This window comes from Bacillus paranthracis (assembly GCF_024296885.1).
In the GTDB taxonomy this organism is placed as follows: domain Bacteria; phylum Bacillota; class Bacilli; order Bacillales; family Bacillaceae_G; genus Bacillus_A; species Bacillus_A paranthracis.
Genome location: NZ_CP101135.1, coordinates 3315345 through 3430687 on the forward strand (window position 1 = coordinate 3315345; position 115343 = coordinate 3430687).

Annotated in this window: 117 protein-coding genes and 3 pseudogenes (2 of these 120 cut by a window edge); 28 read left to right on the forward strand and 92 right to left on the reverse strand. The window is 35.6% G+C overall.

Going from position 1 to position 115343, the window contains the following annotated elements; genetic code table 11:
* The 7 genes from parC to NLJ82_RS17025 form a co-directional block, all read right to left on the reverse strand.
* Positions 1 to 1778, reverse strand: partial view of a DNA topoisomerase IV subunit A gene (gene parC, locus NLJ82_RS16995; RefSeq protein ID WP_001147458.1) — the 5' portion only. 646 nt of this gene lie to the left of the window's left edge; only the first 1778 of its 2424 coding nucleotides appear in the window; it begins with the start codon at positions 1776 to 1778; the stop codon falls past the left edge of the window.
* Position 1779: 1 nt separating this feature from the next.
* Positions 1780 to 3744 (reverse strand): DNA topoisomerase IV subunit B, encoded by a 1965-nt coding sequence (gene parE, locus NLJ82_RS17000; RefSeq protein WP_001062205.1) that lies wholly within the window; start codon positions 3742 to 3744, stop codon positions 1780 to 1782.
* A 375-nt stretch (positions 3745 to 4119) separates the two neighbouring features.
* On the reverse strand, positions 4120 to 4533 hold the full coding sequence (locus NLJ82_RS17005) for a CoA-binding protein (protein ID WP_000151382.1): 414 nt from the start codon (positions 4531 to 4533) through the stop codon (positions 4120 to 4122).
* Positions 4534 to 4612: 79 nt separating this feature from the next.
* Positions 4613 to 5875 carry a S1C family serine protease gene (locus NLJ82_RS17010; RefSeq protein WP_254754526.1) on the reverse strand — a complete coding sequence of 421 codons (1263 nt, stop codon included), beginning with the start codon at positions 5873 to 5875 and terminating at the stop codon, positions 4613 to 4615.
* A gap of 202 nt (positions 5876 to 6077) precedes the next feature.
* Entirely contained in the window at positions 6078 to 6755 is a 678-nt protein-coding gene (locus NLJ82_RS17015) for a response regulator transcription factor (RefSeq protein ID WP_001044683.1), read from the reverse strand.
* An 18-nt stretch (positions 6756 to 6773) separates the two neighbouring features.
* Complete coding sequence (gene nrdG / locus NLJ82_RS17020) at positions 6774 to 7226, reverse strand: anaerobic ribonucleoside-triphosphate reductase activating protein (protein WP_000867064.1); 453 nt, start codon at positions 7224 to 7226, stop codon at positions 6774 to 6776.
* A complete protein-coding gene (locus NLJ82_RS17025) occupies positions 7223 to 9079 on the reverse strand; it encodes an anaerobic ribonucleoside triphosphate reductase (protein ID WP_000939613.1) in 1857 nt (618 codons plus the stop codon). The genes nrdG and NLJ82_RS17025 overlap by 4 nt, the downstream gene beginning before the upstream one ends.
* Positions 9080 to 9304: 225 nt before the next feature.
* On the opposite strand from NLJ82_RS17025, the gene plsY reads away from it, so the two are divergent.
* Both plsY and NLJ82_RS17035 read left to right on the forward strand, forming a co-directional pair.
* Positions 9305 to 9901, forward strand: coding sequence for a glycerol-3-phosphate 1-O-acyltransferase PlsY (gene plsY / locus NLJ82_RS17030; protein WP_000258965.1), 597 nt, complete (start codon positions 9305 to 9307; stop codon positions 9899 to 9901).
* Positions 9902 to 10009: 108 nt separating this feature from the next.
* Positions 10010 to 10300 carry a HesB/YadR/YfhF family protein gene (locus tag NLJ82_RS17035; RefSeq protein WP_001054446.1) on the forward strand — a complete coding sequence of 97 codons (291 nt, stop codon included), beginning with the start codon at positions 10010 to 10012 and terminating at the stop codon, positions 10298 to 10300.
* Positions 10301 to 10326: 26 nt separating this feature from the next.
* Here the strand turns inward: NLJ82_RS17035 and NLJ82_RS17040 are convergent, their stop codons facing one another.
* The gene (locus tag NLJ82_RS17040) at positions 10327 to 10746 is read right to left on the reverse strand and encodes an acyl-CoA thioesterase (RefSeq protein WP_000495815.1); all 420 of its coding nucleotides are present in this window, start codon (positions 10744 to 10746) and stop codon (positions 10327 to 10329) included.
* A gap of 109 nt (positions 10747 to 10855) precedes the next feature.
* Between NLJ82_RS17040 and NLJ82_RS17045 the strand changes: the two genes are divergently transcribed.
* Positions 10856 to 12148, forward strand: a complete 1293-nt coding sequence (locus tag NLJ82_RS17045) for a glycoside hydrolase family 18 protein (RefSeq protein ID WP_000614837.1) — start codon at positions 10856 to 10858, stop codon at positions 12146 to 12148.
* A gap of 28 nt (positions 12149 to 12176) precedes the next feature.
* Here the strand turns inward: NLJ82_RS17045 and tlp are convergent, their stop codons facing one another.
* The 5 genes from tlp to NLJ82_RS17070 form a co-directional block, all read right to left on the reverse strand.
* Entirely contained in the window at positions 12177 to 12374 is a 198-nt protein-coding gene (gene tlp / locus NLJ82_RS17050; protein WP_001133509.1) for a small acid-soluble spore protein Tlp, read from the reverse strand.
* 99 nt (positions 12375 to 12473) lie between these two features.
* Complete coding sequence (gene sspN / locus NLJ82_RS17055; protein WP_000527987.1) at positions 12474 to 12608, reverse strand: acid-soluble spore protein SspN; 135 nt, start codon at positions 12606 to 12608, stop codon at positions 12474 to 12476.
* A gap of 43 nt (positions 12609 to 12651) precedes the next feature.
* Positions 12652 to 12795 carry an FbpB family small basic protein gene (locus NLJ82_RS17060; RefSeq protein WP_254754528.1) on the reverse strand — a complete coding sequence of 48 codons (144 nt, stop codon included), beginning with the start codon at positions 12793 to 12795 and terminating at the stop codon, positions 12652 to 12654.
* Between the two features lie 139 nt (positions 12796 to 12934).
* Positions 12935 to 13882: a 3'-5' exonuclease gene (locus tag NLJ82_RS17065; RefSeq protein WP_000526908.1), complete on the reverse strand. Its 948-nt coding sequence runs from the start codon at positions 13880 to 13882 to the stop codon at positions 12935 to 12937.
* A 117-nt stretch (positions 13883 to 13999) separates the two neighbouring features.
* Positions 14000 to 14575 (reverse strand): TlpA family protein disulfide reductase, encoded by a 576-nt coding sequence (locus NLJ82_RS17070; protein ID WP_000269070.1) that lies wholly within the window; start codon positions 14573 to 14575, stop codon positions 14000 to 14002.
* 252 nt (positions 14576 to 14827) lie between these two features.
* Between NLJ82_RS17070 and NLJ82_RS17075 the strand changes: the two genes are divergently transcribed.
* Complete coding sequence (locus NLJ82_RS17075) at positions 14828 to 15067, forward strand: hypothetical protein (protein WP_001083878.1); 240 nt, start codon at positions 14828 to 14830, stop codon at positions 15065 to 15067.
* A 41-nt stretch (positions 15068 to 15108) separates the two neighbouring features.
* On the opposite strand, the gene NLJ82_RS17080 is transcribed toward NLJ82_RS17075, so the two are convergent.
* Both NLJ82_RS17080 and acnA read right to left on the reverse strand, forming a co-directional pair.
* Positions 15109 to 16824 (reverse strand): ABC transporter ATP-binding protein, encoded by a 1716-nt coding sequence (locus NLJ82_RS17080; protein ID WP_002028147.1) that lies wholly within the window; start codon positions 16822 to 16824, stop codon positions 15109 to 15111.
* A 51-nt stretch (positions 16825 to 16875) separates the two neighbouring features.
* On the reverse strand, positions 16876 to 19599 hold the full coding sequence (acnA, locus tag NLJ82_RS17085) for an aconitate hydratase AcnA (RefSeq protein ID WP_000238560.1): 2724 nt from the start codon (positions 19597 to 19599) through the stop codon (positions 16876 to 16878).
* Between the two features lie 291 nt (positions 19600 to 19890).
* On the opposite strand from acnA, the gene sspO reads away from it, so the two are divergent.
* A complete protein-coding gene (gene sspO, locus NLJ82_RS17090; RefSeq protein ID WP_000518051.1) occupies positions 19891 to 20040 on the forward strand; it encodes a small acid-soluble spore protein SspO in 150 nt (49 codons plus the stop codon).
* 41 nt (positions 20041 to 20081) lie between these two features.
* Here sspO and pdaB read toward each other — a convergent pair whose 3' ends face one another.
* A complete protein-coding gene (gene pdaB / locus NLJ82_RS17095) occupies positions 20082 to 20807 on the reverse strand; it encodes a polysaccharide deacetylase family sporulation protein PdaB (RefSeq protein ID WP_140418911.1) in 726 nt (241 codons plus the stop codon).
* 44 nt (positions 20808 to 20851) lie between these two features.
* Positions 20852 to 21115, reverse strand: a complete 264-nt coding sequence (locus NLJ82_RS17100; protein WP_001146297.1) for a hypothetical protein — start codon at positions 21113 to 21115, stop codon at positions 20852 to 20854.
* 121 nt (positions 21116 to 21236) lie between these two features.
* On the opposite strand from NLJ82_RS17100, the gene NLJ82_RS17105 reads away from it, so the two are divergent.
* Together NLJ82_RS17105 and NLJ82_RS17110 are read left to right on the forward strand one after the other, a co-directional pair.
* Positions 21237 to 21359: a small acid-soluble spore protein P gene (locus NLJ82_RS17105; RefSeq protein ID WP_000042141.1), complete on the forward strand. Its 123-nt coding sequence runs from the start codon at positions 21237 to 21239 to the stop codon at positions 21357 to 21359.
* Positions 21360 to 21483: 124 nt separating this feature from the next.
* Complete coding sequence (locus tag NLJ82_RS17110; protein WP_000516746.1) at positions 21484 to 21870, forward strand: Hsp20/alpha crystallin family protein; 387 nt, start codon at positions 21484 to 21486, stop codon at positions 21868 to 21870.
* 43 nt (positions 21871 to 21913) lie between these two features.
* On the opposite strand, the gene NLJ82_RS17115 is transcribed toward NLJ82_RS17110, so the two are convergent.
* The 5 genes from NLJ82_RS17115 to NLJ82_RS17135 form a co-directional block, all read right to left on the reverse strand.
* A complete protein-coding gene (locus tag NLJ82_RS17115; RefSeq protein WP_000676815.1) occupies positions 21914 to 22435 on the reverse strand; it encodes an MFS transporter in 522 nt (173 codons plus the stop codon).
* Between the two features lie 332 nt (positions 22436 to 22767).
* Positions 22768 to 23334: an SMI1/KNR4 family protein gene (locus NLJ82_RS17120; RefSeq protein ID WP_001181681.1), complete on the reverse strand. Its 567-nt coding sequence runs from the start codon at positions 23332 to 23334 to the stop codon at positions 22768 to 22770.
* Positions 23335 to 23356: 22 nt separating this feature from the next.
* Positions 23357 to 24361 carry an HNH endonuclease signature motif containing protein gene (locus tag NLJ82_RS17125; protein WP_000672225.1) on the reverse strand — a complete coding sequence of 335 codons (1005 nt, stop codon included), beginning with the start codon at positions 24359 to 24361 and terminating at the stop codon, positions 23357 to 23359.
* Positions 24362 to 24575: 214 nt separating this feature from the next.
* Positions 24576 to 25301: a hypothetical protein gene (locus tag NLJ82_RS17130; RefSeq protein WP_372465498.1), complete on the reverse strand. Its 726-nt coding sequence runs from the start codon at positions 25299 to 25301 to the stop codon at positions 24576 to 24578.
* A gap of 11 nt (positions 25302 to 25312) precedes the next feature.
* The gene (locus NLJ82_RS17135; RefSeq protein WP_000965143.1) at positions 25313 to 25720 is read right to left on the reverse strand and encodes a hypothetical protein; all 408 of its coding nucleotides are present in this window, start codon (positions 25718 to 25720) and stop codon (positions 25313 to 25315) included.
* Between the two features lie 137 nt (positions 25721 to 25857).
* On the opposite strand from NLJ82_RS17135, the gene NLJ82_RS17140 reads away from it, so the two are divergent.
* Positions 25858 to 27060 carry a serine-tRNA(Ala) deacylase AlaX gene (locus NLJ82_RS17140; RefSeq protein ID WP_000435906.1) on the forward strand — a complete coding sequence of 401 codons (1203 nt, stop codon included), beginning with the start codon at positions 25858 to 25860 and terminating at the stop codon, positions 27058 to 27060.
* 44 nt (positions 27061 to 27104) lie between these two features.
* Here the strand turns inward: NLJ82_RS17140 and NLJ82_RS17145 are convergent, their stop codons facing one another.
* Entirely contained in the window at positions 27105 to 27548 is a 444-nt protein-coding gene (locus NLJ82_RS17145; protein WP_000432577.1) for an NUDIX hydrolase, read from the reverse strand.
* Between the two features lie 104 nt (positions 27549 to 27652).
* Here NLJ82_RS17145 and NLJ82_RS17150 point away from each other — a divergent pair, with 104 nt between their 5' ends.
* Positions 27653 to 28234, forward strand: a complete 582-nt coding sequence (locus NLJ82_RS17150; protein WP_001247723.1) for a DUF6434 domain-containing protein — start codon at positions 27653 to 27655, stop codon at positions 28232 to 28234.
* Positions 28235 to 28411: 177 nt separating this feature from the next.
* On the opposite strand, the gene NLJ82_RS17155 is transcribed toward NLJ82_RS17150, so the two are convergent.
* From NLJ82_RS17155 to NLJ82_RS17200, 10 genes are all read right to left on the reverse strand, one after another.
* On the reverse strand, positions 28412 to 28609 hold the full coding sequence (locus NLJ82_RS17155) for a hypothetical protein (protein WP_000840055.1): 198 nt from the start codon (positions 28607 to 28609) through the stop codon (positions 28412 to 28414).
* 557 nt (positions 28610 to 29166) lie between these two features.
* Positions 29167 to 30432 carry a helix-turn-helix domain-containing protein gene (locus NLJ82_RS17160; RefSeq protein WP_001020463.1) on the reverse strand — a complete coding sequence of 422 codons (1266 nt, stop codon included), beginning with the start codon at positions 30430 to 30432 and terminating at the stop codon, positions 29167 to 29169.
* Between the two features lie 819 nt (positions 30433 to 31251).
* Complete coding sequence (locus NLJ82_RS17165; protein ID WP_001078018.1) at positions 31252 to 32343, reverse strand: acetyl-CoA C-acyltransferase; 1092 nt, start codon at positions 32341 to 32343, stop codon at positions 31252 to 31254.
* Positions 32336 to 33799: an acyl-CoA synthetase gene (locus NLJ82_RS17170; RefSeq protein ID WP_088296466.1), complete on the reverse strand. Its 1464-nt coding sequence runs from the start codon at positions 33797 to 33799 to the stop codon at positions 32336 to 32338. Before NLJ82_RS17170 ends, NLJ82_RS17165 begins: the two co-directional genes overlap by 8 nt.
* A 65-nt stretch (positions 33800 to 33864) precedes the next feature.
* Positions 33865 to 34440, reverse strand: a complete 576-nt coding sequence (locus NLJ82_RS17175) for a biotin transporter BioY (RefSeq protein ID WP_001093343.1) — start codon at positions 34438 to 34440, stop codon at positions 33865 to 33867.
* Between the two features lie 123 nt (positions 34441 to 34563).
* A complete protein-coding gene (locus NLJ82_RS17180) occupies positions 34564 to 36177 on the reverse strand; it encodes a long-chain fatty acid--CoA ligase (RefSeq protein ID WP_000980190.1) in 1614 nt (537 codons plus the stop codon).
* A gap of 134 nt (positions 36178 to 36311) precedes the next feature.
* Positions 36312 to 36962 carry an ABC-2 transporter permease gene (locus NLJ82_RS17185; protein ID WP_001214699.1) on the reverse strand — a complete coding sequence of 217 codons (651 nt, stop codon included), beginning with the start codon at positions 36960 to 36962 and terminating at the stop codon, positions 36312 to 36314.
* Positions 36963 to 37814: an ABC transporter ATP-binding protein gene (locus NLJ82_RS17190; RefSeq protein ID WP_000067341.1), complete on the reverse strand. Its 852-nt coding sequence runs from the start codon at positions 37812 to 37814 to the stop codon at positions 36963 to 36965.
* A gap of 46 nt (positions 37815 to 37860) precedes the next feature.
* On the reverse strand, positions 37861 to 38649 hold the full coding sequence (locus NLJ82_RS17195) for a helix-turn-helix domain-containing protein (RefSeq protein ID WP_000505600.1): 789 nt from the start codon (positions 38647 to 38649) through the stop codon (positions 37861 to 37863).
* A gap of 450 nt (positions 38650 to 39099) precedes the next feature.
* A complete protein-coding gene (locus NLJ82_RS17200; RefSeq protein ID WP_000810865.1) occupies positions 39100 to 39303 on the reverse strand; it encodes a hypothetical protein in 204 nt (67 codons plus the stop codon).
* A 152-nt stretch (positions 39304 to 39455) separates the two neighbouring features.
* Between NLJ82_RS17200 and NLJ82_RS17205 the strand changes: the two are divergent.
* Positions 39456 to 40270 (forward strand): annotated as a pseudogene (locus NLJ82_RS17205) (GNAT family N-acetyltransferase).
* Between the two features lie 171 nt (positions 40271 to 40441).
* Positions 40442 to 40645, forward strand: a complete 204-nt coding sequence (locus tag NLJ82_RS17210; RefSeq protein WP_000160412.1) for a CsbD family protein — start codon at positions 40442 to 40444, stop codon at positions 40643 to 40645.
* 202 nt (positions 40646 to 40847) lie between these two features.
* On the opposite strand, the gene NLJ82_RS17215 is transcribed toward NLJ82_RS17210, so the two are convergent.
* Complete coding sequence (locus tag NLJ82_RS17215; RefSeq protein WP_012644540.1) at positions 40848 to 42326, reverse strand: DUF4822 domain-containing protein; 1479 nt, start codon at positions 42324 to 42326, stop codon at positions 40848 to 40850.
* Between the two features lie 395 nt (positions 42327 to 42721).
* On the opposite strand from NLJ82_RS17215, the gene NLJ82_RS17220 reads away from it, so the two are divergent.
* Positions 42722 to 43150 carry a cytidine deaminase gene (locus NLJ82_RS17220; protein WP_001019675.1) on the forward strand — a complete coding sequence of 143 codons (429 nt, stop codon included), beginning with the start codon at positions 42722 to 42724 and terminating at the stop codon, positions 43148 to 43150.
* A gap of 112 nt (positions 43151 to 43262) precedes the next feature.
* On the opposite strand, the gene NLJ82_RS17225 is transcribed toward NLJ82_RS17220, so the two are convergent.
* The 3 genes from NLJ82_RS17225 to NLJ82_RS17235 are packed head-to-tail and all read right to left on the reverse strand — an operon-like array spanning position 43263 to position 44801.
* Positions 43263 to 43514: a DUF2164 domain-containing protein gene (locus NLJ82_RS17225; RefSeq protein WP_001983516.1), complete on the reverse strand. Its 252-nt coding sequence runs from the start codon at positions 43512 to 43514 to the stop codon at positions 43263 to 43265.
* 11 nt (positions 43515 to 43525) lie between these two features.
* Entirely contained in the window at positions 43526 to 43984 is a 459-nt protein-coding gene (locus NLJ82_RS17230) for a peptidoglycan recognition protein family protein (RefSeq protein WP_000402952.1), read from the reverse strand.
* Between the two features lie 13 nt (positions 43985 to 43997).
* Positions 43998 to 44801 carry a protein phosphatase 2C domain-containing protein gene (locus NLJ82_RS17235; RefSeq protein WP_000695708.1) on the reverse strand — a complete coding sequence of 268 codons (804 nt, stop codon included), beginning with the start codon at positions 44799 to 44801 and terminating at the stop codon, positions 43998 to 44000.
* Between the two features lie 114 nt (positions 44802 to 44915).
* On the opposite strand from NLJ82_RS17235, the gene NLJ82_RS17240 reads away from it, so the two are divergent.
* A complete protein-coding gene (locus NLJ82_RS17240) occupies positions 44916 to 45755 on the forward strand; it encodes a YitT family protein (protein ID WP_002028192.1) in 840 nt (279 codons plus the stop codon).
* 20 nt (positions 45756 to 45775) lie between these two features.
* Here NLJ82_RS17240 and NLJ82_RS17245 read toward each other — a convergent pair whose 3' ends face one another.
* Positions 45776 to 46147: a VOC family protein gene (locus NLJ82_RS17245; RefSeq protein ID WP_001261472.1), complete on the reverse strand. Its 372-nt coding sequence runs from the start codon at positions 46145 to 46147 to the stop codon at positions 45776 to 45778.
* A 235-nt stretch (positions 46148 to 46382) separates the two neighbouring features.
* On the opposite strand from NLJ82_RS17245, the gene NLJ82_RS17250 reads away from it, so the two are divergent.
* A complete protein-coding gene (locus NLJ82_RS17250) occupies positions 46383 to 47915 on the forward strand; it encodes a BA3702 family sensor histidine kinase (RefSeq protein WP_000087673.1) in 1533 nt (510 codons plus the stop codon).
* 55 nt (positions 47916 to 47970) lie between these two features.
* Here NLJ82_RS17250 and NLJ82_RS17255 read toward each other — a convergent pair whose 3' ends face one another.
* The 12 genes from NLJ82_RS17255 to hutP form a co-directional block, all read right to left on the reverse strand.
* Entirely contained in the window at positions 47971 to 48582 is a 612-nt protein-coding gene (locus NLJ82_RS17255) for an alpha/beta hydrolase (protein ID WP_000975470.1), read from the reverse strand.
* Positions 48583 to 48606: 24 nt separating this feature from the next.
* Positions 48607 to 49545 (reverse strand): ring-cleaving dioxygenase, encoded by a 939-nt coding sequence (locus NLJ82_RS17260; protein ID WP_000412746.1) that lies wholly within the window; start codon positions 49543 to 49545, stop codon positions 48607 to 48609.
* Between the two features lie 341 nt (positions 49546 to 49886).
* Positions 49887 to 51365: a sodium/proline symporter PutP gene (gene putP, locus NLJ82_RS17265; RefSeq protein WP_000687615.1), complete on the reverse strand. Its 1479-nt coding sequence runs from the start codon at positions 51363 to 51365 to the stop codon at positions 49887 to 49889.
* A gap of 298 nt (positions 51366 to 51663) precedes the next feature.
* Positions 51664 to 52152 carry a cytochrome c biogenesis protein CcdC gene (locus tag NLJ82_RS17270; RefSeq protein ID WP_001183915.1) on the reverse strand — a complete coding sequence of 163 codons (489 nt, stop codon included), beginning with the start codon at positions 52150 to 52152 and terminating at the stop codon, positions 51664 to 51666.
* 112 nt (positions 52153 to 52264) lie between these two features.
* Positions 52265 to 53839 carry an FMN-binding glutamate synthase family protein gene (locus tag NLJ82_RS17275; protein WP_000005202.1) on the reverse strand — a complete coding sequence of 525 codons (1575 nt, stop codon included), beginning with the start codon at positions 53837 to 53839 and terminating at the stop codon, positions 52265 to 52267.
* A gap of 67 nt (positions 53840 to 53906) precedes the next feature.
* Complete coding sequence (locus NLJ82_RS17280; protein ID WP_000168640.1) at positions 53907 to 55034, reverse strand: alkene reductase; 1128 nt, start codon at positions 55032 to 55034, stop codon at positions 53907 to 53909.
* A gap of 564 nt (positions 55035 to 55598) precedes the next feature.
* Positions 55599 to 56060, reverse strand: coding sequence for a CarD family transcriptional regulator (locus NLJ82_RS17285; protein ID WP_000486324.1), 462 nt, complete (start codon positions 56058 to 56060; stop codon positions 55599 to 55601).
* 282 nt (positions 56061 to 56342) lie between these two features.
* A complete protein-coding gene (gene hutG, locus NLJ82_RS17290) occupies positions 56343 to 57314 on the reverse strand; it encodes a formimidoylglutamase (protein WP_000399848.1) in 972 nt (323 codons plus the stop codon).
* A complete protein-coding gene (gene hutI, locus NLJ82_RS17295; RefSeq protein WP_000887529.1) occupies positions 57293 to 58564 on the reverse strand; it encodes an imidazolonepropionase in 1272 nt (423 codons plus the stop codon). The genes hutG and hutI overlap by 22 nt, the downstream gene beginning before the upstream one ends.
* A 13-nt stretch (positions 58565 to 58577) precedes the next feature.
* Complete coding sequence (hutU, locus tag NLJ82_RS17300; RefSeq protein ID WP_000416707.1) at positions 58578 to 60236, reverse strand: urocanate hydratase; 1659 nt, start codon at positions 60234 to 60236, stop codon at positions 58578 to 58580.
* A gap of 23 nt (positions 60237 to 60259) precedes the next feature.
* Positions 60260 to 61777, reverse strand: a complete 1518-nt coding sequence (gene hutH / locus NLJ82_RS17305; RefSeq protein ID WP_000631839.1) for a histidine ammonia-lyase — start codon at positions 61775 to 61777, stop codon at positions 60260 to 60262.
* A 104-nt stretch (positions 61778 to 61881) separates the two neighbouring features.
* Complete coding sequence (gene hutP / locus NLJ82_RS17310; protein ID WP_000926516.1) at positions 61882 to 62322, reverse strand: histidine utilization transcription antiterminator HutP; 441 nt, start codon at positions 62320 to 62322, stop codon at positions 61882 to 61884.
* A gap of 195 nt (positions 62323 to 62517) precedes the next feature.
* On the opposite strand from hutP, the gene NLJ82_RS17315 reads away from it, so the two are divergent.
* Entirely contained in the window at positions 62518 to 63465 is a 948-nt protein-coding gene (locus tag NLJ82_RS17315; protein WP_000166811.1) for a class I SAM-dependent methyltransferase, read from the forward strand.
* Between the two features lie 13 nt (positions 63466 to 63478).
* On the opposite strand, the gene NLJ82_RS17320 is transcribed toward NLJ82_RS17315, so the two are convergent.
* A complete protein-coding gene (locus NLJ82_RS17320; protein WP_000722226.1) occupies positions 63479 to 64051 on the reverse strand; it encodes a DJ-1/PfpI family protein in 573 nt (190 codons plus the stop codon).
* Positions 64048 to 64635 carry an AAA family ATPase gene (locus NLJ82_RS17325; RefSeq protein WP_002028186.1) on the reverse strand — a complete coding sequence of 196 codons (588 nt, stop codon included), beginning with the start codon at positions 64633 to 64635 and terminating at the stop codon, positions 64048 to 64050. The genes NLJ82_RS17320 and NLJ82_RS17325 overlap by 4 nt, the downstream gene beginning before the upstream one ends.
* Positions 64636 to 64882: 247 nt before the next feature.
* On the opposite strand from NLJ82_RS17325, the gene NLJ82_RS17330 reads away from it, so the two are divergent.
* The gene (locus NLJ82_RS17330; protein ID WP_000262403.1) at positions 64883 to 65179 is read left to right on the forward strand and encodes a hypothetical protein; all 297 of its coding nucleotides are present in this window, start codon (positions 64883 to 64885) and stop codon (positions 65177 to 65179) included.
* Positions 65180 to 65282: 103 nt separating this feature from the next.
* Complete coding sequence (locus tag NLJ82_RS17335; RefSeq protein WP_000889391.1) at positions 65283 to 65723, forward strand: DUF2621 domain-containing protein; 441 nt, start codon at positions 65283 to 65285, stop codon at positions 65721 to 65723.
* A 29-nt stretch (positions 65724 to 65752) separates the two neighbouring features.
* Here the strand turns inward: NLJ82_RS17335 and NLJ82_RS17340 are convergent, their stop codons facing one another.
* Positions 65753 to 66808: a hypothetical protein gene (locus NLJ82_RS17340; protein ID WP_000896227.1), complete on the reverse strand. Its 1056-nt coding sequence runs from the start codon at positions 66806 to 66808 to the stop codon at positions 65753 to 65755.
* A 50-nt stretch (positions 66809 to 66858) separates the two neighbouring features.
* Positions 66859 to 67929, reverse strand: a complete 1071-nt coding sequence (locus NLJ82_RS17345; RefSeq protein ID WP_000896243.1) for a hypothetical protein — start codon at positions 67927 to 67929, stop codon at positions 66859 to 66861.
* A gap of 277 nt (positions 67930 to 68206) precedes the next feature.
* Between NLJ82_RS17345 and NLJ82_RS17350 the strand changes: the two genes are divergently transcribed.
* Entirely contained in the window at positions 68207 to 75775 is a 7569-nt protein-coding gene (locus NLJ82_RS17350) for a CLIPPER-2 domain-containing protein (protein WP_254754532.1), read from the forward strand.
* A 63-nt stretch (positions 75776 to 75838) separates the two neighbouring features.
* On the opposite strand, the gene NLJ82_RS17355 is transcribed toward NLJ82_RS17350, so the two are convergent.
* The 3 genes and pseudogenes from NLJ82_RS17355 to NLJ82_RS28795 form a co-directional block, all read right to left on the reverse strand.
* The gene (locus tag NLJ82_RS17355) at positions 75839 to 76345 is read right to left on the reverse strand and encodes a CcdC family protein (RefSeq protein WP_001028639.1); all 507 of its coding nucleotides are present in this window, start codon (positions 76343 to 76345) and stop codon (positions 75839 to 75841) included.
* A 90-nt stretch (positions 76346 to 76435) separates the two neighbouring features.
* Positions 76436 to 77143 (reverse strand): cytochrome c-type biogenesis protein CcdA, encoded by a 708-nt coding sequence (gene ccdA / locus NLJ82_RS17360; RefSeq protein WP_001152682.1) that lies wholly within the window; start codon positions 77141 to 77143, stop codon positions 76436 to 76438.
* 16 nt (positions 77144 to 77159) lie between these two features.
* A pseudogene (locus tag NLJ82_RS28795) lies at positions 77160 to 77309 on the reverse strand (peptidase T).
* A gap of 322 nt (positions 77310 to 77631) precedes the next feature.
* On the opposite strand from NLJ82_RS28795, the gene NLJ82_RS17365 reads away from it, so the two are divergent.
* The gene (locus tag NLJ82_RS17365) at positions 77632 to 78540 is read left to right on the forward strand and encodes an EamA family transporter (protein ID WP_000947030.1); all 909 of its coding nucleotides are present in this window, start codon (positions 77632 to 77634) and stop codon (positions 78538 to 78540) included.
* Positions 78541 to 78627: 87 nt separating this feature from the next.
* Positions 78628 to 79773: a M20 peptidase aminoacylase family protein gene (locus NLJ82_RS17370; protein ID WP_000729799.1), complete on the forward strand. Its 1146-nt coding sequence runs from the start codon at positions 78628 to 78630 to the stop codon at positions 79771 to 79773.
* Positions 79774 to 79811: 38 nt separating this feature from the next.
* Here NLJ82_RS17370 and NLJ82_RS17375 read toward each other — a convergent pair whose 3' ends face one another.
* From NLJ82_RS17375 to alsR, 4 genes are all read right to left on the reverse strand, one after another.
* Positions 79812 to 80756, reverse strand: coding sequence for an ABC transporter permease (locus NLJ82_RS17375; protein ID WP_000482769.1), 945 nt, complete (start codon positions 80754 to 80756; stop codon positions 79812 to 79814).
* Positions 80749 to 81660, reverse strand: a complete 912-nt coding sequence (locus NLJ82_RS17380) for an ABC transporter ATP-binding protein (RefSeq protein WP_000180642.1) — start codon at positions 81658 to 81660, stop codon at positions 80749 to 80751. Before NLJ82_RS17380 ends, NLJ82_RS17375 begins: the two co-directional genes overlap by 8 nt.
* Positions 81661 to 81750: 90 nt before the next feature.
* Complete coding sequence (locus NLJ82_RS17385) at positions 81751 to 82326, reverse strand: FtsX-like permease family protein (protein WP_000050609.1); 576 nt, start codon at positions 82324 to 82326, stop codon at positions 81751 to 81753.
* 225 nt (positions 82327 to 82551) lie between these two features.
* Entirely contained in the window at positions 82552 to 83457 is a 906-nt protein-coding gene (gene alsR / locus NLJ82_RS17390; RefSeq protein WP_000423223.1) for an acetoin biosynthesis transcriptional regulator AlsR, read from the reverse strand.
* Between the two features lie 152 nt (positions 83458 to 83609).
* On the opposite strand from alsR, the gene NLJ82_RS17395 reads away from it, so the two are divergent.
* Both NLJ82_RS17395 and NLJ82_RS17400 read left to right on the forward strand, forming a co-directional pair.
* On the forward strand, positions 83610 to 83975 hold the full coding sequence (locus NLJ82_RS17395) for a CidA/LrgA family holin-like protein (protein WP_000872364.1): 366 nt from the start codon (positions 83610 to 83612) through the stop codon (positions 83973 to 83975).
* Positions 83972 to 84649, forward strand: a complete 678-nt coding sequence (locus tag NLJ82_RS17400; protein ID WP_000578957.1) for an LrgB family protein — start codon at positions 83972 to 83974, stop codon at positions 84647 to 84649. Before NLJ82_RS17395 ends, NLJ82_RS17400 begins: the two co-directional genes overlap by 4 nt.
* A 12-nt stretch (positions 84650 to 84661) precedes the next feature.
* On the opposite strand, the gene NLJ82_RS17405 is transcribed toward NLJ82_RS17400, so the two are convergent.
* Positions 84662 to 85075 carry an NUDIX hydrolase gene (locus NLJ82_RS17405; protein WP_000442971.1) on the reverse strand — a complete coding sequence of 138 codons (414 nt, stop codon included), beginning with the start codon at positions 85073 to 85075 and terminating at the stop codon, positions 84662 to 84664.
* Positions 85076 to 85215: 140 nt separating this feature from the next.
* On the opposite strand from NLJ82_RS17405, the gene NLJ82_RS17410 reads away from it, so the two are divergent.
* Positions 85216 to 85416 carry a DUF3903 domain-containing protein gene (locus tag NLJ82_RS17410; RefSeq protein ID WP_000576450.1) on the forward strand — a complete coding sequence of 67 codons (201 nt, stop codon included), beginning with the start codon at positions 85216 to 85218 and terminating at the stop codon, positions 85414 to 85416.
* A gap of 315 nt (positions 85417 to 85731) precedes the next feature.
* Here the strand turns inward: NLJ82_RS17410 and NLJ82_RS17415 are convergent, their stop codons facing one another.
* From NLJ82_RS17415 to NLJ82_RS17485, 15 genes and pseudogenes are all read right to left on the reverse strand, one after another.
* On the reverse strand, positions 85732 to 86484 hold the full coding sequence (locus tag NLJ82_RS17415) for a sulfite exporter TauE/SafE family protein (protein ID WP_000974649.1): 753 nt from the start codon (positions 86482 to 86484) through the stop codon (positions 85732 to 85734).
* Between the two features lie 98 nt (positions 86485 to 86582).
* Complete coding sequence (locus NLJ82_RS17420; RefSeq protein ID WP_000644411.1) at positions 86583 to 86729, reverse strand: BC1881 family protein; 147 nt, start codon at positions 86727 to 86729, stop codon at positions 86583 to 86585.
* Between the two features lie 164 nt (positions 86730 to 86893).
* The gene (locus NLJ82_RS17425) at positions 86894 to 88621 is read right to left on the reverse strand and encodes an S-layer homology domain-containing protein (protein WP_001993262.1); all 1728 of its coding nucleotides are present in this window, start codon (positions 88619 to 88621) and stop codon (positions 86894 to 86896) included.
* 215 nt (positions 88622 to 88836) lie between these two features.
* Complete coding sequence (locus NLJ82_RS17430; RefSeq protein ID WP_074533031.1) at positions 88837 to 89403, reverse strand: hypothetical protein; 567 nt, start codon at positions 89401 to 89403, stop codon at positions 88837 to 88839.
* Between the two features lie 6 nt (positions 89404 to 89409).
* On the reverse strand, positions 89410 to 90429 hold the full coding sequence (locus NLJ82_RS17435; protein ID WP_000456951.1) for a nuclease-related domain-containing protein: 1020 nt from the start codon (positions 90427 to 90429) through the stop codon (positions 89410 to 89412).
* A gap of 149 nt (positions 90430 to 90578) precedes the next feature.
* A pseudogene (locus NLJ82_RS17440) lies at positions 90579 to 90848 on the reverse strand (SH3 domain-containing protein); the annotation flags it as partial.
* A gap of 64 nt (positions 90849 to 90912) precedes the next feature.
* Positions 90913 to 92676, reverse strand: a complete 1764-nt coding sequence (locus NLJ82_RS17445) for an ABC transporter ATP-binding protein (protein ID WP_000818394.1) — start codon at positions 92674 to 92676, stop codon at positions 90913 to 90915.
* The gene (locus NLJ82_RS17450; protein ID WP_000862471.1) at positions 92676 to 94427 is read right to left on the reverse strand and encodes an ABC transporter transmembrane domain-containing protein; all 1752 of its coding nucleotides are present in this window, start codon (positions 94425 to 94427) and stop codon (positions 92676 to 92678) included. Before NLJ82_RS17450 ends, NLJ82_RS17445 begins: the two co-directional genes overlap by 1 nt.
* A 123-nt stretch (positions 94428 to 94550) precedes the next feature.
* Positions 94551 to 94772 carry a YneF family protein gene (locus NLJ82_RS17455; protein WP_001123317.1) on the reverse strand — a complete coding sequence of 74 codons (222 nt, stop codon included), beginning with the start codon at positions 94770 to 94772 and terminating at the stop codon, positions 94551 to 94553.
* A gap of 78 nt (positions 94773 to 94850) precedes the next feature.
* Complete coding sequence (gene sirA / locus NLJ82_RS17460; protein WP_000860645.1) at positions 94851 to 95291, reverse strand: sporulation inhibitor of replication protein SirA; 441 nt, start codon at positions 95289 to 95291, stop codon at positions 94851 to 94853.
* 156 nt (positions 95292 to 95447) lie between these two features.
* Entirely contained in the window at positions 95448 to 97448 is a 2001-nt protein-coding gene (gene tkt, locus NLJ82_RS17465; protein WP_000019770.1) for a transketolase, read from the reverse strand.
* Between the two features lie 482 nt (positions 97449 to 97930).
* Positions 97931 to 98734, reverse strand: a complete 804-nt coding sequence (gene phnE, locus NLJ82_RS17470; RefSeq protein ID WP_000047888.1) for a phosphonate ABC transporter, permease protein PhnE — start codon at positions 98732 to 98734, stop codon at positions 97931 to 97933.
* Positions 98734 to 99528: a phosphonate ABC transporter, permease protein PhnE gene (phnE, locus tag NLJ82_RS17475; RefSeq protein WP_001000755.1), complete on the reverse strand. Its 795-nt coding sequence runs from the start codon at positions 99526 to 99528 to the stop codon at positions 98734 to 98736. Before phnE (NLJ82_RS17475) ends, phnE (NLJ82_RS17470) begins: the two co-directional genes overlap by 1 nt.
* Positions 99525 to 100298, reverse strand: a complete 774-nt coding sequence (phnC, locus tag NLJ82_RS17480) for a phosphonate ABC transporter ATP-binding protein (protein WP_000569254.1) — start codon at positions 100296 to 100298, stop codon at positions 99525 to 99527. Before phnC ends, phnE (NLJ82_RS17475) begins: the two co-directional genes overlap by 4 nt.
* A gap of 83 nt (positions 100299 to 100381) precedes the next feature.
* Positions 100382 to 101320 (reverse strand): phosphate/phosphite/phosphonate ABC transporter substrate-binding protein, encoded by a 939-nt coding sequence (locus NLJ82_RS17485; protein ID WP_000915052.1) that lies wholly within the window; start codon positions 101318 to 101320, stop codon positions 100382 to 100384.
* A gap of 185 nt (positions 101321 to 101505) precedes the next feature.
* Between NLJ82_RS17485 and NLJ82_RS17490 the strand changes: the two genes are divergently transcribed.
* Entirely contained in the window at positions 101506 to 103089 is a 1584-nt protein-coding gene (locus tag NLJ82_RS17490) for a bifunctional metallophosphatase/5'-nucleotidase (RefSeq protein WP_001075245.1), read from the forward strand.
* Between the two features lie 28 nt (positions 103090 to 103117).
* Here the strand turns inward: NLJ82_RS17490 and NLJ82_RS17495 are convergent, their stop codons facing one another.
* Together NLJ82_RS17495 and NLJ82_RS17500 are read right to left on the reverse strand one after the other, a co-directional pair.
* Positions 103118 to 103357, reverse strand: a complete 240-nt coding sequence (locus NLJ82_RS17495; RefSeq protein ID WP_000948565.1) for a DUF896 domain-containing protein — start codon at positions 103355 to 103357, stop codon at positions 103118 to 103120.
* A gap of 45 nt (positions 103358 to 103402) precedes the next feature.
* Entirely contained in the window at positions 103403 to 104059 is a 657-nt protein-coding gene (locus NLJ82_RS17500) for a YneB family resolvase-like protein (protein ID WP_000991471.1), read from the reverse strand.
* Between the two features lie 141 nt (positions 104060 to 104200).
* Here NLJ82_RS17500 and lexA point away from each other — a divergent pair, with 141 nt between their 5' ends.
* Positions 104201 to 104821: a transcriptional repressor LexA gene (lexA, locus tag NLJ82_RS17505; protein WP_000413738.1), complete on the forward strand. Its 621-nt coding sequence runs from the start codon at positions 104201 to 104203 to the stop codon at positions 104819 to 104821.
* 86 nt (positions 104822 to 104907) lie between these two features.
* Here lexA and NLJ82_RS17510 read toward each other — a convergent pair whose 3' ends face one another.
* The 7 genes from NLJ82_RS17510 to NLJ82_RS17540 form a co-directional block, all read right to left on the reverse strand.
* Positions 104908 to 105714, reverse strand: coding sequence for a DUF4097 family beta strand repeat-containing protein (locus NLJ82_RS17510; protein ID WP_000976123.1), 807 nt, complete (start codon positions 105712 to 105714; stop codon positions 104908 to 104910).
* Positions 105715 to 106257 (reverse strand): DUF1700 domain-containing protein, encoded by a 543-nt coding sequence (locus NLJ82_RS17515; RefSeq protein ID WP_000032399.1) that lies wholly within the window; start codon positions 106255 to 106257, stop codon positions 105715 to 105717.
* On the reverse strand, positions 106250 to 106573 hold the full coding sequence (locus NLJ82_RS17520) for a PadR family transcriptional regulator (protein WP_001102620.1): 324 nt from the start codon (positions 106571 to 106573) through the stop codon (positions 106250 to 106252). Before NLJ82_RS17520 ends, NLJ82_RS17515 begins: the two co-directional genes overlap by 8 nt.
* Positions 106574 to 107172: 599 nt before the next feature.
* Positions 107173 to 107793: a replication-relaxation family protein gene (locus NLJ82_RS17525; protein ID WP_061185033.1), complete on the reverse strand. Its 621-nt coding sequence runs from the start codon at positions 107791 to 107793 to the stop codon at positions 107173 to 107175.
* Entirely contained in the window at positions 107735 to 108916 is a 1182-nt protein-coding gene (locus NLJ82_RS17530) for an FtsK/SpoIIIE domain-containing protein (protein ID WP_061185034.1), read from the reverse strand. Before NLJ82_RS17530 ends, NLJ82_RS17525 begins: the two co-directional genes overlap by 59 nt.
* Positions 108917 to 109031: 115 nt before the next feature.
* A complete protein-coding gene (locus NLJ82_RS17535) occupies positions 109032 to 109214 on the reverse strand; it encodes a hypothetical protein (protein ID WP_061185035.1) in 183 nt (60 codons plus the stop codon).
* 2 nt (positions 109215 to 109216) lie between these two features.
* On the reverse strand, positions 109217 to 109519 hold the full coding sequence (locus NLJ82_RS17540) for a hypothetical protein (protein WP_001267635.1): 303 nt from the start codon (positions 109517 to 109519) through the stop codon (positions 109217 to 109219).
* A 183-nt stretch (positions 109520 to 109702) separates the two neighbouring features.
* Between NLJ82_RS17540 and NLJ82_RS17545 the strand changes: the two genes are divergently transcribed.
* Together NLJ82_RS17545 and NLJ82_RS17550 are read left to right on the forward strand one after the other, a co-directional pair.
* Entirely contained in the window at positions 109703 to 109915 is a 213-nt protein-coding gene (locus NLJ82_RS17545; protein ID WP_061185036.1) for a helix-turn-helix transcriptional regulator, read from the forward strand.
* A complete protein-coding gene (locus tag NLJ82_RS17550; RefSeq protein WP_061185037.1) occupies positions 109908 to 110399 on the forward strand; it encodes a hypothetical protein in 492 nt (163 codons plus the stop codon). The genes NLJ82_RS17545 and NLJ82_RS17550 overlap by 8 nt, the downstream gene beginning before the upstream one ends.
* Before the next feature lie 123 nt (positions 110400 to 110522).
* On the opposite strand, the gene NLJ82_RS17555 is transcribed toward NLJ82_RS17550, so the two are convergent.
* The gene (locus NLJ82_RS17555) at positions 110523 to 111371 is read right to left on the reverse strand and encodes an AraC family transcriptional regulator (protein WP_000383882.1); all 849 of its coding nucleotides are present in this window, start codon (positions 111369 to 111371) and stop codon (positions 110523 to 110525) included.
* A gap of 382 nt (positions 111372 to 111753) precedes the next feature.
* Between NLJ82_RS17555 and NLJ82_RS17560 the strand changes: the two genes are divergently transcribed.
* Positions 111754 to 112296, forward strand: coding sequence for a sunset domain-containing protein (locus NLJ82_RS17560; protein WP_061185038.1), 543 nt, complete (start codon positions 111754 to 111756; stop codon positions 112294 to 112296).
* Positions 112297 to 112334: 38 nt separating this feature from the next.
* Here the strand turns inward: NLJ82_RS17560 and NLJ82_RS17565 are convergent, their stop codons facing one another.
* The 5 genes in view from NLJ82_RS17565 to NLJ82_RS17585 are tightly spaced (at most 39 nt apart) and all read right to left on the reverse strand, a layout consistent with a single transcriptional unit that may run on beyond the window.
* Positions 112335 to 113399 carry an N-acetylmuramoyl-L-alanine amidase gene (locus tag NLJ82_RS17565; protein WP_061185039.1) on the reverse strand — a complete coding sequence of 355 codons (1065 nt, stop codon included), beginning with the start codon at positions 113397 to 113399 and terminating at the stop codon, positions 112335 to 112337.
* Positions 113396 to 113635: a hypothetical protein gene (locus NLJ82_RS17570; RefSeq protein WP_000253959.1), complete on the reverse strand. Its 240-nt coding sequence runs from the start codon at positions 113633 to 113635 to the stop codon at positions 113396 to 113398. Before NLJ82_RS17570 ends, NLJ82_RS17565 begins: the two co-directional genes overlap by 4 nt.
* On the reverse strand, positions 113635 to 113871 hold the full coding sequence (locus NLJ82_RS17575) for a hemolysin XhlA family protein (RefSeq protein WP_000398745.1): 237 nt from the start codon (positions 113869 to 113871) through the stop codon (positions 113635 to 113637). The genes NLJ82_RS17570 and NLJ82_RS17575 overlap by 1 nt, the downstream gene beginning before the upstream one ends.
* Before the next feature lie 39 nt (positions 113872 to 113910).
* Positions 113911 to 114597, reverse strand: coding sequence for a tail fiber domain-containing protein (locus NLJ82_RS17580; RefSeq protein WP_254754534.1), 687 nt, complete (start codon positions 114595 to 114597; stop codon positions 113911 to 113913).
* Positions 114579 to 115343, reverse strand: partial view of a phage tail spike protein gene (locus tag NLJ82_RS17585; protein WP_254754536.1) — the 3' end only. The gene runs 3381 nt beyond the window's last position; the window shows 765 of its 4146 coding nt (coding positions 3382-4146); its start codon lies beyond the right edge, outside the window — the gene reads right to left on this strand; its stop codon occupies positions 114579 to 114581. Before NLJ82_RS17585 ends, NLJ82_RS17580 begins: the two co-directional genes overlap by 19 nt.

Sequence of the window (115343 nt, forward strand, 5' to 3'; positions counted from 1 at the left end):
CAAATAATGGTTTCATCCCGGTCGAGTGAAACGATATTAGCAACGTGCTGTCCTAAATCTTTCCAACGAATATCTGGCATTTCGTATACTGGCAGATATATATAGTTTCCTTTATTCGTAAATAAGAGGACTGTCTCTGTCGTATTCGTATCGAATCGTTCAAGTAAGATGTCACCCTCTTTCATACCGAAGTCTTTGCCATTTGAGGCATTATGTGAGCGCCATCCAGTACGTTTCACATATCCTTCTTTCGTTACAGTAACGATGACATCTTCTTGTGGGATCATCACTTCTACATCGATTTTAATTTCCTCAATTTGATCTTCAATAATCGCGCGTCGATCATCACTATATGTTTTCTTAACTCTCTTTAAATCTGTTTTAATAACTTGAAGTAACCTTTTTTCACTTTGTAAAATTGCCTGTAGCTCAATAATTTTCTTATTAAGCTCATCTGCCTCTTGTTGTAGCGCTGTAATATCTGTATTCGTTAAACGATATAATTGCAAGGATACAATTGCTTCCGCTTGCGCTTCTGTAAAACCAAATTTCGCACTTAAATTATCTTTTGCATTACGCTTATCTTTTGAAGCACGAATCGTTTCAATAACTTGGTCTAAAATCGATAATGCTTTCTTTAAACCTTCTACAATATGTTGACGATTTTCTGCCTTTCGTAATTCATATTGTGAACGTCTCGTAACAACTTCTTTTTGATGGCCAATATATGCATCTAAAATTTTCGGTAATGTCATAAGCGTTGGACGACGATTATTAATCGCTACCATATTAAAGTTATATGGAATTTGTAAATCTGTATTTTTATATAAATAATTTAAAATACCTTCAGAATTTGCTTCTTTTTTTAATTCTACGACAATGCGAAGACCTGTACGATCTGTCTCATCACGTACTTCAGCAATGCCATCTAATTTTTTATCTAGGCGTAACTCATCCATTTTCTTAACAAGGTTTGCTTTATTTACTTCGTATGGAATTTCAGTAATTACGATTTGCTGTTTCCCGCCACGAACCGTTTCAACCTCTGCTTTCCCGCGAATAATAATTTTACCTTTACCTGTTTCATACGCCTTTTTAATACCATCAATCCCTTGAATAATACCACCTGTTGGGAAATCTGGTCCTTTCATAACTGTTAATAAATCATCAACAGTACTATTCGGTTTATCAATACGCATCATTGTAGCGTCAATAACTTCTCCAAGATGATGCGGAGGAATTTCTGTTGCATAACCTGCGGAAATTCCTGTAGATCCGTTCACTAATAAGTTCGGGAACGCTGCTGGTAAAACAACCGGTTCTTCACTCGTATCATCAAAGTTTGATATAAATTCTACTGTTTCTTTATCAAGATCACGTAATAACTCAGATGCAATTGGTGATAATCGTGCTTCCGTATAACGCATTGCTGCTGCCGGATCCCCATCAACACTGCCGTTATTACCATGCATTTCAACTAAAACATTACGTACTTTCCAAGTTTGGCTTAAACGTACCATCGCCTCATATACAGAGGAATCACCATGCGGATGATAATTACCAATAACGTTACCGACTGTTTTAGCTGACTTACGGAACGCTTTATCGTGCACGTTTCCTTCTACATACATAGAATATAAAATACGTCTTTGTACTGGTTTTAAGCCGTCACGCGCATCTGGAAGTGCGCGATCTTGAATAATATATTTACTATAACGTGCAAAGCGATCACCTAACACGTCTTCAAGCGGGAGGTCATGAAACTTCTCTGCTTGCATGTTATTCCACCTCCGTCTCCATAATCATTTCATTTTCTAAAATATTTCCTTCTTCTTGCATACCAAACTGTACATTGCGCTCAATCCATTTACGGCGCGGTTCTACTTTATCACCCATTAATGTTGTAACGCGGCGCTCTGCCCTCGCTGCATCATCAATTTTCACGCGAATTAATGTACGCGTTTCAGGATTCATCGTTGTTTCCCATAATTGATCCGCATTCATTTCGCCAAGTCCTTTATAACGCTGTAACATGTAACCTTTTCCAACTTTTTTCGTTACTTCATCTAATTCATCATCCGACCATGCGTATTCAATTACTTCACTTTTTCCTTTTCCTTTACTTACTTTGTATAAAGGAGGAAGTGCGATAAACACTTTACCAGCTTCGATAAGTGGTTTCATATATCTGTAGAAGAATGTTAATAACAATACTTGAATATGCGCTCCGTCTGTATCGGCATCGGTCATAATGACAACTTTATCGTAGTTAATGTCTTCCACATCGAATTCATTGCCTACACCGCCGCCAATCGCATAAATAATTGTATTAATCTCTTCATTTTTAAAGATATCAGCAAGCTTTGCTTTTTCTGTATTAATTACTTTACCACGCAATGGTAATACCGCTTGGAAGCGTCGATCTCGCCCTTGTTTTGCAGAACCACCGGCAGAGTCACCCTCTACTAGGTATAGTTCATTTTTCTGCGGGTTACGTGATTGTGCAGGTGTTAACTTACCACTTAATGTACCTTCTGATTTCTTTTTCTTTTTACCAGTACGCGCTTCCTCTCTCGCTTTACGAGCAGCTTCACGTGCTTGCGCTGCTTTAATTGCTTTTCTCACAAGAAGTGTAGCTACGTCCGGGTTTTCTTCTAAAAAGTAAGCCAAATGCTCTGATACAATGGCATCAATTGAAGAACGAGCTTCACTTGTACCTAGTTTCCCTTTCGTTTGTCCTTCAAACTGAAGTACTTCTTCTGGTACACGTACAGAAACGATAGCCGCTACACCTTCACGAATATCTGTACCTTCTAAGTTTTTATCTTTTTCTTTTAATAGTGAAACTTTGCGAGCATACTCATTGAACACACGCGTCATCGCTGTCTTAAATCCAGCTTCATGTGTTCCACCATCTTTTGTACGTACATTATTTACAAACGAAAGAATATTTTCTGAGTAGCCATCGTTAAATTGAAATGCTAGTTCTGCTTCAATCCCATTTTGTTCACCAGTGAAGTATACCACTGGGTGAATTGAATCTTTTTCTTCGTTTAAATAGGAAACGAAAGCTTCAATTCCTGTTTCATAATGAAAGACATCTTCTAAATCATTTCTTTCATCTTTTATTGAGATTTTCATCCCTTTTAATAAGAATGCAGATTCACGTAATCTCTCACATAATGTTTCATAATTGTAATTTGTTGTGCTGAAAATCGTTGTATCTGGTTTGAAATGCATTGTCGTACCAGATTCTTTCGTCTTTCCGATTTTCTCAAGCGTCGTTACAGGAACACCGCCATTTTCAAAGCGTTGTTCATAAATATTTCCGTCACGCTTAATCGTTACGACTAACCATTCAGATAAGGCGTTTACAACTGACGCCCCAACACCGTGTAAACCACCACTCGTTTTGTAACCACCTTGACCAAACTTACCACCGGCATGAAGTACAGTTAAAATAACTTCTGGTGTAGGTTTTCCAAGCTTATGCATTCCCGTAGGCATTCCTCGCCCTTTATCTATAACGCTAATACTATTATCTTTATGTATTACGACAGAAATTTCGTCGCCAAATCCCGCTAACGCTTCATCAACGGAGTTATCTACTATTTCGTATACTAAATGATGCAATCCACGGCTGTCCGTGCTCCCGATATACATACCCGGGCGTTTTCGAACGGCTTCAAGTCCTTCTAACACTTGAATCGCATCTTCATTATATTGGAACTGATGCTTCGCCAAACTCCTTGCCCCTTTCCTAATCCAAAATCAGAACATATGTTTCTATTATAGAATAACGCCTCGACTATAGTTTTGGCAAGTTATCTTATCTCTTTTATATACCATTTTCAATAGAAAAATCCTTGTTTTTTCACAAGGATTCCTCTAGGCTACTATTTCAGAAAAATAATCGTTTGTCAACGAGAAATGGATATGTATTCCAAGATTACACATTCCAAACCTTTATTATGATCCAAATGATCAAGATCCAAAACGGGATTACAAGTAACAATCCCCAAAAACAGCCTTTAAAAAATCTCATGATGAACACCTCGTTCATCGGCCCTACTTATTATCATGAGGGCTGAAGCAATCTTCCTACCTTTACAATCTATACTATTTTGTCATCGCATGTTCTACTTTTATACAACGATCCATTATTACAGTATAGTCTTTTTCTTTTAACAGTTTGTATGTATCTTCATCTTGTACTCCTAATTGTGCCCAAAAAACATCTGCATCAATCTCTACAAACTCTTTTGCAACATCCATTAAAAATTCTGAACGGCGGAATACATTTACAATGTCCACATGTTCCTTAATATCCTTTAGTGAAGCAACTGCTTTTTCTCCAAGCACCTCATCTACTGTTGGGTTAACTGGAATAATGCGGTATCCAGCATCTTGCATTGCTTTTGAAACCATATACGATGTACGTTCTGGCTTATCCGATAAACCAACAACTGCAATCGTTTTGCTTTTCTTTAATACTTCACCAATTTCCGTACGAGTTGGGTTTTCAATTGTCATAAATTATCCCTCCTATTCCTTTAGTATAGCCGATAAAGAAAGTCTCTTTCAATATGAAAGAGACTTTCTTTTATTCCGATTATTGATTCTTTGTAGCTGAGTTATCTGCTAAAGTAGCTGAGTTATCTGCTAAAGTAGCTGTTTTCGTCATTTTTTGACCGTTACGATAGAATGTAACTTCTACTTTCTCTCCTACTTTTTTCTTTTCATATAAATATTTACGGAATTGAAGTGAATTTTCTACTTTTTGATTATCTAATGCTACTACAATATCATATTGCTCTAAACCTGCTTTTTCAGCCGGTGATATTGGGTAAATTTTACCTAATACAACACCATTCGTTACTTCTTTCGGTACTTTCAATTGATTGACTGCATAAGCTTGCACATCTTCTAATGAAACAACACCTACTCCAAGCGCTGGACGTTTTACTACTCCATCTTTTTCAAGAGATTCAATAACTGGTTTTGCGATATTAATTGGAATAGCAAATCCAATTCCTTCAACTTCTTGTTGTGCAATTTTACTTGAATTAATCCCAATTATTTCTCCGTTTTGGTTAAATAACGCACCACCACTATTACCAGGGTTAATTGCTGCATCTGTTTGAATAACTTGAGCATTCCAATCTGCACGTTTATCGCCATCAATATCAACCGGAATTTCGCGTTCTTTACTACTGATTATACCTTCCGTTACACTTCCATCAAATCCTAGTGGGTTACCGATTGCAATTGCTTTTTCACCCGCACGGATTTTACTAGAATCACCTAAAGTGGCAACTTTATTTACATTAGCCCCATCAATTTCAACAACAGCTAAATCTAACCAAGGGTCTTTCCCTACAAGCTTCGCATCTACCTTCTTGCCATCACTCAGTTTTACAGCAAGTTTATTTGCACCATCTACTACATGATTGTTCGTTACAATATATGCTTTATTTCCTGCCTTTTTATAAATAACACCTGATCCTGAACCAGCTTGTTGTTCTTGACCCGTCGGTTGCATTGCAAATGGATCAATACTTTGTTGCATATTAATAACACCTACAACAACATCTTTCGCGCCTTCAATCATACCAGGTAAGTCCGTTTCATTTTTTGCTTTATTGACAACAGGAACTACAGTACCTTCAACTTTTGAATCTGAACTAAAAGATGATACAGTCGCTCCATTATTTTGAGCCCATGGCATATATGGTGCCGCAAAACTAATTGAAACAGCCCCAACTACAGCTCCGACTAAACCTGTGAAAAAATATCCTTTTTTACTGCCCGATTTTCTCACTTCTCTCGTTTCACTATGCTCTTCATTTAAATTTGGTCCGTCGTAATATCCCATGTTTACTTCCCCTCTCTGGTGAATTCGTATTTTTAGTATAGTCACGTTTTGTGTCCTTCTTGTGAACTCATCGTGAAATCCAATTAAAAAAATACACTTATTTAACATTGTAGACAAAAAAAGCATTTTTTGTACATTCCACCTGCAAAAGAGGATATAAAATTGTTATTTTCCTAGACTGAAGCACACAATACGTTCCAAATTATTCTTCAAATTTATAACCAACACGAATAACAGTACCGATATGCTTCGCTTTATCTCCTAGCTTATTTCGTAGTTTTTTAATATGAGTATCAACAGTTCGGTCATCACCGTAATAGTCATATCCCCATAACTGATCTAATAAATGTTGACGTGACAACACAATTCCTTTGTTCTCCATTAAATAAACGAGAAGTTCAAATTCTTTATGTGTTAATATAATTTCTTCTCCATCTACTAAAACAGTTCTAGATAGACGATTCACTTCTATTCCAGCTAAAGACATAGCATTTTCTTCAGCTACCCCTACCACGCCATCCGCACGTTTCAGTAACGTCTTCGCGCGAGCTACTAACACTTTCGGGCTGAAAGGTTTCGTTACATACTCATCTGCACCTAATTCGAACCCTAGTAATGTATCATCCTCATCCGAACGTGCTGTTAGCATAATAATTGGTACTGCTGATTCTTTTCTAATTCGTCTACAAACAGACCATCCATCTATTTCTGGTAACATAATATCTAACATAATTAAATCAATTTCATGCTCTGCAAATAATTCTAACGCTTTTTTTCCGTCTTCTGCTTCGATTACTTCAAAGCCTTCATTGCGAAAATAATCGCTAACAATTTCACGTAATCTTCTTTCATCTTCAACAAGTAATACTGTTTTATTCATATAATCTATCCCGCCTTTTTACTCTTTCAATCGAATAATACGTTGATTGGAGCTTCCGCGAAATGGAAGTGTTAAATCTTTTTTCTCGATTTCAAATCTTCCATCGACTAAAACATCCCCATAATGTAACAACTCTATCATATCATTATTTTGAGAACTCTGTATCTCTTCTAACGTATAACCTGTATACATCCATAAATTTTTTTTCAAATCTTTCACTGCTCTTGCTACTTGTTTCACTTCAGCAGCTTGAAAAAATGGATCTCCACCTGAAAATGTTACATCAGTTAATGGATTACTTGCAATCTCTTTCACAATTTCTTCTACTGTCATTTCAGTTCCATTACAAATATTCCACGATTTTGGATTATGGCAACCGAAACAACGATGCGGACAGCCCGCAAAAAACACGACTGTCCGCAACCCTTCTCCATCTACTACACTATCATGAATGATGTTCATCACTTTCATTTATGCTTCACCCGATCCATCTCTTCACTACGTTTCGCACTATTCCACTTCGACATATCTCCTACAAGATAACCTGTTATACGGCGAATTCTTTCTATGTTAGCCTCATCTTCATTTCCGCAGCTCGGACATTCATTTCCAATAACTCCGTGATAACTACAGCACTTACAACGGTCAACAGGGTGATTAATTGAACCGTATCCAACGCCATTCTCTGCCATCGCTTGTACAATTTGTTTTAATGCCTTCTTGTTATGCATTGCTGCTCCATCTAGTTCAATATACGTAATATGTCCCCCGTTACATAGAGCGTGGAACGGGCCTTCTAAACGAATTTTATTTATCGCTTGCATGTTATAATAAACTGGAATATGGAATGAATTCGTATAGTAATTATGATTAGTTATACCGCTAATCGCGCCAAATTCTTCCCTATCCTTTTTCACAAACTTCCCTGATAACCCTTCTGCAGGAGTTGCAATGACTGAGAAATTCAGTTCATGTTCTTCTGTCGCTTTATCCATTCTATCTCTCATAAAGGAAATAATTTCATATCCGAGTTTCCATGATTCTTCATCTTCTCCGTGATGCTTTCCTGTTAAAGCTACTAAACACTCCGCAAGACCGATAAAACCAAGACTTAACGTCCCTTGCTTTAAAATCGATGCTACAGAATCTTCAGGCTGTAACTTTTCTCCACCGCGCCATACACCTTGTGAATATAAAAATCGAAAATCTCTTGCTCGTTTCGTACATTGATACTCAAATCTCTCTAATAATTGCTGGATTCCTACATCTAAGTAATAATTTAACGCTTCAAAAAACGCTTCTTGTGAACCACTAATGAGTGCTAATTTCACTAAGTTAATGGACGTAAATGATAAATTCCCTCTTCCAATCGCCGTTTCTTCTCCATGTATGTTAGACATAACACGAGTACGACATCCCATGTAACATACTTCACTTTCCGGTCTTCCATCATAATGCACAGCATTAAATGGCGCATCTAAAAATGAAAAGTTAGGGAATAATCGTTCAGCCGTTGTCTCTAACGCTAATTCAAATAAATCATAGTTCGGATCACTTTCTTCAAAATTCACACCTTTTTTCATTTTAAAAATTTGAATAGGAAAAATTGGTGTTTCCCCTTTACCAAGACCAGCTTGTGTCGCTTTTAAAAGTTGTTTAATTAAAAGTCTTCCTTCTTTCGATGTGTCTGTTCCATAATTAATAGAAATAAACGGTACTTGTCCCCCGCCCCTACTATGCATACTATTTGAATTATGAATAAAAGCTTCACACGCCTGATACGTATCATTTTCTGTTTCTTTCCACGCAAATTCTTCTATTTGTTCTTTCGTAAGCGGATATGACTGTAATCGTTTCTTATGTCTCTCTACTGTTTTTCTCACATATGGAGCTAAATCAACATCAAAGAGTGCAAACGATTGACCACCGTGCTGCATATTTTGATTCGCTTGAAAAATAATAGATGAAAGAGCTAATGCACTTTTAATGTCTTGCGGTTGTCTCATATGTCCATGTCCGGTATGAAAACCGTTCGCAAGCATTTGCGCTAACGGAATTTGCGAACAAGTTGTCGTTCCAGTCGCATAAAAATCTAAGTCATGCGGATATAATATATTTTCATTTATCGCTTTTTTCACTGAATCTGACAATAAATTTTCAACAGCGTAATATTTCGCACTCTCAGATGCGAACGTTCCCATTACTCCCATCGGAGAGCGGCCGTCTACATTTGCATTTTCTTGCATTAAATCTTGTTCATTGCCGTGGACTATTGTCTCAAATACTCTCATTAATTCTTCTCCACGTGTATTTTTTTGTAACATTTATAACCCTCCACCAATATGTTGTTGTCTTTTGATTAAAATGTTACTACATATAGTCTTAGTGTTTCTGTGAGAAATGTAACATTCCTGTGAAATTTTTTGCACGAAATAATGAATTTTTCATTTACAAAAAAGAAATGTGCTCTTTACAAATGTATGGTACAATATACGGGAAAAACTCTTTTTACCCTTTATCAACACATTTGAATAAAGGAGACTGAACTTATGGTTACTACATATCTTTTATTTATCGTTGCCTACTTACTTGGCTCCATTCCATTTGCACTAGTCGTTGGAAAGATTGGTTATGGAATTGACATTCGTGAGCACGGAAGCGGTAATTTAGGCGGAACAAATACATTCCGCACACTAGGGAAAAAAGCAGGTTTTATCGTTACAATTGCTGACATTTTAAAAGGTACATTAGCAACGAGTCTACCGATTATTTTCGCGTTAGACATTCATCCACTATGGTTCGGATTAGCAGCTGTTCTTGGACATGTGTATCCGATTTTCGCGAAATTCCGTGGTGGTAAAGCAGTTGCAACTTCTGCTGGCGTGCTATTATGCTACTCACCAGTTGTTTTTGCAATTTTAGCTGTTGTCTTTTTCAGCCTTTTATTTACAACAAGATACGTATCACTTTCTTCTATGGTAACAGCTGTCGTTGCCGTTATCGCATCAATTGTTAGCGGGGATAAAATCTTCATTATTGCGATGTGTTTATTAGCAGGTATGGTTATTTATAAACACCGTGCAAATATTGGACGAATTATAAATAAAACTGAACCGAAAGCAAACTTTTCAAAAAAGCAAAAATAAGATCGTAACCCACATAACGCAAAAAGAAAACGTGAAGCATATTAATAGCGTCTTTTTGCGTTATTTTTTATACTAAAGAAAAAGCAACATAATTTGGAGGAACTATACATGAATCTTTCCGTAACAAAAGAAGCAGCACAATGGTATAAAAACGAATTAAACTTACAATCGGGTGAAACACTGCGCCTTTTCGTACAATATGGCGGTTGTAGTACTGTGCAAAAAGGACTTTCTTTAGGTATTCGTAAAGATGATCCTGCACATCCTGCTGTTCAAATTCAAGAAGAAGGTATTAACTTCTTTATTGAAAGCGATGATGAATGGTTCTTCGATGGACATAATTTATCTGTTACATTTAACGACGGTGATGATTTCCCGCAATTTAATTATGAAAAATAAAAAAACGTGGCTTCCGCCACGCTTTTTTATTTTTTCTTAATTTCCTCATATTTCGCATACCACTCTGGATAGAACTTTTTAAATGATACGGGCCTGAACCCTTCTTTTTTCGCACAAATATTTGTCGTACTTGCCGTAATACAAAGTTCACCTTCACCATTATATATTTCATATCCATATACAACGCGAAGCGGGCTCACTGTATCAACCCACGTTTTTACAATTGCTTTTTCCCCGTAACGCATTGCTTTACGATAAGAAATTTGCAAATCTAACACAGGAGAAATAATTCCTTCTTTCTCCATTTCAACATATGAAAACCCTAAATCTTGTATAAGTTTCGTGCGACCTAATTCAAGCCACACTAAATAGTTTGAATGGTAAACAACACCCATTTGATCTGTTTCCGCATAACGGATTTCAACTTCATGTTCTGCTACAAACATATATATTCGCCTTCTTTCACTTCTGCTACCTTGCATACATTTAATCATAATACAGTGAAATCAAAAATAAAATAAAAACAGTGAATCTTTTACCGAAAGGAGCAAGCATATGATTCAAATTGTAACGGTTCGTAGCGGTGATAGCGTATATAGCTTGGCATCAAAATATGGATCAACACCTGACGAGATAGTAAAAGACAATGGATTAAATCCAGCTGAAACACTCGTTGTTGGTCAGGCACTGATCGTGAATACGAAAGGGAATAATTATTATGTACAGCCTGGCGATAGCCTATATCGAATCTCTCAAACATATAACGTTCCTCTCGCTAGTTTAGCTAAAGTGAATAACTTATCTTTAAAATCCATTCTCCACGTTGGACAGCAATTATATATACCGAAAGGGACGAAACGTGCAGTAGAATCCATCGCTTATTTACAACCTTCCACTATACCTATTAAAGAAAGTTTAGTTAATGCTACACGTGCTATTAATCCATTTTTAACATACTTAGCTTACTTCAGCTTCGAGGCAAAAAGAGATGGTACGTTAAAAGAACCAACTGAAACAGCTAAAATCGCTAATATTGCAACGCAAGGTAATACCATCCCTATGCTCGTTATTACGAACATCGAAAACGGAAATTTCAGTGCCGATCTAACATCCGTTATTTTACGGGACGCAACAATCCAAAACAAATTTATTACAAATATTTTGCAAACTGCTGAGAAGTACGGTATGCGAGATATTCATTTCGATTTTGAGAGTGTTGCACCCGAAGATCGCGAAGCGTATAATCGTTTTTTACGAAATGTGAAAACACGCTTACCTAACGGATACACATTAAGTACAACGCTTGTACCGAAAACAAGTTCCAATCAAAAGGGAAAATTTTTCGAAGCTCACGATTATAAAGCACAAGGACAAATTGTTGATTTCGTCGTCATTATGACATATGACTGGGGATGGCAGGGCGGACCACCGATGGCAATCTCTCCTATCGGCCCTGTAAAAGAAGTACTTCAATACGCAAAATCTCAAATGCCTCCTCAAAAAATTATGATGGGGCAAAATTTATACGGATTCGATTGGAAACTTCCGTTCAAACAAGGAAACCCACCAGCAAAAGCAGTTAGCTCTGTTGCAGCTGTTGCACTTGCTCGTAAATACAATGTTCCTATCCGCTATGATTTCACAGCTCAAGCTCCACATTTCAATTACTTTGACGAAAACGGTGTACAACACGAAGTTTGGTTTGAAGATGCGAGATCTATTCAAAGTAAATTCAATTTAATGAAAGAACAAGGCATTGGCGGTATTAGTTATTGGAAGATTGGCTTGCCATTTCCACAAAATTGGCGTTTACTCGTTGAAAACTTTACAATTACGAAAAAGGGCTGACAAAAGTCAGCCCTTTTTGTACATTCTGTTAAGATTCATCTTTGATTTCACTTTTTAATGAGTCAATACTTTCTAAACGCCTTTGATTTTTTGCTTCAATAGCAGAACGGTCTTTTTCATTAGAAAGCTCCGCTGTTTCTTTTGCTTCATTAAAGTTATCAATTGTATTTTGCACCATTTCTTGTAACTTTTCAGCGTTATCACTTCGATTATCTGGATTTGGCATGTACTTTCCTCCTAATATTGTATATACACACCATCTTAAATTACCTATCTTCCCTCAAATTTATACATAAAAAAGGAGAATACAATATTCTCCTTTTCTTTAACCGTTATCAACAATCGGTTGTTTGCCCGTTTGGTCTTGCATTTGCTTTCCTTTATTGCCACCAGCTTTTTTTGATTGTGTTCCAATATGATTCGGTGCAAAGTCTTTTGAATTCTTTTTCGGATTACCCATTACTATCGCCTCCTTAACAGTAGTATCGTACTAGTGTTAAGAATTATTCAGTTTGCTTAAAAAGTTTCATTTCATAACGTTTTTCAATACGCTCTTCAATGCGATCGATTGCATCGCGATCGCTTAATAATTGTTGTTTATTTTCTTTCACAAGCTCGTCAAACGATTTACGGCGACTTCTTCTCATGCTGTTCACCCTCTCTCCTTCGCTTTCTTATTACATAGTATGAGCAAAGGAAAAACTATTTAATCAGATTTGCAAGAAAATTTTATGTTTTAGTACTCCTAAAAAAACTCCGTGTACAGTAAAATGTACACGGAGTTTTTTACACCATAATATTCAAATATTCTTTTAGTTTTTCATCTGCATTCATTTCACTTTGTTTATAATCATGCAGCGCTTGCAATACAAAATCATACTGTTCTAAAATATAACTTTCTAATTTCAGGACGTCCTCTAAGCTATTAAGCATAATTCTCGTGTTACCAACTTCACTTTTTAACGCCGGTTCACAGGCTAAACTCGTACATATTTCTTTCACATCATCTTCTAATATGTCTGTTAATACGTATTTCTTTCGCCCTTTTACCTTTAATCTCATAACTGGATAAAAAGCTTTTATATCTAAATAGCTTCCTACATTCATGCAACGAATCCATTCAATATCACGTTTATTTCGTACAAGTATCTCTTTTACCGCTTCATATACTGCTGTTTCATCAAGTACTTCTGTATTCGATTTCCTTTTCGCCTCTTCTTCAATAAAGGCACATTTTTGATAAACTGCTGCACAAGTAATACAATCATCAAATGCATTATGAGAACTTAAACGAATTCCAAGCATTCGCTTTAACGTTTCAAGTTTATGATTAGGCGCGTGCTTCATATATTTCTTTGCTAGAAACACAGTATCAATCACTTTATTTTGTGGTTCCGGTAAACCAAGCATATTCACATTACTTTTCAAAAAGCGCATATCAAAAGATGCATTATGAGCGACAATTACATTTGTATGTAAAAATGCTAAAAATAAAGGTAACACTTCTTCAATCGTCGGTGCATCCGAAACACGATAATTTGTAATACCTGTTAAACTCGTTATTCGGTCCGGAATTGGACGCTCCGGATTCACATAGGAAACAAATTGATCTACTAGTTCATGATTACGATATTTCACTGCTGCCACTTGAATGATCTTATCATTATAAGGATTAAATCCTGTTGTTTCAAAGTCAATTACAACATAATCTAACGGTAAGGATATATTCCCCACTCCAAATACACTCCTTTATCTTTCAACGTTTATATTTCTTTTATCATACCATGCAGTTATCACTACGTGAAAAAGAAAAGGCAGAAATGATTATATTTCATCTCTACCTTTTCACTGTTATTTTAATTTGGCAATCCGTTTCTCCATCTCTTTTTGCGTCATCGGCCCAATAAACTTATCTTGAATGACACCTTTTGTATCTATAAAATACGAAGTTGGGATCGTAATGACTTTATACGCTGTTGTTACATCAATGTTCTTATCCAATAAAATAGGAAAAGTAATTCCTTTTTCCTTAGCAAAATTACTTACCTTTTCTATCCCCCCGCCTTTTTCTGAAGGCGTATAATTTATTGCTAAAATTTCTACATTTTCTTTATGTTCTTTATAGAAAGCCTCCATATCTGGCATTTCTTGCTGACAAGGCCCACACCACGTTGCCCAAAAGTTTAAAATCGCTTTCTTTCCTTTTAAATCTGATAACTTTACATTCGTTCCATCTAACTTCGTTAATTCAAAGTCTGGCGCACTCTTCCCTATTTCAATACCATTACTTGCAATCATTTCTTTCATAGCAGCTTCACTTTTTGTTTGCTCCCCTTGCACTACCTGATCGTTTTTACCAAACTGTTCATAAGCTGCATATCCCGCTAAACAAAGTAACACTACAATAATCGTAAGCTTCCTCCACATTTTATATCACCCTAACGTATTTATCTTCTTATAACTTAATCACTCAAATACTATATACCTTATTTTAGCTTATACGGACAAGCTTGGAAATATTCACAGTCGAAATAATTAGAATATTCTTATTTAAAGTGCATTTTTTTCCTTTTTATCATATAATTAGAAAAATAAATGCAGTGTTGTTTATTTTCTTATGGACCTATTCACCTTTTTACTTTCGTAGTTATATAAACTTCAACAAAAGGGGGATTTTTTATGAATTCATTCGAAAAAATAACATTATATATTCTTAGTTTTCTTTTATACCCAATCGGTATTATTACATGGATCATTTCACTCTTTAGTAACGATCTTGAAAAAAAGAAAGTAGGGCGTATTTGTCTCTACGTTTCTCTAGTCTCATTCGTCCTTTTCTTAATTCTTGGAATTGCCACTTTCCTTATGACTGCTACTTTTAACGTTGATCTAAATCACTCCGAATCTATCGAGTATTAACTAAATGACGGTGAATAAAGATTAGAGCATTGCTCTTATCTTTATTCACATCTCTTAAAAAATGAATGACTATTTATTAATTTTTCAGGACTTCCACATGCTACAATACTTCCTTCTTTCATGATGACAACGCGATCTGCTAGTATTACTTTCTCTACATCATGCGTAGCCACAATTCTCGTGACCTCGCCTCCCAGCCCTTCTATCATATTCCAAACAATTTCTTGATTGCTCGGATCTAATCCGGCAGTCGGTTCATCTAAAATAATAAGATTTGGATTTGAAACAATTGCTCGCAGTAATGCAAGACGTTTCCTTTCTCCTCCCGAAAACTCTTCACCACTTTTATGTAATACAGTTTGAATCCCTTCAGGCAAGTCCCTAATAATTGATGTTCCATTTACAAGTTCAATATTTTTTTCTAACTGGTGTTCTATATACTCTTCACCGAAATACATATTCTCTTTTACTGTCGTCCGAAAAAAACGTGGTTCTTGCCACACTGTAGTCAATCGAGCCTCATTTCCATAATAAGCAACGCTACCGTTAGATGGTTTATACAAGCCTGCCATTAATTTTAAAAGCGTTGTTTTTCCTGCACCACTTTCTCCTACAATCATAATGAGTTCACCAGGTTTAATTTGCAAATCAATATTATAAATTCTGCATTTCTCTTCATCATTCTCCTGAAATGAAACATTTGTTAATGTCATCCCCATCGCTCTTTCTACATTACTATTTGCCACTCGTTTATCTAAAAAGGAAAAAACTCTATTTGCCGAAGCAATTGCAACTTGTGTCATCATTAATAAATCGCCCACATAACGGACAGGGAAAAAGAGCATTTCAATTGTCGCTAACACTGCAACAAGTGAACCAACTTCTATTTCCCCCTTCATTATTTTTTGCACACCTACAATGAGAACAACGATATATGCTCCTGTTTCCATCACCGTTCCAACTACCCCAATGCAATGTTGCATCATCGTCTTCTTTACTTCTGTTTTATAAGATTGTGCTGTTACTCTCTTAAATAAGCGAATGGCCCATTTTTCTTTTTGTAAACTACGCAAATCTTGTACTCCTTTTACAAACTGTGACACCATCTCTACAACAGTTGACTGATTGTTTTGAGCAATACTTGCAATATTTCTTACCTTTTTCCCCATCAATATCGGAACCGTTGCACTTAAAAATAAAAACGGAGTTACCCACAATATAAACTGTATATCTATATGTTGTAGTGCTATGAACGCACCTATAAATTGTGCAATGGCATGTATATATTCTATTAATATAGAACCATATAATCTGACCCAGTTTGGAATATCAGACACAACTAACGTTTCTAACTCTCCTTGTTTGATTTTCTCACTCTCTTCAAATGGTAATAAGAAAAAATGGCGCAATACATCTATACGCTTCTTTTGCAATATTCGTTGACTTGCTTTTGAGCTTACATAATCAAATGAAAGATTGTTCACCCACATCAACAAGCGGCTAACTGTAAACAAAGTAATGTAAAAATACGCTCCCTTCAGCTCTCGTTGAATTAGGTTATCTACAATTAGTCCCATGAATAGCGGACGGGATAGATTTAAAATAGCTGCAAAAATCCCACTGCATACTGCTGCTATTACTAATATTTTTTCTTTCTGTAACGGTAACAAAATTCTTTTATATTCTTTCATAATATCCCCTCCATTTTTTATAGTAAAAAGAAAGGGATGAAACCATTTGGTTTCATCCCTTTCCATAAAATAAGGAAGCTAACAGTTGTTAGCTTCCTTATCATTCATTTCAATTGTTTAGTTTGACACTTTAGACTCTTCGATTTTCTCACGAAGAACCATTTGCAGAATACCACCGTGACGGTAGTAGTCAATTTCTACTTCACTATCGAAACGAGCTACTACTTCAAATTGTTTTTCGTTGCCATCTGCATCAGTTGCAACTACTTTTACAAGATCGCGTGGTTTAACTGTTTTGTCGATTTGAATTTCAAATGACTCGTTACCAACAAGACCTAATGTTTCAGCGCTTTCACCATCTTTAAATTGAAGCGGTAATACGCCCATTAACACTAAGTTACTGCGGTGAATACGCTCGAAGCTTTCTGCGATTACTGCTTTAATACCTAATAAGTTTGTACCTTTTGCAGCCCAGTCACGAGAACTTCCCATACCGTAATCTTTACCTGCAACAACTAGAAGGCCTGTGCCGTCTTCTTTATATTTCATAGCAGCATCATAGATTGATGTTACTTCACCAGTTGGCCAGTATGTTGTATATCCGCCTTCTGTGCCTGGTGCAATTTGGTTTTTAATACGGATGTTCGCGAATGTACCACGCATCATCACTTCATGGTTACCACGACGAGAACCGTAAGAGTTAAAGTCAACTGGTTGTACGCCGTTTTCTAATAAGTAGCGTCCAGCTGGTGTATGCTTACCGATTGAACCTGCTGGTGAAATATGGTCTGTCGTTACAGAGTCACCAAATTTACCAACTACGCGTAAGCCTGATAACGTTTCAACTTCACCTGGCTCTTTAGATAAACCTTCAAAGAATGGTGGATTTTGAATGTATGTTGAATCATTATCCCAAGTATATAAAGCTTCATTTGAAGTTTGGATTTCATTCCAACGCTCATTGCTATTAAATACTTGTGCATATTCTTTTTTGAATAGTTCAGATGTAACAACGCTTTGAACTACATCTTCAATTTCTTTAGCTGATGGCCAAATATCGTTGAAGTAAACAGCATTGCCATTTGCATCTTTACCGATTTCATCATTTTTCAGGTCAATATCAACAGTACCTGCAAGTGCATATGCCACAACAAGTGGTGGTGATGCTAAGTAGTTCGCTTTTACAAGTGGATGAATACGACCTTCAAAGTTACGGTTACCAGATAAAACAGATGTTACTAATAAGTCGTTTGCTGCGATTGCTTCTTCTAATTCTGGCGCTAATGGACCAGAGTTACCGATACAAGTCGTACAGCCGTAACCAACTGTTTGGAAACCTAATTGATCTAAATATGTTGTTAAACCAGACTTATCTAAGTACTCTGTAACAACTTTAGATCCTGGTGCTAATGATGTTTTTACGTATTCAGGTACTTTAAGTCCTTTTTCAATTGCTTTCTTCGCAACTAGACCTGCTCCAATTAATACGTACGGGTTTGATGTATTTGTACAGCTTGTAATTGCAGCGATTGCAATTGCACCTGTTTTCATCGTTACTTCTTTATCTTCTAATGTAACCTTCACCTCTTTATCGAACTCTTGCTCATTAAATCCAAGTCCTTGTGTTCCAACTGGTGCTACAACAGCTTTGTGGAACGCATCTTTCATATCTGAAAGTGGAATTAAATCTTGTGGGCGTTTCGGTCCAGAAAGGTTAGATTCAATTGTATTTAAATCAATTTCAACAAGATCAGTGTAAATTGGATCTTTGCTGTCTGCTGTATAGAATAAACCGTTTGCTTTACAGTATTCTTCAACAACTCGAATTTGCTCTTCATCTCTACCTGTTAAACGTAAGTATTCTAATGAAATATCATCGATTGGGAAGAATCCACAAGTTGCGCCGTATTCTGGTGCCATGTTTGAAATTGTTGCACGGTCAGCTAAAGGCATGCTCTTTAGTCCATTACCGAAGAACTCAACGAATTTACCAACTACACCTTTTTGACGTAATACTTGCGTTACTTTTAATGCAACGTCAGTTGCTGTAGTACCACTTGGAAGTGTACCAGTTAATTTCACACCGATTACTTCAGGTACTGGGAAGTATGAAGGCTGTCCAAGCATTCCTGCTTCTGCTTCAATACCACCAACGCCCCATCCAAGAACACCGATACCGTTAATCATTGTTGTATGTGAGTCTGTTCCAACTAATGAATCTGGATATGCAACTAAGTCACCTTCCGCATTTTTCACAGCATGAACAACTGGTGCTAAATATTCAAGGTTTACTTGGTGTACAATACCTGTAGCTGGTGGAACTGCACGATAGTTATCAAATGATTTTTGTGCCCAGCTTAAAAATTTATAACGTTCTTCATTACGTTTAAACTCTAAGTCCATGTTGAATGCAAGCGCGTCTGCCGTACCCGCTCTATCAACCTGTACAGAGTGATCAATTACAAGGTCTACAGTAATTTCTGGATTAATTTTATCAGGATCCCCACCCATGTCTGCCATTGCTTTACGAAGCGAAGCCAAATCAACAACAGCTGGAACACCAGTGAAATCTTGTAAAATTACACGAGATGGTTTAAATGGAACATCGATATCTTGCACATCTTTCGTTCCCCATTTCGCTAAATTTGTAACATGCTCTTCTGTAATTACACGTCCGTCTACTTGACGAAGTACTGATTCAAGTAAAACTTTCACGGAATATGGTAATTGAGATACGTTGCCAACCCCTGCGTTTTCAAGCGCTTTCAAATCATAATAATGATACGTTTTTCCATCTACTTCAAAAGTTGCGCGTGATTGAAATGGATTATGTTTGACCATTATGTTTCCCCCCTGTTAAACGTGACTAAGTTGTCTGAATATAAAATGTAGACAAACTTTTCAATACCTTACGATAATATCTTATTACAACTTTCTAAATAAGTAAATAATAAGAAACTTATAGATTATCATAAGTTTTCTTTATGTTTCTAAATTTGAATAGTGTTCATGCTCCTTATGAATACTATTACCATAAAGTAAAGTGCTCTATTAGCGCTTTACTTACAGTTCATACATACTATGAACTGCTCATCATTCAACTTACAAAAAAAGTTATAGAGGTGAAATAAAATGGGTAAAAGAAAAGCAAATCATACTATTTCAGGAATGAATGCGGCATCTGCACAAGGACAAGGTGCTGGTTATAACGAAGAGTTTGCAAATGAAAACTTAACTGCTGCAGAACGACAAAATAATAAGAAACGCAAAAAGAACCAGTAACGAAAAATCCCAAAAGGAACATTCACCTTTTGGGATTTTTTCTAATGTTTATAACGTAACAATTCCGAAACCTTTACAAATCGATAGCCTTGCTTTTGAAGCTCCGGTAAAATTTTTGCTAGCGCTGCTACTGTTTGACTACGATCATTTCCTCCATCATGTAACAATACAATATCTCCACTTTTAGCATGTTTCACTACATGATTTACAATGGATTCAACACCTGGATTTGCCCAATCACGTGGGTCTTGGTGCCATGACCATAGTACAGTTTGATACCCAGCTTCTTTCGCTGTTTTAAATACAGCATCGTTAATATATCCACCAGGTGGACGGAATAACAAAGGTTCTTTTACCCATTTCTCAAAATATTTCTTTCCATCTAAAATATCTTTTTTTAATTTTTCATCTGATGAACTATTCGCATATAAATGATTCATCGTATGATTTCCAATTTCATGTCCCTCTTTCAACACTTGTTTTACTAAATATGGATTGCGCTGCACTCGAAATCCGATCATAAAAAATGTCGCTTCCGCTTTATATTGACGTAATAAATGTAAAACTTGTGTTGTATAAGTTGGATCTGGTCCATCATCAAATGTAATGGCAATAATCTTTTCATTATTAGGTACTTCCCACGTTACATAGCCAGTTGGTTCTAGCTCTTTTCTGAGCAACATTTTCGCTTCCACTTTTTCCACTTGAAATATATGTACTGCGCATAGTAAAGAAAAAATTACTAAAAAAACTTTCTGTTTTAGCATAATATTCATTAAAGTAAGAGATTGTCGAACACCAACAATCTCATTTACTTTTCTAATTGATCTACATTTCGCATAATGTTTTGGAGATTACTTTCATATTGCTCAAGTTGTGGACGTTGTGTTTCTGAAGCTACCTCTAGTGCATTTTGAATTTGTTCATATGCTTCCTGAACCTCTTGGCGTAATTCTTTTAAATCATGACCGTAGTTTGGATCATTTTTCACAATGTTGTTAAATGCATTTTCTGCTTGTGTAACGCCTTGCTGCGCCGCTTGAAAAGCTTGTTGCTTATCTTTATGATATGGCATTATACAATCCCCTTTCCATAATAGTTAGTCCCACTTATCTTTACCTTTTTTTCTAAAAACATTCTCGTATAAATTTGCAAACTTCTCTCATTCTAAAAAGAAAGAGGAGGTGTCACAAACAATGAGCAAAAACAATCGTGAAGCGAAAGAAAAAAAAGGACAACCCGAACCATTAAGCGGATCTCATAAAGTAAAAAACCGTAATCATTCACGTCAAAAACATCATGCACATCATGATATGTAAAACAAAAAATGCACACTAGCTACCTTTTCCACATACAATGTTTATATTTTTCCATTTATTCTTCACCCCTACTTCATTCATGCATAACATAGTATGAATTGAGATTTTACGGAGGGTGTCTTACATGGGCAAGAAAAAGAAGGATTGTCTTTTTCATGTTGATGGTTTCGAAGAATGGATGGATCAGTTTTGTTCTGATTCTTGTAGCAACTTTAGTTTCCCAAATCAAATTCATATTGACCTTTGTGAAACGGAACAAGAATACATTTTGGAAACAGATGTACCAAATGTGACAGAACAAAATGTAGTCATTAAAAAGATGAAGACAGGCCTAAACATTTGCATACTTCATAAAAATATTTCTTTGCAGAGGATCATTCCTTTACCCGATAATATTATTTATAAAAAGATGCTAGCCTGCTTAGAGAATGGATATTTAGCCATTCATATTTCCAAAAACGAAGTAGCTAATAAACATGAAAAGAAAGTTCTTTTTCAAATTGAGAATTAAAATAAATACAAAAATAAGCCCCAGTCGTTGACTGGGGCTTATTTTATTTCGCATGTACTTCCATATTAGAATTTCTGTCATATCTTTTTTTCAATAAACCTTTTGTAACTAAAAGTACAGGAAATGCTACAGTTGAAAATATAGCTAGCGCTGAAAAGACACTAAATCCATTTTGGTACCCGTAGTAATCGAGGAGTACTCCCCCAAACCACGGACCAATTACTGTTCCAATTCCCGAAAACCCCATTGCTCCAAAATAGGTTCCTTTTAAATGTGAGACAGCTATACTATCTATAAGTACAAACACCCAAGCGATCATGGACCATATTATAATCGTATTTCGGCCGAACCGATCCGATAAATTCCCTCCAATAAAACTAGCAAACACCCCAACAAGTGCACTCATTCCGATAATAGCACCCGTCATTCCTGCTGATACACCTTTCACAGTCGTTAAATAAATTGCTAAAAAAGGAATACTCATTGACGTGGCAAACCTCGCAAATAAAGTCCCTATTATAATTGTTATTCCTAACGGATGAATTTTTTGCAACTTCCCCTTCATCTTAAAAACCTACTCTCCCTGTTCTTACATAAAAAAAGAAAGCAAAGGTTTCTGATATTATCCCCTTTCATATATATTCTTCCACACAATCATCCATATCCTTATATATTGTTTTCGTGAAAAGGTATCAAAAAATACTATTTCGTAAAATTGGTAATTTGTATAGAGGAAGATACAGGATAATTAACTTCATCATTTTAATTTTAAGTATTTCTCCCCCCTTAAACTTTACAAAAAAGATTTTCTTTTAAGAAAAGATACTTAAAAGAAAATCTTTTTGATTATAAATGCCATTAAAATTAATTGAATTATTTATTCTGGGATTACTAAACTCAGTTTTCAGTTGTATTTATTTTATAATACTCTGCTGCTGTGTACATATTCCATCGCCAGAAACTAGATCCCTGAGATACAATATACCGGTCTAAAAAAATTTCAAAATTAGAATGGAGGGGATGTAAGTCTAATATATCATCTCCTAACAACAAATAATCTGGGCTATTACTTCTAGCTTTACTGTTATCAACTACTAAATAATTTTCATGCACATGTGCAATTGGATACACGTCTTTTGGTAGTTGTAGGTTACTATGTGTGACTTCTATTTCATTGAGAGAAAATATGCTTATACCACCACCTATATTTATATCCCCTTCCAATAACATTTCAAAGATGCGAGCTCCATTGTGTTGTTGTAAAAAGATTTTATAATCTATAGGTAATGTCCATTCAGTATTATTTTCGAATGATTTAATTTCTCTTTGTTCTACTGGTGAATTAAATGAACAAGTTACTGTACTAGTATTTCCTTGTTCATTTTGTAAATTTAATTTATTGTTTGCTTTACTTAATCTTTGTTTTAAGGAATCTAAACTTTTAAGAATGATAGTGTTTTGCATATTATTCACCTAACTTTAAATTTTAGTAGGCAGACCACCATGGGTTTACAATCTGTTGATGAATTTGACGTGGTAGAGGGAATAAATTATCAAAGGAATTATTACCTCCATATGCTCTAGGAATTATATGGTGTATATCTGCTTCAGACCAGTCCCATCCTGGGTTACCATAAGTATCGATGTATTGAGCTATATAAGCGGCTCTCTTATAAGAATCCCAATCCACAGGGTTATCTGCTTTTGGTAAGTTTGCTCTTTTTGGGATTGGCATATACTGTTTACTATGTCCATTATAAATGATAGGATACATTACTGCTTTCTTATTAGCTAAGGTTGGGTCATATTGCTCAGAACTTGTTTGAGGATAACTGCCTACCCATCCCGCTGTAGTGTTATGGTTTGTTGCCCACCACTTTGTAGAATTAACTTTAAATGATTTTTGTGCAATCTGTCCAGGATGTATTTGGGAACCTTGCCAATCTACTTCTAAGTAGCCTTGTCGATAATAAGCATCATCATAGATATCTCCTGCGTATAAGCTAAGATTGGATAATACAACTATAGGGGCTTGTCCGATAATGTCCGTAATTTTTATGCTAAGATCAATGCTTTGAGTAAATTCATTAAATGTTGTTGAGTATTCAAGAGCTAGAACACTTTCTTGTTGAGCTGTTTTAAACTGTTTTGTTTTATTATCTTGTTTCTGGTTAGGAACTACTGTTTGTTTACCTATTTGGAGTATGTCTGTATTCTTTGGAGTAATAGATTCCGGAGATTGTTTGTGTAATTCATTTGCCTCTTTAACTATTTTTGCTGCGTCATACGTACTTTTATCGATTTTTTTGGTGTTTCCATTAGACTCAACACTAAAATATTCAATATGTTTTATTGGGTGGTTAACTTCAATTACTATGTCGTTAGACTGAACTGGTTGTACTTCTGCCTGACTAATTATTGGAGAAAAAAATGTTAAAATTGCTAAACCTGAAACTAAAAGAAACTGAAATAATTTACTTCTAAATTTCATTTCACATGCCTCCATTTGTTTGTTTTTTCTAACAATTAAATATTAACATGTGTTAGCTTTGTTCAGGATAAATTTAATTGATAATGATTATCATTACCTGCAAGCGCTTCCTGGTGTGTAAAGTATAGATTTTTATTATTATCTATACCATTATCTCTTTGAATAAAGATAAACAAGCCACCCTTACAAGAAAGCAATAGCTTGTAAGGGTGGCTTAGTGTGTTTCGAATAGCTTTGTATTTAATTGTTTAATCTCCCCTTCTGCAAGGGGCTGATAAAATGCATGCTGTAATTCTTGTATGTGTAAGGTCTCTCCTATACATAATAAAACTCTACCAGGAATTAAGTCTAATAATAGTTCATGATTAATACGCTGTGCTTGCTTAACGGTAGAAACATAAATAACTAGGATAGTAGGGTTATTCCCCAAATCCTTCATGAGAATATCACTACCTGATTCCACGAAATCTTTCCATCTAGCAATAATTCTTTTCAAGCGTTCCCTTTTATCTGTTAATAAGGTGGAATATACAACGAAATTAAACTCTTGATTTACTCCAGCTTGCACTGCAAAACTTAAAGGAGGGGTAAAAACCCCCTTACTAATTGATGGATGCATAATATGCCCTAAAAAAGATGGAGCATAACGCAGGTGACAGAGTAAGTCTATATCATGCCAATAACGTAGGTGAACATATTTACCGTGATTATCAAGACGCTCAGGGGCAAAGAAGAACATATTACCTTGCCAGTACTTTAAGAGCTTATAACCGTTATCGGATAATGTATATGTTTCTTCAAAGATCTCCATATCAAAAACCTCTACTTGCCATTTTTCAATTAATTGATAGTAAAGTAACCCTTGAAGTGCATCATTTATTTTTTCCTGTAATTCCTCATTTGATAAATGAGGAATAGATGGGGTATAGGTAGATATAATCTGTACCCTTTTTATACTTGAGCTGTTGATACCCGCGTTGTTCTCGTTATATCCATATCTATGCCATATGTAAACTGTAATTCTTTACAAACATCTTTAATTAAAATTGCGACATTATACTTTTCATTAAATTGTAAAACGATGTTTTCTACTTCTTCATATGTATACTTATATTCCCCTGTAATGACACCTTTTAGATCAAAGCATTCATTTATACAAAGTTGCACAAGCAGCTGGTCATATTTCTCTAGTACATCTTCTTTCTTCCACAGTACCTCTTTTACATATAACCGATCAAACTTCACACTTTCTCGATTACAATCCGTTAAAATCCGGGTCATTTCATTTAATTCTCGATACAATTCAGAAATATTTTTGCTTAAACTAAGCAGTTTATCTACGCCGTTTTCATATAACATATTCATTCCACCCCCGCATTTTCTTTTTCTTATTATAGCAAGAAAATTCTAAAAAAAGTTTCTTTCTTCTGAAATATTAGGAAACTAATTTCGATTGCTTTACAATGAAACTAGTGAACACGAAAGGGGAAAGAAAATTGGAGCAAAAATTATATTACACTGACGCTTATAAACAAGACTTTACTACAAAAGTTATAAAGCAAAATTATGATAAAGACGGTAACTTATACGTTGTTTTAAACGAAACGGCATTTTATCCGACAGGTGGCGGGCAGCCCCATGACACTGGAACTTTAAATGGTATTGCTGTACTCGATGTTGAAGAAGTCGATGAAGAAATCCGCCACTTCATTACAGAACAATTACATACAGAAGAAGTAGAAGGTAAAATTAATTGGGAGCGTCGTTTTGATCATATGCAGCAACATGCGGCTCAACACATTTTATCTGCTGCTTTTTGGGATCATTTTAACATACCTACGATTGGGTTCCATCTTGGTAGAGAAATAGTAACAATTGATTTAGAAACAGAAAATCTGCATACAGAAACAGTTGAAAAAGCAGTACAAATTGCAAACAATATAGTTTTTGAAAACCATCCAATCCGTATAGAGTGGATGAACTTAGAAGCAGCAAAAACGTTACCCCTTCGTAAAGAACCGACTATGATTGAAAATATACGCGTTGTTATGATCGAAAACTTTGATTATAACGGCTGTGGCGGAACACACCCGAAACGTACTGGTGAAGTAGGTCCTATTCAAGTTCTTAGCTGGGAACGCAATAAAGGTGGCATACGACTAACGTTTATCGCTGGCTGGCGCACACTAAAACTTGTGGGGCAACAGCAACAAATTATGAAGGATGTTTCCAAACAATTAAACAGTAGCGAAAGTGATATTCCAGCAAAAGTAGCACAACTGCTTACTTCTCAAAAAGAAAACGAAAAAACAATACAAACAATGACTGAAAAATTATTATATGCAGAGGCAAACGAACTACTTCAACACCCTACCGAAATACATGCTGGCATACTTATTTCTAAAATGTTTACAAATCGTTCTATGCAAGAAGTCTCAAAGCTTTCTGCTATTATTACAGAACAACAAGAGCACGCCATTACATACTTTGTCATTGAAAATGATGACAAACTACAATGCATCCTTGCTTGCGGAAAAACAGTCACGCTCGATATGAATGCTCTGTTAAAAAAGGCACTTCCTACAATCGAAGGAAAAGGCGGCGGAAATAAAAAGAGTGCGCGCGGCGGCGGAAAAGCGGTTATGACTGGGGATGAGTTTTTAAATCAACTTGTTTCTTCTTTACAGTCAGCAGTGTAAAACATGTTTATGAAGGATAGCTAACGGCTATCCTTCAACTATATTTACAGGCCTACATTTTGTTTCAAGCCTTGATAACTCCCTGCATTTGCAAACCCTTCATTTACCAATTTTATAAAAGTTTCCGAAAAACCATAATGACTTAATTCGTTAATCGGTACCATTTGCACATCATGAATTGGATTATGATCAAACTCATTAGAAGGTAGCGTAATTTCTCCCTCAATCCTTTCAAGCAGAAACGTAATATGTAATAAAGATGGCCTAACATCTGGTTTATCACAAACATAGAGTAGCTTCTTAATTTTAACTTCTAACCCTGTTTCTTCTCTCATTTCTCGAATCATCGCTACTTCTAACGTTTCACTATTCTCTACCCTTCCCCCAGGTAAAGACCAATTTCGATTAGCCACTTTTTGCTTTACTAGCAATACCTTTTCATCTTCAATTAAAATTCCGGTTACACGAACTTGCATTACATTTTCCATATGTAATCTCCTCTTCCCGTTATATTTACAAATTAATCCTTCCACAAAAAGAACGTATGTTTTATAATTAAAGAAAATTATGGAAGAAAGAAGTTGTTACATTCATGCGTCCACCTTTAACAAAGTTTATATCACTTGAAGATTTCCAAAACTATTATTGGTTAAAAGCAGAACTCCAAACATTTTGTCGTGAGCATGGTTTGCCAGCTAGTGGCTCTAAGATTGAAATAACCGAGCGTATCTCCCATTATTTACATACTGGTAAAATATTAAAAAACAACTCTGTTCAAAAGGTGAGTAAAGCTTCCCTCTCTTATAAAGACCTTTCTCTTCAAACAATTATTACTAACAATCACCGCTGTAGCGAAGATGTTCGTGCTTTTTTCAAAGAAAAAATTGGAGCAAACTTCCGCTTTACAGTAGCTCTTCAAAAGTTTTTTAAAGAGAATGTTGGCAAAACATATGAAGACGCGATAACGTTTTGGTATGAAGAGAACGAACGAAAAAAAGATCCTACTTATAAAACAACTATCAGCCCGCAGTTTGAATACAATCGCTTTACTCGCGACTTTTTCGAAGATCCAAATAACAAAGGGAAATCAAAAGCTGATGCTATCGCTGCTTGGAATGAAATAAAAGCAAAGCCTGGTAGCAACGCTTATATTCCTCAAAGAGTAGAAAACTAGTAGCACTACTATCAAGGCCTAAATCTAAAAAACTTTAAAAGATAATTAAATATTGAATAGAAATTAGTTGTTATTCAAGTATGTAATCACCGATATTAAGCATTTATCTCTTAGTTTGAATTTATATTTGCATAAATAGGCAATTGAGAAATAGATCCCAATTGCCTATTCAATTATTTAACTATCTCTTTTTCTTTCAGGAATAAAACTAGAAAGGAAAATGGCAACAACTAATGCCAGACTGAAGTTTTCAGTAGTATCAACCTCTAAACCATTTTTCCATTGATATATAAAGGATATCAATAATAAAAGTATTGCAATTCCACCCGTATATCTTACTACTTTTCGCTTAGTTCCCGTTTCGTTGCTTTTCATATGTATCCCTCTTTCTTATTTATTAAGTAAAGTATGCTGCATTGTATCTTCAGTGCCATCAATTTTTTTGTTCATCTCATTTGCATTTGCTTAAATACTGTCTTTTTCATCCATACTTTTTGTGATGTATGTTTCCGCTATGAGTGTTTATAAACATGATATGGCAATACTTCACGTTCATTTGAAAGGATTTTAAAATATTGATTATAACCTTTACTCTAATTCAAATGATAATTTATATTGTCTATCATATTTGTAGATCATTTTTTCTCTTGCATCAGAATAACTCCCTCCTTGCTGTTTGAGTTTCTGTACTTAAAATATACATGTTCATTTATGTTAATAACAATTAGTAAAATTCCATTAAAATTTTAGCGAATTATCAATTGTTTTAAACTTGATATTTTACCTTTTTGGAAATTTCAGAAGGATTTACTCCCCTAACTAGATATTTGACGAAAGTAATGTACTTGAATGGGAGCGTTATAAACATAGTAGTTTTACTAGTGTTAATTCCCTATTAGATCAATACATAAAAAAACCCACTTAAGCGTAGCTTAAGTGGGGAGTTGACTAGATATTTTCAAGTACTTTGCTGACATTTTATAAGCGCGATTATCATAAAAATAGTTTCCTAGTTCAGTAGCGAGTTCACGAACTAGAGGGTATTGCTTTTTTTCTAGACCCCTTTCAATAGCTTTTTGCATATTTTTCTCATATCCATGATTATCGCCCCTTAATTTGGATATTTTCCCCTTCAGTCCATATATTTCAACATATGCGTGTGGCATATCAGAAATTGATAACATTTCTAATGCATCATCCATCAGTTTATTAACAATTTTCCAGTCTTTAGATTCTATATAAATTTCTATTAAGTTTCTTACTGCGTATATTTTTTGAGCTTGATCTGGATAGAGATTGCTAGTCTGTAAACTTTTTTCATAGTATTTAATAGAATTGGTGTAATCTTTTAATCCTTGATATATTTTCCCATAATTATATGCAATCAAAGGTAAATACATGGGATTAGCACTAACCTCTGCTTTAATTTCTGCTTGTTTTAAAGATTCAAGAGCTTTCTCGGGTAGATTATCTTTTTGATATTGTAGTGCAATGATTATAAGAATGTTTATTACTTGATTTTCTACATTTAATTTTTCATACAATCTGTAGGCTTTTTTAGCATACAAACGACTAATCGTTTGATCTTTATAAAGACTTTGATTTGTTAGACTTAGATTATAATATATATCAGCGTGTAGCCTAGTTTCATCTAGACCAAGTAAACTCTCTGTCTGCATATAAATTTCATTTGCAGTCATATAGTCTTGTTTATTAGAAAAATAATAACCTCGAGCCATTAAATAATATATAAAGTCTTGAGTATACAGGGAGGCTACTTGATTTGGAAGTACTTGCGAAGCCTCATTTACAATCGTTGCTACATGTAATAAGTTATTATTTCGAGAATGGTAGTATATTAGAACACCATAGGCCTTTAATAATAAGAGAATAGAGTCTGTATCGCGAACATATAACTCTAAAGATGATAAGTCTTTAGAGTTTATAACATTATCATTTTTATACCTATTACATATTTCAAGAATCTTAGCTTCAATATCCTCATAATCTGCACCTACAAGAAAGTTGTAATCAATATCTAGATTTTTAGCGATTTTTTTTAAAACAGAATTTGAAGGTTTAATTTGTCCATTTTCAATTCTACTTAAATAAGTTATAGAACATACCCCTGATACTACTTCCCCTTGCGTGAATTCTTTATGTATACGTATTTGTCGAATCCGTTCACCAATGTTCATATTCCCATTCCTTTCTTCAAATAAACTGGTTTGATTATTTTAGAGCAATATAATAAGAATAACGCCTATATTATCTAGCATAATATGTGTATAGTTTTATGTTCAGAGAGAGAAATGTTATTAATACTTATCTGGATGCATATGAAATTTTTATGCTCAATTTACTAATATCAGCTTTTCCATCTCCCACCCATATTACAGATTTTCCGAATAGGAAAGCCCACTACGGTGCGATAGTACCCCCTTTAGGGGTGGGATGATAGTGAGGTCAAATGCGATGTACAGACAAAACACCGAAAGTATGTTCTGTACATCAAGTATTTGAAATGGTATAATTTTCATAACAGACAAGTAAAAGTCTCTAAAACAATCTTGTTCTCTGAAAACAGAATACATATGAGGTTGGAGTAACAAATTCTTCTGCTCCGTAAAATGTATTGAGTCGTCAAGTACAAGACGCTAAAACACATTTGAGAACTCACAATCTGACTCGTTTGGTAATAGAACGAGTGCCGTATCTGCTAGATGCACTGGATACGGAGTGGTGATGGCACACCGCAATCTTGCACGTCAGCGATACTAGAAATAGACGTCGCCTTTGGTAGCAAGAATCCCACTGACGTTAGTCAGCTTGCGGCTTTAGCCGTGGGAGTGTCAATACATTATACCAATAATCTGAGGATCAAGCTTACAAATTCAACCTCAGGTAACCCCAAAATATAGAATAATATTTGTTTGTTTTATAGTTACTAAGAGCGGATATTAACTCATATATTGAACTAATTATCCCCTATTAATCATAGTACAGTTAATACCTCGCTAATCTTCTACTTTCTCAAATAATAAAGCAAGCCCTATCCCGCCCCCTATTCCTAACGTCGTAATTCCATACTTCATATGCTCTCTTTGCGCTTGATAAAACAAACGTGTTACAAGCATAGCTCCAGATGCACCGTACGGATGACCGAGCGCAATTGCACCACCATTTACATTTAATTTCTCGTACGGAATTTGTAACGTCTTTGCACAAGCTACAACTTTTGAAGCAAATGCTTCATTTATTTCAAAATAATCGATATCCTCTACTTTCATATTCATTTCGTTTAGTAATTTGTTCACCGCAAATATTGGACCAGTCCCCGGAAGGTTGGGATCTACTCCAACTACAGCACTACAAACAAAACGAAGAATAGGCTTGTATCCTAATTTTCGAGCTTGCCGCTCTTCCATTACAAGAACTGCACACGCCCCGTCGTTTACACCACATGAATTCCCTGCCGTTACTGTACCATTTTGTAGAAATGCGGGTTTAGTTCTTTTAATCATTCGTTCATAATTCATTTCTGGCTTTATAGACTCATCTAACAATCCATTAAAAGACAATATTTCATCATGTATATATCCTTTTTCTAACGCTTGCAGTGTTCGTTTGTAGCTGAGGCAAGCATACTCGTCTTGCATTTCTCTCGTGATGTTATAACGTTCTGCAACATATTCAGCTGCTACTCCCATATTAGGATCGCCTATTGTTTCTGGTGAGAATCGTGCTCTATTTTGAAAAGGTGACGTACTTGTACTCTCTACTCCTCCTGCAATATAACAATTACCTGCTCCGCCTTGAATAAAATGACATGCGGTGCGAATCGCTTCCAATCCGGCACCACATTGTCGGTCAATCGTTACACCCGGAATATGATGACTAAGCCCTGCTTCTAAAGCAGATAATCTCGCAACATTCCCTCCTGGCCCAACAACATTCCCTAATATGACATCATCTATTTCTCTCTCCATTCCTTTACTTAAAAATGTAAGAAGTGGCGTTGCTAATTGCTGAACTTCATAGTTTTTTAACATCCCATTCTTCTTACCGATAGGAGTTCTTTTCGCCTCTACAATAACCGCTCTATTCATATATCTTCTCCCGGTTTTCAATTATACTTTTTGCTGCCATACGAGCGATTTTTCCGCTATTTGTATACGGTATTTCATCAACGAAATACCATTCTTTCGGTATTTTAAAAGAGGATAATCGTTGTAAGCAAAAACTTTTTAATTGTTGCTTCGTAGCACTTCCTTTTACGATGGCGACAGGTTTTTCACCCCAGTAACTATCTTCCACACCAATTACAACTATTTCATCAACAGCTGGATGTTCATGTAATACGCTTTCTATTTCTTCTGGGAAAATATTAATTCCTCCAAATAAAATCATATTCTTCTCTCTACCGACAATATAAATAAATCCTTCTTCATCTTCATAACCTACATCTCGCACTGTCATCCAGCCATCTGCATTCAACTCCCGTGCTAAAACCCCATCTATTATGTATCCCATAAAAAACTGATCACTTTTCACATAAACAGTTCCTATCTCTCCTTTCTGTACTTCTTTTCCTGCCTCATTACATACTCGAACTTGCACATTGTGACAAGGTTTCCCTACTGAATTTGGCCTTCTTTCGCTCTCTTCATCAACTAATGCTGTTACAAAACTCAGTTCCGATGCACCGTAAAATTCATATCTTTTCGCATAAGGAAATATACTCTTTATTTTTTCTTTCGCTTCAGCTTCCCACTTCGCTCCTGACGAAATTATTTTCATTTCATTTTCTATCACTCTATTTTCTTTATATAAAGATTCCAGCATTGTTGGTACGGTATACATGACCGAAATATTTTCAGTTTCTAACTTATCTAACACTTGATTTGGAATAAAATTCCTCATAATATGTACGGTTTGTCCTATATATAATGCACTTATTGCACCGTATAAGAAAAGAGAGTGAACGAGCGTTCCAGCTATTAAAATAGAGTCTTCTTTTTTCATATGAAAGTCATGTATATTACAATTAAAACTATGAACCCACGATTGTTGCGCACGTAAAAATGCCTTTGCCTTTCCTGTTGATCCTGATGTAAATCCCATATAAAAAGGAGCATCTTGTAAACTTTCTACAATGTGCTCTGTAGGAAGATAGTTCTCTATTATTTGTTTCCATTTATCAATTTCAATTATTCTTCCTTCTTCATCGGAAATATCATTTAATTTATATCGTTCCGCAATAATCATATCTGAATTACTGATTGCTAGTCTTTCCTTTAGCTCATCCTTTTTCCATTTTATATCTAATGGCACACAAACCCATCCGGCCATAGCGGCACCTGCAAATAGTTGTAAAAACTCCATACGATTTTCTAATACAATTGCTACTCTTTTACTCTTCGATTCTGTTGCGTGCAACCAATTCGCTACTTTACATACTGACTCGTACCAATCTTCATATGTTAAAACTCTATCATTTTCCTTAATTGCTATTTTATTTGGTTGTAAAGAGGCATGCTTTTTATATTCTTTTGTAATACCCATATGAGACGTCCTTTCTTTCCAAAATAATAAAAAGAAACACGCAACGAACGTGTTTCTTCTCTTTCTTATCCCGCATTTGTATATTTGCTTCTCTTTAGAGCAGGCGTAATAATATATTTCAATGAACGGTGTAATTTCGTTACAAGAACTGCTGCTATAATCGCTTTTATGCAATCACCTGGTAAAAACACAACACTCACTTTCATCGTTTCCCATACAGAAATATCCATTACGAAAGCTTGCACAAGGATACCAAATACATAAACTACGAAAATACCACCAATTATATTAATACATAATACTTTTATAATAGAAACTTCACGTAAACGCTCAATTAAATAGCCAATGACAAACGCTCCAACGATATAACCAAATAAATATCCTGCACTTGGTCCAACAAATACACTAAGGCCACCGCGTCCACCAGCAAGTAATGGTGCTCCTACTCCTACAATAAGTAAGAAAACAAGCTGACTTAATGCACCAAGACGTGATCCTAACAGTCCACCAGCAAGCATAACACCGAGTGATTGTAATGTAATTGGAACTGGTGTAATAGAAAGAGCAATTGGAGGTATTAACCCTAACACTCCCATAATAGAACTAAATAAAGCGACGAAAACTAAGTTTTTTGTATTCATATTTGCTTCTCCTATTTGTAAACTCAAATTTTTTTTTAGGTAACATATTATAGGAGTTATATTATCTTTCTATCTAGTATTTGTCAACTTATTTTTAAATTAGGTTTACAAATATAAATTCCATTATTTCTCTTTATGCAAATGCTCGAGTTCTTTCCGAAGCGCCTGTTTTAAAAACTTCCCAACAGATGTTTTCGGTATTTCTTCCATAAACACAATATCGTCTGGTAACCACCACTTTGCAAACTGTGGTTTTAAAAACTCATATATTTCTTCTTTTGTTACTGTACTATTTTTCTTTTGAACGACACAGGCAACTGGTCGCTCTTGCCACTGCGGATGAGGAACAGCAACGACAGCCGCTTCAAATATAGCATCATGTGCCATTAAAGCATTTTCAAGGTCTACTGAAGAAATCCACTCGCCTCCGCTTTTAATCACATCTTTCGTACGGTCAACAATTTTTACGCAGCCTTCCTCGTCCACTGTGACAACATCACCAGTATATAACCATCCATCGCGAAAGCCTTCAACAGTACGATCATCGTTATAATAGCTTTCAGCGATCCATGGCGCTCGTAAACATAGTTCTCCCATCTCCGTACTATCCCACTTCACTTCACCATTTGTACCGACTACTTTCATTTCTACACCAGGGACAAGATACCCTTGCTTTGATCTAATTTCTAATTGCTCTTCATACGATAATTCTGTTTCATAACTTTTTAAACGTGCAAGTGTTACGAGTGGGCTTGTTTCGGTCATACCATATGCATGGATGAAAGGAACATTGTGTTTCTGTTCAAATGCTTTAATAACACTTTTCGGTGCGGCTGCACCACCACATAGTATTCTCGTCATACTAGATAAATCATAACTATTATTTTCTAACTCTTGTAATACACCAAGCCAAATTGTCGGCACACCGGCAGCTAACGTCACTTTTTCAGATTGGATCATTTCTAATAAAATTTTCGGCGTAAACATCGGTCCTGGAAGAACTTGTTTTGATCCAAACCAAGTAGCAGCGAAAGGAAGTCCCCAAGCATTCACATGGAACATCGGTACAATCGCCATTGCCGCATCACTTTCCGATAATGCAGCTGTATCTGCTAAACCGAGTGCCATACAATGCAATACAGTACTACGATGCGTATATACAACACCTTTTGGATTTCCTGTAGTCGCTGACGTATAACACATACCAGCAGGTGTATTTTCATCAATATCTTTAACGAATTGGAAAGTTGGATCGCCTTCTTCTAATAGCTTTTCATAATGATATACAGGTTCTAGCGTAGTATTTGGAATTTCATCTTTATCAGTCATAATAATGTAAGCTTGTACAGTTGATAATTCAGATTGAATTTTTTCAACAAGTGGTACGAGATCTTCATCAATAAGTAGAATTCGATCTTCTGCGTGCTGAATAATGTATGAAATATGTTGAGGAGATAAACGAATATTAATTGTATGTAAAACGGAAGCAATACCAGGAATAGCAAAATACGCTTCCACATGTCGATGATGATTCCACGCTAACGTTCCTATACGCTCGCCTTCTTTAATTCCTAATTTTTTTAACGCACTGGAAAGCCTTCTCGTCCTTTCACCTAACTGCTTATACGTTAACGTCGTAACTGTATCATGTGTCCGTGAAACAATTTCTTTCTTTGAAAACAATTTTTCTGCTCTTTCCATCATAGAACTAATTGTTAGCGGTACATTCATCATCATATTGGTTACATCCCCCTTTAAAGCGTTTTCATTTTGTTTATTATAACAGACTTCTACAAATAATCACGACATTTTTCTGTATTTTCTGAATTATTCCTTTGGAAATAATTCAGAAAATACTAAGAGAAGATATACTAAAATTCCTTCTTACGATATATAAATACCGAAATAACAAAAGAAAAGATATATATGATAACGCCAAATATTGTATATAGAATTGAAACGTATAAAGATGAATTTAAATTTAATATTGGAAATTGTTCTATTAGATAGCCAATTACACTTTGTAATCCAAAATAAGTAACAAGTCCCCCGCATGCGCCTCCAATTGTAATAGCATCAGATTTTTCTGCTCCAAAAACATAGAGAAGTGGGTAGGCTATTGCTCCGGCATTAAGGATGATGAACGTCCCTAAAGAAACACTCTTAAATATACCATCATCAATTGGCGTACCTGAAACTGAAGCATGTACGTAAAATATGCTATACGATAATAAAGTACCAATAATTACAACTATAAAATAGAAAAGGTAGTGACTTTGCACAATGTTATTTCTAGTAACCGGTAAAGTAAGTACATATTTTTCATAACCCGACTTACTCTCATATTTAATAACTTCAAGTGCAGGAATTGCAGCAAATAAGATAATGAATGTAGCAATTAAACGGTACATTGAAGCATTACCAAAATAAAAAACAAATCCCGATCCTAATATCGCTATTCCCATGAACGTAAAGAAAGTTCGATACACTAGATAATAGTTTGTCAATAATAAACCTCTCATTTATTTTTCACTCCTCGTTAATAAGACACTCATTTCTTCTATTGAAATGGTTCTATGAGCAATCCCATTTGGTAGTTTATGCACATCTGATACAAGTACATTGAAATAAGAGCCATTATTCCTTTTCACCACAACTATATCTTTGTTAACTAAAGTTAGTTGTTCCTCATCAACATCTACAATGGCATAATTGTCCAAAACCTTATCCTTTTCTTCATTTAATAAAATTTCTCCATCTTTTATCACAATAAGGTGACTAGCTATTTTTTCTACATCACTCATAATATGTGAAGAGAGTAATATACCACCATTACTTTTATTCACAAAACCTTTTAATTCCTCTAATACCTGCTCCCTAGATGAAGGATCAAGACCTCCCGTCGCTTCATCTAGAATTAATAATTTAGCATTATGTGACAATGCAACAGCTATAGATAGTTTCATCGACATTCCACGGGAAAACCTACCTACTTTTTCATAAGTAGGTAAAGAGAAAGAATGAACTAATCGGTAAAAATTTTCTCCATCCCAAGATTCAAACATCTTTTCAAAAACTTTATTTAGTTGTTTTATTGTAAGATGAACCGGGAGATTCATAGCATCAAATACGACTCCTATCTTTTCCTTAATCTTGGCATCTTTATTTATATTTTCTTTACCAAATATTTTTACTGTACCATTATCTTTAGAAATTAATTGTAATACTGTTTTAAAGGTTGTTGATTTCCCAGCTCCATTGTTACCAATGAATCCAACAATTGATCCAGACGGCACATTGAAAGAAACATCTCTTAAAACAACTTTATTTCCAAATGATTTACTTAGATTTTCAATTTCTAGAAGATTTGACATCATTACACTCCTATCTTAACTTTTAATAAAAATATGTTTTCTCCTATTAAAAATTATCCACCTTTTCTCTCACTTTCTTTTTCAGTTTAAAAATAAGACGATTACTATATTCTTTATTTTCTACTAAAATTCGATACGCCTCTAATACTCCTAACACACGAACAAAAAGATAAACTCCGATAGCAATAAGTACAACACAGTAAGGGTAATACTGCACTAATTCCCCTGAAGTGATATGCTTTTTCTCAAACAAAAACGGGATTGCGCCTGCAGCTATAAAACAAAATCCAACGATCATTACTGCAGCATACTTTTTCTTAATAATCGCATATCTTTTTGTGAATTGTTTTAGAAAGTTTTGATCAAATAATAATTCTTCTTTTTTTAATACATTGTATCGACTCTCTTCTATCGTTACAGGTACCATCATTGCTCCAATTCCAAAGACAGCAATGATAATGACAAGAAACGTAGACATTGTTACATCTTCTTTAAATAATAAATATGGTATTGTAGATAAAATGAGCAAACTAAATCCTAACGCAATATATTTAGAAATTTTTTCTCCATACACTATATACCCTTCTGCCATTTCCTTGCTTACGTAATAACCATTTTCCTTTTCGTTACTTTGTTCAGCATTTTCTTTTAATAAGTAATCAAGAGATACTTCGAATACATTTCCAATCATTATTAATTTTTCAGTTTCAGGAAACCCTTGACCATTTTCCCATTTACTAACTGCTTGCCTTGTCGTGTTTAATTTCTCAGCTAACGCTTCTTGAGAAAGGCCTTTTTCCTTTCTTAATTTAAACAGCTTTTCACCAAATCCCATATGTGTGTCCCCCTTCGTTTTCTTAACTAAATTGTATGTAAACATAGCCCTTATCTCTATCTTCCTGCGGTTGCACTTTGTCAACTTACGGTTGCGATTATGTTATATAGCGGTTTTGTATACGATTTAGCTAGTTTTCTTCTATGATTATAGCGTTTATAAAACACCCCACCTCGATAACCAATTATAACAATAAAAGGTAATTATTGTTATAAAAAATAAAAAAACTCCTTTATTTATAAAGGAGTTTTCGATATGAAATATTCTAAGATGAGCTAATTTTTCTTTCTCATACTAATTCACAATTTCTTCTATACATTTTTGTACGTTGTGCAACGATTAATAAGCATCCCACACAGTATATGTTGTCATCTCTTTATATAAGGCGTATTCATATATATGTAAAATATTTCTCCTATTAACTTCCCTAATAAAAACACTTTTTAATAATCATAACGGCTTCTGCTTAAACTTTTCATAATGTCGTACTTTTAATAAAAGGACATTCCCGCAATCTGTACAAATATAAGCATCTACTGGTGAAGATGTGAACATCGTCTCCTTTTTCCGTATTTGTGCATAACCGACAAACTCACCTTCTCCTATATTTTGAGAACCACAATTAGAGCATGTCTGCACATTTTTCTGTTTCATGAGAGCACCACCTTTAATCTGTTTCTACTCCCTTCGACAATCCACTTCCATTTCCCTTCCAAAAAACTTCTAATTCTCTTACATTTCAACAGGAATCTTAGAACATAAAGCGTATATGTACTATGAAATATATTTAATGACGGGGGAATTTTATGAGTACTATTGTGACACTTAATACAGCAAATGAAATTGAAAACGCAGAAATACATATGCTTTCTTCTAGATTAGCGCTACTACAAGCAATAAGTGGAAATCCAATGCAAGTACAAATGAAAAAGTTCGGGAGTGCCACTGCCTTTTCATCAAAAGTAATTACTGGTCCTGCTTTTAACACAGTAAAAGGCGTTACATTTATAAATGCAGATGAGATAGATGCGATTATCTCTTATTATCACTCACTACAAATTCCTTGCCGTTTTGAAATTACACCAGCGCAAGGTACAGCTGAACTATTTCAATACTTATCTCAAAAAGGATTTTACCAATCTAGCTTCCATACCGCTTTATATAGTAAACCGAAAGAAGATCCATCTCTTCTTCCTTCTAACATTTCAGTACGTAAACTAAAAGAAAATGAGTTTGATATTTTTGCTGACATATATGTATGTGGTTTTAACATGCCATCCTTTACAAAAGATGGCGTGCGCCAAAATAACGAAATTCTTTACAATAAACCAGGATGGCATTTTTTCATAGCTGAAGTTCAAAACATTCCTGCGGGCATTGGTGTCCTGTATATAAAAATAAGGGTGTCGCATCATTAGCTGCTTCTGCTACTTTGCCAGAATTTCAGCGTAAAGGTTGTCACACTGCATTAATTCAAAAACGAATTGAGACAGCTATTGAATCCAATTGTCATTTAATAGTCGGACAAGCAAGATTCGGTAGCAGCAGTCAAAATAATATGGAACGTGCCCATATGAAGATCGCTTATACAAAATCAATCTGGACCGCCAAAAACATATAATTAACATTCTTTCTCTTCTCATTACAACTTTATACACTTTATGACAATTCCTTTTCAACTCTATTAATCATTTGAATATTCAAACTAAATCTGTTACGCTATTGCTAGATACATCATTCAACTTGCAATATGAAAAGAGCATTCTAATCAAACTACAAGGAGGAGAAATGTATGACTAAACATGATCATGGTTTAAAAGAAAAAGTAGAAGGTGCTATTGATAAAGTAAAAGGCGAAGTAAAAGAAGTTGTCGGGAAAGTAACTGACAATAAGAAATTACAAGCTGAAGGAAAATGGGATAAGGTAAAAGGCACTGCTAAAGATACTGTTGGTAATGTAAAAAAGAAAGTTAATGAATATAAAGAAAATAAATAAAAAAACGAAAATGTATGGTTGTGCAAGTAGTAAGTTACTAGATTTGAGAAAAGAGAAATTGCACCCATAAAAAATCATTTTAAAACGACAAATAGATGCCTCAAGGCATCTATTTGTCTATAAATAACTATTTTAATTACCCAACCCTTAAGCTTTTCCTTACTAACATTTTCTAACATAATGCCTTTGCTACAGTAAAGGCTTACTTTGTGAAATTTGGTTTTAGATCACCTGTATACGGTTCATGCTCAACAAAGATTTTTATATCTTTTCCATTCGCATCTTTCCCCATTCTTGTATACGTAAATTTCTCTTTATTTAATTCTGTAAGTTCAAGAACTGCACCGTATTTATTATTTCCTAACGAAACGTGAGCTCTTATTTTATTACCATGTACAACATCAAAGAAACCGTAGTCTCCACGACTTTCTCCTGTATTCACATTGAAAAACTCGTATTTATTTGTATTTTTATCGTATTTTGCTAGACTGATTAAGTTTGAGTTATATTTTGTTACATCATTACCTTGGTCGTCTAATACCACCGTTCCGTTCCATAGTGTACTAGATAAAATTTCATCTCCATCAACATCTTTAACTATTTTACCTGTCGAACTTTCTAAATTTTTATCAGGCCGCGTGAAAGAAAGTTCTTTTTCATGGTACGGAATATGTTCAACAAACACCTCTACATCGTTCCCTTTTGTATCTTTCCCCATTCTTTTATATGTAAATTTCTCCTTATCTAATTGCGTCAATTCAACAACTGCTTGATAATTTTGCGTCTCAGAAATTAGTACTCTTTTCTTTCCATCATTCGTTATAAAAAAGGTACCGCTATCATTACGACTCTCTCCTGTACTTGCATTAAAAAATTCATACCTTGCCGTTTTAGCATCATACTTTGCAAGCCCGATGAAATTTTGATTTTCTTTCGTTACATCATTATGATCTTTGTCATAGACTTTTGTCCCTTGCCAGTTTGTTTCACCAAGTATGCTAGCTAATAGTTGCCCTTTTGTTTCTTGAGTTTGCTCAGTTTCTTGTATTGCATTGTATAAAAATTGTGCATACTGTTCACGCGTCACATCCATATTTGGAGCAAAATTCCCTCCGCCTACTCCTTTTGCAATATTATTTGTTTGAACAGCACTAATTGCATTGTTTGCCCATGAGTTCGTTGAAACGTCATTAAAAGTATGATTACTCTTTGCCTTTAAATGAAAAGTATTTGTAAGAACTTGTGCCATTTCTGCACGCGTTAAGGAAGCCTTTGGTCTAAAGTTCCCATGCTCGTCACCCTTAAAAACGCCCATTTCTGTTAAAGACAAGATTTCCTTTATATAGCTTGTCGACTCTTTACTTATGTCCCCATATGGGTTCTCATAATTTTTGTCTTCTGCCAAATTAAAATAACGATATAGTAAAGCTGCAACTTGTTCACGTGTCACGTTATCTCCAAAACCAAATCTTCCATCATCATAGCCGAAAATGATTTTCTCGCCTGTTAATTGCTGAATCGCCTCATATGCCCAGTGCCCCTTTGGAACATCTTTGAATACCCCAGTATGATTCGTGTTTGGTGTAACTACTTCTGCTTTCACCTCTCCAGTCGTTTCACTTAGTAGACTTCCACCTAAAACTGCTGATATGATACATGTTTTTAAAATTGTTTTATTCATAACTTCCCAATCCCTTCCTTCATTTAACAAATAATTACACCACTTTTCTTTCAAAAGAAGATTCTATGTGCGCAATTTATGTTATAAATTTTGATTACAGCTAATGGAATACGAAGTGTTACACATCCAAATTTCTTATTTGTAGTATCAATAGCTGCTATATATAGGAATTATAAATAGCAACTATAAATTGCCCATAAACAAATTATTAAAAAAAGATAAAATTAAGATTATATATTTTTAATCTCAATCTTTTTATAAAAAAACGTTCCTTTTGGCAAAAAGATGGCTTGAAATTAAATGTTCATTCCATTTTTTTGTTTATGCTATTATGATAAAAGAAAGAATATTTCGAAATAACAAACCTGAATTTGGGCAGAAATGAGGAAAAGAAATTGAATATTGAGCAACAATTATATGATGTGGTGAAACAGTTAATTGAACAAAGATATCCAAACGATTGGGGTGGAGCCGCAGCGATTCGTGTAGAAGATGGAACAATTTATACAAGTGTTGCTCCAGGCGTAATAAATGCTTCAACAGAACTTTGTATGGAAACAGGTGCAATTTTAGAAGCTCATAAATTTCAAAAGAAAGTTACACATTCTATTTGTCTTGCGAGAGAAAATGAGCATTCTCAATTAAAGGTACTCTCGCCTTGTGGTGTATGCCAAGAACGTTTATTTTATTGGGGACCAGAAGTACAGTGTGCGATTACAAATGCTAAACAAGATATTATTTTTAAACCTTTAAAAGAGTTGCAACCATATCATTGGACAGAAGCATATCATGATGAAATGGCAAAAGAATGGAGTACGAGATAGAGGAATAAGTTTCATTATTTTCCTGATGACAATAAAAAAATGTCACGGCCTTTTCCAAATAAAACATCGGAAAAGGCCGTGACATAACACTTATTTTATAATTGATGGAAGTTTACTTCCCTTCACTTTTTTCTAACACATACAAATCTTCTTCAATATTAGATAGCTTCTCTGTTACAAGCTTTCTAGCATCTCCAATTGCTTGATTGTATGCAAAAGGCCCTACTAATTTAATCATTTCTTCTATTAAACGTTCTGCTTGAAAACGCCCAATTTCATCTAAATCTTCTTCAACGAAAAATTGCTGAATTTGTGCTACAAGCTCTTCTTTTTTATCATTTGGTATTTTTATATTCATCATCATTTATTACTCCTCTATATGTAAGATAGTATGTTTCTTAACTCTACCATAGAAAAACGCTTTCCAGGACAACTTTTTGTAACGCCTTCTAGCTCCCTATGACCGAGTATATTTTCTTTCTTTATAGCAAACCGATTCATAAACATTTTACATAAAGAATATAATGCATTCATTTGTGCGGTAGTTGGATCATATTTATCAAAATTACCCGTCATACATATTCCAATTGTATCTCTATTATGATCTTTCGCATGTGCTCCAATATGTAAACCACGTCCTTCGACTACAGTTCCATCTTCTTCAATAAAATAATTGTAACCGATCCCGCTCCACCCTCTTACTTTTTGATGAAATTCATGTGTTTTATACACATCCCATCCATCTTCGGATGTATGGTGAATAATCAGTTTGTTTACTTTTTCTAAAGGAACTAATTCATCTTGAAATGCTAAATTTACACATTTAATTTCCATTTGAATATCCCCCTTAAAAATCAATCATCATAATTGTTTTATCATCTGGTCGTATTCTCTTTTCCCCTTCTAACTCTTCAATAATTGCTACATATTCATTTATACTATTCTTTCTTATATATGCAACAGTTTGTTCGAGTGGCCAATCTGGGTGGAATAATCCGTCTGAACAAATAAAAATCCCACTCACTTCATCTACATGTAATTCCCCATGCTGCAAATAATGAATTGCTTCTTTCATTCCATTTGCAACGGAATACCCACCCTGCATATTTGCAAGATAACGATTATATTTTAACTGTTCTCGCACATCTTGAAAAACATGTTCTTCTGGTACAGATACCCCTTCTTTACGATCTTCTTCTCTTTTCTTTTTTGCTCGTTTACTAATTCCTTCGACCGTATCTTTCGTTAATACTTGCATCGTTCCATTTTGAAGTATTGCAACAATCATACAGTCCCCTAATTGTGCATATTCAATTTTCTCACCAACTATTTGGACTGCCGCGATACATGTGCACCACAAATGCTCTTTCTTTCTCGTATCTACTCCATATGCTAACATTTTTCTTTGCAATGCTTCATTTGCTTTTGCAACAGCAACTTGTAAACTATGATTTTCGCGGAATGAATTAAAATAACTTGCAAATAAATGTGAAGCGATGTATGCTCCATTATGTCCCTTTTCATCACGAAACGGGACAAGTGGTGTTGCACCGTCACATACACCATAAATCTTTTTTTCTTCATTACAAAAATAAGAATCCTCACATTCTTGCTTCAACGGGCTTTTCTGTTGATATGTTTTTATCTTCATAACTGTATCCCCTTTCAAATGATAAAATACTCAAATTCTTTTGATTAATCAAATTTACCGAAATAAACTGTTTTTACCCAAAACTTTCAATATCATATATAATCTTGAAATAATATGAATTTTTCAGTGAAGGACGGGAAAGAGATGGTCAGATTTCTTGGTGTTATTATTGGTTCTATTATTATTGCGATTGCCTTTAATCTTTTCCTTATCCCCCACAAAATTTTAAGTAGTGGAATTGGCGGAATTGCTATTATTTTAGGGATTGTAACTCCTGTAAACACAGGTATTATTAACTTTGTATTAAACTTACCTATCCTTATTTTAGGATACATAGGCCTTGGAAAAAAAGTAATTTTTAACACGATTGTCTCTGTTATTGTATTATCTGTTGCATTATACTACGTTCCAGTAAAAGTCGTAGCAACAGATCCACTTTTATCATCTATCTTTGGTGGTGTTATTGCCGGAGCTGGTATCGGTCTTGTTTTTAACTGTAATGGATCAACTGGTGGATTTGATATTATCGGTATGTTGTTATCTCGCAAAAGAGATATTAAACTTGGCGGATTCCTTATTGTTTTAAATGCAGTCGTTGTAATCATTGCAGGATTCTTCTTCACTTGGGATGTTGCCCTTACAAGCTTACTTTCGATTTATGTAACTGGTAAAGTTATTGATGCTATTCATACGAAACATCGGAAGGTTACACTTATGATTGTAACAAATGAAGCAGAAAAAATGAAAAAACAACTTCTTTCAACTGTTGTACGTGGCATTACATTACTTGATGGCGAAGGTGCTTATTCTAGCGAAAAGAAACGTGTACTTATGACAGTCGTTTCTCGTGAAGAATTAGCAAGTATGAAATTAACAATTTCTGAAATTGACCCTCATGCATTCGTTAACATTACAGAAACAGTTGAAGTATTAGGATTGTTTAGAAAAGCTTAAAAAACTAGGTGGATTTCCACCTAGTTTTTATTTTCCATAAATTCAATTCGATTTCCGAACGGATCTGACACATAAAATCGAATTACATCTGGTCGTGCATGATCATCTATTACTTCAATGCCTTGCTGTATTAACGCTTGTTTAAATTCATCTATGTTTAAAACATAAAAAGCCGGATGTGCCTTTTTAGCTGGGGTAAAGTTTTGCTCAACTCCGATATGAATCTCTTGATTTCCACACTTAAACCAGCACCCACCGCGCTTCTTTAATTCCTCTGGCTTTGGGATTTCCTCCATACCAATTTTATTACTATAAAACTCTCGCGCTTCTTCTTCACACCCTACAGGCGCAGCTACTTGTACATGATCGATCCCTTGAATATAAGTTCTCATTTTCTCTCCCCCTCTTCTACCCTAATGTTATAAGGAAAACCTACTCCTGTAACTTACAAATGATTTATAAAACAATATAAGCTCCCCTTATTACCACCCTATACGTACTTTTCCAAAATAAAGAAAACAAAATTTATTATATAACTTCCATTTTTTATAGAAATACACGTTACATCTATATTATAGTTATGAATAGACAAATCTTTTTAGATGCTATTTGTACGGAGGAACTATTATGAGTCGTAAAAAATATTCATCAACTCAAAAAAAACGTCATCCGAACATTTCTAGACGTTTGCGAAACCATATACAAGATCGTTCATTAACAGAAATGTACGCATCTCTGTTCGAACACAACCCTGATGGTATTATTTCATTAAATTTAGAGGGAATTATTATACACACTAATCCTTCTGCTGAAAGAATACTAGGTTACACTTCTTCAGAATTAGAGCGAAAAAGCATTACCTCGATTTTAGAAGCTCATATTTCTGAGCAAGTATTACAAAATATAAAGAATACGGAAGCGGATAATCAACAAGAGTATATTTTATCTATTTATCATAAAGATGGATTCTTATTAGATGTCGTGACAAAACTAGTTCCTATTTTTGTCCAAAATCGTCTAACTGGCGTATATGCCATTATGAAGCCTCTTGAAAAATCAGAAAGAATTGAGAAAAAGCTGAAAGAAAGTGAGAAGAGATTACGCACATTAGTAAACTCCATGCCTGCGTTTGTTATATTTAAAGATCATGAAGGGCGCTGGCTTGAGGCAAATGACTACGCACTTTCTTGCTTCAATTTCCATCATGTACCTTACCACGGAAAAAAAGATAGTGAACTCATTCAATATAATGAAGCGTACCGAGAAGCTTTTTTACATTGTGAAGAAGTCGATGAATTAGCATGGCAACAAAGACAAATTCTTCATGGTGAAGAATTTATTATTCATAGAGATGATTTCGACCTAATCTTAAGTATATCGAAAGTTCCTCTCTATCACCCTGACGGCTCCCGTAAAGGTCTTATCGTAATGGGAAGAGATATTACTGAGCTAAAGGAAACGGAAAAGTTATTACGAAAATCTGAAAAGCTCGCAGTAGTCGGACAACTGACAGCTGGAATTGCTCATGAAATTCGAAATCCACTCACTTCTCTAAAAGGTTTTCTAACATTGCTACTCCCTGAAATAAATGAGGAGCAGAAGTGGTATATCGATGTTATGCTAAGTGAAATTTCACAGATGGAATCTATCACGAGTCAATTTATGGCGATGTCTAAACCACAAGTATTAGCAATCCAAACTTGTAACATACAAACTTTAATTGAAGAGGTAGTTACATTTATTTTACCAACCGCAATTATGCATAGCGTTCATATCATTATGGATCATTTTGATTACGTATATGACATTCAATGTGACGGTAACCAATTAAAACAAGTTTTTATAAATATATTAAAAAATGCGATTGAAGCAATGCCAAATGGCGGAAATATTTTCATCCAAACAAAACCATTAGAGGGTAATTTCATCTTAATACGGATCATCGATGAAGGTTGCGGTATCCCAGAAGATCGTATCTCCCGTTTAGGCGAACCTTTTTATAGTTTAAAAGAAAAAGGCACAGGGCTAGGATTAATGATGTGTTACAAAATAATTGAAGAACATCATGGTAAATTACACATTTCAAGTGAATTAAATAAAGGTACGGTCGTTGATATTCACCTACCACTTTCTTCACCTCACCTTGCAATCCAGTCTTAAATAATAAAAGAAGCATCTGCTAACGATTAGCAGATGCTTCTTTTATTATTTATACTTATAGAACTGTTTTTCCATACCATTCTTTTGCTTTTTCTACTTCACCCATCGTTAATTGATGTCCTCTATTTTCCCAATGCATTGTTACATTAGCGTTTGCATTTTCTAATAGTAGCTTCAATTCCTCTGACTCAGAAGATGAACAAATTGGATCATTTGTCCCAGCAGCAATAAACACGGATTTCCCAGCTAAATTAGGCAATTGTGTTCCTCTTCTAGGCACCATTGGGTGATGAAGCACAGCACCTTTTAACGCATTTTCGTAGTGGAATAATAAGCTTGCCGCAATGTTTGCTCCATTTGAATAACCGATAGCTACAATGTTATTTCTATCAAATTCATATGTTTTTGCAGCTTCGTCTAAAAACTCATTTAATTCCTTCGTACGGAAAATAAGATCCTCTTCATCAAAAATACCTTCTGCTAATCGACGGAAGAAACGTGGCATCCCATTCTCTAATACATTTCCACGGACACTTAATACTGAAGCTTCCGGATCCATTATTTCTGCAAGTGGTAATAAATCTAATTCATTACCTCCTGTACCATGAAGTAATAGCAATACTGGTTTTGACGTATCTTTTCCTTTTTGAAAAACATGTTTCATCATAATCCTTTTCCCCTTTCAATCACTTTAATCTAAATTTCTCACTTCAAATGGTAAAAGCGTTTGTTCAATCTGTTTTCTATGTTTTTCATATTGTTCCGGTAACTTTAATTCCTCACCCATCGTCTCTAACGATTCATCATGAGCGAAACCAGGGGGATCTGTTGCAATTTCAAATAAAATTTCACCGTGTTCTCTAAAATAAATTGCGTTAAAATAATTTCGATCTTGTACAGGAGTTACGTGGTATCCAAAACGGGACACATGCTCTTTCCAGTCTAGCTGATCAGCATCGTCACTCGCTCTCCAAGCAATATGATGAACTGTACCAACACCCATTTGACCGCGTCCGATTGTCGATAATTTCAAATCAATAATATTGCCAATATTAGCAGAAGAACGGAATCGAACAAATTCACCCTCTTCTCCAATTTTCTCAAGACCCATGATATGTTCTAACAGTTCAGCAGTTTTTTGAGGCTGCGTTGATAAAAGAACTGCACCGCCAAATCCTTTAATTGCTACTTCTGGCGTAACTTCCCCAAAAGTCCAATTATTTAATTCGCCTTCTTCTCTTTCTACTAATTCTATATGCAAACCATGTGGATCATCAAATTCTAAGTACTGTTCCCCAAATCGAGTCATTTTTGTATACGAAACATCGAATTTTTCTAATCTATTTTCCCAAAACTCCATTGCCCCTTTTGGTACAACATAAGAAGTGATTCCTACTTGACCGTCACCAATAACTCCTTGACGAGCACCTGCCCATGGGAAAAACGTAATAATTGTTCCCGGTTTTCCTCCTTCATTACCAAAATAAAGATGGTACGTACCTGGATCATCAAAATTCACTGTTTGTTTCACTAAACGTAAACCTAACACACCAGCGTAAAAATCTACATTTTCTTGTGGATGCCCTACAATCGCTGTAATATGGTGGATGCCCATTGTTTTCTTTTCCATTTCTTCCACTCCTTTTTTATTCCATTATAAAAATTGCTTTACATTAAGATTCATTATTCATTTTGTCCATACTGACTAGTAAAATCCGTCATGATAATTTTATCTCGAATTCGAGATATTGATTTTAAAATTACACATTAACTTCCAGTTCCTTAAATTATCTCAAATTCGAGATAATTATTAAAAAAATATTTAATCCATTTGAAATCTTTATTCAAAGTACAAATTAACTCGAACTCAAATTTATTATAAGTTACTTACTTTTAGTTGTCAACAAGTTCCTTATTTTCATTTTAAATAAAAAGAGAGTAAACGCCAGTTTCGTTTACTCTCTTCGCTGATCATTTCGTTTCTTCTTCCAGCACTGCTTCCATCTCATTAAATTCACGATGAATTGCTTTAACTGGTTCTTTCGTTAATAAACTTATAACAATCACAGCTAATAAGCTACAGAAGAATCCAGGTACCATTTCATACATAGTCGCTTTTAAACTTGGAATTTGTACCCAAGTAATTACAACTACTGCACCAACAATCATCCCAGCAAGAACGCCCCATTTGTTCGTTCTCTTCCAATATAAACTTAATAAAATGGCAGGTCCGAATGCTGAACCAAATCCTGCCCAAGCATAACCGACGAGTGTTAAAATTGTATCACTTGGATGATACGCTAAAACAACTGCGATCATAGCTACTACTAAAACTGACAGTCTACCGATAAATACAAGTTCTTTATCACTTGCGTTACGACGGAAAAATGTTTTATAGAAATCTTCCGTTACTGCACTTGAAATAACAAGTAATTGCGAGGAAATACTACTCATAATCGAAGCCAAAATAGCTGATAATAAAAATCCAGTAATGTACGGATGGAATAAAATATTTGAGAATGTTACAAAGACCATTTCCGGATCTTGTAATGTCGCATTATTTTTAGCGTAATAAGCAATACCAACTAGACCAGTAAGCATTGCACCTATAATTGAAATCGTCATCCAACCGATACCGATTCTACGAGAAGTTTTCAAATCTTTAATAGAGGTAATTGCCATAAAGCGGACAATAATATGTGGTTGACCAAAATACCCAAGACCCCATGCTAAAAAGGAAATAATACCAAGAATTGTGGTCCCTTTAAACATATCTAAATGCGATGCATCAACTTGCTTAATCGTATTGAATGTTTCTGTTACACCACCGACATCTGTAAAAGCAACAATTGGTACTAATACGAGAGCAATAAACATAATACACCCTTGCACAAAGTCGGTCCAACTTACTGCTAAAAAACCACCGAATAGTGTATAAGCAACTACGACACCAACAGTTACAAATAAACCAATTTTATAATCAAGGTTGAAAGAATTTTCAAACAAACGTCCACCTGATACTAAACCAGCCGACGCATAAAATGTGAAAAATACTAAAATGACGATAGCGGAGACAAAACGAAGTATTTTCGTACGATCTTTAAATCGATTCTCTAAAAAGTCTGGAATCGTAATTGAATCATTAGCCACTTCTGTATACGTTCGCAAACGCGGGGCAAGAATTAAATAGTTTACATAAGCACCTATTAATAAACCTATCGCAATCCACACACTTGATAACCCTGTCGCATACATCGCACCAGGTAATCCCATTAGCATCCAACCACTCATGTCAGAAGCACCAGCTGATAAAGCTGTAACTGCTGGACCGAGTCCCCTTCCGCCTAACATATAATCTGATAAATCGGATGTCTTCTTATAAGACCAATAACCGATATACAACATACCTGCCATATAAATAGCAAGCGAAACCATAATCTCAATCTTCACCAAATCTCTCCCTTAGTTACATAAGCCATTCAAAATTTCGAAAAATGACTTTTTCTATTTTCTTGTTTTCGCTTATGGTTCCCTACCTTAACAAACATTTTTTGTTCTTTCAAGTGAACAGGTGTTTTTTACTGCATGTGAAAACCTTCATAAACGCCTTTATCCCAGTGGATTACCCGGTTTTTAACATAAATTAAAGTAAAAATATTCAGAAAACAAAAAACGCTTTTCCACTTCTTATTTTCATTTATTTATCCGACAAATTTTCAAAAGAAAAAGCCATACAAATGCATGGCTTTTAGCTTATTGGCATCGTAATTTTCTCTTTCTCTACGTAAACTTTACGAAATTTTATATAGCAGCCAATACGCCAAGGTACTATATAACAAACCGCAAGGGTGTAGAAAAGAATGCCGATTGACTTTGGATCTAAACCTTGTAAATGTCTTCTAAAATAAGTACGTAAAAGAACGATAACTAAAAATGTAGCAATAAAAGCAATACTTTTTTTCGCATAAATTTGACCATCTTCTCTCACTTCATACCCACTTAAAATAATAAGTGGAATTGACAATAACAGTCCAATCCCAGCAGCTATCCCAATTTGCCAACCAGCAAGTTGTATCGGTGCAGCATATAAAGAAAAACCTGGTAATAAAAAGAATAATGGCAATAATAGTCGTCTTCCTTTATTTTTAATTGGTCGATTCATAGAACGCATACGTCTAAATATAACGAGCCCTATGACGAGTAAAAAAATTGTAATACTGTACGAACCTTGCTGCAAGTGAATCTCTCCCTAAAAATAGTCATTTTTAAAATCTTTTCCCATTATACTCCTAATATTTCCTAAATAATATAATTATCCCTTCGAAAAATCTTACATTTTCAATATACTTTTAGCTTTGATTTATTATAGGAAATAATTCCGAAAGAGGCACCACCCGCCCCACCTCATCTTTAAATACAATATGCTCCCTCGTTAAATGACGCGGACTCTTTACTCCCGCTGCTGCTGCAAGTGAGAACAAACTATATCTCATACTTATTATATAATTCATAACTCGCCACTTCTTCTCATACGGATCTAACGCTTTTTGATAGTGCGGATTCGTCGTGGCCACACCAGATGGACATTGGCCAGAGTTACATTGAAGCGCCATAATACAACCGCTTGCCATCATAAAACCACGTGCCGAGTTTACAGCATCTGCACCAATCGCTAAAGCAATTGCCACTTTATCTGGTGTAATTAATTTCCCCGAGGCAAACACTTTGAATTTATCACGAACACCATACTGATTCGCTGTATCAATACATGTCAGTAACGCTGGAATAAGCGGCATCCCCATACTATCTGCCATCGATTTATATGTTGCTCCTGATCCACCTTCTGAACCGTCAATTGTAATAAAATCCGGATAGATATTTAACTCTTTCATCGTTTTAAATAAATCTTCCAACGGCTCCTGCTGTCCAATTACAATTTTCATACCGATTGGTTTCCCGCCAGTTTCTTGCAAACGCTGAATAAAATAAAGTGTATCTGCCGCATTATTCAAAAATGAAAATCGATTCGGAGAATTAATCGTTTCTCCTACTCGTACATTCCGAACAGAAGCAATTTTCTCATTTACTTTTTGCCCCTCTAAATGACCACCACGTATTTTCGCACCTTGCCCAAATTTCAATTCAAATGCTTTAATATTACTTTCTTTCACTTTCTCCATAAATTTCTCCATTGAAAAATTCCCGTCCTCATCACGGTATCCAAATAGTCCTGGACCAATTTGCGCAACGATATTCGCCCCTGTATGTAAATGTTCTGGAATAATGCCACCTTCACCAGTATTAATCCACGATCCGCCTGCCATTCTCGCTCCAAAGCCGCTCGCTAAAATATAATTTTCGCCAATCGCACCGTAAGAAGTTGCTGATGCCCCAAACATGCCATACAGTTTCCACGGATATTTACGATTTTCGCCGACGATAATTGCATCGTCTTCTTCGTATAACCAAAGATTCGTTGTATCCGCTGTCAATTTTTCTCTCCGTGAAAATAATCCTTCTTTATGAATCACATACTTTTTCCCTTCACGTTCTTGCGTTACGTTCACACTTAATTCTTCTGTTAATACCGGAAACAACGTATTAGCAATATAATAACCAGATGCTTCAAAATCTCGTTTCGACCCAAAACCAAGTATTTCAGAGCGATACTTCGCTAAAAACATAACACTTTGAAAATCGTAACGTGAAAAAGGTTTTCCATCTGTATCGTGATCAAACCAATATTGTCGGAATTCCGGCCCTATCTTTTCCAGTAAGTAACGCATTCTTCCTAAGTATGGATGTAATTTTAAAATAGAATGATGCGTCCGTTTTTTTATAAAAAATGTGATAATAAAAAAGACGATTAAAAGCAACATTAATAATAGTAATATGCTAATAATAACGAGTAGCGTTTCACTCATCTCGCTTCCCCCTATGAAATTCCATAATAAAAGGAGAACACTCCATGTGTTCTCCTTTTATCTTTATTCAAATTAATGTAGCAAGATGCTCTTTCGCGTCATATTCAACTAAACTTTCAGCATGTTTAATTCGATGAACAAAATCTGGATTAGCAATTAACGGTCTTCCGAATGCAGCTACGTCAATTGTTCCTTCTTGCAACGCTTCTTCAGCTTCTTTCGGATTCAAATTACCAACCCCAACAATCGTACCCTCCCAATATTTTCTTACTAATTGATGAAAATTCTTTCCGTCAGCAATCACTTGCGTATAATTCATCGTTGAAGGATGAATCATCGTTAATCCAACTTCTTTAAACATATTTACAAATGTTTCAATTGCCAGCTCAGGGTTTTCCCACATATAAGTAGGATTATCCCCTTTAAAAGCAGAGAAACGAAGAAGTGTTTTATCAGCTCCAACTGCTTCTATTACAGCCTCAGTTACTTCTTTCATAAACGTTAATCTTTGCTTTAAGTCACCGCCATATTTATCAGTACGCTTATTTGCAAACTCATAAGTAAATTGATCAATTAAATATCCGTGTGCACCGTGAATTTCTACCCCATCAAACCCAGCTTCAATCGCATTTTTTGCAGCTTGTGCGTATTGACTAATAACTTCTTGTATTTCTTGTAACGTCATTGCTTCTGGTGTATCAAATGGTTTGCGAAAACGTGGAACATTCCCTTCTGCAGCGATGGCAGAAGGCGCTTGCGGCATTTGCCCACCAATTATTTCGTGATGACTCATACGTCCAACATGCCATATTTGAGCAATAATCGTCCCGCCTTCTTTATGTACTGCCTCTGTAACAGGTTTCCAAGAGTCGATTTGTTCTTGCGTATAAATCCCTGGTACTCCTGGATTGCCTTTCGCTCTCGGACTAATGATAATTCCTTCTGTAATAATTAATCCAACTCCGTCAGCAGCACGCTTTCTATAGTACTCCACTACATCAGCACCAACTACTCCAGTTTCATTGTCTGCAAAGCATCTCGTCATCGGTGCCATTGCTATGCGATTACGAAGAGACCAAGCTCCGACTTGAATCTGATCAAACAACTTCGTTTCTTCAATATTTTCAAAAGATCCCCAAGCGTTTACATTTGTTCCTTCATAAATACTTGCCGCTTTATTATTAGAACTTGCCATTTTTCTTCCCCCTTAAAAATTCTTGCTATAATCGCATCATACTTACTTTTAAATAGTAACGTCAATTTATACGACTTTTCTATAAAACATTCGAATATCCAAAAAACAGAATGCTATAAATAAACTAAAAAGGTTTCCTTAGTAGGAAACCTTTTTTAGTTGATCATATATGGCTGTCAATTTCTTCATCTCTTTAATATAAAGAATCCCTTATCAATAGAAGTGAAAATGGTTCAGTATTCTTCTAAAAATAATAACTTATATACCTAAAACAATGAAAGCCCTACCTCTCTTTCATCCTTACGGCTCCTCGTCCGTGCCAGTGTGAATCAGGATTGCAAAAATCAAGTAACTATTTTATCGAAGTATTGAATTAAACTTCGAACATTCGTAAAAGAATTAAAAAATAAAAATGGATTTGATTGTAGTAATAACAAAAGAGGTTAATGCTCTAAAAGTGGTTTGAAAGAGTTGAATGTCTTTGAAATGATTGATTGTCTATAATTATGTTCCCAAAAAATTCAAAACCTTTTTTGGGATGCAATATATTATTTGTAATGAACCTTAACAAAAGCTTTTTATTTGATTTTCTGTGATACCTTCAATTAATCCCAGTTCACTAATCAAAAATTCATGTGCGTTATCTAACATTTTCTTTTCGCTTGCATTAAGTGCCTTTTCTTTCTGTATACGCATTAAATCACGCACAACCTCAGCACCTTCTTGCATTTTACCTGTTTTTATTTTATCAGTATTCACTTTGTACCTTTGTTTCCACGTAAGTAATCTATCTGATTCTCCATGCTGAAAAATATCTATTATGTGTATTAATGCCGTGATATCTGTAACTGGTCGTATATTTGAATTCAATATTTTCCCTTCTGGAATCATTATTTCCATATTACTAGCCGACATTTTTATAACATAATACTGTTGTTTTTTTCCTGCAATTTCCTTCTCTTCTATGGCTTTAATTATACCTGCTCCTTGCATTGGATAAACAATGTTATCGCCAATTTGAAACAAATAATCCACCTCCATATATGGTAACCTTCTCAAGTTTAACACACATTCGTTTTTTTTAGCAAAATTTTTATTTTATCACAAAATCATTTTACGTGTCAATCCTTATAAACTAAGAAAATGACTTCGTAAAATATCACTAAAAACCCGCGTTCTTATTAACTTTTCCACACGTACATACATTCTAATTTCACCTTCTCTTTTTACATAAAAACACATTACTACATATGAGTAGTAATGTGTTTTTTATACAGAATCTGTAAATACCCCCTATTCATTTTACACCTATATACTAACCTGCTTACGGATTGTCTCCCTCGCCAAAAGAAAACTCATAATCACTTGCGCAGCTACTCGACTCGTCATATCTCTAAAATCGAGGGTTGGATCAATTTCTACAATATCCATCCCTTGAACAAGCGGTTCGTTACCAAGCAATTCAATCGCATCAAGTAAAGTTGTACTGTCCATTCCACCAGGACCGATTGCTGGACAACCTGGTGCAAATGCTTGATCTAGCACATCCATATCAAGAGAAATGTAAATAGAGGTCACGCCTTGCTTTCTTAATACTTCAATACTTTCTATAATAATATCTTTGATTTCTCGCTCTCGTACATCTTTCATTGTATACACTGTCACATCTTGTTCTTTTGCATATTCATGGTACGCTCGTGCATTTGAAAAATTACGAATTCCGATTTGAACGAGTTGTTTTCCTGTAATCACATCATTTTCTAGTAAACTACGGAACGGTGTACCATTTGACGGACCACCATCTTCTAAATTGCGCAAATCATGATGGGCATCAAATTGAATAATACCGACCTTCCCTTTACTATTTGCAAATCCTGTTATACTCGGAAAACTAATCGAGTGATCCCCACCAAGAACGATTGGTATCATGTTCGGATTTACTTTCGTTACATGACCAACTGTTTTCGCAATTCGGTTATGACTTTCTTTTATATTCGTCACATGCATCGTAATATCGCCGCAATCATATAAGACACTTTCTTTCATATCATGTTCTTCTGTAATTGCATACGTGCTATATGCATCTAACATCGCACGAATTGTTTTTGGAGCAAAACTTGCTCCTGAATGACTAATAGACGGTTTAGAAAGGGGTGCTCCAATTAAGGCCGCACCGAATATTTCCACGCCTTCCTCCCAATCTTTAATCATTTCACTCCATTTTGTCACTTCACGATCGATAAACTTGGCATTTTTCTTTAAATAGTGGCCGTGCTCCACGATTGTTCACCTCTTGTATATGCGATATTACCATTCTTCCATACTGTATTTACATGACTTACGCCGTAATGATACGGTACGTAAGCATAATTGTAAGCATCCCATAGCACTAGATCTGCCTTGCGACCTACTCTAATTTTCCCAGCTACGTCACCACGATTAATTGCGTAAGAAGAGTTAACTGTTACGGCATTCCAAACTTCTTCTGGTGTCATTTTCAACTTCAGCATTGCGATGCTCATAATAAGCTGAATGTTTTCCGTTGGACAGCTGCCTGGGTTAAAGTCTGTAGCTAAAGCTACCGCAACACCTTCATCGATCATTTTACGACCGCGAGCAAAGCTTTCTTTATTTAAATAGAAAGTTGTTCCTGGTAATAAAGTGGCTACTGTATTAGAGTTTGCAAGCATTTCAATTCCTTTATCAGAAGCACCAACTAAATGGTCCGCTGATGCTGCACCAATTTCAGCTGCCGCTTCCGCACCACCAAGAGGATCAATTTCATCCGCATGAATTTTCACATCAAAGCCAAGCTCTTTCGCTTTTAATAAAAACTCTTTTGACTCTTCAACAGAGAACACGCCTGTTTCGCAGAAAATATCAACAAATTCAGCTAATTGCTTCTCTTTCATTTCTGGCAGTAAGTCTAACATCCATTGTAAAAATTCTTTCGATCTACCTTTATACTCTTTCGGAACTGCATGAGCACCTAAAAATGTAGAAACTAAATCGATTGGATGCTCTTTTTGTAATTGTGCAGTTGCCTCTAATTGTTTCCATTCTGTCTCATCATCTAATCCGTAACCACTCTTCGCTTCTACAGTTGTAACTCCGAAAGATAGCATACGGTCTAAATGGAATTTCGCTTTTTGAACGAGTTCTTCTTTCGACGCCTGTTTCGTTGCATTTACCGTCGAAAGAATACCTCCGCCTTGTTCCAAAATTTCTAAGTACGGAACTCCTTGTAATTTTAGCGCGATTTCATTTTCACGAGATCCACCAAATACAAGATGAGTATGCGGGTCAACAAGGCCAGGAGAAACCATTTTCCCGCCGCAATCAATAACCTCTTTCGCTTGTAACCCTTTTGCTTCTTCCGCTGTTCCAACGAAAGTGATCACACCATTTTCAATTCCAACCGCACCGTTTTCGATAACAGGAAGCGTGTTCATCGCTTCCCGTCTTAACAAGCCATCTTCTTGATCCATTGTTAGTAATTGACCGATATTGATTAGTAAAGTGTCCAGCATGTTTTTCTCCTCCTTATTTCATCATTGGAATGTTAACGCCTTTTTCTTTCGCTGTTTCCACAGCTAAGTCATACCCTGCATCCACGTGACGAACAACACCCATACCAGGGTCAGAAGTTAATACGCGCTCAATACGTTTTGCTGCTGCTTCTGTTCCATCTGCAACGATAACCATTCCAGCGTGAAGTGAATAACCCATACCAACGCCGCCACCGTGGTGAACAGATACCCAGCTTGCACCGTTTACACTGTTAATTAATGCATTCAAAATTGGCCAGTCAGCTACTGCATCACTACCATCTTTCATCGCTTCTGTTTCACGGTTTGGAGATGCTACTGATCCGCAATCTAAATGGTCACGGCCGATAACGATTGGTGCTGATAATTCACCATTTGCAACCATTTCATTAATGATGCGACCAAATTTCGCACGCTCACCGTAACCAAGCCAACAAATACGTGACGGAAGACCTTGGAACTCAACTTGCTGACGAGCCATACGGATCCAGTTACATAAATGCTCATTATCAGCAAACTCACGTAAAATTACTTCATCTGTTTTATAAATATCTTCTGGGTCACCAGAAAGTGCTACCCAGCGGAATGGTCCTTTTCCTTCGCAGAATAATGGACGGATAAATGCTGGAACGAATCCTGGGAAATCGAATGCATTTTTCAAACCTTCATCAAAAGCAACTTGGCGAATGTTATTTCCGTAATCAAATGTAATTGCGCCTTTTGCTTGCATAGTAAGCATTGCTTCCACATGTTTTGTCATGCTTTCTTTTGATAATTGTACGTAACGTTCTGGATCTTCTTCACGAAGTTTTGCTGCTTCTTCTAATGTGTAACCTACTGGAATATAACCGTTTAATGGATCATGAGCAGATGTTTGATCTGTAACTAAATCTGGCGTAATATTACGCTTCACTAGCTCTGGTAAAATCTCTGCCGCATTTCCTAATAAACCAATAGAAATCGGTTCTTTCTTCTCTTTATACTCGTTCGCAACCGTTAATGCTTCTTCTAATGATTCTGTATACATATCACAGTATCTCTTTTCAATACGGCGATCGATACTGCGCTTATCAACATCAATAGCGATAACAACACCGCCATTCATCGTTACAGCAAGAGGTTGTGCACCGCCCATACCACCTAAACCAGCAGTAAGTGTTAATGTACCTTTTAATGAACCACCGAAATGTTGACGTGCCGCTTCACCAAACGTTTCATATGTCCCTTGTAAAATACCTTGTGTTCCAATGTAAATCCAGCTACCTGCTGTCATTTGTCCATACATCATAAGACCCTTTTTCTCTAGTTCACGGAAGTGATCCCAGTTCGCCCACTTCGGTACTAAGTTTGAGTTCGCTAAAAGAACGCGAGGTGCATCTTCATGTGATTTAAAGATTGCAACTGGTTTTCCTGATTGAACAAGTAATGTTTCATCGCTTTCTAACGTTTTTAATGAATCTACAATTGCATTGTAGCTTTCCCAGTTACGAGCTGCACGGCCGATTCCACCATATACAACTAATTCTTCTGGCTTTTCAGCAACTTCCGGATCTAAATTGTTCATTAACATACGAAGTGCAGCTTCTTGCACCCACCCTTTCGTTTGTAACTCAGTACCTCTTGGCGCGCGAATTGTTTGTTTAACTTTTTCCATTTCAATCTCTCCCTTGTCTCATTTTATAGTGCTGCGTTTACATCTAATCTTTCTTTTATCGAATAATTCGTTTTTAACCAATACGCAATATTTTCAATATCCGTTGAGAATATACGGTCATTAGTAATAGAAGGTACTTGTTGACGACCTTGATGATAGAAGCTCTTCGTCACTGTACTCATGTTTTCAATACCGCGATATTCTGCTGCTTGCATCGCACAAATCATCTCAATTGAAAGAACACGTCTTACATTTTGAATAATTTGATGTGCATGGCGTGAAGCAATTGTTCCCATACTTACGTGATCTTCTTGGTTAGCTGATGACGGGATTGAATCAACACTCGCCGGATGTGCTAACGTTTTATTTTCAGAAACTAGTGACGCTGCAGCATATTGCATAATCATTGCACCAGACTGAAGTCCTGGTTCTGGACTTAAAAATGGTGGTAAATCGTTTAACTGTGGATTTACTAAGCGTTCAATACGGCGCTCTGAAATATTTGCAAGTTCTGCCATTCCAACTTTTAAGAAGTCCATCGCAAATGCAATTGGTTGACCGTGGAAATTACCACCTGAAATTACTTTTTCTCCGCCATCAAAAATAAGTGGATTATCTGTCGCGGCATTCATTTCAATTTCTAATTTTTCTTTCACATAATTTAAAACTTGCCAAGAAGCACCGTGTACTTGCGGAATACAGCGAAGTGAATAGGCATCCTGCACACGTAGTTCTCCTTGTTTCGTTGTTAATTTACTATCATGAAGGATGTCACGAATTCTGCTTGCTACTTCCACTTGCTCTTTATAACCACGTGCTTTATGAACATTTTCATCAAATGCATCAATAATGCCTTGTAAACCTTCAATTGTCATAGATGCAATGAATTCAGCTTGATAAGCCGTTGCTTCTGCTTCTATATAAGAAAGAACTCCTTGCGCTGTCATCGCCTGCGTACCATTAATTAACGCCAGACCTTCTTTCGCTTCAAGTTCAATTGGCTCAAGACCTTCTTCTGTAAGAGCGACCATTGCATGAACGCGTTTTCCTTTATAGAACACTTCACCTTCGCCTAATAATACGAGCGCAAGATGAGATAAAGGTGCTAAATCGCCACTCGCACCAAGTGAACCTTGTTGCGGAACGACTGGGTGAATTTTGCGATTTACAAACTCAAGAAGCATATTTACAACGAGCGGTCTAACACCAGATACTCCTTTAAGCATCGTGTTCGCTCGTAAAATTAACATACCGCGTGATACTTCTTCAGGGAAAGGATCGCCTATCCCACATGCATGTGACTGAATTAAATTGTGCTGAAGTGCCTTTACATCATCTTTTTGAATTAGCACATCACTAAACTTTCCAAATCCAGTTGTAATACCGTAAACGACTTTTCCGTCTTCTACAATTTTCTCAACTACTTCGCGGCATTCCGCTACCTTTTGCATACTATTTGGACAAGCTGTTACACCTTCCCCTTCAAGTAACAACCTCTTCATTTCTTCAATTGTCAATGTATGTCCCGTTAATGTAATCATTCTTTTTCCTCCTTAAAAAGGCAAAAGGGGGCCTTATCTTTTTAAGACAGACTTCTGTCCTAAAAAAAGTAAGGCCCCCTTCTAACTAATAGACTATGGGCAAATCATATGTGATTAATTCCTAAACCAATCGCCTCATGCTCAGATCCTTTTACAGGTGCACCAATCGTTCCATATAATGCAACAGCAACCCATTCGCCCTCTTTTTTTCCGTCGTATGGTGTACCGCGCACAATCGCAAAGCGAAGTCCTACTGTACGAAGAACGTCTGCTAACTGAATTTGACCTCTCGTCACTCCGTACAAAGCTTCCATAATTGCGTGATAAAGTGCATGTGTTTCTCTGTAAACGTCTGTTTCAATAACTTGGTTGCTCTTAGCCGCTGTTTCCATTGCTGCGACAACCTTTTGCGAATTCATCGAACCCACTTTCCCCGTACAATACTTCCAACCTTTTGGGATAGATAATACAGGGCTTTCATTCTCATCCGCAAGTGCCAACAGCATGGCCATACGACCAATTCGATGTGTTCCTTGAAGAAGCATGTGACTCTCTCATTTCTTTTAATTATTTGAATATTTCTTAATTTAAGAATATATGAAAACGGTTAAATCGTCAATAGTTTAAACTCACATTCAAACAATTTTTTCATCCCCTCCATTTGTGTACACAAATGATTTACACAAATTTTTCAGGCGTGTTATAGTCTCACTAACCGATACAAAGGGGGAGAGATTTCAGTGACAAAGCGAAAAAACATTCATTTTCGAATTGAAGAAAAATTACTTGAAAGGTTTGAAGCTGCACTCCATTACGAAGGCTTAAAGAAAACCGACGTATTAACGCACGCAATTCAGCAATTTTGCACGAAGGTGGAATGCGAAAAGATGAATGATGTAAAACGCCAGTACAATGTAAGCAACCATTTGCAAATACGTATTGATACGCATAAACATTACGAAGAAAAACAAGTGAATTTAGATGAAGTCGTCATGGATCATTTACAACTTCAAGGAGACGAGAAAATATTAGAGGTTGGGTGCGCTAACGGAAAATTTCTTTCCTTTTTGCAAGCGAATGGCCATAAAGGTCAATTAACAGGTTTTGATCAATCAGAAGCCATGCTCTCTGAAGCCACTAAAACAAATACTTTAATTGAATGGAGACTAGGTGACGCTGAAAAACTTCCTTTTGAAGCCAATTGCTACGACTGGATCGTCGCAAGACATATGTTATATCATATGAAAGATGTTGAAAGAACTATCCAAGGGTTCCATAAAGTAATACGTCCTGGTGGCTCACTTTTAGCTACTACAAATTCTGACGTTACATTACCTCGTATAGTTGAAATGTGTAATCGCATGTTAGACGCATTTGATTTACCGAAAACAACATCTTCAGTCACGCCATTTTGTTTGGAAAATGGTAAAGAGATATTACAGTCTGTTTTTTCAACTGTTGAAGAAGCAGCTATTCATAATGCTCTCGTTTTTCATCATGCTACTCCAATTGTAAACTATATTTCTAGCATGTTTCCGTCGCTAAATATACCTGATAATACACATCTTCACGCCGAAATGAAGGAATGCCTAAAAGAAGAAGTAGAAAATGAATTGGCAATTCATAACGGTATATGGCGCGATCCGAAAACGTTAGCCATTTATCGATGTCAAAAAGAAAAAAGCTAGCAAATGCTAGCTTTTATACATTCTCAGGCAAAAGCTCCTCCATCATCACATTCCCCTTACCACTGTAAAAATTTATATTGTGTTCGTTCGCTATCCCAAAATAAGAGGCAATCGCTATTCCAAATGGTACAAATGCATGCCCCTGCGCTGTAATAATGTTTGAATGTTCCACAACTTCTTCATACACAAAATTTTCTACTGGAAAACAATCTAATTTTCTATAATCCATAGTTACTGTATACGGGTTTTCTTTGAATAAGCCTGCTTTTGCTAGTGCATAAGGCCCAGCACAAATAGCAGCTACTAATTTTTCTTGTTCGTGAAACTGACGGATGACTGAAAAGAGTCCTTCTGCATCCTTCATATGTATCGCATCTCCGCCTGGAATAATAATCCCCTCATATTCTTCTACACGTACTTCACTTAATTCTATATGCGGTTGCACTTGCAAACCTGTTTCACTTATAATCAATTCTTTCGTTAAGCCAGCTGTAATGATTTCATATTTATTTTTCAGCAATGCCGTTGCTACTGTTATTTCAAACTCCACAAATGTTGGGTATACAAATAAAAGTATTTTTTTCATATCCCTCTCTCCTTTAACCAATCCATAAAATATCCCTCTAATTCTTCCGCTGTTAGTCTATTCGTGTCCACATAAGTTACAGGAAATTGTTTATACCAGTCTTTTTCAGTTTCTACTAATTTAAATTGCTCCTCAAATGTACTTCTGTTTCTTGTTCTATCATTATTTTTTCTATTATATAAATTACTTTCCGAGCCATCTAAATAAAAAATAGCATCTGAACGACATTCTCTTAATTTATATAATTCATCTCTTAATGCAGTTTCTATATCCCACTCTTCTCCTATAATCTTTGGATAAAAGATTGTATAAAATTCAATATCTTCTGGTCCACGATCAAAAATTACGACTGAACCTTTCGCATTTTGAAACTCTTTTATTTTAGCTTCTATAAACATTTTTTGATTTAGAATAAACCCTTCTTTTGAATTTATATCCAAATTTAATACTCTTCGCTTTTCTACAATTGGATAAGGGTTTTCATATATAACTGAAAACCCACATCGCTCTAACCTTTTAGCCAATGTCGTTTTTCCGCTTGCCATCGGTCCTTGGAGTGAAATTACATATGCCATTCCTCTCATTCCCTTGCGCTTTAGTAAAACTATAATATACAGAATATTGAAAACTATCAACGAAATATATATCATCTTGTTTCTTATTCTTATCTAACATATAATAAAAAATAGAGATTATGACGGACGCATCAATAATGTAAGCTTGGAAATCCAAGCTTACATTATTTTTTGCTTTCCCTTTTCTAATAAAAAGAGTATACTAGATTAGAACGTATGTTCTTAATGATTACATACAGTAAGGAGATAGAACAAAATGGTATACGACACAAAAGCAATTTCTTGGAATGAGTCTTTAAAACAACTTCAACGCCGCTATACAAACAAACAAGTTGACCGAAAAGAATTTGAGGATATTGAACTGATGGAATTCTTCCGCGATAACGACTACATTTCTTTACCTACACATATAAGCGGCCTATCAACAGCACGTTTTACTTCTTACTCTATTTTCACAACTGAAGATAAAGATCGTAAAGTTGGCACATTAATCATTGAATATGTAGAAGATGATAATAATAATTTATGTGTGGAACAACTATACTTTGTTTAAATGATAACGCTTGGTCAAAATGACCAAGCGTTCTTGCTTTCTATGAATCTCACTGTTTATAATATAAATAAAAGAAAACCGCAATCATTAAGGGGGGATACGCTTGCTCGAAGGATGGTTCAGTTGGTTTATTGTGCTATGGACTGTTATTTTATTAGGACTTATGTCTATCGGTGGATACTTTATGTTCAGAAAATTTTTAAAACGATTACCAAAAGAAGATGGTATGTCCATTTTAGATTGGGAAGAGCACTATATTAATAAAACTAGGCATTTATGGAATGATGAACAAAAACAATTATTAGAAGAGCTCGTAAGTCCTGTTCCAGAACTATTTCGCGATGTCGCTAAATCAAAAATTGCTGGCAAAATCGGAGAACTTGCCTTACAAGAAAAAGCCTCTCAAATTACACAAGATTTAATTATTAAAGGGTATATTATTGCTACACCGAAGCGTGATCATAAATTTTTAGTGAAAAAACTACAAGAAAAAGAGATTGATTATTCTAACTATCAATCATTACTAACAAAATACCTCTCATAAAAAAGATTGCTAACTTATAGCAATCTTTTTTAACTTACAGTTACTGATTTTACTGCTGTTAATTTAGCCTCCGCCAAGTCTATTTGTAATCCAACCGCACTTGTATAAATTGTATCTCCGGTACCTGTAATATTTACTTGTGTAGATGTCGTATTTGGTGCAATAGAACCTGTTGCATTTACATTTGTAATATCAAACTCAGCTCTTGCATTTGCAGTTGTAGTCGTTCCAGAAAAATTCCGATCTGCAAAACTACCAATTGTATTTAAATTTCCATTAATATCATTTACTTGCCCTCTAAAAAAGTTCCCTATTGGATTATTTGGTCCTGTTAATGTCACAGAGTTCAATTGAAAATTATCACCTGTAAAATTCGGATCACCATTTACCGCCATTACAAAAGCTCTTGCTGTCACCGTCCCTGTAGCTGGTGTAAAAAATCCTGAAATGGTTTGTGGTGTACCGGATAATAAAAAACCTGGAAATAAACTCACATTTCTCATCGGATATGAGGAATCACGATATACAACAATCAACGACCATCCTGCACCATAACCAACTGGCTGACGCGTAGGTAATCTTGTCACACTATATCTTCCTGCTGCTCGATTTGGTAGCCCTTGTAGTAAAGATGTAACGTCTGCTGCTCGATTATATACATTGGCTATAAAAGGTAAATTCGTCCCTCCTGATGACCATGCTGAATTTATTGTCACTTGTGTACTCGTTCCATCAGGCGTAACTAAATTTGGCGGATTCGCATCAACAACAGCAGTTGTAACAGCCGTATCCAATCCACCTGACCAAACAAGTAACGCAAAATCTACAACCGCCGTAGCTGGAACGATAGTAGTTGATGGATTTAATTCAGCCCATGAGCCATCTAATGTCCAATCATTTGTTGTACCTCCAAATGTATTCGGGTCCGTCGATGAAGGAACTCCTCCAAAAGTAGAATCTGTATTTAATGTTATAAGTGCATTGTAAGCAAAGTTTGTATTTGCAGTACCGCGCATTCCCATCGTATTACCCGTATGCATCATAAATAAGTTATCGTTTTTACCGTAAGCTTGAACAAAAGCCAATAGAATTCACTCCTATTAGGATAAAAAATTTTATTAAAGTTTTCAATTTTTTAACTCACTATTACTGATTTTGTAGCAGTTAAACGTGCCTCCGCTAAATCTATTTGTAAACCGACAGCACCAGCGTAAAGATAATCAAATGTATTTGGGATATTCACGATAGTAGAAGTAGAGCCGGCTGTTAACACGCCATTTGCGGGTACATTTGTCACATCAAACTCTGCACGCCGATTAGTCGCAGAAGTACCAATTGGCATATTTCTATCCCCAAAACTTCCGACTGTATTTAAATTTCCCAAATAATTATTTACTTGTGAAGCAAAAAAGTTATTTATTAAATTATTAGGTCCTGAAAGTCCCGTACCGTTTAAGTTAAATCTATCACCTGTCGCATCAGTATCACCATTAATTGCCATTGTAAATACACGAGCATTAACCGGCGCTACAGCTGGAGTGATAAAATTTGAAATCGTTGCTGTCTCACCCAATGTAGAAATGAGTAAACCAGTATATAAACTAACATTCCTAATAGGATATGAATTATCGCGATATACAACAACCAATGCCCATCCTACGCCTGTCCCTTGCGTCGGAGGATTTGCCGTGGGAACCCTTTCTACAAAATAATCCCCCGCTGCTCGATTTGAAAGCCCTTGTAGAATATTTGTTACATTTGCAGCACGTGTATAAATGGTACCTTGAAATGTTCCGCTTGATCTCGTCTCTCCCCATGCAGGAACACTCGTAATTGTATGAGTGACCCCATCCGGTGTTTGTAAAGTAGGTATATTGTTATTTACCACCGTTTCTGTCACAGTTGCACTCAATGTTCCTTGCCATACTAGCATTGCAAAGTCTATAGTTGCTGTTGCTGGTACATCTGTTACTGAAGGATTAAGTCTTGCCCAAGAACCATTTAATGTCCAATCATTTGTCGTTCCCGCAAAAGTTAATGGATCTACCGAAGAAGGAACTCCTGCAAAACTTAAATTTGTATCTCTTGTTATTAATGCATTGTATTGATACGCCGTCGCTGTTGTAATACCACGCATGCCAACTGTATTCCCTGTGTGTACCATAAATAAAGAGTCCGTTTTCGTATATGTTTGTACAAAAGCCAACAATTCCACTCCTCTTCCATATAAGATAAATATTTATTCGCTATTTCATTTAATGCGAACAAATAAAAAAAGTTACATTTGTATATGCACAGACTAATTTAGGCAAAAAAAAAGCCTTTGCCTATTCCTATTCATTTAAATTTGAATAGGATGCAATGACGAGCTCATTTTATACTAATATTTACACATAGTATTGTTTCTAGATTATTAAATAATGCTATTTGTAAATATTCCATGCCTTGACCGGATTTAAATTTATACAGAAAGGACGAATCTAATGGCAATAGCAACAATAGGAAGTCGTTTAACCTATACAATCGTTGTCCAAAATACCGGAACACTTCCTGCCCAAAACGTTACATTTACAGACCCCATACCCGCTGGCACTACTTTCGTTCCAAACAGCGTTACAGTTGATGGCGTTGCAACAGCTGGAAATCCTGCTACTGGTATTCCCATTAGCAACATTCCTGCTGGCGGCTCTGTTACAATTACCTTTCAAGTAGATGTTACAAGTGTCCCTACCCCGCCTGTCGCCAGTAACGTAGCATCATTTGGATACGAATTTCAACCTGCACCTAACGCACCCACTATCACACGTACGACAACAAGCAATATAGTTAATACAGACATTTTCACAGCTAATGTCGCATTAACAAAAGCAGTAGATAAAACAATTGCTACTATCGGTGATACGATTACGTATACAATTACGGCCACAAATCAAGCCACATTAGCTGCTAATAATGTTATCATTACAGACACGCCTCCTGCCGGCACATCGTTCGTACCGGGTAGCGTTACAGTTAATGGTACTTCTACTACAGATAATCCTGCTACTGGAATAAATGTAGGAACGATTGCTGCAAACGGGAATGCTACAATTACGTTTCAAGTTCAAGTTAATACTCTCCCTACACCAAACCCTATTCCAAATAGTGCAACTTCAAGCTTTCAATATAATCCACCGAACCAACCACCAATTAACAGAAACTCTACAAGTAATATAGTTGAAACACAAATTAATGCTACTATCATAAATCCAACTAAAAGTGCCAACCAACAAATTGTGAATATTGGTGACATCATTACGTATACGATTACTGTTCCAAATAACGGTAATATTTCAGCGACAAATGTTTCCATCACCGACCCTATCCCTACTGGCACTACTTTTATTCCAAACAGTGTTACAGTTAATGGAACGGCACAATCTGGCGTAACTCCAACAAATATTCCGCTAGGTACAATTCCTGCTGGTCAAACTACAACTGTCACATTTCAAGTCCAAGTCACTTCCCTCCCAGCTAACGGAACGATTACTAACGAAGCAAATGTAACATTTACGTCGCAACCGAATCCGGCTGAACCCTCAACAACCACTACGATAACACCACCTCCAACAACTACTTCTGTACGAACTGCAATTGTAAATCCAACAAAAACTGCTAGTCCACAAATTGCTGATATCGGTGATATTATTACGTATACGATTACTGTACCAAATACAGGAAACATCGCTGCAACGAACGTTATTGTAACTGATCTAATTCCAAGTAGCACTACATTTATTCCGAATAGCGTCATAATTAACGGTACTTCACAACCTGGCGTAAACCCTTCTGGTGGTATACAAATTGGAACAATCGCAGCTGGTAATACTGTCACTGTCACTGTCACTTTCCAAGTTCAAGTTACCTCTCTCCCAGAGAATGGCCTAATCCGAAATATCGGAACCACAACATTTACGTATCAACCAGATCCTACAAAACCAGCTATTACAACAACAAACCCTACACCACCTACTACTACTCCTGTTAACACCGCTATTACAAACCCTGTTAAAACGGCGGATAAAACTACTGTTGATATTGGTGATGTTATTACGTATACGATTACTTTCACTAATGATGGTACGATCCCTGCTACAAATGTAGTTTTTACTGATACCATTCCTACTGGTACAACATTCATTCCGAATAGCGTAATCTTAAATAATGTACCAGTTCCAAATTCAAATCCCGCACTAGGAATCCCGGTTGGAACAATTAATCCCGGTGAAACCAAAACACTATCTTTCCAAGTTCTTGTTACACAAATTCCAGCTGGCGGTGTTATTGCAAACGAAGCTTCAACGACATATACGTACCAGCCAGATCCAACAAGACCGCCGGTTACCACAACCGAACCGACAGCACCTACTACAGTCTCTGTTAATACCGCTACAGTTAACCCTACAAAATCTGCTAATCGTACTTTCGTTGATATTGGTGATGTTATTACGTATACAATTAGTTTACAAAATAACGGCACTGTTCCCTCAACAAATATTGTACTAACAGATCCAATTCCAAACGGTACAACATTTATTCCAAATAGCGTCACGATTGATGGTGTCTCACAACCTAACAGTAATCCTGAAAACGGTATATCGATTGGTACTTTAAATCCAAATCAAGCAAAAACAATTACATTCCAAGTTCAAGTTACAAGTGTCCCGCCAAATGGAATTATAGAAAACCAAGGCAGTGTATCATTTAATTATATTGTTAATCCAAATGAGCCTCCTGTTACAACAACTACCCCAACTCCTAAAACACAAACTCAAGTTGGGACCGTTATTACAGCGCCTACAAAATCTGCCGACAAACAAGTTGCTGATTTAGGAGATACGATTACCTACACGGTCACATTTACAAATAACGGAACCGTTCCGGCTACAAATGTAGTCGTTACAGACCCTACACCTAACGGAACTATTTTCGTTCCAAATAGTGTTACAATCGATGGCATTACAACGCCAGGAGCAACCCCATCACTTGGTATACCACTTGGTACCATTTCTGTCGGAGAAACGAAAACAATCACGTATCAAGTTGTCGTTACAAACTTACCACCTGATGGAATAATTAGAAACCAAGCATCCTTCACTTACCAATATCAACCGAACCCAAGTGAGCCTCCTGTTACAACAACTACCACCACTCCAAGTATAAACATTCCAATTAATAATCCTAATCCAACGACTACAAAATCTGCTGATCGACAAGTTGCTGATATAGGGGATACGATTACTTTTACTGTAACATTCCAAAATAGAGGGACCGTCCCCGCTACAAATGTTATTATAAAAGATGCACTTCCATCTGGTGTTTCTTTCGTTCCAGGTAGCATTGTCGTAAACGGCACATCACAACTTGGAGAAAACCCTGAAATTGGTATACCCGTCGGCACTGTAAATCCCGGTCAAAGTATTACAGTTACGTTCCAAGGTGTAGTAAATAGTATCCCGCCCGGAGGAGTTATTAGAAATCAAGCAAATATTACATTCACATACGAGCCAAATCCAAATGAACCTCCCGTTACGACAACTATTACAACTCCTGAAACAGAAACAGCAGTTAATACCGCTACACTAAATCCACAAAAAACAGCAGATCGCTCCTTCGTTGCATTAAATGATGTCATTACCTATACTCTCTCATTTCAAAACACCGGTACTGTTCCTGCTACGAATATAACAGTAATAGATTCTATCCCTGCCGGTACTGTATTTATTCCAGATAGTGTTACGATTAATGGGATTCCTCAAGCAGGAACAAATCCATCATCAGGAATTTTACTTGGAACTTTAGCGCCATCCGAACGCGCAACGATTACTTTCCAAGTACGAGTAATAAACATCCCTGCTAGCGGCGAAATCCGAAATCAAGGTAGTGCAACATTTAATTATCAACCGGATCCAAATTTACCTCCAGTCACAAAAACAGAAACAACTCCTGAAACAACGACTCCTATCCAAACTGTAGTCATAAGTCCAACAAAAACAGCAAACCTTACGTTTGCAGAAATTGGCGATATTGTAACTTATACTGTCACATTTACAAACCAAGGAACTATACCTGCTACTGGTGTAACAATTACAGATTCTTTGCCACCGGGTACAACTTTTATTACGAATAGTGTTACTGTAAACAATGTCGCTCAACCCGGCGTAAGTCCAGTCACAGGAATTCCTGTTGGAACAGTTAATCCCGGCGAGACAGTTACTGTTACATTCCAGATTCAAATAAACGCTATTCCTCCTAATGGAAAAATAGAAAATACAGCAAGTGTTACCTACACTTCTCAGCCTAATCCTAGCGAACCTCCTATTACAACAACAGAAACGACTCCTACCGTAACTTTACCTGTTCGTACCGCTAACCCGAACCCGCAAAAAACAGTGGATCGTGAGTTTGCAAGTATTGGTGATACGCTCACTTATACAATCACCCTTCAAAACACTGGTAATATACCTGCAACTAATGTCATTATTACAGATTCTATCCCTACTGGAACTACATTTATCCCTGGTAGCGTTACGATTAATGGCATTCCACAACCTAATTTGACCCCTGAAACAGGAATCCCAGTTGGCACATTAAACCCTAGACAAATAGTGACTGTTACTTTAGAAGTACAAATAACGGCTTTACCACCAAATGGCATTATCTCAAATGAAGCAAATGTCACTTACACATCTCAACCAGATCCGACACTCCCGCCTATTACAACAACCACACCGACTCCAATCGCAGAAACAATTGTACAAAATGCAGAATTAGAGTCAACAAAAACAGTAGATTTGCCAATCGCTAACATTAGCGATGCACTCACTTATACAATTACCCTTGAAAACACTGGAAATATTCCTATGACAAATGTATCTGTCATTGATCAACCACCAGTAGGCACACAATTTATTGTAGATTCTGTTACAGTAAACGGTCTTTCACAATCAGGTGTTGATCCAAGTATTGGGATACCTATTGGTACAATACAACCCAATCAAATAGTAACCATCACATTCCAAGTAACGATTACGAATATACCGCCTAACGGGGTTGTTACAAATGTCGGTTCAGTCAGCTTTACATCTCAGCCTAATCCAAATGAACCTCCTATTACAGAAACAGATACAACACCACCAGTTAATACTGAAATCATTAATAGTATTATTAATCCATCGAAAACAGCTGATCGAAACAACGTTGATATAGACGATATCATTACGTACACCGTTACATTCCAAAACTTACAAACTGTTCAACTAACAAATATCATTTTTACAGATTCGATTCCAGTTGGTACGACTTTCATTCCAAATAGTGTAACAATTAATGGTATCCCAACTAGTGATGTTGATCCAGCTCTTGGCATTCCTCTTGGCACATTAAATCCTAGTCAATCAGTTGTTGTAACTTTCCAAGTTCGCGTTGTTTCCATACCACCTAACGGAATTATTATAAATGAAGCTACTATCACCTACACATTCCAACCTAATCCTGGAGAACCTCCAGTAACAGTGACTACCCCAACGCCTCCTACTACTACCAATGTCAACACGGCAACAACAAACCCTACAAAATCCGCTGATAAAGTATTTGCTTTATTAGGTGACACAATCACCTATACAATCTCCTTACAAAATACAGGAACTGTCCCTGCAACAAATGTACTTGTAACCGATCCTATTCCAGCTGGCACTACTTTCATTCCGAATAGTGTTACGATAAACGACGTTACACAACCAGGTATTGTTCCTAGTTCTGGAATTCTTATCGGTACATTAGAACCTAACACTTCCGCTGTCGTAACTTTCCAAGTTCAAGTAACATCGATACCACCAACAGGCTTTATCGAAAATCAAGGGATAGTTTCATTCCAATACCAGCCAGATCCTACTAGACCACCTGTATCTGTTACTACGCCTACACCTACTACAAAGACGCAAGTAAGTGAAGTTACTATTAATCCTAACAAACAAGCTAACCCTCAAACTATTAATCTTGGTGATACTGTCACATATACAATTACGTTCCAAAATGTCGGGAATATTAATGCGACAGATGTTATTATTACAGACCCTACTCCATCTGGTACTACTTTCATTCCGAACAGCGTTACGATTAATGGCGTCACGCAACCTGGAACAAATCCAAATAATGGTGTAAACGTTGGGACTGTAACTCCAGGACAAATTGTTACATTAACTTATCAAGTTACTGTAACTGAACTCCCACCAGACGGTATTATTAAAAACACTGCAACTGTCACTTACACATTCCAGCCAAACCCTAGCGAACCCCCTATTACTATTACAGATCCTACTCCAACTGTTGAAGTATCCGTTATTACACCTACACCTAACCCAAATAAACTAGCCGACAAACAAATTGTAGATATAAATGAAATCATAACGTATACTGTAACCTTCCAAAATCGCGGATCAGTCCCTGCAACTTCCGTTATCATTACTGATCCGTTAGCAAATGGGTTAACGTTTCTTCCAGGTACTGTTGTAATAAATGGCATTCCAGATCTTGGAGCAAATCCTGTTGTAGGTATACCTGTTGGAACAGTCAATCCAAACGATACAATTACTGTTCAATTCCAAGCAAGAGTCACAAGTGTACCACCTGGTGGTATTATTCGAAATCAAGCAACTGTTACTTTCACATATGAACCAGGTCCTGGTGAACCTCCTATTACAATTACAGACCCTACTCCAATTAACACAACGAATGTAAATACAGCTATATTAAATCCGAAAAAAACAGCCACGCCGGAAACAGTTACTTTAGGTGATATCATTACGTATACGATTTCTCTCCAAAATACAGGTACCATTCCTGCTAATCATATACTTGTAACTGATACAATTCCTATCGGTACTTCGTTCATCCAAAATAGTGTAACAATTAACAACGTGCCGCAACCAATCGCAAATCCATCCACAGGCATCCCGATTTCAACACTTGCTCCTTCTGAATCAGCAACGATTTCTTTCCGTGTCCTAGTTACTTCAATTCCACCAAGCGGAGAGATCCAAAACCAAGGTAACGTTTCATTCCAATACCAACCAGATGCTACTAAACCACCGATATCCGTTACTACGCCTACACCTACTACAATTACTCCTGTAAACGTTGGGACTATTAACCCGATAAAAACCGCTGATAAATCCATCGTTTCAGTAGGTGATACGATTACATTTACTATCACATTCCAAAATGAAGGTACCATTCCTGTCACTGACATTTCTGTTATAGACTCACTTCCTGTCGGCACATCATTCGTTCCAAATAGTGTCACAATTAATAACATTCCCGTTCCAAACGCAAATCCATCCACAGGCATTCCAGTCGGAACTCTTAATCCAACAGAATCCGTAACTATTTCATTCAAAGTACAGGTTATTACACTTCCAGCTAATAGAATGATTACAAATATCGCATCCATTACGTATACTTCTCAACCCGACCCGACTAGACCACCTATCACAACAACGACTACAACACCACCAATTACGATAGAAGTAAACCCTAATGAGCCAAACACATTTATTAAGACCGCAAATGTAAATAGCGCCCATCTCGGTGATTTCATCACATATACACTTACCTTTACTAACAATGGCACCATCCCAGTAAATAACGTACTCATTACCGACCCACTTCCTCCTGAAGTTACTTTCTATCCAAATTCAGTAACAGTAAATGGAGTAGCACGTCCCGGAACTAACCCAACTATTGGTATTCTTATCAGCACTGTTAATCCAAGCGAATCTGTTGTTGTCCGTTTTATCGTTCAAGTAACAGCAGAGCCACGAAATGGTCTCATTCGAAATACCGCCCGCATTCGCTATACACTCAGACCAGATCCTACTCAACCACCGATTTCCGTTGATGAGACTTCAGAGCCAAACATTATTCCATTTATCGGTCCGTTCGTCTCACCAAATTTAAATTGCTTTTTTAATGGTACACGTTTTATACGCCGCGGCTGGGATAGAAGGTGTTAACAATATAAAATAAAAAGACAGCGTCAAAAAACGCTGTCTTTTTATTTTATACATATACAGTTTTTAAGTTAGTTTCATATCTTTTTCATTATAAAAACCATCTTCTTTTTCCATTTCCTTTTGTAATTTCGTAAAGGAACGGTACATGGCAATTCTCCATGACACAATCATCGCGAACGCCAGTAAGAAGAACATGCCACTAAGTTGTCCTAAATCAAGAGATTGACTTAAGTATGTTTTAAATACAATTCGCACGACAAGTAATCCAATTAATATAAAAACAAAGGCTTTGGAACGCTTCAAATAAATCTCTTGTCCTCTAATTTCAAATTTAGATGTTTTAATAAGAAAAATAGAGAAAAACAAACCTACACCAATCGCTTCTAACATCTCTGCTGGAGTTAATCGAAATTCAGGAAAAACATACATCAATGCTCCCGTACTCATAAAAAATGGTGGAAGTATAATTTTTTTCAATGTTGCAGGTTTCTTAGCTGCTTTTAAACGAATAAACATCGCACCAACAGCCATACAAACAGCAACGATACTGGATAAAACAACTATGTTCATATTTTCTCATCCTTTTTTGTGGCTATATGCAAAATATACTTTCATTATATGCTTTTCCGTTAGTATTTCCAACATTTTCACAGAATAATACTAAAAACCCTTAAAACCACCAAATAAACTTGAGAAATATACGATAATTTTCGTCATCCAGTTAAAGTATAAGAAAATACCCATGATAATCATAACGTATCCCCCGATTTTCATGAACTTCATACTATTTCTTTTAATCCAAGACATTTTCGTAATAAAGAATGATAGTACGAAGAACGGGATAGCGAATCCAAGTATATATGCGATCATATAAATCATCGCAGACTCTGGGTTCGTTGCTGCTAATCCAATGACAGACACTAAAATAGGCCCAGTACAAGGAGTCCATCCTGCGGCAAACGCCAATCCAATTAATACTGATCCAAAATAACCACTCGGACGATTCTTAAATGTAAATTTACGGTCTTGCATTAAAAACTTCGGCTTAAATACACCGACAATAATTAAACCGAACACGATGATAAATATACCACCTAACTGTCTAATTAAATCTTTATAATTCGTAAAAATGCCCCCGATAAAGCTTGTACCAAATCCAATTGCAATAAATATAATTGAAAATCCAAGTAAGAAAAACGCTGTATGTATCATACTTCTTTTGCGAAGCATTGCATTTTCTTCTTTCAACTCAGAAACCGACATACCTGTTATGTACGATAAAAATGCCGGATAAAGCGGTAAGCAACATGGGGAAATAAATGATAAAAAACCAGCACCAAACGCTAAAAAAATACTAATATCTTGCATTATTCCACTCCTCTCCTTACATATTGTAGCAAAAACATATAAAAATACTATGAACAATTCGTGAAATCACTTTTCCAACGTGATAATAAGAAAAACTACCCTTTCACACTTTTTCTAAAAAAACGTTTTCATTTCCTTCTATTATATAGAAAAATCTCAATTTGATTATATAACTACTCTAATTGTTATTAACATAACAAAGCTAACATCGTTTCTCAAATGATTAGCATGTTATTCGTATGCCTTATATACATATTATTAAAAAAATATTTTTTTCAAATGCTATCTTTATACAATACAAAGCTGATTTTACAATACTTCTATTATTACTAATTTCAAGATTATGCATAAATATCATACTTTTATTATTATTCTATAAAATGTCATACTTTTCTTTTATTTGACCCTTTATTTTTAATTTTGTATACTTCCCTCTAGTTATATATGTCCGTTACGGAACAATTTCATATAGATGGGAGGAATTTTTCATGCTTCGTTATTCTCTTTTAGTTTTATTAGGAGCGTGTAGTTATGGGATTTTAGCTATTTTCGTTAAACTTGCATATGCAGAAGGGTTTTCACTTGGAGAGGTTATTGGCAGCCAATATTTGTTCGGTTGGATTATTTTGCTTGCTATTACACTTCTATTTTCTAGACATCGTGTTCCATTAAAACAAGCATTAATTTTATTCGTTGCAGGTACGTCTGCAAGTTTCACTGGAATTTTTTATTATGCTTCATTAAAAACTGTACCAGCATCTATCGCCATTATACTTTTATTCCAATTCGTTTGGGTCGGAATTATTATTGAAGCAGTCGCAACAAAAACTTTACCTTCAAGAGAAAAAGTTATTTCTGTTATTTTCTTACTTGCAGGTACATTTTTATCAAGTGGTTTACTAGAAAAATCAGCAGGTGATTTCGATACGACTGGAATTATATTAGGCCTATTATCTGCTGTTACATTTGCAACATACATTTTCGTGAGTGGAAAAGTTGCTGTTGAAGTACCTTCATTACCACGCGGTGTTCTTTTAATGGCTGGTGCTTTAACTTTAGTAATGATCGTATTCCCTCCAACATTTATTTTTAACGGTGCAATTTCTGAAGGACTTTGGAAATACGGTTTAGGTTTAGGAACATTCAGTATCGTCATTCCTTCTATCGCCTTTACAATTGGTATTCCAAAGATTGGTTCTGGCTTAGCGACTATTCTTGGCGCTGCGGAACTACCAGTTACAACAATTATGTCTGTATTCGTTTTAAAAGAAGCTGTACTATCTTCACAATGGTTCGGTGTATCACTTATTTTAATCGGGATTGCAATCCCGCAAATTGCTTATGCAATGCGTGGACGTTATCGTAAACATCATACACACAAAAAATTGGCAGCATAAACGAGAGGGGATTTTCATTTGAGAATCCTCTCTTTTAATATTGTATACTTAATGTAAATACTTTATTTAAGAAAGAAGGCATTATAAGTGGCAGCAAATCTAGAGCAATTAACTGAGACGCTAATTTCTATTCGTCGAAATTTACATGAGCATCCAGAACTATCATACGAAGAATTTGAAACGACGAAAGCTATAAAGAATTGGTTGGAAGAGAAAAACATTACGATTATAAATTCTAATTTAGAAACGGGCGTTATTGCTGAAATTTCGGGGAATCGTAACGGACCGCTTATAGCAATCCGTGCTGATATTGATGCCCTTCCTATTGAGGAAGAAACAAATTTATCCTACGCTTCAAAAATCCATGGAAAAATGCACGCTTGTGGGCATGATTTTCATACAGCTGCTATTATAGGGGCTGCTTATTTGCTAAAAGAAAAAGAATCTTCTCTTAGCGGAACTGTACGCTTTATATTCCAGCCAGCTGAAGAAAGTAGTAATGGTGCTTGCAACGTCATCGAAGCCGGGCATTTACGTGGTGTACAAGCTATTTTCGGTATGCATAATAAACCTGATTTACCAGTAGGTACAATCGGTATTAAAGATGGTCCACTGATGGCCGGAGTTGATCGATTTGAAATTGAAATTCACGGAGTTGGTACACATGCAGCTGTACCAGATGCTGGGGTAGACCCTATTGTCGCATCTTCTCAAATTGTGATGGCACTACAAACTATTGTAAGCCGAAATATAAGTTCTTCACATAATGCCGTCGTTAGTGTCACAAACATCCACTCAGGAAATACGTGGAACGTTATTCCTGAAAAAGCAACGTTGGAAGGAACTGTACGTACGTTCCAAACGGAAACACGTGAAAAGATTCCTGCACTCATGAAACGTATTATTCAAGGAGTTTCTGATGCATTAGGTGTAAAAACAGAATTTCGTTTTTATGCAGGTCCTCCTGCCGTTCATAACGATACCTCTCTAACAAACTTATCGACTCAAGTTGCAGAAACAATGAATTTAAATATCATCTCCCCTACCCCTTCAATGGCCGGAGAAGATTTTTCTTTTTATCAACAAGAAATACCTGGGTCATTCGTCTTTATGGGAACGAGTGGTACACATGAATGGCATCATCCAAGCTTTACAGTAGATGAGCGAGCGTTACCTATAAGTGCAGAATACTTCGCTTTGTTAGCTGAAAGGGCACTTAAACATTTTTCCTAAAAAAGGAGCCGTTAAGAAATGCTTAACGGCTCCTTTTTTTAAGTTAAATCACGTTTTAAAAATACTGTATAGGAAATGATTAAAAATACAAATAAATACAGTAATAACATACATGATGCAAACGGGAACGTTACTCCATCAATAAAGCTTCCATTCTTTGCAATACTATATAAATCTGTGTTTGCTGGCAATAAATATTTCGCCCAATCATATCTAGTTGCTGCTAGTAATGCGATGTTTCCTGATAAAGCGAGAAATAGTGAAATACCAATCGCGCCTCCGCTAGATCTTGTTAGCACAGAAATCATAAATGCAAACGCTGCGTACACAATCGTCGGCAACCACGATAAAATATAATACTTACTAGCTTCTACAAAAATATTTTGTTTTATAATATTTCCATCTTGGAAAATAAACTCGCTCCATGCAGGCTGCTGGAATTTATAAATAACAAGCCCACATAAAATGGAAAAAATCATATTAAATATAAACAATAACGCTGCAAATATGACAATTGCTAAAAACTTAGCTGTCAAAATTTTAAAGCGACTCGCTGGTCGTATTGTTAAAAATTTATATGTTCCCCAGCTATATTCATTCGCAAAAATTGTACTTGCATACACGAGGATAAACGGAAGTAATATTGGAAATACGATAAAGCCTGTATCTCTCATGAAAGAAAGTGGAGAACTACTTGCCGGTGCTGTATCTGTATCTAAATGCTTCATCTTAAGCTGATATTCCTTTACAAGCTCATCCCCAGATCGTTCCGCTAAAATTGCTCCTTTTTCCATACCTAGCTTTTTCTCAATTTCTACAGTTCGTTCTGTATAATCAGCTTTCCATCCTTTTGTTTCCGGCTCCAAATACTTTACAGTAACCCATCCTAATCCGATTATTAATACTGCAATAACTGCAAATGGAATAATCGTTCGCTTTCGCTTAAATATTTTATACAATTCGTTATACACTAAATTAAACAATATCTTTTCCCCCTGTTAATTCTAAAAATTGCTCTTCTAACGTTTTTCTTTCTTCATATACACGATACACTTGAATGTTTTTCTCAAGCAATGTACGAATAACATTTGGGATTTCTTCATCTTTTACATGAATAAGTAAATCATTACCTTTTATTAAAACATCTTGGTCTAACATTTCTGCCGCTTTATTCGCATCATCTACGCGTATACGGATTGTCTCCATCTCTTCACTTTGATTATGCTGAATATTTTGCGTCGCGACATATTCTCCGTGCTGAATAATGATAACTCTATCACACATTAATTCAACTTCCGAAAGTAAGTGACTAGATACCAGTACCGCTTTTCCTTGTTCATGTGCAATTTTCTTTATGTACATTCTCATTTCATGTATTCCACTAGGGTCTAATCCATTCGTTGGTTCGTCTAATATTAATACATCTGGATCATGAATAAGCGCTTGGGCAATTCCTAAACGTTGTCTCATGCCGAGTGAATATGCTTTTACTTTGCGATCAATGACTTGTCCCATACCTAGCAGTTTCACTACTTCATCGATACGTTCTTCTGTAACGTTACCATTCATGCGTCCGAAATATGTTAAATTCTCATAGCCACTCAAAAACGGATAAAATTCCGGTGTCTCAATTACCGCTCCAATTTTCGAGGCAGTACTTTCAAATTGCTGTTTTACAGATTGACCATCAATCCAAACTTCGCCCTCTGTCATACGAATCATGCCGACCATCATTCTCATTAAAGTCGTTTTTCCAGCACCATTTGGTCCAAGCAAACCAACTACTTCACCTTTTTTAACTTCGAAACTAATATTTTCTACAAGTGTCTTTGAACCGATTCGCTTCGTTAACCGCTCGACCTTTACAATTGATTGTTCATTTGTCATGCTATACAACCTTTCCTTCCCATTCTTTGTCAGGTCTTTACACTGTAACATGATTATTTTTATGTGTAAAATGGAAAAAGGCATGATTTCTCATGCCTTTTCTTTAAACTGAAATGAATTTTCATCTTGTAAACTTTGAACAAATCGAATACATTGCACCATCGATAATAGAAGAATAACAATCATAATTATACTCACTACTACTATTGCATATATTGTAATCGGTGCACTATTTATCCCTTGTATTCCTGTTATTTTCATAAAGATAATCGTAAATAATTTTAAAAATAACATCCCATTAACTAATCCAAAAACAAACGCTGCTCCATAAATAAATAATTGCTCCTGACATAATAAACATAGTACATCATTTCTCTTCCTATTCTCTGCTACATAAGATTTAATTTCTTCTTTCCTCGCTTGCAAAAGAGAATAAGTCATTTTATATGTAATAAACGTACATATGAAAATGACTACGATAAACAACGTGTAAAAACACATTTGAAATAAAAGTGTAGTCCCTAATTCCCCAGCAACTACTTCATTAAATTGTAGCGATATCATAAAAAACAAAATCATAATACTCATAGCAATCCACATAAATTGCTTCTTCCTTTTGGTAGCAAATGTTCTTATATTTTTTCTCGCTAACCGACATAAAGACATAAAATTCTTCCCCTACCTTATTACATACGCATTCTATACTACTAGTGTATAAAAATATGACATTTTAAACATCGCACTACAATCGGAATTTTCTCTAAGTCTTTAGTCCTAGAAAACAAAAATGAACATGTTTATCTCTTTCGTATAGAACTAAAAAAGAACACTAAAGCGGAAATGCAATTACATTTCCGCTTTAGTGTTTAACGAGGTGTATTTTTCAATAACTTAATTAATCTCATCCTCAACTTCTATTCTTTTCTTCTCTCTTGCAATTTTTAAAAACTCTAAAAGCTCTGGATTGCTATTCATTTTTTTGTAAGCGACTGACATTTCCGCAACAAAATTAGAATCATATAGCTCTTTATATACAACTTCCGTTTTATATAATTTATTTGCCGATACCGGTATTACTGTAATTCCAATCCCTGCTGCTACAAGTCCCATAACTGTTTGATATTCCGTCGCTTCTTGTACGATACGCGGACTAAACCCGACGTCGCGGCAAAGTGATAAAATTGTATCGTATAACGCTGGCCATACTGGTCTCGTAATAAATACAAACGGTTCATCCCGTAAATCTTCTATATGTATTTCATCTTTCTCTGCAAGTGGATGAGCCTTCGGTAAACATAAAGTACAAGATAGTTTTTGTATTGGCTCTAACTCTAATAATTGTGTTGGGATTGGTGGACGCAAAAATCCAATATCAATTCGATTATCATGAAGTGCATGCACTTGATCTGGAGTAGATAATTCATGTAATGCAACAGACACCCTCGGAAATTTCTTTCTATACTCCCTTACGATAGATGGTAAAATATCATATATCGCCGCACCTACAAAACCAATTGAAAGTGAGCCCACTTCTCCCCTTTGGGCACTTTGTGCAATTTCTACCGCTTTTTCAATTTGTTCGAACGCTTTTTTTACTTCTTTCAAAAACATTTCTCCAGCTTCTGTTAATTCAACCTTTCTCTTCGTTCTTGAAAATAACATAACTCCCATTTCTTTTTCTAATTGCTGAATTTGTTGACTAAGCGGTGGTTGTGTCATTTGTAAACGAGCAGCCGCTCGTCCAAAGTGTAACTCCTCTGCCACTACAACAAAATATTGCAAATGCCGTAATTCCATTTTGGACACCCTTTTCCATTTCAATTAATACGTCTAATATATTAATAACATATAATTTATATATTAGACAAATTTTTTGAATGAACGTATAGTAGAAATTGTTAATTCTTTTTTACAATTTTTATGTAAAAAAAGAAAGAGGTGGTTACTGTATGAAATGGTGGAAATTAAGCGGACAAATTTTACTATTATTTTGTTTCGCTTGGACAGGTGAATGGATTGCAAAACAGGCACACCTCCCAGTTCCAGGAAGTATTATCGGTATTTTTTTATTATTAATTTCATTAAAATTTAACCTAGTGAAAAAAGAGTGGATACAAGACGGTGCAGACTTTTTATTAAAAGAACTTATTTTATTTTTCATTCCTTCTGCAGTCGCTGTCATACGCTACAAAGATACACTATCACAATATGGAATCGATCTCATCTTAATTATTATGATTAGTACACTTTGTGTCACTCTCGTTACAGGACTCTTAACAGAATTGCTACTAAAGCGGAAAGGATCCGTGCAATGATCGGCTTTCTTTGTTTACTATTAACACTATTCACATATTGGATATCGAAGAAAATGTATCAACGCTGGAATTGGAGCTTACTTTCTCCTCTTCTCGTATGTCCTATTATTTTAATCGCGTTATTACTCGGACTAGACACATCTTATGAAACGTATGAAACTGGAGGCCACTGGTTAACAGAATTATTAAAACCTGCAACAGTTGCTTTTGCATGGCCAATCTATAAATACTTTGATTTACTTAAGAAACATGGGATAGCTATTTTACTTAATGTCATTGTCGGTTCGTTTCTATCAGTTATTACTTCAGCACTACTAGCAAATTATTTTCAAATTGATTCATCGTTAGAACATAGTTTAGCACCTCATATTGTAACGACGCCAATTGCAATGGCCATTTCAGAAATGATTGGTGGTATGTCACAATTAACAGCAGTATTTGTTGTTTTAACTGCGTTAACAGGAGCATTGCTCGGACCTTCTCTCATTCGTATATGCCGTATTAAAACAGCAATTGCAAAAGGTATTATGTTAGGAACGAGCGCAAATGGAACCGGCACATCAAAAGCATTCGAAATCGGTCCTGTAGAAGGAACGATTGCAAGTTTATCTATGCTTTTAACTGCAGGAGCTAGTTTAGTTATCGTTCCGCTTTTCTTATCGTGGATACATTGAAAAAGCAAGTGTTTACACACTCGCTTTTTTATTTATGTATTTGTTTAAAATCTCATAATCCTCCGGGAAAGATAACGTTAATTCCTTCATTTCATCTATCCTCTTCCAAGCAATTTCATGTATTAACTCATCAGGATCTTGGATTTTCATACTACCGCCTATTTTTTTTACGACATAATAATGAACGTATACAGGAACCCCATATGTAATCCCTTCTTTTTCGTATATTTTACTTACAACCTCCACATTGTAACCTGTTTCTTCCCAAACTTCTCGGATACAACATTCCTCTAATGTTTCTCCTTTTTCAAGTCCTCCACTTGGGACGGACCACCTTTTTTCTTCACCCTTTTGTCCTTGCAATACCATTAAAACCTCATTTCTTTCATTTACACATACTGCTGCACAACCTATCCATCTTTCCATATACATCCCTCCCCTACTACTATTCGTCTCCTTTTTATTTTCTCCTTGAAAAAAGAGGAAAAAAGGAAAACAATGACGAAAATTTACATCAACTTCATAGGCAGTTCCTTCTTAGAAATTAAAAACGGAAGGATGAAAGCATGATTTTTAAATATGTTGTGGAATGTGTCTTTTGTGAAGAAAATCGACAACCTCGCCAAGCTATCGTCACAGTTCCTGCTACCACTCAGCTACTAGCCATTGAAAAAGTGCGTGCAGAATGTAAACGTCGTTTCGGAAAAGCTTTATTATTACAAACTGAAATTAAAGAAGAAATAGTTTTTGAACAAAAAGAAAGCTGACCATAAATTGGTCAGCTTTCATATCCGATCATATTTTCACATGAAGATTAGGGGCATCCTCTTTAAGGATCGGGATTTTCCCATTATGTACGTTCCATAATGGTCATCGAACAATATATTTCTATACAATTAAATATTGAATAGAATAGGGCAAAACTTGTTCGCATTTTTAGAAAAGGGATAGGGATATAATTCAAGTAGTACTTCGAATACTCGAACTTTACACTCATTATATTAAAGCAAATCCTTTTATATGGGAAATATGAATTACTTACATAATTCATTCGTAAAACATATTAGTTTGCTATATTATTTTTATCCCATTAATAACATACATCCAGCGAAAACTGGTGTCATAATCATTGAAAACTTTAAAAGCATACGTGGTGCATAATTTGTAAACTTCGCACCGATATAAGCTCCTAGCATCGTCCCAATTAATACTTGCAATAATATATAATCTAGATACCCTTCTGAACTATACCCTAAACCACCCCCAATCGCAATGGGCAATATAACAAGCATTGTTGTTCCTACAGATTGCTGAATCGTCAATCCTAATAGAACCATTAATCCAAGTTGAATAAATGGTGCAGAACCAATCCCAAATGAACCAGCCATCATTCCAGTGACTAATCCAAGACATATACATTTCATTATGTTCTCTTTCGAAAAATCTTTAATCTCTGCTAAAAGTAACTCTTCCCTATTTTGAAACTTAATTAATTTAATAAACATAAAAATTGCAGATAAAAATAACATCCCAGCTGTAAACCAATGAAGAAGATGTCCTGGTATAAGTGAACCAATTTTTGAACCGATATAAGAACCAAGCGCTCCACATCCCCCAACAATCCCGCCTATAGTAAGTACTACATTTCCTTCACGATAATGACTTATAACCCCAGATAATGTCGTAAATGCCATAGCAGTTAAAGACGTTGCAAGTGCAACGTGAATAGGAATATGGAATACTAAAGTGAGTATCGCGATAATAAACCCGGCTCCCCCAGCTCCAACAAACCCTAATAAAATCCCCATTACTAACATCGTTATAATAATTGCCACATACTCTCCCTCCAGTAAGGCAATTATCCACCATATTCTTTCTTCTACACAAATAAAAAGCATCCATCTAGGATACTTTTTATTTCAATACTATGTACTTAATCTTGATTAATCAAAATAACCGCGGGGCCAGCGACTACTACTCCAGCTACTTCGATTTTTTCAAATTCCTTTACTGTAATAGATATAACGCCTTCTCTTTCCATCAATTCTTTACTCAGGACATCAGTCGGTATAGCTTTCACCGTCTTACCTCCTTTTCATTTATACAATATGCAAAAAACAACTTAACGCATCTATATATATGCATCACCTCCGCTTTCATTCCTTATTCCCTTCAAAACCCTTCTCTCCCTTCCGTAACGTATTGAAAAATAAAAAAGCACTCGCAATCGCGAATGCTTTTTCATTATTTACTTTCTATTACTTTTAACATTCTATTAATAAATGCTGCCGATTCTCCACGCGTTGCAGAACCTTTCGGCATAAATTCATTATTTTCATTTCCTTTTACAATACCTAATCCATAAACACGTTGTACAGCTTGTTTATCATATGCTAAATCTTGATCTGAAAATGGTAACGAGACTAAGTTACCTTTAATTTTTTTATATTGCAGTGCACGGTCAATCATGATAACAGCTTCATCTCGTTTAATCGTATCGTTTGGAGCAAATATACCATTTCCTCTACCACTTATTATCCCAGCACTTGCTGCACGATTAATACCATCTATTAGCGATGGATGTGCTGTATTTAAGTCATTAAAATTCGATGATCCTTCAGGTAGCTGCAATGATCTTGATATTAAATTTGCAAATTCACCACGTGTCACAAGGCGCTCTGGCCAATAAGAACCTTTTCCATCTCCAACCATAATACCGCGCTTATCTAATTCACGAATGTCTGCTTCATACCAACCACCCGTTATATCATCTTTATGGTTCGCATCATAATAAACTTTCGTTCCTTGCAAGAATGGTTCCCACCCATTATTTTTAATCATAATGGCTGGACAAATCTTCCCACTCCAAAATTGATGTTTTTTCACATTTTCTAAAGGAATATTTAATTCTCCCATTAAATAAGCTGCTAGTTTACGAGCATTTTCAACAGCTTTATTATAATCACCATCTTCGTTTACAGCAATTTCAATCGCAATTGATTCTCGATTCCCAGTTCCTTCAGCTCCATCTCCAGCATGCCAAGCATTTTCATTTAGTGGGAGATGCTGATAAATCTCTTTATCATCTACCGTAAAGTGCCACGACGCTGAACGATCTTCCGTTCCCGTTGCTTGGTTATATAAATATATCGCATGGTTTCTAGCATTTGCCCCAACATTATAATTATCGGTCTCATGAATCGTAATATACTTCGGGTTCATCGCATAACCTGGACGAATATTTTCATTTCCTTTTGGTACAATCATTTCTTTTAAAGGTACACCATAAATATCCGTTGTTTTCTCTTCTATTGGCGCAGCATACATAGCTGCTGCACGTTTTGTACGTGTTGGTGCTGCATCTTGTATAAGTGAAGCTTTTATTCCTTCAAATTTTGCTGAAGGTGAATGAATCCATTTCATCTCATTATTTATTTTTACTTGGAACCATTCTCCCGCCTGTCCAATTGCTTGAATAGTTTGCGGCTCCAGTACATTTTCTTCTTTGTATGAAGTAAATGGTTCAGAGTAAGTAGAGCTTTCTTCATTAATAACTAACTTTTCACTTAATAACGGGTGAATTTCTTTAACCTCTACATTTCCATCACTATTTTGTATCCATCCCGTTCCCGATGAAGTTTGAACATAGTAAGCGTTTCCTTTTCTCTTCTCAGCTTTTACGACTTGATTCGAAATACGAATCCCTGTCTCTTTTTGAAAATTACTAGAATCGTATAAAGGTACTTCTTTCACTATATGTACAAGAAACTCACCTTGCACTTCACTTCTTACTCCTTTATCTTCCCCTCGACCATCTTCATCTTTCATATGGTTTTCAATACTTTTTAAAGCTTGTTCTTCAGATGAAACTGTAACAGTTTTTCCAAGTTCATTAGCATAGGAATAATTTGGAATCGTTACCATACTAAATACAATTGATGCAGCTAAAACATTATAAAATCCTTTTTTCATCATACTACTTAACACGCATATCATTAAATTCGTGTTAAAATTCCCCTCCTCAACCAAAATATAGATTATCTACTAAACTATTAAGCAACATAACCATTTACAATATAACAGACTCATTCCAATTCGTATAGATAGGAATGACTACTATTTGCCTACATTTACTATATTGGAATATAAAAAAGAAGCTATAATATATAGCTTCTCTCTACGGTTCTTTAATCGGTATGCACCTTATATTCCAAAACTTTACCATCTCTATCAAATTGTAAAACAAGATGTTCACTATCTATGGGAATAAAGCCACGTTCAGTTCCAAGATAGTACGAAGTGATAACCCCGTTTTCTTCATTTCTCGTTTCAGTAGGCGTTCCTAATAATTGTGTAATTTCTTCATTTGATTTTCCTGTTAATTTATATTTTTGCAATAGATCATCTACCATATGTACCCGTTTATCTTCAGCGTGTAACCACCGATCTTGGTTAAACTTGGAAGTGTACGTATTCATACTTAATTGTGCAGTACATACTACTAACGGAATAAGTGCTACTATTAATACTCCCGACATTTGCTTCTTTTCTTCATTACGATTTTTAGCAACATATAAGATCGACTTTTGAATCATAACTAATAAAACAAATGGCATGACTATTATAAAAATGCTCGTTACACTTAATGACGTATGAGCCATACCAATAATAAACATAAGAGCAAGATACATGAGTATATACAAACAAATATAAACATACAAAATACCCCTTAATATAGCACTCAGAAAGCCCACCTCTTTTTAATTCATTATATAATTCATTCGATTAATGGTTTCTCGAAGTTTTTCTAACTCATGACCTGTATATATTACTTTCCCCGTTAAGAATTCATTTCTGAAAAACGATACAAGTTGCTCTCTATCTTTTAATCTCGCCGTTTTTTCTTCAGAAAGATCTAACACTTCTTTCCCATTCTCATTATAAAAATATACAATCGGATTTATGTTTTCCTTTACAATATCAACTTGCATTTCTTTCAAACAATTGTATAGAATATGAGATAGTTTCTTCGCTCTATATACTGGGTTCCCTTCATTTTTCACTTGTATCGTTAATGAATCTTCACCTGTAATATATTCAAACGTCTCTTCTTTCTCTATCTCTTGTTGATACTTGCCAATTTCATCAATCATAAATGAATATGTACTAGCATTTTCTTTCGTTAAGCCATGAATTAATTTCCCTGTCCATTCTTTCGTTTCAAGTACATACATACCCGTTTTACTTAAAACAAGATGATGAATTCGAAAATCATTTCTTCCATGCTGATTTCTCATAAAAACATTCGGCATAATATGAAATTCATTATCTAGTATTATGCCTTGCTCTACGAAGCCACGCTTCATATATTGTAATGTTTCGTGTGTACTCACTTCGGCTCCATTTTTCGTATACTCTCGCAAATCTGCAATTAACTTTTGAAACATATGTATTTCGTTACTATGTTTTTCTTGCATTTCACTGCGTTCTTTACTATGTTGCACAGCTAATTGATTTTTCATCATGCGCATATTTTCAAGTTCTCTCGCTGCACTTATTTGTAAATCATTGTATTTTTTCTGTTCTATATTTTTTAATGCATTTTGCTGCTCTTTATGTTCTGTAACCGTAGCTGCAATTTCATTTTCGTACGTTTCAATTGCTTGTTTTTTTTCAAATTCCGCTTGCTGACTCTCTGATTCTAACTGTTTATTTTTATAAAACAGCACGAATACTGCAGCTAATAATAATAAAATTACACCTATTAGCACATATTCCATATTTTTTCTCCTTTATTGCATTTTCAATTATTTTTATAAACATCCATTATATTATACTATGCTTTTAATATACACTTTGTAAAAATTACATATTTATAATAAAAGGCATCTCAAGCGAGATACCTTTTACGTTCATTTTATTGTACACTATACTGAATATAACTCGGATCATAGTATATCCATTCGCTTTCACCTAAAGCAAGCCAACTATCTTGTTCGTCCAAAACTTCATATGATTCCCCTCTATTTAGCTGACGGATTACATTTGACTGTAAAGATGGTCCACCCCATAAATTTACATTATCGCCATTAATTACAGTAACACCATAGACTGCAGTAGCACTACTGGGCAGGGAAACATTTCCACCACCATTTGTTCCATTTCCTTGCAAAGCTTCTAATGAAACCGCTGCTGTGACGACGTTTATACTATAGACATAAAGAGCAAACATATTTTATAAACAAAGTAAAAAAGCCTTGTAATTACAAGGCTTTTTGTAAACTTCCTTTATTTTGTAGTAAGTACATATTATAATACAATCCTTGTTCACTCAGTAATTCTTGATGTGTCCCTCTCTCTACTATCTCTCCATCGTGCATAACAAAAATTTGATCTGCATCTTGTATGGTAGATAATCTGTGTGCAATTGCTATCGTAGTCCGTCCTTTTCGCATTTGCTGTAACGCTGTTTGGATTGCATCTTCAGTTTCTGTATCAATATTTGCTGTTGCTTCATCTAATACTAACACTTTCGGATTCGTTGCTATCGTTCTAGCGAAAGCAATTAATTGTCGTTGACCACTAGAAAATGCAGCTCCTCTTTCTACTACTTCCGTTTCATACTGCTCTGGTAATTTTTCAATAAACGTATTCGCTTGCACAAATTGTGCCGCTTCTTTTACTTCTTCATCCGTAATTTCTTCATTATACATACGAATATTTTGCTTTACATTTCCCGCAAATAAAAATGCATCTTGCAATACAAGTCCTATTTTCTTTCTAATTTCTTGTTCTTCAAATTTCTCTAACTCTACACCATCTATTACAATATTTCCGGACTTAATATTATAGAATCTCAGTAATAAATTCATAATAGTACTCTTTCCGCTGCCAGTGTGCCCAACGAAAGCAACCGTTTGCCCTTGTTTCACGTGAAAAGATACATTTTTTAAAACATCACGTTTTCCATCGTACGAAAAAGTAACATTTTTAAATTCAATATCTCCATTAATAACTCGAGGATTTCCATCCCCTTTTTGAACTGGCGCTAAATCTTTCTCATCCATTAAATGAAATACACGTGATGATGAAACCAGTGCCTGTTGGAAAAATGATAATTTCATCATCATTTCATTTACAGGCTGGAAGAAACGATGGATATAGTTAACAAACGCATATAAAACGCCTACTTCAACAGGACTCTTCAAAGCATCAATTCCAAATAAACCAAGTACTAACGCAATAGCTACAATATGAACTAAATCAGTTGCTGGACGTAAAAGCAATGCATCTAACTTTAATGTACGTCGCCCTGCACTATAATGTTTATTATTCACTTCTTCAAATTCTTTTCTCATGCGCTTTTCTTGTCTGAACACTTGAACAATATTCATCCCTTGAATGGACTCGTTTAACTTTGCATTTAACACACTTAATTGATTACGGACTTCTAAATAAAAAGCTGCACTTTTCCGACGATATAGCACCATAATCGCAAACATGATCGGAATTAATACGAGAGAAAATAGCGCTAATTTGACATTTAATAAAAACATCGCTACTAAAATCCCTACTAAAAATACGATATTTTTAACAAATGTTGATAATACACTGACATAAAAGTCTTTAATTGCTTCTGTATCATTCGTTATGCGCGATACAAGCGTACCAATCGGCGTACGATCAAAGAAACTTAATGACAACTTTTGAACATGCTCATATACTTCAACACGCATATCTTGAACAATTTTAAAAGCGATATTTTGAAAATATAACAAGTCTAAATAAGTAAATAATACTTTTAATAAGTGAGCAACAATATACACTACAAATAGAGTAACAAGTGCTGATTGATCAAAGTTACGTGGTACTAAGTGTTCATCAAGGAATTGTTTAATTAAAAAAGGACCCATCATTTCTGTTACAGTTGCACCAACTAGAAATAAAAATGCTAATGCTAACAGTCCTTTATATGGCCTCATATAAGACAGTAATCTTCTTAAATCGCTCTGTTTTTTCTCAGCCATCATACGCCTCCTTTCTCGACTAATGCTTCTAACTGCTGGCTCTCATACATTTCTTTATACCAACCATGTTCTTTCATTAGTTGTTCATGTGTACCTCGTTGTACAATTTTACCTTCATCCACAACAAGAATAAGATTGGCATGCTGAATTGCACTTAAACGATGGGCAGTAATAATTGTCGTTTTCCCTGCTCTCTCCCTCTTTAAAGCATTTAAAATCGTTTCTTCTGTTTTTGCATCTACTGCTGATAAACAATCATCTAAAATTAATATTTCAGCATCCGTTAATAAAGCACGCGCAATAGAAATTCTCTGTTTTTGACCTCCAGATAAAGAAACGCCTCTTTCCCCAACTACTGTTTCATATCCTTCTGAAAATTGAAGGATGTCATTGTGAATACAAGCAATCTCTGCAGCACGGGTAATTTCATTATATGTAGCATCCGCCTTTCCAAAGGCAATATTCTCCCCAATACTCGCTGAAAATAAAAAATGATCTTGCGGCACATATGAAATGGCAGAACGGACACCGTAAAGTGTTACATCGCGAATATCCCGCTCTCCAACTTTTAATTCACCATTAAAATGATCATACTCACGGATTAAACATTTTAATAAAGTCGTTTTCCCTGCCCCTGTACGTCCTACAATCCCCAACGTTTCCCCTTTCTTCAAATCAAAATGAATATCTGTTAAATGTAACAGTTCATTTTTCTTATACGAAAACGAATCAACCGCAAATGAAACATCACCGCTCGCTATTGTATGCACAGCATTTTCTCTATTTACTACATCTGATTTTTGTGAGAGAATTTTTTCTACACGGTCATACGAAGCACGCCCACGCTCCATAATATTAAACAGCCATCCAAACGCTAACATTGGCCAAACGAGGGTACCTAAATACGTCGTAAATGTAACGAGATCACCTACTGTTAATTCACCTCTCACAACTAATACTGATCCGTAACATACTGCGATTAAAAAAGAAAATCCTACGATAAGAGAGATTGTTGGATCAAATAACGAATCAATACGTGCAACTAACATATTTTTATGTACGACATCTTCTGATTTTTTTCGAAACGCTTGTAAATCTTCTTTCTCCTGTCCAAGCGATCGAATTACCTTCATCCCACTCATACTCTCTTGCACTTTATCATTGATTTCCGAAAACGATTGCTGTGCTTTATGAAACCTTTTATGTAATAAAGTTCCGTAATAATTTGTCGATATTGCTACAATCGGCATTGGAATTAAGCTTAACAATGTTAACTTCCAACTAATTGTAAAACCCATCGCTACGAGTACACATCCCCCAACAGCCAATGAATCAACAAGTGTTAAAACACCCGCCCCAGCAGTTTGCTGAATTGCTTGAATATCATTGGTCGCGTGCGCCATTAAATCACCTGTGCGATTTGACTGATAGAAAGATGGACTCATCTTTGTAAAATGTTCATACAAATTTTTCCGTAATTGGCGAGCTAACTTTAATGAAGACCCAAAAATCATAATACGCCACACGTAACGTAATATGTACATCGTAATACCTACGAGTACTAAGAGTACAACCCATTTTAGTAACTTATCAGTCGTTAATGTTCCCTCATTAATTTCATCTACAACAATCCCAATCACTTTTGGTGCTACAAGTTCTAAAAGTGCAACGCCAAATAATAAAATAATTCCGGTTATGTACGCTCGTTTTTCTTGTTTAAAAAACCACGCTAAATTCATAAACACTTTCATATTTTTCCCCCTCTCTTAAAATGAGCGATGTTTTCAGTTTACCAAAAATACAGAATTTTTAAAAGTTTTAAACTCTGTCCATATCAAAAAGAAAAGACACTCTTAGCGAGTGTCTTTTAGCGCTTATTTCATTTGTTGCTTGTTCATTGCGCTCATCATTTGATTGATTTTCTTTTGGGAAGGTTTTTGTCCCATTTGCATCATCATCATTTTTAACATTTGTTCGTTAATTGGTGGATTTTTTTGTAAGTAATTCATCATGTATTTGCGGGCAATGAAAAATCCTAACGCCACGCCTGCTACTAGTGCTACTACGCCCACTAGAATACCTAACCAAATTGGCATATATTTTCCTCCTTCATGTTGTCTACCTTACAGTGTACTAAAACCTTTTCAATAAGACAAGATACAATTCGACATTTTTTACACATATGTTCGTACTTGTTTTAGAGGATTAAGCCATCCGTACTTTGTATTTTCATAATCCATAGCTAAAAATGTTAATTCACACTTCCGAAGCACCTCAAAGAAAGTCGTTTCCATAGAAACATTTCCAGAAGTATTCATGCGAATATAGTGTGGTTTCACCATTATTTCGCCATATTCCGCCCCTGTATAAAGTGTATGTGTATGATGTGTTCGATCATATTTACCAAGAACGCGCAAAGCTTGTTCTAATTTATGATGAATTTTCATTACTTGTAATGGCATCGTTATATACATCATTTGTTTATATAACACTTTTTTCTCCGAAAGGGACCCAGATTCTGAAAATCGAGCAAATAAATCAAAAAACAAATATTCACGACCAAAGTAAGCTTTCGCAATATCTTCTTGAATTAAATACAATTCATACGTTTTCATCTTTCGCCTCCCAATCTGGACAACCTTTTCTCTTCATTATATAGAAGAAATTTTGCAATGATTGTCTGACTGCGGAGAGAGAAAAAACTTTTTCTGTCGAAAAAACTCATTTACATAGAAAAACCTCTCCATGCCGGAGAGATTTTTCTAAAATCATTAAAGCATTTCTTTTACTTTACGAACAACGTTCTCTACAGTAAATCCATACTCTTCCATAATCTTCTCACCAGGAGCAGAAGCACCGAATGTATCGATACCTAACACATCTCCTTCAAGACCTACGTAACGGTGCCATCCGAATGTAGCACCCATTTCGATTGCGAAACGTTTTGTTACTGCTTTTGGTAATACAGATTCTTTGTACTCAGCAGTTTGAGCTTCAAAGCGATCCATAGATGGCATGCTGACAACAGATGCGTCAACACCGTCTACTGCTAATGCTTTTTGAGCTTCAACAGCTAGACTTACTTCTGATCCAGTTGCAAGTAAGATTACATCAGCTGTTTCTTTCTTGCTTGCAGAAACTACATATGCACCTTTTGCTACTTTTTCATACGTATCGTCTTTTGCACCTTCTAATGTTGGAAGATCTTGACGAGTTAATACTAAAGCAGTTGGTTTGTTTGTAGATTCAAGAGCTAGTCTCCAAGCTGCAACAGATTCGTTACCATCAGCTGGACGGATAACAGATACATTTGGCATCGCACGTAGCGCTGCTAATTGCTCGATTGGTTCATGTGTTGGACCATCTTCACCAACAGCGATACTGTCATGTGTGAACACATATGTTACCGGCAATTGCATTAATGCTGCAAGACGAATTGCTGGACGTAAGTAGTCAGAGAATACGAAGAACGTACCACCGTAAGTTTTTAAACCACCATGTAGTGCAATACCGTTCATTGCTGCACCCATTGCGAACTCACGTACACCGTACCAGATGTTTTTACCGCTGTAATCATCTCTTGTAAAGTCTTTTTCGTTATTCATGTATGTTTTGTTAGAACCAGCAAGGTCAGCAGACCCACCGAAGAATGATGGCACAGACTCTGCAATTGCATTAATTACAGCACCTGAAGAATTACGAGTTGCTGCTTTTGATCCTAATTCATAAGTTGGTAAGTTTTGCTCCCAACCTTCTGGAAGAAGACCATTCATTGCCGCTTGCAGTTCGTTTGCTAATTCTGGGTATGCTTGTGCATATTCACCTAGCATCGTGTTCCACTCAGCTTGCGCAGTTTCACCAACATCTTGTACTGTTTTACGGAAGTTGTCATATACTTCTTCTGCTACATGGAAGTCTTGCTCAGCAGTCCAAGCGTATGCTTCTTTCGTTAACTTTGTTTCTTCTACACCAAGTGGAGAACCATGTGAAGCTGATTTTCCTGATTTGTTTGGAGAACCGAAACCAATTGTCGTTCTTACTTCAATTAGCGTTGGGCGTTTTTCGTCAGCTTTCGCTTCTTCGATTGCTTTCGCGATAGCTTCAATATCGTTTCCATCCTCAACACGGATTACTTGCCATCCGTATGCTTTGTAACGATCTTCTACACTTTCAGAGAATGAACGATTTAAATCGCCATCTAATGAAATATCGTTTGAATCGTAAAGAACAACAAGACGACCTAATTGTAAATGAGCAGCTAATGAAGATGCTTCAGCAGAAACGCCTTCCATTAAATCTCCATCACCACAAATAGCGTATGTATAATGATCTACTACATTATACGCATCACGGTTATATTTAGCAGCTAAATGTCTTTCTGCCATTGCCATACCTACAGCAGTTGCAATACCTTGTCCAAGTGGACCAGTAGTTGCATCTACACCAGCTGTATGACCGTACTCAGGATGTCCTGGAGTTTTGCTTCCCCATTGACGGAAGTTCTTTAAGTCATCCATTGTTACATCATAACCAGATAGGTGAAGTAGGCTGTATAATAACATTGAACCATGACCTGCAGATAATACGAAACGATCACGGTTAAACCACGTTGGGTTATTTGGATTGTGTTTCATAAATTGAGTCCATAATGTATAAGCCATTGGTGCTGCACCCATTGGCATTCCTGGGTGACCAGAGTTTGCTTTTTCAATCGCATCGATGGATAATGTGCGAATCGTGTTGATAGAAAGTTGTTCGATTGAATGTGACATGCTATTCTTCCCTTCGCTTATATTAGTAAACGTTTTATACATTTATATGATAGCTTCCCACGCAAGATTATACAACATGTATCGACAAATATGTTGATGTTTTTTTGATTTTTTATAAAAAAATCAATGTTTTCGGGAATGTATGGGTATTCAATATGACATACTTTTTCATTATTTTTATTTTGAAAAGAAAGGGAATTATCTGTATATTTATACAGATATACAAAATTCTTCAATACTAACTTTTTTTAACCCACTTGTGAACTACCCCCACTTAACATGATTATTATCTACTTTCATTGTTATACCAAACTTTACCTCTTATAAGACTGATTATATCAGGGGTCAAATAAATAGGAAAACCAAATGTTTGGCTACGCCAAACCGAAATTCGTCTTTCACACGCCCCAGGAAGGAGATTTCTTTCGGATAATGCGTTAAAAATACAAAAAAGCATCTAAATTCGATGCTTTTCAAATCAGTTAAACAATCCGTTTCCGAATCGAACTTGAAATAAAATCAATGATAATGACCATTAAAATGATGCCCAATAAAATAATTCCCACACGAGACCAATTACGTGAACTCAGTGCAAAAATTAGGGGCGTACCAATACCACCTGCTCCAATAACACCTAAAATGGCAGCGGATCGTACATTAATTTCGAACCTGTATAATGTATACGATAGAAAATCTGGTAATACTTGTGGCAATACTGCATACCAAAGTATTTGGAACCGGTTTGCGCCTGTAGCTATTAACGCCTCTGTCGGCCCCTTATCTATATTTTCAATTCCTTCTGAATATAATTTCCCTAACATTCCAATAGAGTGTAATCCTAAAGCTAGGACGCCGGCAAAAGAGCCTGGTCCAACAGCCTTTATAAATAAAAGGGCCATAACTAATTCAGGAAATGTACGAACAAAACTAAGTACAAATTTCCCAGTTCCTGAAGTTAGTTTTCCACTGCTCATATTCGTCGCCGCCCAAAAAGCAAATGGAACAGATAAAAAGGCAGAAATAAATGTACCTAATATTGCTATTGCCAACGTATCAATTAAACCATGTAATAAATCTTCACCATCTGGCAAAGATACGTACGCCCAATCTGGATTCAATACACCTGTCATAATTGCTTTTGTAATTTCTCCTGCCGTATCCTTAATTCCTTCTAGCGGTACTCCTGAAAAAGCCCATACGTAAACAAATATAAGTGCTATAAAAATAAACAAGCGATACACACTCGGTTTCTTCGGTTTTGGTACGATTATCGTCGTTTTACTCATTATAATTTCTCCCGCAACAATGTACTTACATGATCAATTAACAATACAACAACAAGGGTATAGATAATAATAGATGCAGTTTGCTGATATTGTAAAAATCCAAGTGTACGATCATAGTATAATCCAATACCACCTGCTCCTACTAAACCTAAAACAGCTGCTGCACGTACGTTCACCTCAAATGTATACAGAACATAAGAGACAAAATGCGCTTTCACTTGCGGAATTACTCCATAAACAATCCATTGCACTTTATTTGCTCCTACTGCTGTCATCGCCTCTAAAGGACCTGGATCAATTGATTCAATTGACTCATACAACAATTTCGCCACGAGCCCAATCGAGAAAAAAGTAAGAGCCAGAATACCTGGAAGTGGCCCGATTCCAAAAATCGCTACGAAAATTGCCGCTAATAATAAATCTGGTATCGTTCGGATAAAATTTAAAATCAATCGAGCTGGACTGTACAAAAATGCACTAGTAAACACATTGCTTGCCGCAAATAGTGCCAGCGGAATAGCTAAAATCGCACCTAAAGTCGTCCCGATAATCGCCATACGTATTGTATCTAACATCGCTGTTGTAATAACTTGAAAATAACTCCAATCTGGCGGCACCATCTCTTTTAACAAATCCATCATATTAGGAAAACCAACTACTAGTTTTGACAATGATGCATCGACCTGTACACTACTTCCCCACAACAGTAAAATGACTAGAACAGCCGTTAACATATGTTTCAACTTACTCGGTGGCTTCGGTATCGATTTCGAATATATCGTCACGTCATTCATTTAACTGCCACCTCTAACAATTCACTTTTCTGTACTACGTCACCATAAATTTCAGCAAACTTTTCATCCGTTGCCTCTTCTACTAAGCCATCAAAAACAATTTCTCCTGCATGTAATCCAATAATGCGCGTCGCATATTGCCTAGCTAAATCAATAGAATGTAAGTTTACAATTGTTGTAATTCCAAAATCTTCATTAATTTTCTTCAAATCATCTAATACTTGCTTTGTTGTTAGCGGATCTAACGATGCAACAGGTTCATCTGCCAATATGATTTTTGCTTCTTGCGCCAACGCTCTAGCAATCGATACACGTTGCTGTTGTCCTCCTGATAATTCATCAGCACGCGCATATGCTTTTTCTAAAATATTTACTCTTTTTAACGATTGAAAAGCAAGCTCCAAATCTTCTTTCGGAAATAGACCTAACGTTGTACGCAACGTCGAATGATACCCAACACGGCCAGCTAATACGTTCTTTAATACTGTTGATCGCTTTACAAGGTTAAAACTTTGAAAAATCATACCAATATCCCGGCGCATGCGGCGTAATCCTTTTCCTTTCGCAGCCGTAATAGACTCACCTTCAATCATGATTTCTCCTTCTGTAATCTCATGAAGACGATTTACCGATCTTAGAAGTGTAGACTTTCCAGCTCCGGAAAGCCCTACCATTACAACAAACTCACCTTTTTGAATTTTCAAGTTTATATTATTCAATCCTTTTGTACCATTTGGATACACTTTGGAAACATTTCGAAACTCTATCACACATCTTACCTACCTTCTATGTATTCAAAACGGCAAACTAACTGAAAACATACCTTTCCAGCTAGTTGCCATTTCCATATGTATTATTGCGTTTTTACTTTCTTTCCATATTCACGAACGATATCAAATTTACTATCATCAGATTTAACATATCCTTCATGTGAATATACTTCTTTAATGATTTTGTGACCTTCCTCATTCTTTCCAATTTCAATGAAAGCATCCTGTAATTTCTTGCTCCACTCTTCATCTAAATCAGAACGTACCGAAATCGTATCGTTTGGAATTTTCTCCGTAAATTTCACTATTTTCGTTTGATCGAATATATTCGGATAATCTTTTTTTACAATATTACGAGCATCTTGGAATACAACAGCTGCATCTACGTCACCATTTAAAAGAGCAATAAGCGACTGATCGTGACCTTTTAATGTAACAGGTTTCACATCTTTTAACGGATCAACGCCCTCTTTTAATAGTACAGCCGCAGGCCACACATATCCCGCTGATGACGTTACATCTTGATAGCCAATTTTTTTACCTTTTAAATCTTTTACACTATTAATATTTGAATCTTTCTTAACAACAAACTCAGATTTATAAAAGTCTACTAAGTCCTTTGTAGGAGCTCCCGTTTCATCATCTACGCCAAAACGTTGCGCTTGTAAAATTACGTTTGCTGCCTTTTTCTCATGTGCTAACACATACGCTGTTGGGGGTAAAAATCCCACATCTACTTGCTTAGATGCCATCGCTTCTACAATTGTATTATAATTCGTTGAAATACTAACTTTTACTGGAATATTTAACTTATCACTTAATAGCTTCTCAAGTGGTTTTGCCTTCGCCTCTAACGTATCTGCATTTTGAGAAGGAACAAATTGAACATTTAAAGTCTTCGGTACATACCCTTTTTTCGTATCTTCATTTTTACTTGCGCTTGATTCCTTCGTTCCACAGCCACTTAACAAACCCGCTGCTAATACAACTGTTGTGCTCATTGCAAAAACTTTTTTCAACATGTTAATGCCTCCATTTTTCATTGTTATAAAATAACCTTTCATAAACATGAAGAAATATATCACACATTTTTACAAATAATTGATTATTTACAGAATCTTTACACATTCTATACACTCACATTAAAATTCTCTCCATATATTTGATATGCTTAATCAGTAGATAATAATAGAAAAGGTGAATGATATTGAATCAAAATCAAATTGTAACTTTAAACATCCTATTAACAAGTGATATACATGGTACTGTTTATCCAATTCACTACCAAGATAACTCTCCAGCAGAAATTGGTTTAGCTAAGATTTCTACTCTTATAAAAAAAGAACGGTCCCAAAATAAAAACGTTCTTTTAATTGATAACGGTGACTTCATACAAGGAACACCATTTACTTACCATTACGCTACATATGAAAAAGATAAGAAAAACCCAATGTCATTAATAGCAAACTATTTACGTTATGACGCTGCAGTGATTGGGAATCATGAATTTAATTATGGAATGGATGTATTAAACAATGCTATTTCTACTGCAAACTCCCCATATTTATCAGCAAATATTTTAGACAAAAGCAGTAAAAAACCTTATTTCGGGAAACCATATATAATAAAACATATTGAAGCAAATATAAAAATTGCTATTTTAGGGGTGACAACGCATTATATTCCAAATTGGGAACAACCCCATCACATTAAAGACTTGCAATTTGAAGATGCGTTAGAAACAACAAAAAATTGGGTTTCTTACATTCACGAACATGAGAAACCAGATTTACTAGTCGTAGCGTATCATGGGGGATTTGAACGCGATTTACAAACTGGAGAACCGACTGAAGTTTTAACAGGCGAAAACCAAGGGTATGCTATGTGTCATGAAATTGAGGGCATAGATATTTTATTAACAGGCCATCAGCACCGAGAAATGGCTCAAACAGTGGGTAATGATGTAACAATTTTACAGACTGGATGTAACGGACATTCAGTTGGAAAAGTAACTGTAACATTTGAAAAAATGAAACAAGAGTGGGTAAAAAAAGAGAGTTATTCCGAACTATTGACTGTGCAAGAAATCGAGGCAGATCCAGATGTTCTTTACTTGGTAACTGATTATGAAGAGAAAACACAAAAATGGCTTGATCAACCTATTGGAACCATCCACGGTGACATGCAAATTTCAGATGCTATGCAAACTCGTTTGCAAGACCATCCTTTTATTGAATTCATAAATAAAATACAGATGGATATGGCTAATGTTTCTATTTCTTGTACAAGCTTATTCCATAATACATCTCCGGGTTTCCCGACATATGTAACAATGCGTGACATCGTTTCTAATTATATTTATCCAAATACATTAAAAGTAATTAGAATAACTGGAGCTGATATAAAAGATGCTCTCGAACTCTCTGCTTCTTATTTCACATTAAAAGAAGATGGAACCATCATCGTAAACCCTAGCTACATAGAACCAAAACCGCAACACTATAATTACGATATGTGGGAAGGAATTTCGTACGTATTAAACATTTCCAAACCAATTGGCGACAGAGTAGAATCTTTACAGCATAAAGGCACTCCTCTTAATATGAGTGAAGAATATGATGTCGTTATGAATAATTATCGCGCGAGCGGCGGAGGGAATTTCTTTATGTTTCAAAATAAGCCCGTAATAAAAGATATACCAACAGATATGTCTGAACTTATCGCTAACTATATATTGAAGCATAAAAAGATAGAAGCAACAGTTAATAACAACTGGAAAGTTATTAAATAAATAAAAAAAGATGGGCTTCGCCCATCTTTTAGTTTAATTTTGCATTATCTTGCTTTTTTAAAGCTTTTAATTTCGCCGGTGTAACATCAGTACCTTGTTCGTTAACGACTTTAATTCCTTTTAGTTCGTTTAACATATTTTGACGAAATCCTTTTAAATATTGTTCACGTAGCGATTGACGCTCACGTTGTTCTTCTTCAGTTAAACCTTCAGCTTTTGCTTTTTTCGCTAAGAAGTTAATGCGTTCAACGAGTTCGTGACTAAGCATCTCGAATCCCCCTTCTACTCAAAACTGATTATTATCATACAATAGTTACTCTTCTTTATCAAGCAATTGCTTTGTATACTCTACATATCTACGATGTACCGTCGCTTTTGAAACATTATGACCAAAGCCACGTAGTGTTGCTGCAATTTCTTCGAAAGTAAGTTCACTCTTACGTAAACGTACAATTTCCTCAATTGGCACTTCTTTCTTCTCTCGTCCTACACTTAAATGACGATTCTTTAAATTATTTTCTGGACGATAGCCTTTTTCTACTGCTCGTTGCATACCACGTTTAATTTTTAAATTATGAATCTTTCTTTGATACTCTTCAACAATACCAATAATATCTAATACCATTGAATCAGAATCCGACAATTGCAATTCACCATTATGTGTATGCGTATATACTTTTATTCCTTCTTTATGTAAACAGTGCATTAACGCAATCTTTGCATTCCCCCTACCAAGGCGCGTTTCATCTTGTATAAGTAGCACATCAATTTGTTCGTCTCGAATTGTATCTAGCACTTCTAATATGCCATCACGTTCAATTGTATAGCCACTAGCCTGCTCTTCAATCACCTTAGTAACATTCATTTGATAGCGCTCCGCTAAATGCAATAATTCATCTTTTTGACGTAATAATGATGTTTCTTGCGCTTCTTTTGTTGTACTCACACGCGCATAAATAATTGCATTCATTATGAACCCCTCTTTCTCACTATAATTTCCCTTTAGTGTAACATAAATTCGCCTTTTGTTCGAACTTATGTTTGTAGAATGTTTTTTCACATGTTATACTTATTAATAAGAAAAATGAAAGAAAACGAGGTGTTAGAAAACATGGAAAAGTTAACGAAACGCCAGCAAGACATTCTCGACTTTATTAAGCTAAAAGTACAAGAAAAAGGATATCCACCTTCCGTACGTGAAATTGGCCAAGCAGTCGGCCTCGCTTCTAGTTCTACAGTGCACGGACATTTATCAAGATTAGAAGAAAAAGGATACATTCGACGCGATCCAACAAAACCACGCGCAATTGAAATTTTAGGTGAAGACCGAATGGATACAGAAACACAATCTGTTATTCAAGTTCCAATTGTCGGGAAAGTTACTGCTGGATTACCAATTACAGCAGTCGAAAGCGTTGAGGAACACTTCCCTCTTCCAGCTAGCATTGTCGCAGGAGCAGATCAAGTGTTTATGTTACGTATTTCTGGAGATAGTATGATTGAAGCTGGTATTTTCGATGGAGATTTAGTTGTTGTTCGCCAACAACAGTCTGCATATAATGGTGAAATTGTAGTCGCTTTAACAGAAGATAATGAAGCAACTGTTAAACGTTTCTATAAAGAAAAAGACCATTTCCGTCTACAACCGGAAAACTCTTCATTAGAACCTATTATTTTAAAGCAAGTGTCAGTTATCGGCAAAGTAATTGGCGTATATCGTGATTTACATTAAGAATAAAAAAGAAGATAATTACCTTATTTATATAAGGTAATTATCTTCTTTTTTGTATTTTGATAGATTTTCACACATTCTATTTCTTACGAACGCGTTTCAATCGTCACATCGCCCGCAGCTGTTTTACCGCTAATCTTTTTACTCCCATTACCAATCGTTACGTCTTTATTTTCTTCATTAAAAATTGTTACATCCCCGGCAGCACTTTGCCCAGTAATTACCGCATCTTTTGGTTTTTCCGATAAAGTAATATTTACATCTCCCGCAGTTGAACTTGCTTCTAGATTGTACTTAGAATCATGATCTAGAATATTTATTTCCCCACTGGTCGTTTTTGCAGTCACTTTCCCTATTACTTTTTTAAAGTTTACTTCACCAGCTTTTGTAGATCCCTCCACATTCTTAGCCGTTACATGTTTCAAATCCACTTCTCCAGTAAGTGTTCTAGCACTTACACGGTCACTTTTCACATCACTTATTTCAATTTGTCCAGCAGATGAATTTACTTTTACATCTTGGTAAGAGCGTTCAGGCACAAGGAGAGTCAATGTAGACGTTTGAAACCTAAAATCGTAAAAAGAAAAATCAAATGAAGCACCTTTTTCTCTTTCCCCAATGATTTTTAATGTGTCACCATCTTCAGTAATATGAATCTCTTGTTTACGCGCATCTCCTAATTGCTTTACATAAAAAGAAGCGTCAGGAGATTTTTGGACAACAATATCCCCGACATCTAACTTAACTTCTATATTTTTTAGTGTTTCGTTTTTAATTATATCTTCTTTGTTTCCTTTTTCTGCAGTTTGCACTGCTTTTTCATATGTTTGTGAAATTCCTATTACTCCAATAATGATACAAGCGATCGCTACTAACAATATTTTTTTCATCATCTACTCCCCTTTTATCATTTTGAAGTTCCATATGACATAACGTACACATAACCTTTTAAACCACTTCGTACTATAATAAGCGATAATACATAACAACAAACCTATCCCAACAAATGTTATACTTACGAATACATCTAACCATATAAATGTACCCATAAATACTTTTCCAATAACGAAAAATGGTGTAACTACACTAACAATCCCACCGACCCAAAAAGAGAATATAAAAGCGATAATTGCAACTAACGGGCCTAATACAATAATGAAATTAAACAAACTAAGTCCAATCGCTGCCATGACAGCTCTTGTCACATTTGAAGTTGACGGATCTTTTTTCATTTCATCAAATCGATACATCGCAAGTAATTCTTTTGCAATTACTTTCGGAGAGCCAAGACCCTTTATTATTTCCGATTCAGTTTTCCCCTCTTCTATCCCAAACTGAAAATGCTCTTCATAATCAAATAAAATATCTTTCCTCTCTTCGTCCGGTAACTTTCTAAGATGACTTGATAATTCCTTAAGAAACTGTTCTTTACTCATCCCATTCCACCCCTTCAATAATTTCTTGTACACCTTTCGCAAAATCACGCCACTCTGTTACTAACAAATTCAGTTGCGTTTCCCCTTGCTCAGTTAGTTGATAATATTTGCGAGGTGGTCCTTCCGTAGATTCTTTTAAATACGTTTGAAAATATCCTTCCTTCGTTAAACGGCGTAATAAAGGATATACTGACCCTTCCGATATTAAAAATTTATTTGAGATTTGCTGAACAAGTTCATAGCCGTAACAATCCTTACGTTTCACAAGTGCCAGTACACATAGTTCTAACACACCTTTTTTAAACTGAACGTTCAAGGACAATCCCCCTTTCTCATTTCAGTACTGTTCAATACACAGTACCTTCCTTATCCATAATATACCACTTAGTATTGTTTATTGCAAGGTACTATATTTTTAAACACTCGAACTTTAGTATGAAACATATCCAATACCGAACACAACATATCATTCAATTTTTTATATCCATAGATATTACGCATGTTACTTTTACTTATCCACCCTTTTGGAACACAAAACAATTCGAATTTCACCACGTTACATTAAAGATATGGAATAGAAATTTAAATACCGTCATAATTTTTTCAGACATCTATTCAATTCATTTCAACTAACACCTATATTGCCAACAAATAAAAAAGCCCTGATACCGTAGTATCAGGGCTCCTCACCTCTTAGTAAAGAGACATATATTGATCGCGTTCCCATTGGTGAACTTGCGTACGGAAAATATACCTTCGTTTTATATAGTTTCATTTCGTTTCACACATAGCATAAATTAAGTGTTTGTCTGATAACGTTTTTCTGTGATTTCACTACTTGTTATTACTTCGTGGCTGTTTTGTGGCTGTTTTGTGGCTGTTTTGTGGTTGGCAATGTGGCTGTTTTTATTCAAGCTAAACTTCATGCAAAACATGTACCTTTGCATACACGCCGTTCTTTACTGCAAACTGTTCCAATGTCTTTTGTCTATATTCTGTTAATGTAAAAAAATGAACCACTGGAACTTTACCATTATACTTCTTACTATAATATATAGTAAACTCTCCGTATCTTTTCATTTTCTCACTATTCACATTCATCATCTGCGTCCGATCTATTTCAACAGCATTTAAAATCCCTTCTTCATCTCGGAATTTCACGTCTGGAATAATTGTCTTCTTTTTATCATCTATTTTATAACGTATAGGTGTTTCTATCTGCCAGTCATCCGGACAAAACAGATAGAGCCACGCTTCATTTCTCATAAGGCTGTGTGCTAATCGAATTGTTGGTACTATTTTTTCTGTATCATCGAATAGTGCGCGCCCTTTTTTATTTAAGTAATATACATATTCTTTTTTGTACACAGTACTGTTAACAAATGTGCCTAAATCCTTTAATATACGGTTTGCATTTCTTATACCACCTAAATCATGGATAGCCATTAAATGCCTACGTGTAGCAAATTTCAGCTTTCTAATCGAGGTCAGAATCATCATCTGACGATTCAATTTGATGTGTGTTTGTATTTTCATATTTCTCCACCTCATATTGTTTTAGTACATTCCACATCATTTCATTAGAAATAAAAGGTACTTGAATTTCTGTTAACCTATCCGTTTTAAACAAAGCGCGTCCAGGTATACTTTTAATCGATTCCAATCCACATTCATCTATAACTACTTGAGAAGCCGTTTGTGTCGGTAATCTAAAACCAAGCTTTGCATCTGAATTTTGTTTAACTTGTCGTGGTAATGTATCTCCAGTCGGATATTGTGTACAAAAAATCAACCTGAAGCCAAGCGCCCCACCAATCCTTGCTATATAAGAAAGCATTCTCTGACAAGCCACTAATAATTTTTGCTGCTCTTTCCCCATACTTTTATCAGGACAAAGTTCAGCCCCTTCATCAACTATAATGAAATGACGTTCTTTTATATTTGTTTCTACAACGTTTGTATAATGTTTTTCCTTCATATAGAACATTTTCTCTTCCATTTTCTTAAGAATGGTATTTAAAACTTGAAATGCTTGAATTGGCTTTTCTGCTATCGACTCAACTTGTTGTAAATTTTGATATGGTCCGAATTCTAAACCGCCTTTTAAATCGACGATATATAAATGCGTATGATCTGGTTGTGCTGTAATAAGAGATGTCATTACATTCTTTAAAAATACGGTTTTCCCCATACGTGTTAAACCACCTAAAGTCATGTGTGGTGTTTTATCAAAATCATGATAAATTATTTCTTCTAGGCTTTTCCCTATAGGCACAAGCCATTTTCCTTGTTCAACTAATGTTTTTGACCATCCCCACTTGTTAGGTATGTCTTTATGAAATACTCGAATACTTAATTTATAGTTATCATAATGAATCCGAACGGGTTTATTTAACCCCTCACTTACAACATCCTCGACTTTCTGAATAATTTTACTCGGCATACCTACAGGTAATGTGTAAACATATGTTGTACTACGATCATCATCAACGTGATTTTGAAACTTGGGATAATGTAGCTTATCTTCTCTTTTAATTGCGATTCCACTCACCTCAAAAAAGACTCGAATCTTCTTTTTATCAACATCTTTTCGTTTGAATTTATCACTTACCAATGCATATGTTAATGCTGCTGTAGGAACCATTAGTAACTCCAACATAAACATTTCCCCCTTAGATATCCTATAAGGATATCATTGCACTCTTTTGGAATATAACGGGACAGGCATTTTCTTATACCTTGCCTGCTGTCCTGACCTTCCACATTATATTCCTTCATAGAAACATAACTAGAACATAACGTAGAAGATATAAGAACGAGCCTGTGAGCGTTGTGTACAAAGTGATACGTGGAAGCCAACGTGGAACACTCTTCCCCATTTTCTCTGCTGTCTTCATTGCAACTACTGACAAACCTGTTGCCGTCCAAATAACTACCGCTTCTCCTACAAGTGTCATGATTATTCCTCCTCTTCCTTTTCACGAAAGGCAATACCTTTTCTTGTAAGGACCACATCATAACAATCCATTAGAATTTCCCAGTTTAAAACATCTTCTTCCTCACCATATAGATCTTCTTCTAATACCTGCGACAAACTGAAATATCCTTTATATTCTTTTCGATCATAAACTTCATGGTTTTTCATGTGATTTAAAATTGATTCCGTCTCTGCTCTCGATCTTGATTCATTGTACATTGACCTTAATTCTTTTGAAGGATGTAAATATGAAGTTGTGTTTAAGTGATTATACTGCCAACGCATTTAACCCTCTCCCCACTTGATGTCCTTAGTTCCACTTGGTGTTCCTTGTGGTCTTGATATAGGTATATGACTTAGAAGTAGTTATATTGCCTGTCCATTTAAACTTTTCTAAATGTTCGTTGATTAAATTAAAGGAGGACACATTTCCATATGCGAATTGTATATAATTAAAGAGGTGATATTGTGCGATTAAAATGTAAACTTCGTGTTATTTTTGCTGAAAGAGAAATACGTCAAAAGGAATTTGCAAATCTTATTGGAATTAGTCAAACTACAATGAGCTCACTTGTTAATAACACGACGCTCCCTAGTTTTCTTACAGCTTACAAAATTGCAAAAGAATTAAAATTGCACATGGAAGAAATTTGGATAGAGGAGGGTAATGAAAATGTATAAAAAACTTATAAGTCTTTGTGTTGGAAGTACCCTATTTTTAGGTCTAACAGCTTGTGATTCTTCCAAAGAAAATGAATCAAGTGAAAAAACAAACGTCAAATCTCAACAAGAAAATAAAAAAGATTTAACATCTCAGGATGAATTAAATAAGAAGATAAAGCAAGATGCTGAAGAAGTTAGTTTTGTTAAAGCAAATGGAGATCAATATGAAAAAGGAAAAAGGCTTAAAGCTACGGGAACAGTAGATTTATTACTTAAATCTTCAGTGCTACCTTCTTTTGTCATAAGTACAAATGAAAATGACGGAAAAGGTATGTACACTATTCAAATTGCCCAAAGTGGTGTGCAATCAAATGAAAATGAAATAACACTCAAAAGTGGATTAAAAATATCTAAAGGTGCAACAGTAACGATTTATGGTGCCTACGATGAAAAAGATAAAACAGGAATGCCTAAAATTAGCGCAACAGTAATTGAACAATAAAAAAGCCGTCATTTGACGGCTCTTTTTTTGTTAATCAAACTATTCTTTTGTTTTATTTAACTTCATACCACCATTTATCATCTAGTTGAGCATTCATCAACCATATCTCATCACACATTATCATTATTTTTGAATAACTGGAACCCAAAGTTCACTACTCGGATTTCGATCAGGTGCTAAATAATTTTCAATACAAGGAAGATCTACCAACTCATATCCAGAGGTAGGTAGCCATTCTGTATAGAGGCGTTTCCATGCATCAGAGACATTTGGAAAAACAGCCCAAGTACTTTTAGGGATTACAATCTTCTCCATGCCAATAGTATATTCGCTTTGGTAACGGCATCCCATCATATACTCAAATGTTTCATCTGTTATAGCAGCTTGCTTTCCACATACACCTAAAAGACCTTCTAATTTACATTGCGGATTTTCCCACGACATATCTATAAGTTGTTTCAATAATCCACTTTTTGTTGCTTCCTCCCATAATGTCGGAATCATACGAAAGGCAGCCTCAGTTATGACTTTTTCTTTCACTCCTACAATTTCAACCTTACAATCTAGCACTTCAATTCTATACTCCATCTCCACATCCCCTTTAATCGTGATTTGAAAGGAAATTCTCGGAAAGGCTTTTAATTCAACCCCTTTACGTCTCGCTTCTGTTGGAGTCACCCCATGAAGGCTTTTAAAAGCCCGACTAAATGCGTCCGGTGAATCATATCCATACTTCAGCGCAAGATCAATAATTCGAATGAAATTATCATTTTGAAGTTCAAATGCAGCTTGTGATAAACGTCTACGCCTTATATATTCCGACAAAGTAAAACCTGTAATAGACGAAAACATTCTAGGAAAATGATACTCTGAACAACAAGCTAACCTCGCTACTTCTTTTGCATCTATTTCATTCGATAAATTTTGCTCAATATAATTCATCGAGCGGTTCATTCTCTCTAACCAATCCATTCTAAATCCTTCCTTTCAAACACATTATGGACAAAATAAAAATATCTTTCCCGATTTTTGTTGATTGAAAGATGTCGGGTGTTTTTAATATTGATAGATTTTGAAAATGTACCGATACCTTCTGAAAAAATTTTGATAAATGACAAAGTTTTTTACTATTACCCGTTTCAACATTGTCCTCTACCTTTTTAAAGTTCTTAACCACCTTATTATAATTAAAACAACTTTTTTTGTAATCAAGTATCATTATTGTGAATTTACAATACCACTTTTCAATTTCAAATTATTAAAAAGTTATGCATTCAATAAAAACTTTTCAATAATCCCCTTTCGATATCTGTTATACTAAATATTGAAATTTTCAATATTTAGGGGGATAGAAATGGAAAAAGCAACAAATGAAAAAGAAGAAAAAAAACGCCGAGGGTGTGGATGTTTAGGTTGTTTAGGTATCATCATTTTATTAATTATTTTAATAGGCTCTTGTACAAAAAGTTCGGATAGTGATAAATCCGAAAAAGCCTCTACTGTTATTAAGCAAGAGGAATCAAAACAATCTGAGGAAGTAAAAGAAGAGGAAAAAAAACAACAAGATCTTCAGAAGCAACAAGAAGAATTAAAAAAGCAAGAAGCTGAACAAAAAAGACAACAGGAACTTCAAAAACAAAGAGAAGAACAGCAAAAACAAAAAGAATTCAAGAAACAACAAGAGCAACAAAAGAAACAAGAAGTTGCTACTCCACCCAAAACAAATCAAGTAACAGAACAAAATGGAACTTGCACTATTAAAGGTAATAAAAATAGTAGAGGCGAGAAAATTTACCATATGCCTGGTCAACAGTTCTATGATAAAACAAATGCTGAAGAAACGTTCTGTTCTGAAGCTGAGGCAAAAGCTGCTGGATATAGAGCTTCTAAAAAATAAAGTATAAAAAGCCGCCCAACAGGACGGCTCTTGTCTTTTTACTTCACATACACATAGGCTTCACTTGCTGTGACATAGTATGTTTTACCTTTACTATTGTGCACTTTGTATTGCGGGGATCCATTGACGTTTATTTTTGCATCAATTGTAAAACCTAATCCTGCATCTACAGAACCAGCAACATCTTTTTCCTGCCAAGATGGAGCATCATAGAATCGTAAATTATTAACTTTAGAAACAACACGCTTACCTACAATTGATGAATCTACTGTGCTTTTCTTACTAAACTTCACATAAGATGGATCGTTCTTAATCCATTGCTCTCTACCAAGATTTAACCAACCATCCTTTTCACCCCATACAACATAAGATTCCGGTTTATTTAGCTGTCGAATCTTAGAATAACTTGTACCAGGTCCTTTACGTAAGTTAACATTGTAACCTTCAATATAAGCAATACCATCTGTTACAGCCGTTGGAACTTCTGCTGGTTTAGATGGCTTATCAGGAACGGAAACTTCCACACTAGAGTTATTATATGCGCGTTGTACATCAGCGTGGAATTGAGCTTCTGAAACGCCATGAGACTTTAAGTAATCAAGTGGATCTTCATGATCTGTACCACCAAGATATTTCGTCACATCGTAGTGAGTCCACAATCCTTTTTCTACTGATATTCCACGGTCACGAAGGATTTTAGCCAATAACTTAACGTACTTATCATAGCTTCGTTTGAATTTTTCATAATCTCTTGTTTCGCATAATTCCACGTGAACAAATCGTTTATTTGCTCCTGGTCCTGCACCGTAAGCAATGTATTTCGTATCAGCAATTTGGATTGTTTCATTCCAATCAACTGCATAATGTACGAATGCCGAACGCCATGTACGAGACTCATATTTTTGAATATTAATAGCTGGTGCTTCTGGTGTTGCTGTAGAATGTGCTACAACGCCCTCATAAGCACCTACACCATAACGGTATGATTGTTTAGGTAAATCAGGAATAATCAGTGTTCTATCAGCAAAAGCACTTGTTGCAACGGATAAAGCTAAAATAACAGCAAAGAGTACAGAAGGAATATGTTTTAATGTTTTTTTCATTTTATATCAGCATCCTTTTTCATAATTTTTGTGTGGTCAAATAATCCACTTGCTGATAGACCAATGATGATTCCTTGAAATACATTTGTTTTGATATCTCCGTCCAAAAATAAAACGCCTAGCACAATGCCAAGCGTTAAATTTAATAACGGAACATATTTTGTTTGTAATCCAATTGTTTTTACGATTTGTGAGAGACCAACTACAATTCCAATCATTACAGCTAAACTAACCATTACATACCACCCCCTTTCATTAAGAAAGTGAGAATACCACCAATAATTCCACCAACTATAAGTCGTAAAATCCAGGTAGTATTGGCGCTGATTTTATCTAACTGCTTATTGATATTAATAATGTCTTTTTCGTTACCTGTTGTTCGTATTTCTAAGCTTTTCACTTCTAATCTTATTTCTTTAATTTCTTGCTTGATTTCTTGAACATCACTTCTTACTTCTTGTAACCCTTCCACCTTAACCACCCCTTTCTAGGCAATAAAAAAAAGACCAGCTTATAACTGCTGCTCTGGTTTCTCATCGATTAATTGTTGTAATAATTCTTCTAATCGGACTATCCGATTTTCTTGATTAGCTACTTGTGATTTTAGATTTGCTATTTCTACCTCTTGTTCCTGTACTGTTGTATCAACTTCTTGTAACCCTTTAATTCCAATGGATGCGTATGAATACAAATGAATTCCTTTACCACTTTCATCGATAAACGCTTCATCACATTCATCTACGATTAAACCGTAGTATGTTTTAATATCTTCTGTTGTCAACGGTGGATCATTAGGACTTCTCTCTTCTCTCATCCGGTAAAGTTCGTTTACCGCATTCTTATAATTAAATTGTCTAATTTTAATACTTCTAATTTTTTCCAAGGCGGAAAAAGAAATATCACGGATATTAGATTTATACTCCCGTAATGAAGGAGTCATAAAATTCCCTTGAACAGCACCCCAGCCATTTTGGGTAACAGCTGATTTCAGTTGGATAACCCCTGTATATCCTGCTGCACGGCTATTACGTATAGTTACATTAGGTAATCTTAAATCAGAATCTGTACCATTATCTTCAAGGACTAACGAAGTTTGATATAATCCAGTTTTTCCTCGTCTGAAATACCAACTCCCATTCCCTGCATAAAAAACATGGTAATCATTAGCGTTTAGAACACTTAATCCGTTTCTTTGCATCTCCCAATACACAGACTTTTGGACTGCGCATCCACTATGCCATTGCTAATACCAATGCTCGCATAAGCCCCTGGCCATCCTGCACCTGCTTGAGACATAAACAAAGTGCCTTCTGGAGCATTAGTCTTTTCATCGGATCCTAAGATAAAAGTCGGTTGTACTGCACCATCTGATCTTCTGTAGTGACCCAGAAACGCTCTAGCAACCCCTCTTTCATAGAGACGTATAAATTGGTCATCTAAGCTAACGTAGTTATCCGTATTTGATGTTCTAATTTGGCAACCGCTCAGCAATCCAGCTTTAATCCACTCAGCGTTGACTTTACCAACTAAATCTATTCGTGCAGCATTTAACTTAATGTTTTCTTTACTCATGTTAATGGCTGCTATTACATCATTCTCTTTTACAGATATACTAACGCCCTTTTCTGTTAACTGAAGACGGGATTCCATATCTCTTACATAAGATGATGTGGCAAATTGTCCATTTGCTTGCTCTTTTGTATATACCTCTGTCTTTTTAGCAGCAGCATTGATACCCTGTTCATTGATAAAAAAGCGATTATCAATCAAAGTCATCTTTTGATTAAATTGTTCAGTTGCAATCTTGTTGGCTAATTCATCTAATAAATCTTGTTTATTCTGATTAACTGTTTGTTTCAACTCTGGAATCTTAAATCCAGCAACATATTCCTCTACTTGTTTAAGCTCAACTTTAGCTCCGATTGCTGTTGCCTGTTGTTCAAG

Bases quoted from the DNA above. Each gene is read 5' to 3' on its own strand.
- NLJ82_RS17155 (WP_000840055.1), bottom strand. From the start codon at position 28,609: ATGAAAAGCAACGAAACGGGAACTAAGCGAAAAGTAGTAAGATATACG.
- NLJ82_RS17245 (WP_001261472.1), bottom strand. From the start codon at position 46,147: ATGAGAACTTATATTCAAGGGATCGATCATGTACAAGTAGCTGCGCCT.
- hutH (WP_000631839.1), bottom strand. From the start codon at position 61,777: ATGATTACATTAACGGGACATACATTGACAATTGAAGAAATGAAGAGG.
- NLJ82_RS17530 (WP_061185034.1), bottom strand. From the start codon at position 108,916: ATGTTGGAGTTACTAATGGTTCCTACAGCAGCATTAACATATGCATTG.
- NLJ82_RS17565 (WP_061185039.1), bottom strand. From the start codon at position 113,399: ATGAAAAAAACATTAAAACATATTCCTTCTGTACTCTTTGCTGTTATT.
- NLJ82_RS17225 (WP_001983516.1), bottom strand. From the start codon at position 43,514: ATGATGATGAATATAAAAATACCAAATGATAAAAAAGAAGAGCTTGTA.
- NLJ82_RS17115 (WP_000676815.1), bottom strand. From the start codon at position 22,435: ATGAAGGGGAAGTTGCAAAAAATTCATCCGTTAGGAATAACAATTATA.
- NLJ82_RS17100 (WP_001146297.1), bottom strand. From the start codon at position 21,115: ATGCCATATCATAAAGATAAGCAACAAGCTTTTCAAGCGGCGCAGCAA.
- NLJ82_RS17350 (WP_254754532.1), top strand. From the start codon at position 68,207: ATGGCAATAGCAACAATAGGAAGTCGTTTAACCTATACAATCGTTGTC.
- NLJ82_RS17275 (WP_000005202.1), bottom strand. From the start codon at position 53,839: ATGAGTGAAACGCTACTCGTTATTATTAGCATATTACTATTATTAATG.
- NLJ82_RS17550 (WP_061185037.1), top strand. From the start codon at position 109,908: ATGTATAAAAAACTTATAAGTCTTTGTGTTGGAAGTACCCTATTTTTA.
- NLJ82_RS17435 (WP_000456951.1), bottom strand. From the start codon at position 90,429: ATGGAATATGTGCTAATAGGTGTAATTTTATTATTATTAGCTGCAGTA.
- NLJ82_RS17185 (WP_001214699.1), bottom strand. From the start codon at position 36,962: ATGAGAGGTTTATTATTGACAAACTATTATCTAGTGTATCGAACTTTC.
- NLJ82_RS17215 (WP_012644540.1), bottom strand. From the start codon at position 42,326: ATGAATAAAACAATTTTAAAAACATGTATCATATCAGCAGTTTTAGGT.
- NLJ82_RS17165 (WP_001078018.1), bottom strand. From the start codon at position 32,343: ATGAATAGAGCGGTTATTGTAGAGGCGAAAAGAACTCCTATCGGTAAG.
- NLJ82_RS17280 (WP_000168640.1), bottom strand. From the start codon at position 55,034: ATGGCAAGTTCTAATAATAAAGCGGCAAGTATTTATGAAGGAACAAAT.
- NLJ82_RS17120 (WP_001181681.1), bottom strand. From the start codon at position 23,334: ATGCAAAACACTATCATTCTTAAAAGTTTAGATTCCTTAAAACAAAGA.
- NLJ82_RS17190 (WP_000067341.1), bottom strand. From the start codon at position 37,814: ATGTCAAATCTTCTAGAAATTGAAAATCTAAGTAAATCATTTGGAAAT.
- tlp (WP_001133509.1), bottom strand. From the start codon at position 12,374: ATGCCAAATCCAGATAATCGAAGTGATAACGCTGAAAAGTTACAAGAA.
- NLJ82_RS17210 (WP_000160412.1), top strand. From the start codon at position 40,442: ATGACTAAACATGATCATGGTTTAAAAGAAAAAGTAGAAGGTGCTATT.
- phnE (WP_001000755.1), bottom strand. From the start codon at position 99,528: ATGAATGACGTGACGATATATTCGAAATCGATACCGAAGCCACCGAGT.
- NLJ82_RS17070 (WP_000269070.1), bottom strand. From the start codon at position 14,575: ATGTGGAGGAAGCTTACGATTATTGTAGTGTTACTTTGTTTAGCGGGA.
- NLJ82_RS17450 (WP_000862471.1), bottom strand. From the start codon at position 94,427: ATGAAAGTGTTTATGAATTTAGCGTGGTTTTTTAAACAAGAAAAACGA.
- NLJ82_RS17535 (WP_061185035.1), bottom strand. From the start codon at position 109,214: ATGACACTTGTAGGAGAAGCGGTAGTTATTTGGACGGCAACAGGTTTG.
- NLJ82_RS17010 (WP_254754526.1), bottom strand. From the start codon at position 5,875: ATGGGATATTACGACGGACCAAATTTAAATGAAGAGCATAGTGAAACG.
- hutP (WP_000926516.1), bottom strand. From the start codon at position 62,322: ATGCTTCTTCAAGGAACACATCGAATTGGTCGTATGGCCATGCTGTTG.
- NLJ82_RS17255 (WP_000975470.1), bottom strand. From the start codon at position 48,582: ATGATGAAACATGTTTTTCAAAAAGGAAAAGATACGTCAAAACCAGTA.
- lexA (WP_000413738.1), top strand. From the start codon at position 104,201: ATGGAAAAGTTAACGAAACGCCAGCAAGACATTCTCGACTTTATTAAG.
- sspN (WP_000527987.1), bottom strand. From the start codon at position 12,608: ATGGGTAATCCGAAAAAGAATTCAAAAGACTTTGCACCGAATCATATT.
- NLJ82_RS17580 (WP_254754534.1), bottom strand. From the start codon at position 114,597: ATGCAAAGAAACGGATTAAGTGTTCTAAACGCTAATGATTACCATGTT.
- NLJ82_RS17425 (WP_001993262.1), bottom strand. From the start codon at position 88,621: ATGAAAAAAGGATTTTATAATGTTTTAGCTGCATCAATTGTATTTAGT.
- NLJ82_RS17175 (WP_001093343.1), bottom strand. From the start codon at position 34,440: ATGAATACAAAAAACTTAGTTTTCGTCGCTTTATTTAGTTCTATTATG.
- NLJ82_RS17355 (WP_001028639.1), bottom strand. From the start codon at position 76,345: ATGAACATAGTTGTTTTATCCAGTATCGTTGCTGTTTGTATGGCTGTT.
- NLJ82_RS17560 (WP_061185038.1), top strand. From the start codon at position 111,754: ATGGAAAAAGCAACAAATGAAAAAGAAGAAAAAAAACGCCGAGGGTGT.
- NLJ82_RS17445 (WP_000818394.1), bottom strand. From the start codon at position 92,676: ATGGCTGAGAAAAAACAGAGCGATTTAAGAAGATTACTGTCTTATATG.
- hutU (WP_000416707.1), bottom strand. From the start codon at position 60,236: ATGGAAAAAGTTAAACAAACAATTCGCGCGCCAAGAGGTACTGAGTTA.
- NLJ82_RS17005 (WP_000151382.1), bottom strand. From the start codon at position 4,533: ATGACAATTGAAAACCCAACTCGTACGGAAATTGGTGAAGTATTAAAG.
- NLJ82_RS17125 (WP_000672225.1), bottom strand. From the start codon at position 24,361: ATGAAATTTAGAAGTAAATTATTTCAGTTTCTTTTAGTTTCAGGTTTA.
- NLJ82_RS17160 (WP_001020463.1), bottom strand. From the start codon at position 30,432: ATGAACATTGGTGAACGGATTCGACAAATACGTATACATAAAGAATTC.
- NLJ82_RS17110 (WP_000516746.1), top strand. From the start codon at position 21,484: ATGGGCAAGAAAAAGAAGGATTGTCTTTTTCATGTTGATGGTTTCGAA.
- pdaB (WP_140418911.1), bottom strand. From the start codon at position 20,807: ATGCTAAAACAGAAAGTTTTTTTAGTAATTTTTTCTTTACTATGCGCA.
- NLJ82_RS17025 (WP_000939613.1), bottom strand. From the start codon at position 9,079: ATGTTACAAAAAAATACACGTGGAGAAGAATTAATGAGAGTATTTGAG.
- hutI (WP_000887529.1), bottom strand. From the start codon at position 58,564: ATGCTGGACACTTTACTAATCAATATCGGTCAATTACTAACAATGGAT.
- NLJ82_RS17510 (WP_000976123.1), bottom strand. From the start codon at position 105,714: ATGATGAAAAAAATATTGTTAGTAGCGATCGCTTGTATCATTATTGGA.
- NLJ82_RS17330 (WP_000262403.1), top strand. From the start codon at position 64,883: ATGGTATACGACACAAAAGCAATTTCTTGGAATGAGTCTTTAAAACAA.
- NLJ82_RS17455 (WP_001123317.1), bottom strand. From the start codon at position 94,772: ATGCCAATTTGGTTAGGTATTCTAGTGGGCGTAGTAGCACTAGTAGCA.
- NLJ82_RS17365 (WP_000947030.1), top strand. From the start codon at position 77,632: ATGCTTCGTTATTCTCTTTTAGTTTTATTAGGAGCGTGTAGTTATGGG.
- NLJ82_RS17240 (WP_002028192.1), top strand. From the start codon at position 44,916: ATGAATTTTTCAGTGAAGGACGGGAAAGAGATGGTCAGATTTCTTGGT.
- NLJ82_RS17515 (WP_000032399.1), bottom strand. From the start codon at position 106,257: ATGAGTAAAGAACAGTTTCTTAAGGAATTATCAAGTCATCTTAGAAAG.
- phnE (WP_000047888.1), bottom strand. From the start codon at position 98,734: ATGAGTAAAACGACGATAATCGTACCAAAACCGAAGAAACCGAGTGTG.
- NLJ82_RS17015 (WP_001044683.1), bottom strand. From the start codon at position 6,755: ATGAATAAAACAGTATTACTTGTTGAAGATGAAAGAAGATTACGTGAA.
- NLJ82_RS17035 (WP_001054446.1), top strand. From the start codon at position 10,010: ATGAATCTTTCCGTAACAAAAGAAGCAGCACAATGGTATAAAAACGAA.
- NLJ82_RS17235 (WP_000695708.1), bottom strand. From the start codon at position 44,801: ATGAAGATAAAAACATATCAACAGAAAAGCCCGTTGAAGCAAGAATGT.
- alsR (WP_000423223.1), bottom strand. From the start codon at position 83,457: ATGGAATTACGGCATTTGCAATATTTTGTTGTAGTGGCAGAGGAGTTA.
- NLJ82_RS17200 (WP_000810865.1), bottom strand. From the start codon at position 39,303: ATGAAACAGAAAAATGTGCAGACATGCTCTAATTGTGGTTCTCAAAAT.
- NLJ82_RS17410 (WP_000576450.1), top strand. From the start codon at position 85,216: ATGATTTTTAAATATGTTGTGGAATGTGTCTTTTGTGAAGAAAATCGA.
- sirA (WP_000860645.1), bottom strand. From the start codon at position 95,291: ATGAAAACGTATGAATTGTATTTAATTCAAGAAGATATTGCGAAAGCT.
- NLJ82_RS17180 (WP_000980190.1), bottom strand. From the start codon at position 36,177: ATGATGATGAATGTACCGCTAACAATTAGTTCTATGATGGAAAGAGCA.
- NLJ82_RS17500 (WP_000991471.1), bottom strand. From the start codon at position 104,059: ATGAATGCAATTATTTATGCGCGTGTGAGTACAACAAAAGAAGCGCAA.
- tkt (WP_000019770.1), bottom strand. From the start codon at position 97,448: ATGTCACATTCAATCGAACAACTTTCTATCAACACGATTCGCACATTA.
- NLJ82_RS17080 (WP_002028147.1), bottom strand. From the start codon at position 16,824: ATGGAAAGGGATGAAACCAAATGGTTTCATCCCTTTCTTTTTACTATA.
- NLJ82_RS17040 (WP_000495815.1), bottom strand. From the start codon at position 10,746: ATGTTTGTAGCAGAACATGAAGTTGAAATCCGTTATGCGGAAACAGAT.
- nrdG (WP_000867064.1), bottom strand. From the start codon at position 7,226: ATGAAAGTGATGAACATCATTCATGATAGTGTAGTAGATGGAGAAGGG.
- NLJ82_RS17525 (WP_061185033.1), bottom strand. From the start codon at position 107,793: ATGAAAATACAAACACACATCAAATTGAATCGTCAGATGATGATTCTG.
- NLJ82_RS17380 (WP_000180642.1), bottom strand. From the start codon at position 81,660: ATGACAAATGAACAATCAATTGTAAAGGTCGAGCGGTTAACGAAGCGA.
- NLJ82_RS17495 (WP_000948565.1), bottom strand. From the start codon at position 103,357: ATGCTTAGTCACGAACTCGTTGAACGCATTAACTTCTTAGCGAAAAAA.
- NLJ82_RS17400 (WP_000578957.1), top strand. From the start codon at position 83,972: ATGATCGGCTTTCTTTGTTTACTATTAACACTATTCACATATTGGATA.
- NLJ82_RS17405 (WP_000442971.1), bottom strand. From the start codon at position 85,075: ATGGAAAGATGGATAGGTTGTGCAGCAGTATGTGTAAATGAAAGAAAT.
- NLJ82_RS17170 (WP_088296466.1), bottom strand. From the start codon at position 33,799: ATGGGTATTACAAAAGAATATAAAAAGCATGCCTCTTTACAACCAAAT.
- NLJ82_RS17045 (WP_000614837.1), top strand. From the start codon at position 10,856: ATGATTCAAATTGTAACGGTTCGTAGCGGTGATAGCGTATATAGCTTG.
- NLJ82_RS17135 (WP_000965143.1), bottom strand. From the start codon at position 25,720: ATGTTATATGAAAACGGCGTAGATAAACTGCTTAGTTTAAGCAAAAAT.
- NLJ82_RS17060 (WP_254754528.1), bottom strand. From the start codon at position 12,795: ATGAGAAGAAGTCGCCGTAAATCGTTTGACGAGCTTGTGAAAGAAAAT.
- NLJ82_RS17230 (WP_000402952.1), bottom strand. From the start codon at position 43,984: ATGGAAATTAAATGTGTAAATTTAGCATTTCAAGATGAATTAGTTCCT.
- NLJ82_RS17260 (WP_000412746.1), bottom strand. From the start codon at position 49,545: ATGGAAAAGAAAACAATGGGCATCCACCATATTACAGCGATTGTAGGG.
- NLJ82_RS17145 (WP_000432577.1), bottom strand. From the start codon at position 27,548: ATGGAAAATGTAATGCAAGTTCGTGTAACCGGAATTTTAATTGAAGAT.
- NLJ82_RS17250 (WP_000087673.1), top strand. From the start codon at position 46,383: ATGAGTCGTAAAAAATATTCATCAACTCAAAAAAAACGTCATCCGAAC.
- NLJ82_RS17540 (WP_001267635.1), bottom strand. From the start codon at position 109,519: ATGCGTTGGCAGTATAATCACTTAAACACAACTTCATATTTACATCCT.
- NLJ82_RS17075 (WP_001083878.1), top strand. From the start codon at position 14,828: ATGAATTCATTCGAAAAAATAACATTATATATTCTTAGTTTTCTTTTA.
- NLJ82_RS17105 (WP_000042141.1), top strand. From the start codon at position 21,237: ATGAGCAAAAACAATCGTGAAGCGAAAGAAAAAAAAGGACAACCCGAA.
- NLJ82_RS17555 (WP_000383882.1), bottom strand. From the start codon at position 111,371: ATGGATTGGTTAGAGAGAATGAACCGCTCGATGAATTATATTGAGCAA.
- NLJ82_RS17385 (WP_000050609.1), bottom strand. From the start codon at position 82,326: ATGTCTTTATGTCGGTTAGCGAGAAAAAATATAAGAACATTTGCTACC.
- sspO (WP_000518051.1), top strand. From the start codon at position 19,891: ATGGGTAAAAGAAAAGCAAATCATACTATTTCAGGAATGAATGCGGCA.
- NLJ82_RS17320 (WP_000722226.1), bottom strand. From the start codon at position 64,051: ATGAAAAAAATACTTTTATTTGTATACCCAACATTTGTGGAGTTTGAA.
- plsY (WP_000258965.1), top strand. From the start codon at position 9,305: ATGGTTACTACATATCTTTTATTTATCGTTGCCTACTTACTTGGCTCC.
- NLJ82_RS17485 (WP_000915052.1), bottom strand. From the start codon at position 101,320: ATGTTGAAAAAAGTTTTTGCAATGAGCACAACAGTTGTATTAGCAGCG.
- NLJ82_RS17325 (WP_002028186.1), bottom strand. From the start codon at position 64,635: ATGAGAGGAATGGCATATGTAATTTCACTCCAAGGACCGATGGCAAGC.
- NLJ82_RS17150 (WP_001247723.1), top strand. From the start codon at position 27,653: ATGCGTCCACCTTTAACAAAGTTTATATCACTTGAAGATTTCCAAAAC.
- NLJ82_RS17570 (WP_000253959.1), bottom strand. From the start codon at position 113,635: ATGGTTAGTTTAGCTGTAATGATTGGAATTGTAGTTGGTCTCTCACAA.
- ccdA (WP_001152682.1), bottom strand. From the start codon at position 77,143: ATGCAAGATATTAGTATTTTTTTAGCGTTTGGTGCTGGTTTTTTATCA.
- NLJ82_RS17195 (WP_000505600.1), bottom strand. From the start codon at position 38,649: ATGGGATTTGGTGAAAAGCTGTTTAAATTAAGAAAGGAAAAAGGCCTT.
- acnA (WP_000238560.1), bottom strand. From the start codon at position 19,599: ATGGTCAAACATAATCCATTTCAATCACGCGCAACTTTTGAAGTAGAT.
- NLJ82_RS17395 (WP_000872364.1), top strand. From the start codon at position 83,610: ATGAAATGGTGGAAATTAAGCGGACAAATTTTACTATTATTTTGTTTC.